The following is a 113,017-nucleotide window of genomic DNA, read 5'->3' as shown; positions in this document are numbered from 1 at the left end:
ATGCCCAGACCGAGGACGGCCAGCGCCGCCGTGTTCCACGCGTCGCCCGGGTGGGTGGCCGCGTACAGGGCCGCGAAGAGCGTGCCGCCCGCCAGGATGGCGGGCCACGGGGAGCGCAGCACCCGGGAGAAGGCGGAGTCTCCGTCGGGTGACCCCAGCGAGCCGACGAGCTGCATGACCATCCCGCGCAGCGTCATCTCCTCGGCCACGGACTGGAGCGGGACCAGCAGCACGATCACGAGCATCGCCGCCGCGAGGACCTCGACGCTTCCGTAGTCGACGGTGATCGGCAGGTCGGCCGGGCCCTCCCCGGTGAACGCCAGGAGCAGCGCGGTGGCCGCGGTGACGGGGACGGCCGCCGTGAACACGCAGCGGGCCAGCCAGCGCCAGCGCAGGTGTCCGGTGACGGAGAGCAGGGAACCGGGTCTGCGCCACTGCACCACGCGGGCCACGAAGAGGGTGACCGGTGCCAGCAGGGCTATCGCGGACAGACCGAACGCCAGCCCGGCGATCTCCCCCACCCGGACGGAGTCCGGTGCCAGACCGCTGCCGCCGAGGATCGCGACGATGGTCATCACGACCACCACGCCGACCCACAGGAAGAACAGCAGGACGGCGAAGACCAGGAGGGCGAGGGGCGGGACCCACCAACGGAACCTCGGAGTCCGGGCCAGCCTGTGATAGGACTCACCCTCGGGGATCTCCGCACAGGCGAACAGGTTCTGCCGCACCGGTCGCGGTGGTGGCCAGGCCCACACCGACGGGTCCGGAGTCAGCGCGGGGTGCCCGCCGGGCGGGGTCTGGCGCGCGCCTCCGGGAGGCCAGGCCCAGGTCTGCTCCTGGGTGGAGCCACCAGAAGTCTGCCCCTCCGGCCCCTCAGGCGCGGCGGGCCAGGACGAACCAGGCGGTGGCGGCACATTTCCCATCGTGCGCTGAGACTACTATCCGGGCATGTATCGCCTGCGTTAAGGCCACGCCGTTATCGCCTGGTCACGGTGCGGGGCGGGAGCCGCGAAGGCCCCCGGACGACGGAATAGCGGCACGCCCCTCCCCTGTTGGAACTGGTGGTCCTGCGGGCGGTCACACGAGCGCCACCACAGGCCAACCACCCCGTCCCGCTGACCTACGATTGAGTACATGTCCTCCACACCAACCACCGAGCAGGTCCACGAAGCCCTGACGACGGTGCAAGACCCGGAGATCCACCGACCCATCACCGACCTCGGCATGGTCAAGAGCGTCGAGATCGGTGACGACGGCGCGGTGCACGTCGGCATCTACCTCACGGTGGCCGGGTGCCCGATGAAGGGCCGCATCGAGAAGGACGTGACGGGAGCGGTGACCAAGGTCGCCGGCGTCACGAAGGTCACGGTCGAGCTCGACGTCATGAACGAGGAGCAGCGCAAGGAGCTCCAGACCAAGCTCCGCGGCGGCCAGGCGGAGAAGGAGATCCCCTTCGCCAAGCCGAACTCCCTCACCAAGGTCTACGCGGTCGCCTCGGGCAAGGGCGGTGTCGGCAAGTCGTCCGTCACCGTGAACCTCGCCGCCGCGCTCGCGGCCCAGGGTCACAAGGTGGGCGTCGTCGACGCCGACATCTACGGCCACTCGGTGCCGCGCATGCTCGGTGCGTCGGACTTCCCGACCAAGGTCGAGGACATGATCCTCCCGCCGACCGCGCACGACATCAAGGTCATCTCGGTGGGCATGTTCACCGAGGGCAACACCCCGGTGGTGTGGCGCGGCCCGATGCTGCACCGCGCCCTCCAGCAGTTCCTCTCCGACGTCTTCTGGGGTGACCTGGACGTCCTGCTGATGGACCTGCCCCCGGGCACCGGTGACATCGCGATCTCCGTCGCCCAGCTCCTCCCTGCCGCCGAGCTGATCGTGGTCACCACGCCGCAGCAGGCCGCCGCCGAGGTCGCCGAGCGCGCGGGCGCGATCACCGCCCAGACGCACCAGCGGATCGCCGGTGTCATCGAGAACATGTCCTACTACCAGCCGGAGGACGGCGGAGAGCCGGTCCACCTCTTCGGCCAGGGCGGTGGCCAGACGGTCGCCGACGCGCTGACCAAGACCCTCGGTGCCGAGATCCCGCTCATGGGGCAGGTCCCGCTGGACACCCGTCTGCGTGAGGGCGGCGACGAGGGCCAGCCGCTGGTCCTGACCCACCCCGAGACCGAGGCCAGCAAGGTGATCGTCTCGATCGCGGAGAAGCTCGTCGGCAAGCCGCGCGGGCTGGCCGGGATGCAGCTCGGTATCTCCCCCGCCGGTCGCTGACGACCGACCCCTCCAGGGGCGCCTGGAGGACACGCGCACGGCCCCCGGATCCCTGCGGATCCGGGGGCCGTCGTCTCTCCCGGGGCCGGACGGCGCCGGTCAGTCCCCGGAGCCGAGGGTGACGGTGACGGACTCCCTTTCGCCGTCGCGCTCGTACTCCAGCTCGACCTCCTCGCCGGGGGTCCGGTCGCGCACCATGGCCTGGAGCTCGCCGTGGGAGTTGACCCGGCGTCCGTCGAAGGTGACGATCACGTCGCCCGGCTCCAGCCCCGCCTCGTCGGCGGCGCCCCCGCTCTCGACGGCCCCGGAGTCGTCGGCGATCACCGCGCCGATGACCGAACTCTCCTGGTCGAAGGTGACCCCGAGGTCGGCGTAGGTGGTCTCACCGTGGTCGATCATCCGGGTGACGACCTCCTCCGCCTCCGTGGAGGGGATGGCGAAGCCCAGTCCGATGCTGCCGCCCTGCGCCTCTCCCATGAACCCGCCGCCCATGGTGATGATCATCGAGTTGACGCCGATGACCCGGCCCTGGATGTCCACGAGCGGGCCGCCCGAGTTGCCGGGGTTGATCGCGGCGTCCGTCTGGAGGGCGAAGAACTGGCTCTCGCCCTCGTCGGAGCTGACCGGCCGGTCCTTGGCGCTGATGATGCCCTGGGTGACCGTCCCGTCCAGGCCCAGCGGGGCGCCGATCGCGATGACCTCGTCGCCCACGACGGCCTCGTCGGAGTCGCCGAACTCCAGCGGCTCGACCTCGTTGGGCTCCTCCAGCTGGAGGACGGCCAGGTCCGAGCTGGGGTCCGAGCCCACGACGGTGGCCGGGCTGAACCTGCCGTCGCTGTACTCGATGACGATCCCGTCCTCCTCCAACGGGGCGGAGACGTGGTCGTTGGTGACGACGTAGTCGTCGGCGATGACGAAGCCGGAGCCGGACGCCCCGACGCGTCCGCCCGCGCTGCGCAGGGAGACCACGCTGGGGCTGACCCGCTGCGCCACGCCCGCGATGGTGTCGGCGGCGCGCTCGGGCGCCTCGGGCGGGGGTTCGTTGATCTTCGGGCCCTGCTGGGAGTCGGGGGCCGCCTGCTGACCGGAGCCGAGCAGACCTCCCGCGAGACCGCCCGCGCCGCCCGCGATGAGGGCGACGACCAGCATCCCGCTCAGCGCGGCCCAGGCGGGAACCCCTCGTCTACGGCGCCCCGCCGTGGGGTCGGGGGCGGGCTGGCCGTACCTCGTGGGGGGTCCGGGGGGCGCGGCGAAGTGACCGTGGCTCGGCACCTGCCCGGTCAGCTGGCCCTGGTGTGAGGTGGGTGGCTGCTGGCCCTGCGGCTGCGGGGTCTGGTGGGGGGTAGGCGCCTGCGCACCGGGATGCCCCTGAGACTCGTGGTACGCCTGCGATCCCGGGGAGTGCTGCGACCCCTGAGACTGCTGGGGGCTGGACGCCTGTGCGCCGGACCGGTGCGAGGGGTGGTCGGGGCGGGGAGGCTGACCTCCCTGCGGGGGCGGTGGGGCGCCCCATGGACCGGCGGACCCGCGCGAGGGGTGGTCGGGCACCTGCCCGGGGGCGGGCGCGTCCGGCGCGCCCGGCTGGGGTGCGCCACCGTTCGGCGGGGGCGGGGCCCACCCCTCGGCGGGTTCCGAACGGTCGTTGTCCTGGCTCAAGACCTGCTCCGTATGTCGCTCGGCTTTCGGTCCCGGCACGCGCCGCGCCGGTCGGCCGGGCCTACAGCAGGCCCAGCCGGGACAGACCTCTCAGCACCCTGGCCCAGAAGCCGGAGTCCTCGGGGCCTGGCAACGCGGCCACCGCCGAGGACGCCAGGTCCGCGGGGGCGTCGGCCAGCACGGTGTAGACGAATCCGTTCGCCTGCCACACGCTCTGGTACTGGCCCACGTCTCCGCCGAAGATCGTGTCGTGCCCTGGTGTGACGCCACCACCCCCCGTTCCGGTTCCGGTGTATCCGTTACCAAGTGTGGAGGGATGTTCGGTTCCCAGCTTGCCACGCTGGACGAAGACCGAGACCTGGGAGAGCCCGTCGGAGTAGACGGCGTGGACGACCCGCTCCTTCCCGTAGCGTTTGGCGCGGGTGTCGACCAGTCGGAGGTCCCAGGTCAGGTGCTCGGGGAGCACCCACCCGGCCTCCCGGAGCTCCTGCCGTTCACCGCCGTCGAGGGCGTCACCCCAGGGCGAGTCCCCGAGGGCCTCGTCCGGCCAGGCGCCCTCACCCAGGTCGAGGTCGGTGAGGTGGCTGCTGAACGCCTCGTCTCCCGCGCGGTCGTAGACGACGTGGCCCAGCAGGAGGTGGGTCTCGGCATCCACCCAGAACCGTCCGGCCACCGTGGAGTCCGCGCGCAACGCCTCCACCAGGTGCGCCGGGCGGCCGTCGAGGCGTTCCCGACCCGCGTCGACCACCTGGTAGGTCTCCTCCAGTACGGCCAGGAGCCGTTCGTCGAGGGACTCCAGGGCGGAGGAGCTCAGCACGACGAAGGCCGACTCGGTGTCCCCCTCCCCCAGCGGCGACATGGCCACGCCGGAGTCGGGGCGGTTGACCACACTGAGGTCGACCCCGTCCCGACCCCGCGGTCCGCGCACCTCACGAACGGCGGTGTAGGCCACCCGGCCGTGGGCCTCGGAGGCGCGTTCCAGGACGGTCATGCCGTGGTCCTCCCCCTCGGCCGGGACCGAGGTGGCCTCCGGGTGGACCGCGCCGGTGAGCACGAGGGCGCACAGCAGCGCGGCGGCCACGGAGGCGGGAGCGGAGTTCGGTCCGGGAGAGGGTCTGTCAGCCCTCACCGGGTCGTTTCGGTCGTGGCCGAGGGCTGGGACCCCTCAGCCGCGACGGGCAGCGGCTCGAACGGCGGGCGGTCCGCGGGCAGCGGTTCCACCACCGGTATCTGGCGGCTGGTCACGGCGTGCTCGACGGCGAAGTCGGCCAGGTGGGGTTCGACGACCGGGGTGTCCTCCCCCTCACCGCCCGCGACGAACGCGCTCCCCAGGAGCGCCGTCGCCACGGCCAGCCCCGCGACCGCGTAGCGTCCGCCGGAGAAGTGCGGCAGCAGGCCGGAGAACCGGTCGCCGCCACGCGGTTCCGGCCGGGGCGGGACGTACCGCTCCGGCTGGGTGCGCGGCTGGGGTCTCTCCTGGCCGGGGTCCGGGCTGGTGGCCGAACCCCCGCCCCGGTGCACCGGTTCGCTCGGGTGGGCCGCCCGCCCCGCTCCGATCAGGGGCCCGCCCATGGGGAACCCGCCCAGCGGACGGGAGTGGCCCAGTGGTGGGCTGGATCCGAAAGGGCCGGTGGGCGGCGGGTCCGAGGGGCCGCGATCACCCCGATCACGTCCCCCCGGGCCGCCGGGTCCGCCGAAGCCCGGCTGGGACATCAGGCGTCCCATGAAGTCCATGTCGGGTTCGGGTTCGCCGAGCCCGGTGAGCCTGCGCTTGAGTCTGCGCATCATGTCGGCCTCGAACCGGCACGACTCGCACTTGGCCAGGTGGATGAGGGCGCGCTCGTGGTCGGCGGCGCCCAGTTCCCCGTCGATGAGCGCCGACAGGCGCTCCCCGAGGTGGTCCATGCTCATTCCGCCTCCCCGTGGATCACGTTGGCAGTGGCGCCGTCGGGCCCCTCGGTGCCCCCCTGGGCCCCGTTCGCGGCAGCCAGGGACCTGCGGTGTTCCAGGGCGCGGCGCAGCTGGGCGCGGCCCCGGTGGATGCGGCTGCGGACGGTCCCGAGCTTGACGTCGAGGGTGGCGGCGATCTCCTCGTAGGAGAGGCCCTCGATGTCGCAGAGCACGACGGGGGCTCGGAACTCGGCGGGGAGGGCGTCGAGCGCGCTCTGGACGTCGGCGTCGAAGTGCCGGTCGTCGTAGCGCTGGGCCGGTGAGGGCTCGCGGCCCTCCAGACGTTCGTCGGCGTTGTCGGCCAGGCCCTCGAAGCGGATGCGGGCCTTGCGCCGGGCCATGTCGAGGAAGAGGTTGGTGGTGATGCGGTGCAGCCACCCCTCGAAGGTGCCGGGGGTGTAGTTGGCGAGGGAGCGGAACACACGGATGAAGACCTCCTGGGTGAGGTCCTCGGCGTCGTGCTTGTTCCCGGTGAGGCGATAGGCCAGCCGGTAGACGCGCGGCGAGTGGACGCGCACGACCTCTTCCCAGCTCGGGGGTTCCCATGCCTCGAACTCGACGGCAGGGCCGGTCTCTGGCACCGCTGCTCCCTTCATCCCGCTGAGTTCACCACGCGAGGACAGGTGGGGGGCGTTCACTTCGTGGCGATCAACGTGCGTTCATCCCGATTCAACGTCGGAGGGCACCGATTAAGTTCCCGCCACCACGCTCGGAGTTCCGGCTGGTTCAGGCTAGTCTTTTGCCCAGGGACATACCTGGCCGCGACCACCATTCTACGGTGGGTGACGATCCCCCGGTCAGAACGCCTGGCCATGACATTCAGCCGTGCTTGGGAGGCCGTCATCAGCGCAGAAGAGAGCGTCGCCCGGACCGCGTGGGTCCGGACCGAGCAGGCTCGGTTCGAGGAGTCCGCCATGGGGGACGGACCTCTGGCGGACGCCTACGACGCGGGGGTACGCGCCGCGGCCTCGCCCGTGGACGCGGCGACGGGGGCCGCGCTGCGGTTCCTCACCGCCGCCATCGGGGCCCGTTCCGTGGTGGAGATCGGCACGGGCTGCGGGACCTCGGGGATCTGGCTGCTGCGGGGGATGGTCCCCGAGGGCATCCTGACGACCGTGGACGTCAACGCCGCGTACCAGGACTACGCGCGCTCGGCCTTCTCCCGGGCGGGGTTCGGCGCCGGCCGTGCCCGGCTGATCCGGGGGACGGCGTTGGAGGTGCTGCCCCGGCTCACCGACGGCGGGTACGACATGGTGTCGGTCGACGCCGACCAGGCCTCCTACCCCGCCTACCTGGAGGAGGCGCTGCGGCTGCTGCGCCCGGGCGGGGTGGTGGTGTTCAACAACGTGCTGACGGGCCCCGCCGAACCGGACAGTCCGCTGCGGGTGCCGGACCCGGCGGAGACCGCGGTGCGCGAGGTGATGCAGCGCATGCGCGAGGACGAGGCGTTCATTCCGCTGCTGGTCCCGGTCGGTGAGGGGCTGCTCGCCGCCATCCGCCCCTAGGTCGTGCTTTGTGGATCATTCCGCGCTCGCGTTGCCAGGCTGCCGCTCGCATCGACGGCGGCTCCGCCACCACCGGCGAAAGCATCCAAAAAACACTCCCTGTGCACGGACGCGGCCCGTGGACCGGGCCCCGTTCGCAGAGCGCGTCACCGCACCCGTGGACGCGCGCGGGCCCGGGCGGAGGGTGTCCGCCCGGGCCCGTGGTGGTCGGTCGGCACCGACCGGAGCGCCTACCTCGCGGCGAGCCAGCGGAGCAGGGTCCGGGTGGCGAAGGCCGTGCCGCCCTTGGACAGCAGGCCGCTCTCCTTCATGGACCGGCCCGGACCGGCGATGTCCAGGTGGGCCCAGGGCAGGCCGCCGGTGAACTCGCGCAGGAACAGGGCGGCGTCGGTCGCCCCGGCCGGGCCGAAGTCACCGCCGCGGGTCCCGATGTTGGCCAGGTCCGCCACCCGGGAGCCGGTGGTCGGGACGTAGTCCTCGGTGAGGGGCATCCGCCACAGCGGCTCGCCCGACTCCGCTCCGGCGGCCTCGATCTGCGCCGCGACCGTGTCGTCGGTGCTGTACAGGGCGCCGATGCCGGTGCCCAGCGCCAGCTTGGCGGCGCCGGTCAGGGTGGCGACGTCCACCAGCACGTCCGGGTCGAGGCGGGTGCTGGCGTACCCCATGGCGTCGGCCAGGACCAGACGGCCCTCGGCGTCGGAGTTGAGCACCTCGACGGTCCGGCCGGTGTAGGTGGTCAGCACGTCACCGATACGCGTGGCGTCACCGGAGAAGGCGTTCTCCGCGAGGGCGAGCAGACCGGTGACCCGCACGCTCGCGCCCACGGACGCCAGCGCCGACAGGACGGCCAGGACGATCGCCGCGCCGCTCATGTCGGTCTTCATGAGCTTCATGTTGTCATTGGGCTTGAGCGAGAGCCCGCCGGTGTCGAAGGTGATGCCCTTGCCGACCAGCACCACGTGCGCGGTGGGGTTCTCCGGCGTGTAGCCCAGCTGGACCAGTCGGGGCGGCCGGGAGGAGCCCTGGCCGACACCGAGGATCGCGCCGAAGCCCTCGTCGCCCAGGGCCTTCTCGTCCCACACCCGCACGTCGAGCCCGGACCGGTCGGCGGTCTCACGCGCCCGGGCGGCCATCCACTCCGGGTCCTTGGTCAACGAGGGGGTGTTGATCAGGTCCCGGGCGAGGGCGGTCGCCGTGGCCAGGGTGGTGCCCAGGGCCAGGGGCTCCGCGAGGGCCGCGACGTCGCCGACCACGTCGATCACCGGGGCGGGGCGCTGGGACCTCGGGGGTTCGGTGGTCCGGTAGGTGAAGGTGTACGAGGCGAGCAGCGCGCCCTCGACGAAGGCCGTGGCGGTCTCGGCGTCCGTGCCGGGCCAGGCCAGGGCGACGCGCTCGTTGCCCCGTGCGGCCCGGGAGAGGGCGGCGCCGGCCTTCCGGAGGTCGGCGGGGCTACCCGAGCCGACTCCGAGAAGGGCCAGGCGGACCAGGCCCCCGTCCCGGGACACCGGGAACTGGGAGAGCTCACCGGACGCGCCGGTGAGTGCGTAGTGCGCGAACAGCTCCGCGAGCGACGACGGAAGGACCTGTGTCAGTCCACCGTCGGTGACCCCTTCGACCGCCTCGGGGCCTTCCTCGCCCGCGAGTACGGGGAGGACCAACAGGTCCGCGGTGGATTCGGCGAGGGTCCCCGGTACGGGGTGGATCTCCGTGGCGAATGGCACAGGCCGCTCACAATCGTTCACTCTTCGGGGAGGTTCACGCAGGTGGGAGGTGTGGAACCTCGGGGGTCATCAGGGCGTTCCGGCCCAGGTGGGGGACGATTGGTGCCGGTTAACCGACGACACCCCGGAGCGCGTCCCGGAGTTCGGTCGCCTCGTCCGGCGTGAGCTCCACGACCAGACGGCCGCCGCCCTCAAGCGGGACCCGCATGATGATGCCGCGACCCTCCTTGGTGACCTCCATCGGCCCGTCGCTGGTCCTCGGCTTCATCGCCGCCATGCCATTCCCCTTTCTAGGTGTTCCTCGCAGGTGACCGGGGCCGACCCACAGCACCGACACCGATCCGCAGGGTCGTCTCGGCTTCGGAGCCGTCGGCCGGTTCCGTGTGACTCGCGCCCGTGTGGCGGGTCGGGAATCACTCTTCGACCATTATCTCGGAGGTTGGGCCCTGGGTGTGCGCCAGGCGACACCCGGAACTCCCCCGCGAGCGCTCACCGGCGAGGAATCGTTGGTCAGTAAGGTTATATCGGTCTCGACCGAAACCCGCGCGCTGTGCGGGCGTCCGTGCGTTCTCCGCCCCGGGCGGGGCGGTCGCTGAGCGGGCTCGCGGCCCGCTCAGTCCAGCAGACCGGTGGAGACCATCCGCGTCCCCTCGCGGGTGACGGAGGACCACTCGGCGTTGAGCCGGTCGCCCTCGGAGGCGGGCCAGAGGGTCAGTTCGGACTCGTCGACGCACCGGTCCTCGGGGTCGGAGGTCTCGGTGTAGGCGTACACGAGCCGGTCGCCGTCGCGTGCCGACAGCTCCAGGGTCCCTGAGCAGGAGAAGGTGGTCCAGGCGGTGCTGCCGCGTTCGGCGCCCTCCTCGATCCGTACCTCCGCGTCCCACTCGGCGACGGGCCGTCCGTCCGTGTCCACCTGGCTCATCCGGCCCGACCAGGCACCGACGAACTCCTCGGGGTCGGACATGGTGGTGACGGTGTCCTCGCGGGCCCCGTCCAGGTGGGACCAGGCCGCGAAGCCCCCACCTCCGACCAGGAGCAACGCGACCAGGGCCACGGCCGTCCTGGCGAACTGGCGGCGGCGCCGGCCCGTGTGTCGGGTCGATCGGGGCGGCGGCCAGAGGGACATCTGGCGCACCGGGGTGGAGGAGTTCCCGGGCTCGTCCTCGGAGCCCGCCCGGAGTTCGGGTGCTGTGTCCATCCTCGCCATCCTCACGACGGTCCACCCGCTCCGGCGGAGCAGGGGTACGCATGTACAGCGACCGAGAATAGAACACCCGAACGCACCACATCCGACCAAGAAGGACGAGACGGATGTGATGCACGGCATAGGAGACCCGGGCGTGCCGCGGCCTCTCCGGGCCTCCAGGAGGGGTCAGGACCGGTCGTCGCCTCGACCGCCGACCGAGGCGTCGTCCGCTTCGGGGGTGGTTTCGGACACGAATTCGGGGGAGGTTTCGGGGGTCGATGCGGGGGTGGCACCCGAGTCGGGCGCCGGAGCGGACCCGAAGGGCGTGTCCTCCGCACGGGTGTCGGCCGGGCTCCCGCCGGGCGGCGGGACGAGGGTCACGCGCTCGACGTCGTCGGCGTACCCGTCGAGCTCCTCCTCGCCCGGCAGGTAGGCTCCCGGGCTCGGCCCCGTGCCCCGGGGCACGTAGGACGGGTCCAGCCGGGCCAGCCGCCACTCCAGGTCCTCGATCCGCTCCTCGCGTTCGCGCAGGGTGGACGTGAGCCGCACCAGCAGCTCGTCGACCGCGCGCACGTGGTACCCCCACATGGACAGCGGGACGAGGAGTCCGGCCAGGTCACGGGAGCCCACCGGGCGCCCCTCCGGCAGGTTCAGCGGAGGGAAGTCGGCCTCGAACCGGGCGAGCTGCCCGCCCTTGCCGAGCACGACGAAGACCACGCCCACGAGGACGGCGAGCGCGGCGGCGGCGACCAGGATCAAGATGAAGAAAGGCACGGGACCGATCGTGCCACACCGCCGCACTCCCCAGGGAGCGCCGGGCATGGGAGACTCGGCGGGTGTCGAACGCACCCTTCCGAGTCCTGACCCCCACCGCGCCCGGCGCCGGGGCGGGGGCTCCCGCGTCCCCCACCGGGGACGGTCCGAGGGACGGCGCCCCCTGGACGGTGGACGCCGGTCACCGACCCACCGCCGCCCGGGTCGCCGCCCTCGTCGCGGAGGGGCACACCGTCCTGGTCCGCTGTACGCGGCCGGACGGCGACGCACCGCGCACCGACCTGCCCCCGGCCCCGCCCGGGATCGTGGGCGCGGTCCCGGTCGCGGCGGCCGAGGAGGTGGCCCTGGCGACCGTGTACGCCTGGGCCGGCGCGCGCGTGTTCGTGACCGACCACCCGGAGCGGGTACGGCACGCCCTGGACATGGCCGCCTCGGTGCGCGGGGAGCGCCCGCCCGCCGCCGTGCGCAGGGGACTCGCCTGAGCAGCGCCTAGCTGGCGGGGCCCGCCTCGTCGCGCTCGAACCTGTTCTCCAGGTGCAGGTGCGCCTGCTGGACGATCCGCACGGCCTCCTCCGGGTCGTCGGTCACGTACAGGAGCTCCATGTCGTGGTCCGCGACGAGGCCGTGCTTGAGCAGGCTGTCCTCCACCCAGGTGCGGAGGCCGCCCCAGAACTCGGTGCCGATCAGCACCACGGGGAACCGGGTGATCTTCTTGGTCTGGACGAGGGTGATCGCCTCGAAGAGCTCGTCGAGGGTCCCGAACCCGCCGGGCAGCACCACGAAGGCCTGCGAGTACTTCACGAACATCGTCTTGCGGACGAAGAAGTACCGGAAGGTCATCCCCATGTCGATGTAGGAGTTGAGGGACTGCTCGAAGGGGAGCTCGATGCCCAGGCCCACGGAGAGCCCGCCCGCCTGCTGGGCGCCCTTGTTGGCCGCCTCCATCATCCCGGGGCCGCCGCCGGTGATCGTCGCGTACCCGGCCTCCGCGAGCCTGGCCCCGACCTGGACGCCGAGCTCGTAGAACTCGGAGCCGGGCCTGATCCGCGCCGAGCCGAACACGCTCACGGCGGAGGGGAGCTCGGAGAGCAGCCCGAAGCCCTCCACGAACTCGGACTGGATGCGGAGCACACGCCAGGGGTCGGTGTGTACCCAGTCGGCGGGGCCGCGCCGGTCGAGGAGTCGTTGGTCGGTGGTGGTGTCGGGGATCGCGCGACCGCGGTAGGTGAGCGGTCCGGCACGCCTCACGTTCTCTTCTTCCGTCATGCTCGTAAAGCTATCCATCCGTGGCCGGACCACACCCGAACGACGCGTGTCGGTCCGGTGACCGGTAGCGGACACGGAACCGCCCACCAGGTCCGGAGCGCCCGGCGGGCGGTCGCGGTCCGGGTTCGCTCAGCGCCGTCCGGTGAGCCAGGCCACCATGCGCTCCTCGGCCTCGCGGATCTGCGGGATGCTGGCGTACTCGTCACGCGTGTGGGCGAGCATCGGGTCGCCGGGGCCGTAGTTGACGGCGGGCACCCCCAGCTCCGAGAAGCGGGAGACGTCGGTCCACCCCAGCTTCGCGCGGGCCCGTCCCTCACCGACGGCGGTGACGAAGGCCGCCGCCGAGGGGTCGTCCAGGCCGGGGCGGGCCGGAGCGGAGGAGTCGGTGACCGTCACCTCGAAGCCCGCGAACACCTCGCGCAGGTGGGCCTCGGCGTCGGCCGGGGAGCGGTCCGGGGCGTACCGGTAGTTGACGCGGACCACGCACTCGTCCGGGATGACGTTCCCGGCCACGCCGCCCTCGACGAACACCGCGTTCAGCCCCTCGTGGAAGGTCAGGCCCTCCACCTCGGGCTGGCGGGGCGTGTAGGCGCGCAGCACGTCCAGGATCGCGCCCGCCTTGTGGATGGCGTTCTCTCCCTTCCAGGAACGCGCGCTGTGCGCCCGCTTGCCGTAGGCCGTGACGTCCACGCGCATGGTGCCCTGGCAACCGCCCTCGATGACCCCGTCGGTGGGCTCCATGAGGATCGCGAAGTCACCGGCCAGCCACTCCGGGTGGTTACGGCTGAGGCGGAGGAGGCCGTTGCGGACGGCGTCCACCTCCTCGTTGTCGTAGAAGACGTAGGTGACGTCGTGGAGGGGCTCGGTGACCAGCGCGGCCAGCTTGAGCTGGACGGCCACGCCCGCCTTCATGTCGGTGGTACCGCAGCCGTACAGGCGGTCGCCGTCCACGTGCGAGGGGACGTTGTCCACGATCGGCACGGTGTCGAGGTGACCGGCGATCACCACGCGGCGGTCCCGGCCGAGCTCCGTGCGGGCCACGACGGCGTCGCCGTCCCGGGTCACGGTGAGGTGGGTGAGGGAGGACAGGGCGTTCTCGACCGCGTCGGCGAGGGCCCTCTCGTCCCCGCTCTCGGAACGGATGTCCACGAGGGCGGCGGTCAGGTCCGCCACGTCCGAGGTCAGGTCCAGCATGGTGTCGCCCCGTTTCGGTGAGGTCAGTGGATGGGTCACGCGCACGGCCACCCTAGAACAACGGCGGGGCGCCCTCCCCGGGTGGGAGGACGCCCCGGACGTGCGCGCGCGGTGCGCGGTCTAGGCGTTGACGCCGTGCTCGCGCAGGAGGTCGTTCAGGGCGAGCTTGTCGTGCTCCTGCCCCTCCTCGAGGCGCTTGAGCACCAGCAGGACCGGCATGCCGAAGTCGCCGCCGGGGAAGCTCTTGGTGCGGCTGGAGGTGACGCACACCGACCAGGCCGGGGCCTCGCCCCGGGCCAGTTCCTCACCCGTCTCGGCGTCGAAGACGCGCGTGGAGGAGGTGAGGATGGTGCCCGCGCCGAGCTTGGCGCCCTTGCGCACGCGGGCGCCCTCGACGACCATGCTGCGCGAGCCCAGGAAGGCGTCGTCCTCGATGATCACCGGGGAGGCCTGCGGGGGCTCCAGGACGCCGCCGACACCCACGCCGCCGGAGAGGTGGACGTTCTCACCGATCTGCGCGCAGGAGCCGACCGTGGCCCAGGTGTCGACCATGGTGCCGGAGCCGACGTAGGCGCCGATGTTGGTGAAGGACGGCATGAGCACGACGCCCGGGGCCAGGAAGGAACCCCAGCGGGCGATGGCGCCGGCGACGACGCGGACGCCGTCGAAGCGGGTCTTCAGGGGCATGCGGTCGTGGTGGTAGAAGTCGCCCACGTGGGACTCCTTCATGTCCAGGACCTTGAAGCCGAGGAGGATGGAGCGCTTGGCGCGCTCGTCGACCACCACGTCGTCCGTGGCGGGGTCGACGAAGGCCACGCGGGCCTTGCCCTCGTCGATCTGGTCGATGGCGCCGGTGATGACGGCGCGCGCCTCGGAGTGGTCGGGGGTCAGTTCGGAGCGCCGCTCCCAGAGTTCGTCGATCTGGTCGGGCAGCGGACTGGTGTACGAGCTGGTCATGTGAACCCACGTTAGCCGCTCGTCCGGGGTGGGTCGTCTGCGCCCCGCCCGCTCCGGATGAGCCTTTGGCCACTCGTGCCGGTGACCGCCCGGAGACCGCCCGGAGCCGGGACGTGCGGCGGCTTCGGAACGGATCGGGTGGCCCGGTCACGGGTCCGGACACACGCTCAGCGAGGGTTCCCGTTGACTGATCGCGGCGCCGACTACACTTTCGCCGGGGCTCGTCCGGGAAACCGCCTCCGTCAGGAACCCGGCACAGCGCCCAGCGCACCGCCTCGGCCCTCCCCTCGGGTCCGCGACCGGTGGGCTCCACCCGTCGCCGACCCTTGGTGCGCCCGTGCCCAGTAAACGCAGGACGTTCTCCGCGTTCGCCAAGATCCTCCTCATCCTCACCTTCGTCTGCGGACTGTTCGTGGCCGGGGGCTACTACGTGCTGACCACGTTCGAGCCGCTGGACACGCGCGAACGTCCCGACCCCGGCTGCCGTCTGGCACTCCCCGAGGGCCGCTACGACATGGAGATCACCCAGGCGGCGAACGCGGCGACCGTGGGCGGCGTCGCCTTCAGCCGCGACCTCCCCGAGGAGGCGGTCACGGTGGCGTACGCGACGGTGTGGCAGGAGTCCACGTTCTACAACGTGGAGTACGGGGACCGGGACTCCCTGGGCCTGTTCCAGCAGCGGCCGTCACAGGAGTGGGGCGATCCCGAGGAGATCCTGGACCCGGTGACCTCCAGCCGGTCGTTCTATGACGAACTGGTGGAGGTCGGCGGGTGGGAGGACCTGCCCGTCTACGAGGCCGCCCAGCGGGTGCAGCGCAGCGCGCACGGGTTCGCCTACGACCAGCACGAGGAGCTGTCCTCCGGGATGGCCGACGCCTTCACCGGGCCGGGTGGAGCGGCGGTGACCTGCTGGTTCGACGAGGCGACCCTGGAGTCGCTGCGGGCCGGGGACGCGGACGTCGCGGGGGCCGAGGAGGAGATGGCCCGGGTGTTCGGCACCGACCCGGCGGAGCTCCCCGTGTCGGAGGACCGGGAGCCGCGCACCGGCGACCTCGGCTGGGCGATGGCCCACTGGGCGGTCGTGCACGCCGAGGAGTACGGGATCACGTCGGTGTCGTACGAGGACCAGCGGTGGCGCGCCTCGGAGGGCATGGACGGCGCGCAGAACTGGACCGAGATCGAGGACGCGAGCGAGGCCACGGGCGGCCGGGTCGTCCTGCGGTAGGGCCGCCTCCGACGGACGGGGTCCGCCCGGGGGCGTTCCGATCGCGGCGGTGGGGGCCGGCCGTTCCGGCACCGGCCCCCACCGCCGGGGATCACTCGGCCAGACGCTTGGCGGCGGCCTCGACACGTTCGTCGGTGGCGGTGAAGGCCACGCGGACGTGGCGCTCGCCGGTCGGGCCGTAGAAGGCGCCTGGGGCCACCAGGACGCCCCGCTCGGCCAGCGCCGCGACCGCGCCCCACGCGTCGTGGTCGGGGTGGCTGGCCCACAGGTACAGCCCCGCGTTGGAGTGTTCGACGCTCCACCCCGCGCCCTCGAACGCCGCGCGGAGCCGCGTGCGACGGGCCCGGTAGCGCTCCTTCTGCTCGGCGGCGTGCGCGTCGTCGTCCAGGGCCGCCTTCATGGCCGCCTGCACGGGGGCGGGCACGATCATGCCCGCGTGCTTGCGCACCGCGAGGAGTTCGGCCACCAGGTCGGGGTCGCCCGCGACGAAGGCGCCCCGGTACCCCGCGAGGTTGGAGCGCTTGGACAGCGAGTGGACCGCGAGCAGGTTCTCGTGCGATCCACCGCACACGTCCGGGTGCAGGATCGAGACGGGCTCGGCGTCCCAGCCCAGGTCCAGGTAGCACTCGTCGGAGGCGACGATCGTGCCCCGCTCTCGGGCCCACTCGACCACCTTGCGCAGGTGGTCGGCGCCGAGGACGCGGCCGGTGGGGTTGGCGGGCGAGTTGACCCACAGCAGCTTGACGTCGGCCGGACCCAGCGCGGTGAGGCTGTCCGAGGCGACGGCGGTGGCCCCGGCGACGCGCGCGCCCGCGTCGTAGGTCGGGTACGCCAGCTCGGGGTGGACGACAGTGTCACCGGGGCCCAGGCCGAGCAGGGTGGGCAGCCAAGCCACCAGTTCCTTGGAGCCGACCGTGGGCAGGACCGCGCCGTCCGCGACCCGGACGTCGTGGCGGCGCTCCAACCAGCCCTGGATGGAGGCGCGGAGTTCGGGGGTGCCCCAGGTCAACGGGTACCCGGGTGAGTCGGAGGCGTCGGCGAGCGCGGCGCGCAGGTTCGCGGGCACCGGGTCCACAGGAGTGCCGACCGAGAGGTCGACGATCCCGTCCGGGTGGGCGGCGGCCGTTCTCTTGTACGGCGTCAGCCGGTCCCACGGGAAGGTCGGAAGCCGATCGGTCACCGGTCGACGTTCACCCATCGGTGCACTCTCCATTCGGTTCTCGGGCCGTTCAGGTCTGGGTCGGGCCCCACACAACAGCGTCGCGCCGACCCCGGTGGGGGCCGGCGCGACACGTCACGTCGGCGACGCGACCTCTGCGCCAAGGGGTCGCGCGCGGCTCACTCGGCCTGCGGGGGCAGCTTGGCGACGATCGGGTGGTCGCGGTCGATCTTGCCGACCTTGGAGGCGCCGCCGGGGGAGCCCAGGTCGTCGAAGAAGTCGACGTTGGCCTTGTAGAACTCCGACCACTGCTCGGGCAGGTCGTCCTCGTAGTAGATGGCCTCCACCGGGCAGACCGGCTCGCACGCGCCGCAGTCCACACACTCGTCCGGGTGGATGTAGAGCATGCGGTCACCCTCGTAGATGCAGTCCACGGGGCACTCGTCAATGCACGCCTTGTCCAGCACATCAACACAGGGCTGCGCGATGACGTAGGTCACGTCGTACTCCTTGTCTCACCCCCGCTAACCCGCGGGGAGGCGGGGACCTTCAGAGGGCACCGGCACCGGTTCCGACGTGCGGGCGTCGTTCGTGGTCCGGGCTCTGTAAAGCGATTGGCACAGATGTCGTTCTCCTAGTATGGCGTCGGAGAACACCCATCGCACACTCGGGGGGTTGGAAATCATGCACTTGGGCGGAAGGCTCGTCCACAGGATCACCCCGGAGGACCTCGGAGCCAGGGTCTCCGTGCGAATCACCCGCGCCGAGGGCGGCTTCACCGATATCGTCGGCGTGGTGGAGTCCTGGGCCGACGGCGTGCTCACGCTGCGCAGGAGGGACGACTCGACGGTGGAGGTCGCCGAGGCCGACGTCGTCGCGAGCCGTGTCGTTCCCCCGGTACCCCCGCGTCGACCCCGGTAGGGTCCCAGGCGCCCACAAGCTGGAATTCTTCGGCCTTTCCGGGGTAGGACAGGCACAGCCCGACACGGTGAACCCCCAACCGTGACCTCGGGCCGACAACGAAGCACCGTACCCGGCCGTCCCACCCCCGGACGGGCCGGGCACGAGGTACGCGGGGAGGTGGCGCCCATCATGAGGGAGGCAGTCGCGTCCGCACTCGCCGAACTGGCCCGGCGGGACGAGCGGGCCGCCGACCTGGCACGACTGGCTCTGGACACGCTCGCCCCCGAGCAGGAGATCCAACGGCTCAACCAGCACGCGGTACAGCGGTTCTGCTGGTACGAACTCCCCCTGCGCTTCCAGGACTCGGCCGACGACCGGCTGTTCGCGGTGCGGTCCCTCGGCCACCTCTTCCAGCTCCTGAAGCTGAACCGGTACGCGGACGTGTGCCGGGCCTCGGAGACCGCCACCCTGCTGGCCCTGTACGACGCCGACCACACGGCGGGCCTGGCGATGTACGAACGCCTCATGTGGGAGTCGGGGGTGGAACCTCCCGACCTCCCCGAACTCACCTGGGGCACCAGCGTGGGCGACGTGGAGCTGCACGCCCGGGGGGAGACGGCCGCCGCGCTCGAACTCGCCATCACACTCGGGGACATCCGCCCGGGGAAGAGCGGGTGGCGGCCCGCCCAGGAACGGTTCGCGCGCTCCTTCCTCACCCAGCCCGACCAGCGGGGGCTCAGTCACCTCGACCGGGTCCGCGAGGAGCGGGTCCGGGCCTGGATCTCCTCCTCCGCGCACCCGCACCGGCAACGCCTGTGGCCGCTGGTGGGGCAGATCATCGCCGGGGCGGACGTGCCGCGCGGTTCGACCGCCGCGATGGCGCCGCTGCAACGCATGCTGGACCTGGCCGCTGACGGGATCGCGCTCACACAGATCGGGTACATCTCCCCCGGCGTGGTCCGGCAGCTGTGCGAGGACTTCGGCTGGTCCACCACCCCGGAGCCGCCGCGCAGCGAGACCGACGCCACCCAGATCATCGCCCTGCACCAGGTGCTGCGCACGATGCGCGCCGTGCGCCGCTCCGGGCGCCGTCTCGAACTCACCCGACGCGGGCAGCAGCTGCGCGAGGACCCCGAGGCGCTGTGGGAGGCCGCCACCGAGACGCTGTGCCGGACCGGCGGCATCCAGCAGGCCGCCGCCGAGACGCTGCTCGGGATGCTGCTGGGCCGCTCGCCCCAGGGCCTGGGCTCACACGCCAGACCGGCCACTTCCGACGCGGAGGCGGCCGAGCGCACCCTGACCGAGTCCGGGTGGCGCCCGGTCGACCCGCCGGTGGCCGCCGGACGACACGCCGCCGCGCACCGCCGCACCGCCGAGACCGCCTCGGACCGCGTGCGCGCCATGGTGATGGCGGTGGGCTGGCTGCTGGAGGCGCTCGGGCTGGTCACCGGGGACGACCACGACGGCCGCCGGGAGCTCACCACGGCGGGGCGCGCGTTCGCGGTGGCGTGCCTGCACAAGTCCGCGGTCGCGCCCCGCGCGGTGGTCTGAGGCGCAGCCCCCCGACCGCCCCCACCTCGGCGAGCCGTGACCACCCTGGTGGGACGGTGTAGTCCGGCGTCCGCGGTGCGGAACCCCACTGGCATACTTCCCCCACCAGGCTCCCGGAGAGGGGCACCGGCCGGATCAGGAGGCACCTCATGTCGCGTCAGGTCACCGTCGTCACGGGAGGGAGCCGGGGCATCGGTGCGGCGACCTGTGTCCGCCTGGCCCGGGACGGCCACGACGTGGTCCTCGGATACGCCCGTGACGAGGCCGCCGCGCGAGGGGTCGCCGAACGGGTGCGCTCCGTCGGGAGCCGCTGCGTGGCCGTGCGCGCCGACACCTCGGAGGAAGCGGGGGCGGAGCGGATCTTCGACACGGCCCTCGAGGAGTTCGGCCGGGTGAGCGGGCTGGTCAACAACGCCGGGGTGACCGGGCCGCTCGGCGCCTTCGCGGACGTGTCCACCGAGGACCTGCGGCGCGTCGTCGACGTGAACCTGCTGGGTTACCTGCTGTGCTGTCGCCGCGCGGTGCGGGAGATGCGGGGGTCCGGGGGCGCGATCGTGAACGTCTCCTCGGCGGCGGCGACCCTCGGCAGCCCGGGTGAGTACGTGCACTACGCCGCGACCAAGGCCGCCGTCGACACCCTCACCGTGGGCCTGGCCAAGGAGCTGGGGCCGGTCGGCGTACGGGTCAACGCGGTGTCACCCGGCATCACCGAGACCGACATGCACGCCGCGATGGGCGATCCCGACCGTCCCGTCAGGGCCGCCTCACGCATCCCGCTCGGCCGGGCCGGGCGTCCCGAGGAGATCTCCGGGGCGATCAGCTGGCTGCTGTCCGCGGACGCCTCGTACACGACGGGCACCGTTCTGAGGGTCGCCGGAGGGATGTAGGGGGAGGTCGGCGCGGGGGCGCGGCCGGTGCGGCACCCGCTGCGAGGAGGTGCGCGCCAGGGCCTAATCTGGAGCACGAACCACCCGCGACCAGCAGGAGCATCATGCCCACGCCCGAGCCGCCGCAACCGGCGGAGCCCGACGCCATGACCGTTCCCGACAGCGGGACGGACCCGGGCGAGCGGGAGCGCGCCGCCGACCCGTGGGCGCGGATGCCCGACGACGCCCTGAACGCCTCGGGAGTCGGTGCCGACCACGCGGACGGTGGGGACGAGGCGGGGGGCACCGCTCCCGAGCGCGGAGACAGGGCGGACGGCGGCGCCGAGACGGAGGAGGCCGGGACCGAGCGCGCGGAGAGCTGGGCGGACTTCCTGCCGAGCCCGGTGTTCCTGCTGGTGCTCGGCCTGGCCGGGTTCGCGGGCTGGCTCTCCTGGACCCACGTCGAGCTGGACTGGGCCGAGGAGGGGACGTCGGTCACCCCGCTCATCCCGCCGCTGTTGATCCTGTTCGGATGGATCGTCTCCGTGGCGGTGCACGAGTTCGCGCACGCCCTGGCGGCCTACCTCGCGGGGGACCGGTCCCTGCGCGGCAGTGCCTACCTGCGGCTCAACCCGTTCGCCTACCGGGAGACCTTCGGCGGTCTGGTGCTGCCGGTCGTGTACCTGGGTGTGGGCGGATTCGGTCTGAACGGGCCGCCCACCTACGTGGACTGGGACCGCGTGCCGAGCCGGGGCCGTCGGGCCGTGGTGGCCCTGGCCGGGCCGCTGGCGAGCCTCGTGCTGTCGGGTCTGCTGGCCCTCACCGTCTCCCTGCTGGTGCCGGCCGGACAGGACACCACGAACTGGGCGATCTCCTCACTGGCCTTCCTGGCCATGGCCAACGCGACCAGCGCCGTGGTGAACCTGCTGCCGATCCCCGGACTGGACGGGTACCACGTGTTGGCCGCCTTCCGAGGTGCCGGGTGGACGGAGTTCGTCCGGGTCAACGGCCTGTTCTGCTCGATCGCCGTGTTCGCGGTCCTGTGGCTGCCGGTGGTCCGGGACGTGTTCGAGAAGTCGGCGTACGCGCTGTTCGACCTGATCCTGCCCAACCCGACCATCCCCGGGATGATGTTCCACGGGAAGCTGCTGCTCCAGTTCTGGGCCTAGGGGGCACCCCCGAGGTTCCGGGACTAGAGGGCGCCGGTGACCGTGGGGGTGGGGCGCGGCGGCAGGACGAGGCTGCGCATCACCCCGACGGCCAGGGCGATCATCGACCCGAACAGGAAGACGTAGTTCACCAGCTTGGCGGAGAACACGATGTTCCCGCCGGTCAGGTAGCCGAGCATCACCAGCATGACCGCGACGTAGCCGACCGCGAAACCCACGGCGCCGGACTGGCGGCGGCTCCCCCACCCGGCCAGGCGGCACAGCGTGTACAGCACGACCAGTTGGGCGACCACCGTCGCCAGCCCCACGGCCTGCTGGGTGAGGCCGAGGTCCCAGAAGTGGGAGACCCAGCCCATCGCGAAGCCGGAGAGCACCCCCACGCCCAGGCCCGCGACCGACAGCACCGCGAAGGAGAGCACGGTCAGCGCGGACGACGCGAACGGGTGGGGGTCGCCGTGCGGGGCCGGGGTCGGCCCGGGGTTCTCGGGAGTCTCAGGAGTGGTCACGGAAGACGAGGGTAGGCGCTCCCGGGCGGGAAGGTGGCACGATCACCGCACCGCCCCTCCTCACAGCCCGGCGAACAGGTCCGTCTCGTAGCCGTCCGCGCCCGGCTTGGGCGGCGCCCCCAACAACAGGGTGAAGTACTCGACGGCGTCGATCTCCTGGGCGATGTCGTTGGACAGCGCGAACCGTCCCCCGTCCACGGTGATCTGGGTGGCGTGCGCCCGCATGGCCAGGGCCTTGGCCGCCCAGTGGTCGGAGGCGTCGATCCGGGTGGTGACGATGGCGTCGGGGGTGCCCCGGGCGATGTCCGACACCTGCTTGGGCGGGGTGAAGGGGCCCGCCTCCTCGTTGAGCCGCGCGATGGACTCCTCGATGCGGGACACCGGCTGGGCGATCGCGTAGAGCTTGCCGACCCGCCACGGTGTGCCGGGCATGGCCCGCTCGTTGGCCTTGGCGCAGGCGCGGCGGGTGATCCGGTGGGCCTGGACGTGGTCCGGGTGGCCGTAGCCCCCGTGTTCGTCGTAGCTGACCAGCACGTGCGGGCGGACCTCGCGGATGATCTCGGCCAGCATGCGGGCCGCCTCCTCGACGTCGGCGCCCCAGAAGGCCCGGGGGTGGTCGTTGGTGGGGCCGCCCATCATCCCGGAGTCCCGGTAGTGGCCCGGCCCGCCGAGGAACCGGTGGTCGCGCACGCCCAACGCCACACAGGCCCTGTCGAGCTCCCCGATCCGGTACTCGCCCAGGGTGTCGTCGCGGTCGGAGGTCAGGTGGGCGAGATCGGCGGGGATGACCTCGCCCTCCTCGCCCAGCGAGCAGGTCACGAGGGTGACCCCGGCCCCCTCGGCCGCGTACTTCGCCAGGGTGGCCCCGGTGACGATGCTCTCGTCGTCCGGGTGCGCGTGCACCATCATCAGTCGCCTGTCCATCACGCAGGGAACAATACCGGGCGGATGCGTGCGTCCCGTCCCAAACTCCACAGTCCGCCCGCGAGGTGGCGGACCTCGTACGACGGGCGAGGGCCGGGGGCGGCCGGGGCGTGCCATGGGACACAATCGGCGTATGAGCTTTCCTCGCCAACAGGCCAGAACCCAGCGCTTCACCATCGGAGTCCCGCGCGCGTTCCAGATCTCCCCGGACGGGGAACGCGTCCTCTTCCTGCGCGGACGCGACGGTACCGACCGGGCGACCTGCCTGTGGTCGTTCTCCGTCGAGACCGGCGCCGAATCGGTGCTGGCGGACCCCAGGGAGCTGGGCGCCGACGACGAGAACCTCCCCCCGGAGGAGCGCGCCCGCCGCGAGCGGATGCGCGAGCACGGCGGCGGCATCGTGTCGTACACGGTGGACGACGCGTTCACGCGCGCCGTCTTCACGCTGTCCGGCCGGGTGTTCTACGTGGACCTCGTCGGGGACGACGGCGCCCCGCGTGAGCTCCCCGTGGCCAGCCCGGCCGTCGACCCCCGGGTCTCCCCCGCGGGCGACCGGGTGGCCTACGTGCACCGGGGCGCGGTCCGCGTGGCCGACGTCGCCGACGACGGCGACCCGGACCGGGACCGCGTCCTCGTGGAGCCGGACGGCGAGCACGTCACGTGGGGTCTGGCCGACCTGGTCTCCGCCGAGGAGATGAGCCGGGTGCGCGGCTTCTGGTGGGCCCCGGACGGGGGGTCGCTGGCGGTCAGCCGGGTGGACGAGGCCGAGGTCAACCGCTGGTTCGTCGGCGACCCGAACCAGCCCGGCCAGGAGCCGCAGCCGCTCCGCTACCCGGCCGCCGGAACCGCCAACCCGGACGTGCGGCTGGCGGTGCTCGCGGTGCCGTCCGCGACCGCGTACCGGCGCGACGGACTCCCCGAGCCCACGCCGATCGAGTGGGACCGCGAGGCGCTGCCGTACCTGCCCACCGTGGGGTGGACCACCGGTCCGGACGGCAACCCCGTCCTGGTGTTCACCGCGCAGAGCCGCGACCAGCGCACCCTCACCCTGTTCAGCTCCGACCCCGCCACCGGCCTCGTCTCGGCGGTGCGCACCGAGAGCGACGACGTGTGGGTGGAGATCATGCCGGGCGTGCCCGCGTTCACCGCGTCGGGCGACCTGGTGTGGATCGGCCGCGACGGCGCCCGGGGCGAGCGCCGGGTGTACGTGGGCGAGGACGCGGTCAGCGCCGAGGGCGTGTACGTGCGCGGTGTGGTGGACGTCGACGGCGACCGGGTGCTCTTCACCGGTTCGCCCGAGGGACGACCGGGCGACGTGTCGCTGTGGCTGGCCGACACCCGGCTGGGCACCTGCGCCCCGCTGGAGCTGCCGGGCGGCTCGGACGACGGCCACGGCGGGGTGCGCTCCGGTCGGCTGCGCGGGGACACCCTCGTGGCGCAGCACCGTTCGATGGACTTCACCGGGGTGCGAACCCTGGTGGTGCGTGACGCCAGCAGGGAGACCCGGCGCGCCCACGGTGAGGTCCGGAGCCTGGCCGAGACCCCCGAGCTGCCGGAGGTCCGGGTGCACACCTGGGTGGCCGGGGACGGGATTCCCAGCGCGCTGGTCCTGCCGTCCTGGTACCGCGACGGCGAGGACCCGCTGCCGGTGCTGGTCGCCCCCTACGGCGGTCCGCACGCGCAGCGGGTGCTCAACGCGCGCGGCGCGTACCTGGCCTCGCAGTGGTTCGCGGAGCAGGGCTTCGCGGTGCTCATCGCGGACGGTCGCGGGACGCCCGGAGTCGGCCTGGACTACGAGCAGGCGGTCCACCACGACCTCGCGGAGCCGGTCCTGGAGGACCAGGTGACGGCGCTGGAGGACGCGGCGGAGCGGTTCGGCTGCCTGGACCTGACCCGGGTGGGCGTCCATGGGTGGTCGTTCGGCGGGTACCTGGCCGCGCTGGCCGTGCTGCGGCGTCCGGACGTGTTCCACGCGGCCGTGGCGGGCGCCCCGGTGATCGACTGGGCGCTCTACGACACGCACTACACCGAGCGCTACCTGGGCACCCCCCAGGAGCAGCCCGAGGTGTACGAGCGGACGTCGCTGATGGCGGACGCCGCGAAGCTGGAGCGCCCGCTGATGCTCGTCCACGGCCTGATCGACGACAACGTGGTGTTCGCGCACACGCAGCGGATGTCCGAGGCGCTGCTGGCCGCTGGTCGCCCGCACACGGTGCTGCCGCTCGCGGGCGTGACCCACAGCCCGGCGGACCCGGTCACCGCGGAGAACCTGCTGCTGTTGCAGGTGGACTTCCTGAAGCAGAACCTGACGGGCGCGTAGGCCCAGTGCGCGGCCCCGGCCCCGCTCCCTCGTGGGGGCCGGGGACCGGGGCCGCGCCGTGTCGGCTCGGGGTCGGACCGGAGAGGGGTCAGGGGCGGGTCGCCTGGATCTCGGTCGGTTCGGGGACCTCGACGTCCACCGGGAGGTCGAACCGCATGAAGTCCAGGTGCTGCGTGTACGACCTCGGTTCACCGTTCTCGGCCAACGCGCCGGGCTCGGGCACCCCCACCGCGACGAAGCGGACCGGGTGGCCCTCCTCGGAGATCCAGAGGTCGAACTCCACCTCCACGGGGCCGTGCGAGAGCCCCACGAACCGGTGGTCGAACGTCCCGGTGTAGTGGTGGCCGCCGCGCTCCAGCGGGTCCACGTCGCCCAGGAGTTCCTCGGGGATCTCCACGTCGCCGATCGTGCTCCGGCCCTCGTAGGTGACCTGTGCCCCCTCGGCGGTGAGCCCCTCCAGGGTGCGGAGCTTCTCCTCCCAGAGGACCCGGGGCGCCTCGGTCTCGGGGCTTCCGGGGCCCGGGTCCCGGAAGTACCGGCGCTCGCCGCCGCCGATCACCCCCGTGTTCTCCGGGGCGAAGTGCACGAGCTCGGCCAGGTCCTCCCCGAACGACAGCTCACCGTTGGTGCTGGGTCCGAAGTGGACCGTCCGGGACATGGCGGGCTGCGGTTCCTCCGTGTACCGGTAGTGGGTCTGCGTCTGGTCCCCGATGTCGTTCGTGTAGAGCCGGTCGTAGGTGGTGAAGCTGGACGCCGCCAGGGCGAGCTCCACCGCGTCGGCCACGACCGCGTCCACGTCCTCGGGCACCTCGGCCACGGCGGGGCCGGTGCGCTCCTCCTCGACGACCTCCCCGGCCGCCTCCGCCGCCGCGTCGTCGGTGTCCGGGCCTCCGGCCCCGACCGGGCTCCCCACGGTACTGACCAGCGCCCCGCCGCCGATCAGGGCCCCGACCAGCACGGCGGCGGTTCCGGCGAGCAGGAAGGGCGCGACGGTGCGGCGCGGGCGGCCCACGTGGCGGAGCCGGGGAGTGCTCACCCCGGTCCACTCGGCGGCCACCAGTCCGGAGACCGCCGTGGCCGGGTCCTCTCCCATCGTGAGCTCCCGAAGGACCTCCAGCACCGTGGGCCGCTCCTCGGGCACCTGCGCCAGGGCCCGGCCGACGAGCGGGGCCAGGTGCGCCGGGACGGAACCCGTGGGTTCCCCGGAGGGCACCGTGCCGGTGGCGGCGAAGTGGACCAGCGCACCCCAGGCGTACACGTCGGCGTACCCGGTGACCCCGGCGGGGTCGCCCGAGCGCTGCTCGGGCGCGGCCCACTGCGCGGGGGAGAGCGGCTGCCCGGTGGCGCGCACGGTGCCGAGGTCCACCACCCGGGGACCCTCAGGCGACATGATCACCCTGCTCGGGTCCAGCGCCAGGTGGAGCGCTCCGGCGGCGTGCCCGGCCGCCAGGGCCTCGGCGACTCCGGCGGCGAGCGCGGAGAGCATGCCTCCGGTCAGCGGGCCGTGTTCGGCCACGTGCGCGGCGAGGGTGAGCCCGGGGGCGTGGGCGGAGGCCAGCCAGGGTTCGGCGGCCCGGACGTCCGCGCCCCGGTACGCGACGGCGCAGAGGGAGCGCACCCGGGACAGGCGGTCGGCCTCCGCCTCCAGCCGGACCCGTGCCTCGGGAGCGTCCGCCAGCCGGGCCGGGACCACGCGGATCACGGAGGCCGCACCGGCGGTGTCCGTCCCGAGCAGGACCGTGCCCGCCGCGTCCCGGGCGACGCGGCCGATGACGCGGTGGTCGCCCAGCACCGCCGGGTCGCCCTTGGCCGGACGCTCCACGCCCGGCGGCAGGTGGTCACGGTCGGGGGTCGGTGCGACGGCGGACGGGCCAGCAGAAGGGTTCATGGGGGAAGCGCTTCCGGTCGAAGGAGGACACCAGGGGAGGGAACCAGTATGGGCCCGGCGGATCTGATGCGGTCGGCGCCGGGGTGGTTCACTCCGTCACCCTCGGTTCGCGGCGGAGCTCCGCGCCCCCCGGCCGAGGAGGAGCCCGGAGCGGGGCCAGCACGTGTTTTTGTGGATGCTTTCGCCGGTGGCGGCGGAGCCGCCATCGATGCGAGCGGCCGTCTCCCCTACTGTGCCCTGCTTCGCAAGCTCCGCAGTGTCGCACAGCGGGGGCCCGGCAATCTCTCGCAAGACGATGAGTGAAGCTGCCCCTACTGTGCGCTGCTACGCAAGCTCCGCAGCTTCGCACAGCGGGGGCCTGCCCGGGGTTGGCTGTCCGAGCTTCATCGGCGCAGCGAGAGGCAGCCTGGTGGTCGCGAGCGCGGAATGATCCAAAAAACACGGGCTAGCCTGGGGGTATGCGCTCGTACACCCCGTTGCTGGCCCTGGTGGCCGACCTGATCTGCGTGCTGGTGTTCGTCGTGGTGGGCAAGACCGACCACGCGACCGGCCTGGGCCCAGCCGAGGTGGCCGCGACCGCGTGGCCGTTCCTGGCCGCCCTGGCCCTGGGATGGGTCGTCACCCTGGCGTGGCGCTCCCCTGGCCGGATCTGGCCGACCGGTGTCCTGGTGTGGGCCGTGACGGTCGCGGGCGCCATGCCGTTGCGCCTGCTCAGCGGTGAGGGAGCGCCCGCGTCCTTCGTCGTGGTGACCGCGCTGTTCCTGGCCGCGACCATGCTCGGCTGGCGCGCCGTGGCCCTGCTGGTCTCCCGGAGGAAGCGACAGACGACCGTCTGAGGGGGAAGACTGGGGGTGGACGTCCGCCCCGCCCCAAGGAGCCCCCATGGCCGATCCCGTCACCACCGCCATCGTCGCCGCCCTCGCCACCGCCTCGGCCACCAAACTGGGTGACGGCCTCGGGGAGGGCGTGGTCACCACCTTCAAGTCCCTGTACAGGGCCGTGACCAAGCGGTTCCGATCCGAGCCCGAGGCGCAGGAGGCGCTGGACGAGCTCCGCCTGGAACAGGACGACGCCGGGGCCGTGGAGGCCGTCTCCGCGCACCTGGAGCGGGCGGCCCGGGAGGACCCGGAGATCGGACGGCTGCTGGCGGAGCTCCGCTCGGAGGTGCGGGAGATCAACCAGGCGGGCGAGGGCTCCGTGGTCAACCAGATCCACGGCGACGTGAGCGGGTCCGCGCGCGTCATCCAGGGCCGCGACTTCCACGGGGGCATCCACCTGTAGGGGTCCCTGCCCGGTCGGGGCGGGTGCGACCGGCTCGGGCGGCCGCAGGCGGTTCGTAAGCTGGAGACGATGAACGAGCACCCCGCCACCGAGGCCACCACCGTGATCCCCGTCGAGCACCCCTCCGGGGAGGACGAGGCCCGCGAGGTGGGCGTCGGACCGTGGGAGGGCCCCTGGCCCGAGGGCGACCACTACGACCCGGAGCTGCTGGCCGGAGGCGACCGCCGCAACGTGGTGGACCACTACCGCTACTGGCGGCGCGAGGCGATCGTGGCCGACCTCGACACGGTCCGGCACGAGTTCCACGTGGCGGTGGAGAACTGGTCCCACGACTTCAACATCGGTTCGGTCGTGCGCACCGCCAACGCGTTCGGCTGCGCGGCGGTCCACATCGTCGGCAAGCGGCGCTGGAACCGTCGGGGCGCGATGGTGACCGACCGCTACCAGCACGTCCACCACCACCCGGACACGGAGTCGCTGGTGGCCTGGGCGGCCGAGCGCGACCTCGTCCTGGTCGGGGTGGACAACCTGCCCGGGGCGGTCCCCCTGGAGACCCACCCGCTGCCGAGGAACGCCGTGCTGGTGTTCGGCCAGGAGGGGCCGGGCCTGTCCGAGGAGGTCCGCGAGGTCTGCTCGGCGGTGCTGTCGATCGCCCAGTTCGGGTCGACCCGGTCCATCAACGCGGGTGCGGCCGCCGCCGTGGCCATGCACGCCTGGGTGCGGGCGCACGTGTTCGACCAACCGGTGGCCGGGGGCGCGACCACCCCTCGTCCGTGATTGTCCCGTGATCTAACATGAGCGAGTCGCCCCCTACCAGGAAGTAGCCAGGATGAGTCCGATCGTCACCTCCACCGCCCGCTCCGCCACCCTCGACGACGTGCCCGGGGCGGCCCGGGTGCTGAGCCGCTCGCTGCACGACGATCCCCTCTTCCGGTGGCTGTTCCCCGACGACGAGCAGCGCATGGCCAGGGTGCGCCGGTTCTTCGCCCTGACCACCGGCTACGGCTACGTGCCCGCGGGCGACACCCGGGTCACCGAGCTGGCGGAGGAGTCCGGGGCCGCGCCGGTCATCCGCGGCGCCGCGCTCTGGGCCCAGCCGACCAGCAACCCGGAGGGCCCGCTGGTGTCCGTGCGCACCTGGCCGCACTGGGGCCCGCTCATCGGGCGCGCCCGCCTGGCCGCGTTCGTCCGGATCTTCGCCGAGTGGAAGATGGCCGCCCCGCAGGAGTCGCACCTGTACCTGGCCGCGTTGGGCGTCGACCCGAGCGCGGCGGGCACCGGGCTGGCCGGCGGGCTGCTGACCGCCGGGCTGGACCAGGCCGACTCCCATCAGCTGCCGGTCTTCACCCAGACCCTCAACGACAAGAGCGTCGGCTTCTACGAGAACTTCGGCTTCCGCTGCGTGCACCAGGTTCCGCACGAGGGAGTCGGCACCAGCTACTTCCTGCTGCGCCCCGCCTCCTGACCGCCCGAACACCAGCGAGTGGTATCACTGATTGATACCATCCAGGTATGAACATGCACCTGCGGCTCCCCGACGACGTGCACGAACGGCTCAAGCAGGCTGCCGAAGAAGACGGCCACAGTGTGAACAGTGAGGCCGTGACCGCGATCTCCGACTACCTCGCGCGCCGTCAGACCGCCAGGGTTCGTGATATCGCCCGGAGAATCGCGGAGGAGGATGCCGAGCTCCTCGCGAGGCTCGGCGAGTGACCGCCTATCTCGCTCGCACTGACCTGTTCGCGATCATCGAGGTGATCCTTCCTCCATCCGTGACCGTACGGGACCACGGCCAGCTTCAGGCCGCCCTGGTGCGCCCGCAGACGACCGCTTTCGGTGAGGACGCCTATCCCGACCACTGGCAGAAGGCCGCCGCTCTGATGCAGTCACTCCTCGTCGGACACCCACTGTCCGACGGCAACAAGCGACTCGCCTGGACCAGCGCCAAGGCCTTCCTCGATCTCAACGGCGAGAAGGTCGGAGCACCCGACACCGACACCGCCTACGAGCTGGTGGTCGCGGTGACCATCGGAGAGCTGGTGGACGTCCCCGAGATCGCCGGGCGCCTGCGTTCTCTGCTTCAGTACTGACCCGGCGACGCGGAACGGGCCGCACCCCGAGGGGTACGGCCCGTTCTGACAACCGAGGGTCCGGCCTAGCCGATGCCCTTGCTGAGCGAGCCCAGCAGGTCGCGGTTGAGCTGCGAGATGGTGTCCAGCGGGATGCCCTTGGGGCAGACCGCCGCGCACTCACCGATGTTGGTGCAGCCGCCGAAGTCCTCGTGGTCGTGCTGGTTGATCATCTTCACCACGCGCGAGGCCCGCTCCGGCTGCCCCTGCGGGAGCATGCCGAGGTGGGTGACCTTCGCGGCGGTGAACAGCATGCCGGAGGCGTTCGGGCAGGCCGCCACGCAGGCGCCGCAGCCGATGCAGGTCGCGGCGTCGAACGCGCGGTCGGCGTCCGGCTTCGGGATCGGGTTGGCGTGGGCGTCCGGCGCGGTACCCGTGGGGGCGCTGATGAAGCCGCCCGCCTGGATGATGCGGTCGAACGAACCACGGTCCACGACCAGGTCCTTCACGACCGGGAAGGCCTTGGCCCGCCACGGCTCCACCGTGATGGTGTCGCCGTCGTTGAAGCTGCGCATGTGCAGCTGGCAGGTGGTGGTGACCTCCGGGCCGTGGGCCTCGCCGTCGATCACGACGCCACAGGCACCACAGATGCCCTCACGGCAGTCGTGGTCGAACGCGACCGGGTCCTCGTTCTCGAGAGTGAGCTTCTCGTTGAGGACGTCGAGCATCTCCAGGAAGGACATGTCCGGCGAGACGTCCGTGAGCTTGTACGTGACCATCCGGCCTTCGTCGTCACGGCCCTTCTGGCGCCACACGCGCAGGGTGATGTTCACTTGTAGCTCCGCTGCTTCATCTCGACGTACTCGTACTCCAGGGCTTCCTTGTGGAGCACGGGCTTGCTGTCAACGCCACCGAACTCCCACGCGGCGACGTAGGCGAACTCGTCGTCGTGGCGCAGGGCCTCGCCGTCCTCGGTCTGGCTCTCGGCGCGGAAGTGGCCGCCGCAGGACTCGCGGCGGTGCAGGGCGTCGATGCACATGAGCTCGCCCAGTTCGAGGAAGTCGGCCACGCGGTTGGCCTTCTCCAGAGCCTGGTTGAGCTCCTCGTTCGTGCCCAGCACCTTGACGTCGCGCCAGAACTCGGCGCGCAGCTCACGGATGAGCTCGATCGCCTTGCGCAGGCCCTCCTCGTTGCGCTCCATGCCGCAGTAGTCCCACATGATGTGGCCGAGCTCCTTGTGGAAGGAGTCGACGGTACGGGAACCGTTGATGGAGAGCAGCTTGTCGATGCGGGAGGTGACCTCCTCCTTGGCCTTGACGGCCTCGGGGTGGCTCTCGTCCAGCTTCTCGAACGGGCCGCTGGCCAGGTAGTCGTTGATGGTGTTCGGCAGGACGAAGTAGCCGTCCGCCAGACCCTGCATCAGCGCGCTGGCGCCCAGGCGGTTGGCGCCGTGGTCGGAGAAGTTGGCCTCACCGGTCACGAACAGGCCCGGGATGGTGCTCTGGAGGTCGTAGTCGACCCACAGGCCACCCATGGTGTAGTGCACCGCGGGGTAGATGCGCATCGGAACCTCGTACGGGTTCTCGCCGGTGATGCGCTGGTACATGTCGAAGAGGTTGCCGTACTTGGCCTCGACGGCGTCGCGGCCCAGGCGGGCGATCGCGTCGGCGAAGTCCAGGTAGACGCCCAGGCCGCCGGGGCCGACGCCGCGACCCTCGTCGCAGACGTTCTTGGCGGCGCGGGAGGCGATGTCACGCGGCACCAGGTTGCCGAAGGCCGGGTAGATGCGCTCCAGGTAGTAGTCGCGCTCGCCCTCGGGGATCTGACGCGGGTCGCGTGTGTCGCCACCCTCCTTGGGCACCCAGATCCGGCCGTCGTTGCGCAGCGACTCGCTCATCAGGGTCAGCTTGGACTGGTAGTCGCCGCTGACCGGGATGCAGGTCGGGTGGATCTGCGTGTAACAGGGATTCGCGAAGTGCGCGCCCTTGCGGTGGGCGCGCCACGCGGCGGTGACGTTGGAGCCCATGGCGTTGGTCGACAGGAAGAACACGTTGCCGTACCCGCCGGTGGCCAGGACCACGGCGTCGGCGAAGTGCGTCTCGATCTCGCCGGTGACCATGTCGCGCGCGATGATGCCGCGCGCCTTGCCGTCCACGACGATGACCTCGAGCATCTCGTGGCGGGTGTTCATCTGGACGGTGCCCGCCGCGATCTGCCGCTCCTGCGCCTGGTAGGCGCCGATCAGCAGCTGCTGACCCGTCTGGCCGCGCGCGTAGAAGGTACGGGAGACCTGCACGCCGCCGAAGGAACGGTTGTCGAGCAGACCGCCGTACTCGCGGGCGAACGGCACGCCCTGGGCCACGCACTGGTCGATGATCTCGACACTGGTCTGGGCCAGGCGGTAGACGTTCGACTCGCGGGAGCGGAAGTCACCGCCCTTGACCGTGTCGTAGAACAGGCGGTGGATGCTGTCGCCGTCGTTGCGGTAGTTCTTCGCGGCGTTGATGCCGCCCTGCGCGGCGATGGAGTGCGCGCGGCGGGGGCTGTCCTGGTAACAGAACGAGATGACGTTGTAGCCCGCCTCGCCCATCGTGGCCGCGGCGGCCGCACCGGCCAGGCCGGTGCCGACGATGATGACGGAGAGCTTGCGCCGGTTCGCGGGGTTGACCAGCTTGGCCGAGAAACGGCGCTGGTCCCAGCGCTCGTTGATCGGTCCCTCGGGCGCCTTCTCGTCGCGGATCGGGGCGCCCTCGATGTAGAGGTCGTTCTCAGGCATTTACTTCACCAGTCCAAAGGTGACCGCCAGGGGCGGAAGCAGGAAGCCGACCGTCACGACCAGCGCGATCGCCACGGCGACGGCGTTGATCTTGCTCTGGCGGCTGGCCTTGTTGACGCCGAGGGTGGCCAGGCCACTCCAGATGCCGTGCCGCAGGTGGAAGCCCACCGCGATGACGGCCAGGACGTAGAACAGGGTCACGAACCAGAACTCGGGCTGGAACCCGTTCACCAGGCGCTCGAAGGGGCTGTCGGACTTGCCGCCGGGAGCGATGACGTTCACCGTGAGGTGGAGGATGTGGAAGATCACGAAGAGCGCGATCAGCACACCGCCCCAGCGCATCGTGTAGGAGGAGTAGGTCCGCTGGACCCGCTTCTGCACCACGTAGCGCTGCTCACGGGCACCGCGCGCGCGGATCGTCAGAACCGCGGCGGAGTAGATGTGGATCAGGATGCTCGCGAGGAGCACGATCCGGAAGATCCAGAGGAACCCGCTCTCGGGAAGGAGCGGGTACCCGATCTCCCGTAGGGAGTGCGCATAGCCGTCGAAGGCCTCCTGGCCCGCGAAGACCTTCAGGTTGCCGTACATGTGCGCGATCAAATACAGCACGAGGATCGCACCGGAGGCCGCCATTGCTGACTTGAGCGCCACCGTGGACCCGTAGGCCGTAGACCGCTTCTTGGTCAAGGTACTGTTCGCCACAGCCTGCCACTTTAAATTCGAGTTAAGTCTGACGTCCAAGTCATGGGGACCCTGGTGTCCATAGCCATAGGCTATGGAGCATGCAGTTCCAACAGCTGGCCTACTTCGTCGCTGTCGCCCGCACGCGTCATTTCACCCGCGCAGCCGAGCTTTCTCGTGTCGCCCAGCCGAGTTTGAGCAAACAGATCCGCAGCCTTGAGCGCGAGTTGGGTGCGCCGTTATTCAGTCGTGCTCGGGGAAACATCACACTCACACCCGCAGGTGAGGCCCTGCTTCCGCTGGCCCAGCGCATCCTCACCGACCTGGAGACGGCCCGCCGGGAGGTGGCCGAGCTGGCCGGGGTGCGGCGGGGCCGCGTCCGGCTGGGAGCGACGCCGTCACTGTGCGCCGGGCTGCTGGCCGACGTGCTCTCGGACTTCCACCGGCGCTTCCCCGGGATCGAGCTGCACGTGGAGGAGAGCGGCTCCCGCGACCTCATCCGGGACCTGGGGCGGGGGGAACTGGACCTGGCCCTCATCATCCTGCCACTTCACAGCAGCGACCCGGACTTCTCGACCACCCCGATCCTGAGGGAGAACCTGGTGGTGGCGAGCCCGACCTCGCGCCCCTCCCCCAACGGGCGGGCGTCGATCCGCATCACGGAGCTGGAGCACCGCCCGCTCGTGATGTTCCGGCGGGGTTACGACGTCCGCGAGGCCACCCTGCGCGCGTGCCGGGCCGCCGGGTTCGAGCCGGACCTGGCCGTGGAGGGCGGCGAGATGGACGCCGTGCTGCGGTTCGTGGAGGCCGGGTTGGGGCTGGCGGTGGTGCCGAGCATGGTGCTGCGCAACCGCCCGGGACTGAGGGGCACGCCGCTGGCCCGGCCGCGGCTGCTGCGCACGGTGGCCCTGGCCAGGCGCAAGGACGTGGAGCCGTCCCACTCGGCGGAGGCCTTCCGCCGCCACCTCAACGAGTACCTGTTGGCGATGTCGCCGGAGGACCTCGGCCCGGACCTGGAGGTGCTGATCTCGGCGGCCGACGCCGGCGATCCCGACCACGACCGCCGGTGGGCGGGAGAGGGCGGCGGCACGGGGGCCGACGCGGGTCCCACGGACTGACGGGAGGCTCGCGGAGGGACGCGGTCGCAGGGAGCACCGCGATCCGACGAACCCCCTGACCTGCTGATCCTGGGTCCGGCCCACTCCGGTATCGACCGCTTCGGGCCGCTCTGTCACCGACCCTCCTCCGAACCGGTGTTCCTTCGTCACGCGGGTCCCCTGGGCGACCCTTGGTGGCACCCGCCGCTCCACCGGCCTCCCCCACCGGATCCGCGCGGGAGACAGACATCCCCTATGCGGAACGTGGTCGTCGTCATGAGTCTCAGTTCGATTTCCCTGAAGCAGGTCGTCTCGGTCGCGGTCGTCGCGGTCACGGCGGCGGTGGCCCTCAGCCCGCCGAGGCTGGCCCTGGCGCTGGTCTTCGCCGGGCTCTCCGTCCTCGCGCTCGCGGTCGCCTTCGCCGTGGACAGAGAACGCAGAACCCTCGCGGAGAAGATGGAGGAGGTGCGCGTCCAGCTCGACGAGATGGCGTACGACCGCCGTGACGAGGTCGGCGCGGCGCGCGACCGTGACGTGCGGGTGCGCCAGGCCATCCAGGAGGCCGCCGACGCCTGCGCGGACCGGGCCGTGGAGGGCTGGGCCCGGTACGAGCGCCAGGCCAGGAGGTCCGCGCACGGCACCTCGGAGGCGGGGGCGGACGGACGTCCGGGCGAGCGTTCGAGCCGAGGATCGCACCGGAGCGCGGGCCGGGGACCAGACACGGAGGCCACGCGGACCCCCGCCGAACGGCACCTGTCCGAGGCCCAGGACCTGCTCTGGAACGGGTACAGCTCCCTGGGACTGGAGCGGCTGCGCGGTCTCGGCGCGGACCACGAGGCCACCCCGGCCGTGCGCGCCGAGGCGCACAAGACGCTCTCCAACTGGCACCGCGCGACGGGTCAGCCCGACAGCGCCCGCGACCACGCCCACCTGGCCGACCTCGCCGCCCCACGCGCCGCCCGGGGGGCCTCCGGGGTCCCCTCGCTGCTGACGGCGCGCATCCGGGCGCCGCGCGCGGCCCGGCACTTCGACGTGGTGCTGATGTCGGACTTCCGCCTGCCCGGCGGCAGCACCGGCAGCAACCTCCAGGAGATCACCGCGCAGCGTGACGCGGGGCTGACCACCGGCCTCGTGCACCACCCGGTGCTGCGCGCCGACCAGTCCCGGGGCGTGAACCCCAGGATCCTGGCCACCGTGGACAACGACCGGGTCCGCTTCGTGGCCCCGGACGAACGCGTCACCTGCGACCTGCTGGTGGTGCGGTTCCCGCTGATCGGCCAGCACCCGATGGACGTCCTTCCGTCGGTGGAGGCCGCGCGGCGGATCGTGGTCCTCAATCAGACACCGAACCGCCGGTACGGGGTCGGGGCGGACGGGGCCGGGCGCGGGGTGCGCGAGGACGCCGCCCCGAACGAGGCGTGGAACGTCGCCCGCTGTGTGGAGGGGTTCACCAGCATGCTCGGGGAGCACACCTGGTACCCGATCAGTCCGAGGGTGCGTGAGGCGATGGTGCTGCACCACGCCTCGGAGATGGCGGGGGTCCCGCTGGCGGACGAGGACTGGACCAACATCATCGACCTCGACGCGTGGCGGCGCGGCGGACGACGGAACCCGGACGGCCGGGTGCTGCTCGGCCGCCACTCACGGGACGACCGGGACAAGTGGCCGGAGGACCCGGCGGTGCTGGCCGCCGCGTACCCGGCGCTGCCCGGCTGGGAGACGCACGTGCTGGGTGGGACGACCCACGCCGAGCGGACGCTGGGCGGGTTGCCCGAGCACTGGACCGGGCACCCGTTCGACTCGGTGGGCGTCCGCGAGTTCCTGCACGGGCTGGACGCGTACGTGTACTTCACGGGTCAGGGCTACCTGGAGTCGTTCGGCCGTGCCCCGCTGGAGGCCGTCGCGGTCGGTCTGCCGACCGTCCTCCCGCACTCGTTCGCGCCGGTCTTCGGGGACGCGGCGCTCTACGCGGAGCCTGAGGGTGTCAGCGCCGAGGTCGAGGCGCTGATGGGGGACGAGGAACGGTACGCCCGGCAGGTGCGGACCGGCCACGAGGTGCTGCGTGAACGGTTCAGCCGTCAGACGCACCTGCGCAGGCTGGCCGAGCTCGGGGTGCGGGTACCGGCGGAGCTCGTGGAGTCCCCGAGGGCGCTGCTGGTTCCCTGATCCCGTGCGGGACCGGGCGGGGCGATCCGGGTGGAGGGGGTGAGGGGGAAACTCTCACCCCCTCCGCTCCTTTAACACGGGAATCCTGAAAACCGAAAAGGTCATGGAGTACATAAAGGATTTCCGACCACAAGTAACAACAAAAGACAATGTCATAGTGGCGCACATCACACCATTTCCCGGGGGTTGTGCCCGACCTGGAACGTGACCGTGATCACAGCGACCTAACGTTGAGTGGCAGACCGGTTCGCTACTGCTTCCCCCGCAGCACTGCTCGCCCACAGCGATCCAGCATCCGGGAGCGGTCACGGCCACCTGAGGCACGGGTCCGCGCCCCGTCCCCGGGTCCGACCGCTCTCCACAGGAGGTGGAGACCACGGTGACCCCCACTCACGACGCGCGCCCCGGCGGCGGCCGGGCACGCCTGAGCCAGCGAACACTGCGCACCGACCGATGGTGGCTGGGCCCGACCCTGACGACGTTGGGGCTGGCCACCTTCCTCGTCTACGGGGCGGCCCGGGTGTTCCAACAGGACCACTACTGGGTCCAGGAGCACCACTACCTGACCCCCTTCTACTCCCCCTGCCTCGCCCAGCAGTGTGTCCCCGACGCGTCGCTCCTCGGCCGACTGCCGTGGGAGTTCCCCCCGATCCTCCCCTACGCCCTGCTCAGCCTGCCGATCCTGCTGCTGTTCCGGGTGACCTGCTACTACTACCGCAAGGCCTACTACCGCTCGGTCTGGCAGGCGCCGACCGCCTGCGCCGTGCGTGAGCCGCACCGGACCTACACGGGCGAGACCCGGCCGCTGATGCTCCCCCAGAACGGGCACCGGTACTTCTTCTACTTCGCCGGGGCCATCGTCCTGGTCAACACCTGGGACATGATCGTCCCCTTCTTCCACGGCACGGACGGCGGGTTCGGCGTCGGGATCGGCAACCTCGTCATGCTCACCAACGTGGTGCTGCTGTGGTGCTACACGTTCGGCTGCCACTCGTGTCGGCACATCATGGGCGGCCGGCTGCGCAGCTTCGGCGGGCGACCGGTCCGCTACTGGCTCTGGTCCCGCGCCTCCGCGCTGAACGACCGGCACATGCTGTTCGGCTGGCTCAGCATCGCCTCGCTGATCGCCACGGACGCCTACGTCGCGTTGGTCGCCAGCGGCACCATCACGGACCCGCGCATCCTCAACTGACCGGCGAAGGAGTACACGCGCCCCATGCCCCCCACGCCCGGCCCTTCCTCCAGGCTCTCCCCGACGTCCGGGAACTCCCCGACCTCACCGGAGCCACCGTCACCGCCCCCGCCGACAGGACACCCGCCGCCCTCCCCGGGGCGTGCCTCAGCCGAGCCCTCGCCGCGGTCGCGCCACCGCGAGGGGAACGGGGTCACCCGACACCGCTACGACGTCGTGGTGGTCGGGGCGGGCGGCGCCGGGCTCCGCGCCGCGATCGCCGCCCGGGAACAGGGCAAACGCACCGCGATCGTGTCGAAGTCGCTCTTCGGGAAGGCACACACGGTGATGGCGGAGGGCGGCGCCGCGGCCGCCCTCGGCAACACCAACGCGGCCGACAGCTGGAAGGTGCACTTCCGCGACACCCTGCGCGGCGGGAAGTTCCTGAACGACCCCCGCATGGCGGAACTCCACGCCAGGGAGGCGCCCGAACGCATCCTGGAACTGGAGTACTGGGGCGCGCTGTTCGACCGCACAGAGGACGGGCGGATCAGCCAGCGCAACTTCGGCGGACACGAGTACCCGCGCCTGGCCCACGTGGGCGACCGCACCGGGCTGGAGCTCATCCGCACCCTCCAGCAGCGGATCGTGGCCCTCCAACAGGCGGACGCGGCGGAGTTCGGTGACCCGGACGAGCGGCTGGCGGTGTTCGCCGAGACCGCCGTGACCAGCCTGGTCAGGGAGGGAGGAGACGACGGTCGGATCGTCGGGGCGTTCGGCTACCGCAGGGTGGACGGCGGGTTCGTGCTGTTCGAGGCCCCCACCGTCATCCTCGCCACCGGCGGCATCGGCAAGGCCTTCCGCACCACGTCCAACTCCTGGGAGTACACCGGGGACGGGCACGCCCTGGCCCTGCGCGCGGGCGCCTCGCTGATCAACATGGAGTTCGTCCAGTTCCACCCCACCGGGATGGTCTGGCCCCCGTCGGTCAAGGGAATCCTCGTCACCGAGTCCGTACGGGGTGACGGTGGCGTGCTGCGCAACTCCCGGGGCGAACGGTTCATGTTCGACTACGTGCCCGACGTCTTCCGGTCGCAGTACGCCGAGACCGAGGAGGAGGCGGACGGCTGGTACGACGATCCGACGCGCCATCGCAGACCGCCGGAGCTGCTGCCCCGGGACGAGGTGGCCCGGGCGATCAACAGCGAGGTCAAGGAGGGGCGGGGCTCCCCGCACGGCGGTGTGTTCCTGGACGTGTCCTCGCGGCTTCCCGCCGAGGAGATCAGGCGTCGGCTGCCGTCCATGCACCACCAGTTCAGGGAGCTGGCGGACGTGGACATCACCGCCGAGCCGATGGAGGTGGGTCCCACCTGCCACTACGTGATGGGCGGGGTGCGGGTGGACGCCGACACCGCCGCGTCGGACGTTCCCGGTCTGTTCGCCGCCGGGGAGGTGGCGGGCGGGATGCACGGTTCCAACCGTCTGGGCGGCAACTCGCTGTCCGACCTGCTGGTGTTCGGTCGCCGGGCGGGGCTGGGCGCCGCCGCGTACGTGGACGCGTTGGAGGCGGGCGAGGGGGACTCGACCCCGGCGACCGGCGTGTTGGAGCGGGCGGCGGCGGAGGCCGTCGCCTCGTCGCTGGCGCCGCTCAAACAGGGCGCCGGGGAGAACCCGTACACCATCCACTCCGAGCTCCAGGACACCATGAACGACCTGGTCGGGATCATCCGCAGGGGACCGGAGGTGGAACGGGCCCTGGAGCGGTTGGCGGCGCTGGCCGAGCGGGTGGACGTGCTCAGCGCCCCGGGAGACCGGGTGTACAACCCCGGATGGCACCTGGCGCTGGCCCTGCCCAACATGCTGCTGGTGTCCGAGGCGGTGGCGCGGGCGGCACTGGAGCGCACGGAGTCGCGGGGCGGCCACACACGGGACGACTGTCCGGAGATGTCGGCCGAGTGGCGTCGGGTGAACCTGTCCGTGCGCGCGGTCGACGGGCGCGTGGAGCTGGAGCGGACCCCCCTCGCGGACATCCCCGGTGAGCTGCTCGCACTCTTCGACCGGGACGAGCTGGCCAAGTACCTGACCAAGGAGGAGCTACCCGACGACGCCCAGGGCCGGGACGGTCCGGGCGACGCGGCCGGGGCTGGCGGTGCCGACGGTGCGGACGAGACGAACGGTGGGAACGGAGCAGGGGCGAGCGAGGAGGACACGTCATGAGCGAGCGGACGTTCCGCGTGTGGCGCGGCGGTCCGGACGGAGAACTCACCGAGTACCGGGTGGAGGTGAACGAGGGCGAGGTCGTCCTGGACGTGCTGCACCGGCTCCAGGCCACCCAGGCGTCGGACATGGCGGTGCGGTGGAACTGCAAGGCGGGCAAGTGCGGTTCCTGCTCCGTGGAGATCAACGGTCGGCCCCGTCTGTCCTGTATGACCAGGATGAGCGTGTTCGAGGACGACGAGGTCGTCACCGTGACCCCGATGCGCACCTTCCCCGTGGTCCGTGACCTCGTGTGCGACGTCTCCTTCAACTACGCCAAGGCCAGGGAGATCCCGTCGTTCACCCCCGCGCCGGGGACAGAGCCGGGCGACTTCCGGATGCGGCAGGCGGACGTGGAGCGTTCGCAGGAGTTCCGCAAGTGCATCGAGTGCTTCCTGTGCAACGACGTGTGCCACGTGATCCGTGACCACGAGGAGAACAAGGAGCACTTCTCGGGCCCGAGGTTCCTGATGCGGGTCGCGGAGTTGGAGATGCACCCCGAGGACACGGCGGACCGGCGCCGCACGGCGCAGGAGGAGTTCGGGCTCGGGTACTGCAACATCACCAAGTGCTGCACGGAGGTGTGCCCCGAGGGGATCCACATCACGGACAACGCCCTGATCCCGTTGAAGGAACGCGTGGTGGACCGGAAGTACGACCCGTTGGTGTGGCTGGGGTCGAAGATCGGCCGTCGGCCGAAGGACACCCCCATCGCCCCGAACGTCCGCCGCCCGGAGGAGGGCCGGGGAACGGCGTAGGGCGTGCGCCGTGGATGCTTTCGGTTGACTCGGCGCTCGCGCCGATCGATGCGAGCGGCCGTCTCCCCTGCTGTGCGCCGCTACGCAGGCTCCGCAGCCTCGCACAGCGGGGGCCCGCACCGGTTCGGCTGTGCGAGCTTCGGAGGCGTTGCGGGAACGAGGTCCGGGGAGCGGGAGGAGGGCGGGGGGCTGGCGGGGCGGCGGCGGTCCGGTCGCCCGGCCCCTCCCGCCGCGGGGCCGCGGCGCCGGGGGTCAGAAGCCCCGGGCGGACCACTCCTCCAGGTGGTGGGCGGCCTCCGCGATGGTGGTGGACTCGCCGTGGCCCGGGTGGACGATGGTGTCGCCCGGGAGGGTGGTCAGCTGGTCGCGGATGGACGCGATGATCGTGGGGAAGTCCGAGGAGGGCTGGCCGGTGGCGCCGGGGCCGTCGGGGAAGAGGGTGTCGCCGCTGAAGACCACGCCGAGTTCCGGGGAGTGGAAGGAGACCCCGCCGGGCGTGTGACCCGGGGTGTGCAGCACGGTGAGCTCCACGTCGCCCGCGCGCAGGACCTCGCCGTGCAGGAGGGGCGCGTCCGGTTCACGGTAGGGGTGGACCTGGTGCCACAGCTCGGAGTCGTCCGGGTGGAGGAGGATCGGGCAGTCCGTGAGGTCGGCCAGGGCGACGGCCGCGTTGATGTGGTCCGGGTGGCCGTGGGTGCACACGATGGCCATGAGTTCGCGGTCGCCCAGGCCCCGGGCGATGCGCTCGTGGTCGTGGGCGGCGTCGATCACCACCGCGCTCTCGTCGTTGCCGACGATCCACACGTTGTTCTCGATGTCGGACTCGGCGCCCTCGACGCTGAAGACACCCGAGGTACGCAGCTGCTGGATGGGGGTCACACTCTCACCGCCTCACGTTGGGATTTCGAGCCTATCCCTCCGGGGGCGTCGACACGTGCGGTTGCGCGTCGAAGTCCCGGCGTAGCGCGTAGGGCTGAATGAGTCCCAGACCGTGGGCGTGTCGGGCCCGGACCTGCACCACCTGGAGGCCCTCCTCGTCGGTGAGGCTCTCGGCCAGGGCCTCGTCGATGAGGACCGTGCCGGGCCGGGCGAAGGAGGTGAGTCTGCTGGACCGGTTGACGGTGGTGCCGAAGACGTCCCCGTGCAGGGTGAGGACCGGGCCGTAGGCGACACCCACCCGGACGTCGGGGACCTCCACGTGGGTCTTCACACCGGAGGCCAGGCGCAGGGCGATGTCCGCTGCCTGGAGGGGTGAGTCCGCGACGTAGAGCACCTCGTCCCCGAGGGTCTTGACCACGCGCCCGCCACCGGAGGCGACGATGTCGGCGGCGGTGGCCTCGAAGCCCTCCACCACGCCCGCGAGTTCGACCTCGTCGAGCTCCCGGCTCAGGGTGGTGAAGGAGACCAGGTCCGCGAAGCCCACGATCAGCGGGTAGTAGTTCGGGACGATGTCGTTGTTGTTGGACATCACCGCGAGGGTGCGCGCCGTGGAGGCGGCGAGCTGGCGGCGCCAGATGTGCAGGAGGAGGCGCTCCACGTCCGGCAGGAGCTCCTTGACCTGGTTCATCAGGGGGCTGGCGGAGTCCTCGTTCTGGAAGATGAGGGTGCTCAGGATGCTGGTCTGCCAGTCCGCGAGTCTGGCCATGGTCTGGCCCATGGCACGGGCGAAGCGGACCACGCCCTCCTCGTCGAGGAGCCCCTCCTTCAGGAGGGAGTTGGTGATGCGGAGCGCCTCGACGTCGCTCTCGGCGAAGATCACCGAGTCGTCGCCCAGCGTGGGGAAGCCCAGGGCACGCCAGACGCGTTCGGCCAGTTCGGGGTCGGCTTCGGCGAGCTCGACCGCCTGTTCCCTGGTGTAGACCGCTTCACCACCGAGCAGGACGGACTCGATCGCTTTCGGGTCAGGACGCGACGGCATACGTTCTCTTTCACGGCCTTACCGCACGGGGGCGGTGTGGGATGCACCTCCAGCTTACGCCGATGGTGCGCCAGGGTCAGGTTCCCGACGGGTACTCGGGCCGCTGGGCCGCGTTGACCTGGCGGTAGATCTCCGACTGGAACCACTGGGGTCTGGGCACGCGCTGGAGGACCATGCCCTCCTGCTCGGACGCCGACTGAATGGACAACGTTCCGTACCGCATGATCCGTTCCCAGAGGGAGATGTTGAAGGAGACATCGTTGACCCTGGTGAGCGGCATGTCCCGGCCCTGTTTGGAGATGATGCCGTCACGCATCATCAGGCGCCGGTTGGTGAGGATGTAGACCGTGGTCGCCCACTTGAGCATGGGGACGAACCAGAAGGCCAGGGCCGCGACGACCCCGACGGCCACCACGACGCCCGCGGCGATCAGGCTCCAGTCCTCGGACCAGGGGATGAAGAAGAGGGCGGTGCCGACGACACCGATGATGAGGAACAGGGCGACGAACTCCCCGGCGAGGAGGGTCCAGTGCTGCCGTGCGACGTGGACGAGTTCCTCGTCGTCGGAGAGATAGCGGTCCGCGATAGCCATGAAAGTGATGATGGCACACGATTCATCGGCCTGGCCGGACGTGTACGACGTCTCCGGCGCTGAGGGCCCGCCCCTCCACGAGCAGGCGCGCCTGGTCGTCCACGCCCGTGGCGGTGCCGTCCAGGTAGGTGTCCCCAGGCAGGTGGACTCGGACCCGGCGGCCGATGGTCACGCAGACGTCCCGGTACTCGTCGGCGGGCTCCCAGGCGGAGTAGCGCCGCTCGAACTCCTCCAGGACCGCAACGAGGAGGGTCTCCCGGAGGGTGTCGGCGCCCTCGGCGCGCAGGGACGTGGCGGTCTCCACCGGGAGTTCGTCGCGCGTCTGGGAGACGTTCAGCCCCATGCCGACCACGATCCCGGGGCGGTCGGGGTCGGAGAAGTCGGCCTCCGCGAGGATCCCGGCGAGCTTCCGCTCACCGAGGAGCAGGTCGTTGGGCCACTTGAGCCGCGTCTCCAGGCCCGTCGTCCGCCGGACGGCGGCGACGGCCGCCAGGCCCATCAGCGGGGACACCCAGCCGAGTTCCTCCGAGGGCACCCCGGGGCGGACGAGGAGCGAGAAGGTGAGCGCGACCCGTGGCGGGGTCGTGAACCCGCGCCCGAGCCTTCCCTTCCCGGCGGTCTGGTGCTCGGTGACCAGCACCGTGCCCTCGGGGGCGCCCTCTTTGGACCTCGCGACCAGTTCGGTGTTGGTGGACCCGGCTTCGGGGACCACGTCGACGCGTCGCCAGAGCCCGCCGGGCCGGATCACCGCCGAGGTGATCGCGGCCCGGTCCAGGGACGGGATCTCGTTCATCCCACCATTACAGCAGTCAGCCGGTGTTCTGGAGACCGGCGGCCACGCCGTTGACGGAGAGCAGGAGCAGTCGCTCCAGGTGCTCGCTGTCCTCCTCGGACAGGGAGTCCGCCTCCTCGCCGCGCAGCGCCTCCAGAGCACGGAGCTGGAGGTGGCTGAGCGCGTCCACGTAGGGGTTGCGCAGGTCCACGGCGCGGGACAGGACCGCGCGGTTCTCCAGCAGGCGGCTGTGGCCGGTCACCCTGAGGACGAGCTCGCGGGTCAGGTCGTACTCCCGCAGGACCGTCTCGCTGAGTTCGGGCCGGTCGCCCAGCGCGAGGTAGCGCTCCGCGATGGTGCGGTCGGTCTTGGCCAGGCTCATCTCGGCGTTGTCCAGCAGCGACGCGAACAGGGGCCACTCGCGGTAGGCCGCCTGGAGGACGGGCAGGTCCGCCACGGCGGCCAGGCCGGTGCCGAGACCGAACCAGCCGGGCAGGTTCACCCGGGTCTGGGTCCACGCGAACACCCACGGGATCGCCCGCAGGTCGCCCAGCCCCCGGGCGGCGCCGCGCCGGGAGGGGCGCGACCCCAGGCGGAGCTCACCGAGCTCCTCCAGCGGGCTGACCTGGGAGAACCACACCGCGAAGTCCTCGGTGCCGATCAGCGACAGGTACGCCTCCTGGGCGGCCTCCGCGATGGTGTCGGCGTGGCGCCGGTAGAGCTCGGCGGCGGTGCGCTCGTGCTCCTGGACGGCGTCGGTGGAGGCCATCAGGACGGCGTGGCCGACCTGTTCGATGTGGCGGCGGCCGATCGCGGCCTGTCCGTAGCGGGCGAAGATGACCTCGCCCTGTTCGGTGACCTTGAACCGCCCGTCGACCGAGCCCGGCGCCTGGGCGAGCAGGGCGCGGCTGGCCGGGCCGCCGCCACGGCCCAGGGAACCGCCCCGGCCGTGGAACAGGGTCAGGCGCACGTCGTGTTCGCGGGCCCAGGCGGACAGCCGGGCCTGGGCGTCGTACAGGCGCAGGGTGGCGCTGACCGGGCCCACGTCCTTGGCGGAGTCGCTGTAGCCGAGCATCACCTCCAGGCGCCGGTCGTTGTCGGCCAGGCGCTGGCGGACCGGCGGGAGGTCGAGCATCCCGGCCAGCACCCCGGGCGAGGCCTCCAGGTCGGCACCGGTCTCGAAGAGCGGGATGACGTCCAGGACCGGCACGCGCTTGGGCGGCAGGGCGTAGGTGGCCAGCTTGTGGACGGCCTCGATGTCCTCGGCCGAGCGGGTGAAGCTGACGATGTAGCGGCGGCAGGCCTCCACTCCGAAGCGCTCCTGGATCCAGGAGACGGTCCGGATGGTGTCGAGGACCTCCTCGGTGCGCTCCGAGAGCGCGCCGCCGGACTCCAGTTCGGCCAGGGCCGCGGCGTGGACCTCGCTGTGCTGGCGGATCTCCAGTTCGGCCAGGTGGAAGCCGAAGGTCTCGGCCTGCCAGACGAGGTGCTGGAGGTCGCCGTAGGCCTGGCGGACCGCTCCTGCTGCGGCGAGGGACTCCTGGACCAGGCGCAGGTCCGCGAGGAACTCCTCGGCGTCGGTGTAGGCGAGGTCGGCGTCGCGTTCGCGAGTGGCGCGCAGGCGGGTGGTGGCCAGGAGCAGGAGCTGGCGGTGGGGTTCGTTGGGTGAGCGCTGGGTGATCTCGCCCATGAGCGTGGGCTGGCCCGCCCTCGCCTCGGAGATCGCGTCCAGGAGCGCGGGACTGGCCGGGGTCAGGTTGGAGTAGACGGTCAGGGCCCGGGCGATCCGGCCGCAGGCGGTTTCGAGGCCGCGCAGGATGTGCTCGGACTGGATGGTCATCGCCTCGCGGGTCACCTCGTGGGTGACGAAGGGGTTGCCGTCCCGGTCGCCGCCGATCCAGCTGCCGTAGCGCACGAAGGGCGTGGCACGGGGCGGGCGGGTGCCGGTGCCCTCGGGGTCGATGGCGGTGTCGAGGGTCCGGTAGACCTCCGGCACGATCGCGAAGATCGTCTCGTCGAAGGCGGCGAGGGCGGTGCGCACCTCGTCGAGGGGGTCCAGCTTCGTGTAGCGCAGCTGGGAGGTGCGCCAGAGGAGGTCGATCTCCTCCAGCAGGCGGCGGTGCGCCTCCGCGGCGGCGGCACTGCCCTCGTGCGCGGTGTGCAGGTCGTCCAGCTGGGCGCTGATGCGCAGGATGGAGGTGGAGACGGCGCGGCGCCGAGCCTCGGTGGGGTGGGCGGTGAGCACCGGGTGGAACTCCATGCCCTCGATCAGCGCGCTCAGGCGCTCCTCGCCGCCCTCTCCCTCGCGGACGGCGCGCACGGCGGCGGCCAGCGACTCGCGGGGCGGGTTGTGGGCGTCGTCGCGTTCGCGCAGGGCGCGCATGCGCTGGTGTTCCTCGGCCAGGTTGGCCAGGTGGAAGTAGACCGTGAAGGCACGGGCGACCTGCTTGGCGCGTTCCAGGGGCCAGGCCGCGACCAGGCGGGTGATCTCCTCGGTGGTGACGGTGCCGTCGCGGGCACCGATCACCGCGTGTCGGAGTTTCTCGACATCCGCGAGCAGGTCCGCGCCGCCGCTTTCGGCGAGGACCGTTCCGAGCATCTCACCGAGCAGCTTGACGTCATTCCTGAGCTGTTCGGGGACTTCCTGGCGGGCACTGTCGCGTTCTGCGCTAACCGCTGTCATAGGGCCGACCCTACAGAGATCACGCCTGGCGGCATGCGCGCGGGGCCGGTTTCTCGCGGTTTTGCCCAGGAGTTAACCGGTGTTCCGTAAACGGTCGCAATTCACAATTACTCACTTTTCTCGGGCATCCTTTACACACCGCGTTTCCCAGCGGTCACCCCTCGACACTCGGACCCCGGGGGGCTGGACCTACTGACGAGTAACCTGGACCGCGTGAAGGCGAACCGGACCCTCGCGGCTAACCTGGGCTGTTATGGCCACAGAAGCCCCTGAACCGCTGTCCGCGGCTGAGATCGACATCCACACGACCGCGGGAAAGCTCGCGGACCTGCGACGACGTAGGTACGAAGCCGTCCACGCCGGCTCGGCGCGGGCTGTCGAGAAGCAGCACGCCAAAGGCAAGATGACCGCCCGCGAGCGGATCGACGCACTGGTCGATCCGGGCTCGTTCGTCGAGTTCGACGCACTGGCCCGGCACCGCTCGACCAACTTCGGCCTCGACGCCAACCGCCCCTACGGGGACGGTGTGGTCACCGGCCACGGAACCGTCGACGGCCGCCCCGTCGCGGTCTTCAGCCAGGACGTCACCGTCTTCGGCGGATCACTGGGCGAGGTCTACGGCGAGAAGATCTGCAAGGTCCTCGACCACGCCCTCACCAACGGGTGTCCCGTCGTGGGCATCAACGAGGGCGGCGGCGCGCGCATCCAGGAGGGCGTCGTCGCGCTCGGCCTGTACGCGGAGATCTTCAAGCGCAACACGCACGCCTCCGGCGTCGTCCCGCAGATCTCCCTGATCATGGGCGCCACGGCCGGCGGGCACGTCTACTCCCCCGCCCTCACCGACTTCGTCGTGATGGTCGACGAGACCTCCCAGATGTTCATCACCGGTCCCGACGTCATCAAGACCGTCACCGGCGAGGACGTCTCCATGGAGGACCTGGGCGGCGCCACCGCGCACTCGACCAGGTCGGGGGTCTCCCACTACCAGGGGGCCGACGAGCAGGACGCCATCGACTACGTGAAGTCGCTGTTGTCGCACCTGCCCGACAACAACCTGGAGGAGGCCCCGCGGCTGGCCCCCGAGGACGACCCGGGCGACGAGACCACCGACACCGACCTGGCCCTGGACACCTTCGTCCCGGACTCGGCCAACCAGCCGTACGACATGAAGCGGGTCATCGAGTCGGTCCTGGACGACGGCGAGTTCCTGGAGGCGCACGCCCAGTTCGCCACCAACATCGTGGTGGGCTTCGGGCGGGTCGACGGCCAGTCCGTCGGCATCGTCGCCAACCAGCCCATGAGCCTCGCGGGCTGCCTGGACATCCACGCCTCCGAGAAGGCCGCGCGGTTCGTGCGCACCTGCGACGCGTTCAACGTGCCCGTCCTCACCTTCGTGGACGTGCCCGGCTTCCTGCCCGGCACCGACCAGGAGTGGGACGGCATCATCCGCCGGGGCGCCAAGCTGCTGTACGCCTACGCCGAGGCCACCGTCCCGCTGATCACCGTGATCACCCGCAAGGCGTTCGGCGGTGCCTACGACGTCATGGGCTCCAAGCACCTGGGGGCCGACGTCAACCTGGCCTGGCCGACCGCCCAGATCGCGGTCATGGGCGCGCAGGGCGCGGTCAACATCCTGCACCGGCGCACGCTCGCCGCCGCCGACGACGTCGAGGCCGAGCGGACCCGTCTGGTCGGGGAGTACGAGGACACCCTGCTGAACCCGTACTCCGCCGCCGAACGCGGCTACGTGGACGGCGTCATCCTGCCCTCGGAAACCCGGGTGCAGGTCACCAAGGCGCTGAGGGCGCTGCGCAACAAGCGCAGGCAGCTCCCGCCCAAGAAGCACGGGAACATCCCGCTGTGAGCGCGCCCGAGAAGCCGTCCCCGCACCTGGTGGTGGTCAGGGGCGAGCCCGCCGAGGAGGAGCTCGCCGCGCTGACCGCCGTGCTCGCCGCCCGCGCGGCGGCGGCCCGGGCCGCCGCCGAGGCCCCCGAGCCCGAGCGGCCCGTCTCCGGCTGGCGGGACCGCGCGCGGGGCGTGCGCACCCCGCCGCGCCCCGGCCCCGGCGCCTGGCGCCTGAGCACCAGGTGACGCCTGACGTGCTCCCCCGATACCCAGACCCTTCGTCGAGCGGTCGGCGTGTGACCCGCTCCGTGCTCCAGCTGGAGGATTTCCACCGTGCGTAAAGTTCTGATCGCCAACCGGGGCGAGATCGCCGTGCGCATCGCCCGCGCCTGCCGCGACGCCGGGATCGCCAGCGTCGCGGTCTACGCCGAACCCGACCTGGACGCCCTGCACGTCAAGGTCTCCGACGAGGCGCACAGCCTGGGCGGCTCCACCCCCGCCGACTCCTACCTGGACATCGGCAAACTCCTCGCCGTCGCCGCCACCTCCGGCGCGGACGCCGTCCACCCCGGCTACGGGTTCCTGGCCGAGAACGCCGACTTCGCCCAGGCCGTGATCGACGCCGGTCTGACCTGGATCGGCCCGCCCCCGTCCGCGATCACCGCCCTGGGCGACAAGGTCCAGGCCCGCCACATCGCCCAGAAGGTCGGCGCCCCGCTCGTCGCGGGCACCCCCGACCCGGTGGAGTCCGCCGAGGAGGTCGTGGCCTTCGCCGAAGAGCACGGTCTGCCGATCGCGATCAAGGCCGCCTTCGGCGGCGGCGGCCGCGGCCTCAAGGTCGCCTACACCCTGGACGAGGTCGCCGACGCCTACGAGTCGGCGGTGCGCGAGGCGGTGACCGCGTTCGGTCGAGGCGAGTGCTTCGTGGAGCGCTACCTGGACAAGCCGCGCCACGTGGAGACCCAGTGCCTGGCCGACACCCACGGCAACGTCGTGGTGGTCTCCACCCGTGACTGCTCCCTCCAGCGCCGCCACCAGAAGCTCGTGGAGGAGGCGCCCGCCCCGTTCCTGTCCCCCGACCAGATGGAGCGGCTGTACTCCGCCTCCAAGGCCATCCTCGCCGAGGCCGGCTACGTGGGCGCGGGCACCTGCGAGTTCCTCGTCGGGGTGGACGGCACCATCTCCTTCCTGGAGGTCAACACCCGGCTCCAGGTCGAGCACCCGGTCACCGAGGAGGTCACCGGTATCGACCTGGTCCGCGAGATGTTCCGCGTCGCGGACGGCGAGGAGCTGGGCTACGGCGACCCCGAGGTCCGCGGCCACTCCTTCGAGTTCCGGATCAACGCCGAGGACCCGGGCCGCGGCTTCATGCCCGCCCCCGGCACCATCACCGCCCTGACCCTGCCCGGCGGTCCCGGGGTGCGGGTGGACACCGGCTGCGAGGCCGGGTTCACCGTCCCGCAGGCCTTCGACTCGATGGTCGCCAAGCTGATCGTCACCGGGCGCACCCGCTCCGAGGCGCTCCAGCGCTCCCGGCGGGCGCTGGCGGAGTTCGCGGTGGGCGGCATGCCCACGGTGATCCCGTTCCACCAGGCCGTCGTGTCCGACCCGGCGTTCGCCCCGGCCGACCCCGACCAGCCGTTCGGTGTGTACACCCGGTGGATCGAGACCGAGTTCGAGAACACCATCGCCCCCTGGGACGGCACACCGGGCGAGGCCGAGGAGAACGCCCGCGAGACCGTGACGGTCGAGGTGGGCGGCCGACGGGTCGAGGTCGTCCTGCCCGCGTCACTGGGTGTGGCGGCGGCCCCGGCGGCCGAGAACGGCGCGAAGCGCAGGCGCGCCTCCCGCAAGGGCGGCGCCGCTACGGCGGCGGGTGGTGACTCCCTGGTCTCCCCGATGCAGGGCACCGTGGTCAAGCTCGTGGCCGAGGAGGGCCAGACGGTGGCCGAGGGAGACACCGTGGTGGTCATCGAGGCCATGAAGATGGAGCAGCCGCTCACCGCCCACCGGGCCGGGACCGTGACCGGCCTCAAGGTCACCCCCGGCGAGACCGTGGGCAACGGCGCCGTGGTCTGCGAGATCAAGGACGCGTAGAAGGCGCGGACCCGGGGTCCGCGAAGGGGAGGCGCCGCTCCGGTGCCTCCCCTTCGGCGTCCGGCGGGCGTGATCCTCGTCGCGTCGACCGCCGGGAAGACCCAGCCCAGTAAGGGCTCCGGAGGGCGCCTTCGAGAGGAACGCCCGTTTGTGTATGGAAAAGGTAAGTAATCCGGGTTAGTGTTCTCGACTGTGACGAACATCTGGGGACTGACGCGAAGGTGGCACATCGACCTGTGCCGCTTCAGCAGCCACGCGTGTAGCTAGGTCCACGCGCGCCCGCGCCTTCCGCCGGGCAGCGCGCCGCTCACCCTTCCCAGGTCACCCATCCCGGTGATGCCCGACCGATCCCCTGCGCCGAGCTCCCGCGGCCCGCCACGCCGACCCGTGACGTCGCACGTGTGCGCCCGGCCACCCATCCCTGGAGTCATCCTTCCGTGTCTGAGCAGACCACAGTTCCCAGACGTCAACCGCGTTTTCCCTTCGCCGCACAGGTCCTCGCCGGTGTCGTCCTCGGCATCGTGCTCGGTGTCGTGGCCCTCCAGATCGGCCCCGTCGGTGACGGTGAGCCGAACTGGCTGGCCGTCACCCTGGAGACCGTCGGCTCGACCTTCGTGGCGCTGCTGCGCACGATCGTGCCGCCGCTGATCGTCCTCGCCGTCATCTCCTCCATCGCCAACCTGCGCAACGTCGCCAACGCCGCGCGCCTGGCCTGGAAGACCCTGCTCTGGTTCGCCATCACCGCGCTGGTCTCCGTGGCCATCGCGATCGCGATCGGCCTGAGCCTGCGCCCCGGCCTGAACAGCGCCGTGGACGCGGGCACCGCCGCCGAGCCCTCCAACACCGGTTCGTGGCTGGCCTTCATCGAGAGCATCGTCCCGGCCAACTTCCTGGGCCTGGCCGCGAGCACCTCCGCCGCCGACGACGGCTCGCTGAGCACGTCGCTGTCGTTCAACGTGCTCCAGCTGATCGTGATCGCCGTGGTCCTGGGCATCGCGGCCGTGAAGGTCGGCAAGCCCGCCGAGCCCTTCATCGCCTTCACCACCTCCACCCTGGAGGTCGTGCTCAAGGCTCTGTGGTGGGTCATCCGCCTCGCCCCGATCGGCACCGTGGGTCTGCTGGGCAACGCCGTCTACAGCTACGGCTGGACCACCATCGGCGCCCTCGGGCAGTTCACCGTGGCGATCTACCTCGGCCTGGCCCTGGTGCTGTTCGTCGTCTACCCGCTGGTCGCTCGGCTCAACGGCCTCTCCCCGGTCAAGTACTTCACCGGTGTGTGGCCCGCCGTCCAGCTCGGTTTCGTGTCGCGCTCCTCGCTGGGCACCCTGCCCGTCACCCAGCGCGTCGCCGAGCAGAACTTCGGCGTGCCGCGCCACTACTCCGCCTTCGCGGTGCCGTTCGGCGCCACCACGAAGATGGACGGCTGCGCCGCGATCTACCCGGCGATCTCCGCGATCTTCGTCGCCCAGTTCTTCGGCGTCGACCTCGGCGTCACCGACTACCTGCTGATCGTGTTCGTCTCGGTGATCGGCTCCGCCGCCACGGCGGGCACCACCGGCGCGACCGTCATGCTCACCCTGACCCTGTCCACGCTGGGTCTGCCCCTGGAGGGCGTGGGTCTGCTGCTGGCCGTCGACCCGATCCTGGACATGGGCCGCACCGCCACGAACGTGGCCGGTCAGGCGCTGATCCCCGCGATCGTCGCCAAGCGCGAGGGCATCCTCGACGTGGTCCGCTACCACGCCCCGCGCGGCGCCACCGGCTTCGTCCCGGAGGACGAGCCCGGCACCGCCACGGGTGACGCGATCGCCGCCGAGCGCGCGGAGGCGGAACGCACCGCCTCCGATGCCTCGGAGGACGCTCCGTCCCCGGAGCAGGACTCCGACCTCGCTGAGTCGACCGCACGAAGCTAGCCACACCACGCGACGAGGCCCGCCGGATTCCGCCCGGCGGGCCTCGTCGTCTCTCCGGCTCTCGCGAACAGGGGGGATCCGGAGACGGCGGTCGATCTCGGGAACTGTGGCGGTCTCCTGTTCGTCCCTGTGGTTGAGGGAGGCGAGAGGATCGACATGTTGCGCCGCTTGGTAACACCCACAGTGCTGACCGCCGGACTCGCGGCGGCGATGGTGACGTCCGGGGCGGCGTCCGCCACCGCCGACACCGGGACCGAACCCCCGCAGACGCAGGACATCGTCGCGGAGCTGGAGAACGACGGGGTCTTCGTCGACCCGTCGATCGAGGGCTTCCCCAGCGGTGACGAGGCGGCCCTGGAGGCCGCCGTCGCGAACGCGGACACCCCCGTCTACTACGTGCTCCTGCCGAGGGAGGTCGCCACCTCCGAGGCCGGGGTGAACGCCGTGCTGGAGCCGGTCATGGCCGAGGTCGGTGACGGCGCGTACGGAGTCCTCGGCGGGAGTGAACACTTCTACGTCACCTCCCCCAACCTGGAGGACACCGACGCGATCAGGGAGGTCGCGCTCTCCGAGGGCGGCAGCAACCCGACGGACACCCTCGCGGCGGTCCCCGGCGCCGTCCAGACCACCGAGACCGCCGAGGAGGCCCCGGCCGGGGGCGGCGGCTCCGGGCTGGTGCTGCTCACCGTCCTCGTCCTCGTGGCCGCCGCGGGCGGCTGGTACGTCTACAACGCCCGCAAGAAGCGCGAGGCCGAGAAGGCCAAGCAGCTCCAGGAGATCAAGCAGATGGCCACCGAGGACGTCGTCCGCCTCGGTGAGGACGTCGCCCGCCTGGAGATCGACCTGTCCCGGGTGGACGACGCGACCCGCGAGGACTACTCGCGGGCCATGGACTCCTACGACCAGGCCAAGGCCCAGCTGGACACCATCCAGGAGCCCGACCAGGTCCGGCAGGTGACCAGCGCCCTGGAGGACGGCCGCTACTACATGTCCGCCACCCGGGCCCGGATGAACGGCGACCCGGTGCCCGCGCGGCGCGGCCCCTGCTTCTTCAACCCGCAGCACGGCCCCTCCGCCGAGGACGTCACCTGGGCACCGCCCGGGGGCTCCCCCCGGTCGGTCACCGCGTGCGCGGCCTGCGCCCAGGCGGTGCGTACCGGCGGGCAGCCGGACGTGCGCATGGTCGAGGTGGACGGTGAACGGCGTCCGTACTACGACGCCGGTCCCGCGTACTCGCCCTACGCCGGCGGCTACTTCGGCATGAACATGATGATGGGCATGTTCACCGGCATGATGATGGGCTCCATGATGGGGTCGATGATGGGCGGCGGCATGATGGACGCCGGCGGGGACATGGGCGGCGACGCCGGAGGCGACTTCGACGGCGGCGGCGACTTCGGGGACTTCGGCGGCTTCGACTTCTAGCCACCGACGCCGCGCGTGAAGGGGCCCCGGGGGGTGAACTCCCCCGGGCCCCTTCAGCGTCTCCCGCTCCCGCCCTACTCCCGGCCTGCGGGCGTCGACGCGCCCTGGTGGACGCCCTCCACCCAGCGTAGGACTGCCTCGGCGGTCTCCACCGGTGTGGACTCGGTGGTGTCGAGCAGCGTGACGGGCGGCCGCAGCCTCCCCGCCTCCTCCGTCAGCCAGTCCTGGTGGTCCAGCGTCTCGGCGATCCTGGCCTCGTCCCAGCCGCGCCAGTCGGGACGTCTCCTCAGCCTCGTGGCGAGCGCCCGGGGGTCACAGGTGAGCGCGAGGTAGTGGACTCCGGAGAACAGGGCGCGCTCGGGCAGGTGTTCGAGCTCGGGCGGGGCCACGGTCCCGCACAGCACGACGGGTCGCCCGCTCTGCTGGACCATGGCGGCGGTGCGCAGCCAGGTCGAGCGGAACAGGCGGTGGTCGTCGGCCGGGTCGCGCAGGCCGCCCACCCAGAGCAGGTCCTGTTCGAGGACGACGAAGTGCTCGGACAGGCGGGCCAGGAGCTCCCGGGCGACGGTGGACTTCCCCGTGCCGCTGGGTCCCGTGACGCAGAGGAGGGGCAGCCTCAGGAAGGGACGGGTCAGGCCGCAGAAGGAGCAGCGGAGCAGGTGCTCCCCCGCTCCCGTGTCGGGTTCCCCGTCCCATTCCCCGCAGTGTGTACAGATCAGCGGGTGCACGGCCGTCACCTTCTGCGGCTAGTCGAAGAGCTGTTCCAGGAACCCCTTGCGGCGACGGCGGTAGGGGCGTGGGGAGTCGTTGTAGCCGCCGCCCCGGTAGGCGGACGGGGAGTCGGCGTAGCCGCCGCCGTAGCCGCGCGGGGAGTCGGGGTAGCCGCGCCGCTGGCCGGGGTGCTGGCCCGGGTAGGGCTGGGGCGAGTGCGGGTCGGGCGGGACGGCGCCGTAGTGGCGCTGCTCGGCGGAGACCACGCGCTCCAGCTCACCACGGTCCAGGAAGATCCCCTGGCAGCCGTCGCACCGGTCGATGTGGACGCCCTGACGGTCGTAGGTACGCATCTGGCTTTGGCACTTCGGACAGATCACCTGGAAAAGGTAGGCCCGGCCGTGTCAAGGGGATGTAAGGAAACCGGGCCCGCCGTGTGTCCTGCACGTGCCCACACGGCGGGCGGGGCCGGTACCGGGAAGGTTCCCCTCCCCTACTCCGGGGAGGCCAGCATGAGCGAGCGGGCGGCCTCGGTGACGCTGCCCGACAGCGACGGGTACACGGAGAAGGTGTGCGCGATGTCGTCCACGGTCAGGCGCTGCTGCACCGCGATGGACACGCCCAGGATGAGCTCGCTGGCCCGCGGGCCGACGATGACGCCGCCGAGGACGATCCCGGTGTGCTGACGGCAGATGAGCTTGACGAAGCCGTCCTTGACCTGGTTCATCTTGGCGCGCGGGTTGGTGTTCAGCGGCAGGGTGACGGTGCGGCCGTCGATCCGCCCGCTGCGCACGTCGTCCTCGCTGGCGCCGACCGCGGCCAGCTCGGGGTGGGTGAACACGGTGGAGGCGACGGTGGAGAGCTGGAGCGGGGACACGGCCTCGCCCAGCGCGTGCCACATGGCGATGCGTCCCTGCATGGCCGCCACCGAGGCCAGCATGTTCACGCCCGTGCAGTCACCGGCGGCGTACACGCCCGGGACGGTGGTGCGGGAGACCCGGTCGACCTCGACGAAACCGCCCCGGCCCAGGCGCACCCCGGCCTCCTCCAGGCCCAGGCCCTCGGTGTTGGGGATCATGCCGACGGTCATCAGGCAGTGGCTGCCGTCCACGGTGCGGCCGTCGGAGAGGGTCACCCGGACCCCTTCCTCAGTGCGCACGACCGACTCGGCGCGGGTCTGGCTGAGGACGGTCATGCCGCGTCGCATGAAGACCTCCTCCAGCACCTCGGCCGCGTCGGAGTCCTGCGTGGGCATCACCAGCTCACGGGAGGACACGAGGGTGACGTCGGAGCCCAGGGCCTGGTACGCGCTGGCGAACTCGGCGCCGGTGACGCCGGAGCCGACCACGATCAGCTTCTCCGGAAGCTCCTCCAGGTCGTAGAGGTGGCGCCAGGTGAGGATGCGCTCGCCGTCCGGCTTGGCGGTGGGCAGCTCGCGCGGGTGGGCGCCGGTCGCGATGAGCACGACGTCGGCGCGGATACGGCGGTCTCCGACGGCCACGATGTGCGGGTCGACCAGCCGGGCCTCCCCGATGACCACCTCGACGCCCTCCTTGACGAGGCGCGCGCGGGTGTCGTCGGACTGCGCCTGCGCCAGGCGCTTGATCCGCGAGTTGATCTGGTCGATGTCGACCTCGACCGGCTCCTTGTGCTCCTCGGCCGCCGGGATGTGGATGCCCAGGCTGCCCGACTCGCGCACGTACGTGGTGCGGGTGGACGTGGCGATGAGGCTCTTGGAGGGGACGCAGTCGGTGAGGACGCAGGAACCGCCGATTCCGTCGCGCTCCACCACGGTCACGTCCGCGCCCAACTGCGCGGCGACCAACGCCGGCTCATAGCCCCCGGGCCCGCCACCGATGATCACGACCTTCGTCACGCTGCTTCACTCCCTCTGCGGGCGATGCGGCCTACCCGTTCCCGGTCCGGGGCGATGTTCGGGCATGGCAGGGCACCACCTGGTTGTCTCGCTTCCCTCCATTGTCGGCCATGCCGGGTGTCGATGACCGCAGCCACCCCCGGTCAGCGCACGGTGCGGGGCGGAGACCGGCCCGTCGGACCCCCTCCGAAGCTCGGAGAATGCGACGAAGGACACGTGGACCGGGCCACCCGCCTCACGCGGGGTGACACGTACATTCCGCCCTTCGAACACCCTGCGTTGCGCTCCGGTGTCAACTGACTACAGAGCGGTAGTATCCGACTTGTGAGCGAATCAGAGCAGCCGCCCCGAACCACGGGCGAGGCGAAGCAACTGGCGGACTCCGCGGCGAAGGAGCTGTTGGCCCGGGCCGGCGCCGACAGCTTCGACGCCCTGGTGGTGCTCGGCTCCGGCTGGGCTGGCGCGGTGGACACGCTGGGCACGCCCGACATCGACATCGACGCGACCGAACTGCCCGGGTTCGTGCGGCCCACGGCGGAGGGGCACAGCGGCAGGGTCCGCAGCATGTGGGTGGGCGACAAGCGCGTGGTCGTGTTCGTGGGACGCGTCCACCTCTATGAGGGTTTCGGCCCGATGGTGGCCACGCACGCCGTGCGGACGGGGATCGCCGCGGGCGCCCGGGTCGCGGTCCTGACCGGCTCCGCCGGTTCCCTGCGCACCGACTTCCAGCCCGGCCAGCCGATCGTCCTCCGGGACCACGTGAACCTCACAGCGACCTCGCCGCTGGCCGGTCCCGACTTCGTGGACCTGACCCGTGCCTACAGCGAGCGGCTGCGCGGCGTCATCCACGAGGTGGACGCGTCCCTGGCCGAGGGTGTGTACGTGTCGACGACGGGCCCGCAGCTCCAGACGCAGACCGAGTTGAAGGTCCTGCGCCAGGCGGGCGCGGACGTGGTGGGGCGCTCGATCGCCCTGGAGACCATCGCCGCCGTCGAGATGGGGGCCGAGGTCCTGGGTCTGTCGATGGTCAGCAACGACGCGCTGGGGGCGGTGCTGGAACCGTTCGAGCAGGAGCGCGCCCTGGAGGTCGTCACCCAGCGGGCGCGGCGTCTCGGTGAGCTGCTGAACCGGGTACTGGAGGCGGCCTGAGGCACGGCGGCCCCCGCCCGGGGGCCGGACACGGACAGCACGAAGCCCGGCCGAGGCCGGGCTTCGTCGTGCTGGGTGTCCACGGCCCCGTGGGGCCGTGCCGGGACGAGGCTGGGGCACCTTCGACCGGACCCGGGACGTCCGGTACCGGCGTGGCGAGCGTACATCCCGAGGCCATGGGATGGACGGTACCGACCGTGGGTCCGGTCGAAGGCGGTGCTTTCCCCGGTGCCGCCCAGCGCCCAGGATCCCCGCAGACCCCGTTGGACTGGCGCTGACAGCACCTTCTCTTCCCGATATTCAGTTGAACCGCGCGCGTTGCCCTGGGAGGAGGATCCGGGTGAGTGGCCATCCGCGCGAAGCCCGCCCACCCGGAACGTTCTCCCTTAGGCATGCCTAACCTAACCAGAACTTCGGGGGGTGCGTCAACCCCGCGTCCGGCACGTCCGCGCGGCGACCGTCCCACGCCCAGGGGCGGCCCCGACGAACGACGGACCCGGCCCCTCGCTCCATGCGGGGGGCCGGGTCGGATCCGGGACGCACACCTGGTCAGGCGATGAACAGCACGGCCACGAACAGCACCAGCGGCACGCCCAGGACGACGATGACCTCGACCGGCACCATCGTCTGCGGGCGGTCCTCGGCGCCCAGCGCGGCCGGACCCTCCTCGTCGATCTCCCTGATCGGGCCGCGCAGCGGACGGGCCCGGTACCTCTCCGCGTCACGGCGGAGCTCGCGGGCGACCAGGTCCACCGGGCGCATCGTGGTGGGGTCCCGGTCGTCGTCGTGGTCGAGGTAGCCCGACTCACGGCGCATGTTCTCCCGCACCCTGGCCCGCTTGGTCTCGCGCAGCGGCCAGGACCGGTAGACCCGCTCCGGGGTGTGCACCCGCAGGACGTCCACCACGTCCACCCACTGCACGGCGGCCCACGGCACGAAGGTCTCGCGCAGCGGGTTGACCATCCGGATCCCGCGCTCGGTGGACACCACCCGGGGGCGCAGCCACGTGGCGTAGACGGTGGCGACGCTGAACACCAGGACGGCCCCGGCGATCCAGGCCGTCCGGTCCTGTCCGCGCAGCACCAGGTCCAGCAGCAGCAGGACCGCGACGACGATCCAGGCGATCGCCAGCACCCGGGACGAGGTCGAGTAGTGCGTGGTGACCCCCTCGGCGGATCGGGCCATCAGTGCGTCGCCCACTTCAGCTGCGCGAACCCGGGCTTGATGGTGCCGTTGATCAGTGCCAGCCGCTCGTCGAACGGCAGGAAGGCCGACTTCATGGCGTTGACCGTGAACCACTGGAGGTCGTCCCAGTCGTAGCCGAAGGCCTCGCTCAGCTTGGCGAACTCCTCCGACAGGGTCACCCCGCTCTGGAGGCGGTTGTCCGTGTTGACCGTGACCCGGAAGCGCAGGTCCCGCAGGAGGCGGATCGGGTGGTCCGCGATGGACTCGGCGGCGCCGGTCTGCACGTTGGAGCTGGGGCACATCTCCAGCGGCACGCGCTTGTCCCGCACGTACTGCGCGAGGCGTCCCAGCACCGGCACGCCGTTCTCGTTCGCGCCGATGTCGTCGATGATGCGCACGCCGTGGCCGAGCCGGTCGCAGCCGCACCACTGGAGCGCCTCCCAGATGGAGGGCAGCCCGAACGCCTCACCGGCGTGGATGGTGAAGTGGAAGTTCTCCCGGCGCAGGTACTCGAAGGCGTCCAGGTGGCGGGTGGGCGGGTTGCCCGCCTCCGCGCCCGCGATGTCGAAACCGCTGACCCCGGCGTCGCGGTAGCGCACCGCCAGCTCCGCGATCTCCGACGAGCGGGCCGCGTGGCGCATGGCGGTGACCAGCTGACCGGTGCGGATGCCGCGGCCCGCGTCGGCGGCGCGCTTCTCCCCCAGTTCGAGCCCCTCCTGGACGGCCTCCACGACCTCCTCCAGGGTGAGTCCGCCCTCCAGGTGCTGCTCGGGGGCGTACCGCTGCTCCGCGTAGACGACGCCGTCGGCGGCCAGGTCCTCCGCCGCCTCGGCGGCCACGCGCACGAGGGCGTCACGGCTCTGCATGACCGCCGTGGTGTGCGCGAAGGTCTCCAGGTAGCGCTCCAGCGACCCGGAGTCCGACGCGTCGCGGAACCAACGCCCCAGCTCGGCCGGGTCGTAGGTGGGCAGGTCGCGGTAGCCCGCCTCCTGCGCGAGCTCCACCACCGTGGACGGGCGCAGCCCGCCGTCGAGGTGGTCGTGCAGGAGCACCTTGGGCGCCCGGCGGATCTGTTCGACTGTGAGTGGCTGGTTCATCCATTCAGGATGCCACCAGGCGGCGAGGGCACCCGACACGGCGACACGAAGTTACCGACGATCCGGCAGAAGCCGCCCGGTGGCTCCGTTGGCGGAGGTCCGGGCACCGCCTGGAGGGGCGGAGGGCGGGAGGACGGTCAGGCCAGGGCCTCGGTGTCCACGCGCACTCCCTCGGGGGCGTCCTCCCACAGGGACGTGAGCGCCGTGGTCACCATCAGGCGGGTGCCCACACCGATCGCCCGCTCGTCGGCGTCGAAGGTGCCCCGGTGGAGGTCCAGCATGTCGCCGTTCCAGTCCGGGGAGTGGGTGCCCAGCCGGGCCAGCGCGCCCGGCGCGTGCTCCAGGTACCAGGCGAAGTCCTCGCCGCCCAGGCTCTGCGGGGTCGGCGTGACCGCGTCGGCGCCCAGGGCCGTGGTGGTGGCCTCGCGCATGATCTCCACGCTGCGGGCCTCGTTGATGGTCGGCGGGACGCCCCGGCGGTAGGTGACCTCGGCGTCGGCGCCGTAGGCCGAGGCGACCGACTCCACCAGGCCCTTGAGGATGTCCGGGGCGGCGTGCCAGGCCTCGTCGTCCAGGCACCGGACGGTGCCCTCCGCGACGGCGTCGTCGGGGATGACGTTGGGGGCCGAGCCCGCGCTGATCCGGCCCCACACGAGGCTGAACCCGGCGCGGGGGTCGACGCGGCGGGACAGCGCGGCGGGGAGTTCGGTGACGATCTTGCCGAGCGCGTACACGAGGTCGGAGGTCAGGTGCGGGCGTGCGGTGTGGCCGCCCGGCCCGGACAGGCGGACCATGATCTGGTCGCAGGCGGCCGTGATGCCGCCCGTACGCAGACCCACCTTGCCGACCATCTGGCGGGGGTCGCAGTGCAGGGCGAAGACCCGGTCCACGCCCTCCATGCCACCGGCCCTGACCACCTCGACCGCACCGCCGGGGAGCTCCTCGGCGGGCTGGAAGAGGAGCCGGACGCGGCCGGGCAGCGCGCCCGCACGGTCCTGCTGGGCGAGGAAGATGCCCGTGGCCAGCAGGACCGTGGTGTGCACGTCGTGTCCGCAGGCGTGGGCGACGCCGGGGACGGTGGAGCGGTAGGGGACGTCCTTCTCGTCGGTGAGGGGAAGCGCGTCGATGTCGGCGCGCAGCGCGACCATGGGGCCGGGGCCGTCTCCGACGTCGCAGATCAGTCCGGTTCCCTGGGGGAGGGTCCGGGGGGCGAGTCCCGCCTGGCGCAGGCGTTCGGCCAGGCGGCCCGTGGTGCGGTGTTCCGCGAAGGCCAGCTCCGGGTGCATGTGCAGGTCCCGGCGGAATCCCGTGAGCTCCCGCTCATGGCGCGCCAGAAAAGCCGTCAACTGCTCCGGCAGGTCACGTCCCTGCATGCGAGGGTCCCCATTTCGTTACTTCTATCGCGCGCCGACAAATGCCGCGCGGGCGGTGTCCCCCTCGAACTCGGCTGAGAGCAGGTCCACGACGTCTTCGAGCGAACCGCCGTCGGCGACCACCGCCCGTTGGCGCTCGTAGGAGGCACCCTTGTCCAGGATCTCGGAGATCAGGTCCAGGTCCTCCGCGCAGCCCAGGCGGGCGGCGACCGGCGCCAGTTCGCGGACCAGCTCATAGAGGTCGTCGCGGATCGGAACGGTGGTTCCGTGTGAGTCCGTGATGACACGAGCGTCGAGTCCGTAGCGGGTGGCCCGCCACTTGTTGTCCTTCACCACCCAGGACGGCGGGCTGGGCAAGCTGTACCCGCGGTCGAGCTGGTGATCGAACAGCTCCACCAGACACTGGGAGAGAGCGGCGGCCATTCCCACCTCGCGCAAGGTGGGAATCCCGTCGAACATCCGGATCTCGATGGTGCCGAAATCCGGGTGCGGACGGATGTCCCACCAGACTTCCTTGATAGAGGCGATGGTACCCGCATTGAGAAGGGTTTCGAGGTAATCCTCGAAAGCGGGCCACCCGGCGAGGTTCGGCGGGGGCCCCGAGGTGGGGAGCGCACCGAAGACAATCGAGCGTGCGGAGGCCAAGCCCGTGTCATGACCACCCCAAAACGGGCTAGAAGCACTCAAAGCAAGAAAATGTGGGAGATACTTCGCAAGTGCGTTCACAATGGGAATAGCCTTCTCCTGGCCGCGCACCCCCACGTGGACGTGGACGCCGCAGGTCAGGATCCTGCGGGCCAGCCACTGCATCTGCTCGACCAGCTCCCCGTACCGCTTGCCGGGACTCAGCTGCTGGTCCCGCCAGTGGTCGATCGGGTGCGTGCCGGAACAGGTCAGCGTGGCACCACGGGGTTCCAGCACCTCCCGCATCCGCGCCACGTTGCGACCGAGGTCACCCTTGGCCTCCTCGACCGTCTCGCAGATCCCCGTGACGACCTCCACCTGGGACTGCATCAACTCGTGCCGCAACGGGGGCACCGCGGCCTCACTGCTGAGGTCCGGGAGTTCAGCGAGGAGCTGCCCGGCCTCCTGTCGCAGATGGCGACTGTTCCGGTCGACGAGTTGGAGTTCCCACTCGACCCCGAGTGTCGCGCGCTCGGACGATTTGAATGCGATTCCCATCTGACCTCCTGGTGTGGGACAGCCCTTGTGACCGACGCACCGCTGGCCCCGGAGAACCGGTCATCCGGGACAGAGGAGGACTACCCGTCTCACACCGCGCGCATACGGAATCAACCCACAGTAAAAAAGGACTTCTTTCCGGTCCCTTGACGTTTCCGTGGTCAACCGCGCCGCATGCGTACCGCCACCGCCGCGACACCCGCCGCGAACACCGCGCCGGCCAGCGACAACCCGAGGGCGAGCCACCGCTGGGCGCTTCGTCGCTCGGCCAGCGCCTCCGGACTCGGCCGCAGGACCGGGCGCGGACGCGTCCAGTCCATGCCGTTCTCCTCCGGCAGCGGGAAGGACCCGGTGTAGGGCGGCGGCACCGGCAGCCAGGTGGCCGTCCAGGCCGCGCTGAACAGGACCACGCGCATCACCAGGTTGATCCACACCAACAGGCCGACCAGCACGGCGAAGGACGCGTACACCGGGTTGCCGAGCGTCCCCGCCAGCAGCTGCGTGGCGACGTTCTTGAGGATCTCGAACCCCACCGCGCCCAACAGGGCTCCACGCCACATCACGGCGCTGGGCCGCCCCACCCCCGACAGCAGGGCGAAGATCAGCACGAACAGGCACATGTTCACAGCGACCGCGATGACCAGCGCCAACCCCCGCAGGGACAGGTTGGCCACCAGCGACCCGTCCAGACCCACCAGGGACAGCATCCAGACCGTGGCCGTCTGCATGAACCCGGTGAAGGCCACCGTGAACACCAGCGCGGCGCCCAGGGCGACCATCACCAGCAGGTCCACCAGCTTGCGCACCACGTAGTTGGGGCCCTGCCGGAGACTGTTCAGCCAGATCGAGTGCAGGGCCTCACGGAGGGACCACACCGAGTTCAGCCCCGCGTACAGCAGGCCCAACAGGCCCAGCACACCCGCGCCCACCCGGGCCCGGGCGATCTCCTCCATCGGCAGCTGCTGGGACAGCCCCGGCAGGACGTCGTCCAGGGCCCGCTCCAGGTAGGCGGTCACCTCCACCTGCTGCGAGGCCAGGAAGCCGACCACGGCGAAGGCCAGCGCCAGCAGCGGGAAGAACGAGAGGAAGGCGAAGTAGGTGACCGCCCCCGCCAGCTGGGTGCCGTTGCGGTCCGAGTACCGCTCGTACGCGCGCACCAGGTGGTCGATCGACGGGTACAGGCGCCGCAGGCCCCAGTAGCCGTCCATCGCCGCGTTCTGGTAGCGCTGGGCGGTCTCCCTGGCGCGTGTCCTCTTCGGGCCTCCGCTTCGCTTCGGCCCGGGGTCCGGCGCCTTTGCAGAGGAACCTTCGGCACCTCCGGTGTGATGGCTCGTTCCTCGCGATCCCACCTGCGGCACCTCCAGAACCCTCTCCGGCGCCGAACGGGCACCCCCCAGCGGCCGGGGTGAACGGGCGGCCCTCACGCGTGGGTCCAGGGTGAACGGGCAGCACTCACGGTTGTTCCTGAGGTGGCGGGTCGGCCGTCCAACTGTGGCTGAGACACCCGTGGCCGGGGCATGTGGGGGGAGGCGACGGTCGTGGCTGGGGTGCGCAATCGGGGGCTCCTCCTGTGGCTGGGGTCGGGTGGCAGACGGCTGGGAGTCGTCGGGTCGGCAACCCTAGCGTCGGGGACCTCTCGGGAGGAAAGCCCCACGCCCGTCCGGTACCGAGGTGGGGGCAGACTTGGACCCGGTGTTCACCGAGGAGAGCGGGGGCGGGACGTGGGGATCACCGGGGCGCGGGTGCGCGCGGTGTTGGGGGCACGGACTTCGGGGCCGGTCGGCGACTGGCCCGAGGGACACGACGAGGGGTTCCTGCGGGCGGAGTACGCGCGGCGGTTCGGGACGGAGCCCGCCGGACTGTGGCACGCGCCCGGTCGGCTCGCCCTCATGGGCGAACACACGGCCGCCAGTGGCGGGGCCGCCCTCCACGTGGCCCTGCCCTGGGGCGTGACCGTCGCGGTCGGCACCAGCGCCGACGGCTCCACGCGTGTGGCGACCCCCAGCGGCCCGCTGGGCGGCCGGACCCCCTCGGCCCGAGCGGTGGCCCGCGCCGAGGACGAAGCGCGCGCGAGCGGCCTTCTGGGCGCCGACCGGGGCATACGGGTGCTGATCGGGTCGGACCTGCCCGAACACGCCTCCCTGGGACACGCCTCGGCGGTCGGGGCGGCGGTGGCCCTGGCCCTGGCCGAGCTCACCGGAGCCGAGCGGCCCACCGGCGTGGCCCTGGACGCGCGGGCCGGGCACGCGGTGCGGGTGAACCTGACCAGCGGTCGCACCACGGTGCTGCCGTTCGACCTCGCGGAGGCAGGGCTGCGGCTGGTGGTGCTGGAGACCGGGGCGCTGCCGAGGCGGGACCCGCGACCGGTGCGCGCCGCCGAGCTGGCGCGGGCCCAGGACGCCCTCGGCCCGCTGCGCTCCGTCCAGGACCTGCCCGGGGCGCTCCGTCGGCTCCAGAACCCCGTGCTGCGCCACCGGGTGGAGTACGCCGTCACCGAGGTGCACCGGCTCAACGCGGCGGTGGGGCTGCTGCGCGCGGGCCGCGCGGCGGAGACCGGGCCGATCCTGTCCGCCTCCCACCTGTCCCTGCGCGGGTTCGACCTGCCTCTGCCCGCCGTGGAGCTCGCGGTGGAGACCGCCGCGCGGGCCGGGGCCCGGGGGGCCCGCATGTCGGGGTGGGCGGGGACCGCGTTCGCCCTGGTCGCGGAGGAGCGAGTGGCGGGCCTGGAGTCGGCGGTCCGGGACGCGTTCGCGGAGAGGGGGTGGCCTCCGCCGCGCGTCCGTGCGGCGCTGCCCTCGGACGGGGCCTCGCGGAGGGGCTGACCTCGGGCCCCCGGAGGCCCTGCCCCGTGGGCGTTCCGTACGCGAGCCAACGGGCGCCGGACGACATCGGATCGAACCGGACTACTCTGTCAGCGATCACAAGGGACGTACGACACACCCGAGCGACACATGGCACGGAGCGGATAGGCGATTCGATGGCTGACCGACGGCACCGGGAAGGGCCGGACTCGACCGGTGGACACGACGACGCGGGCGTGTTCCGGCGCGGGGGCGACTCCGGGAGGCCGGACGAGTTCGAGAGGCTGTACCGCCCCCGTGAGTCCGAACAGCGCGCGGTGGGCGACACCCGACGGCTCCCCCCGGCCGACCAGGTCCCCCCGCACCGTCCGCGGAAGCGCCGCACGCACAGCGCCGGGCGCGAGTACGACGGGCGCGGGCACCAGCGGCGCGCGCGGGAGCGCCGCAAGAGGACGGCGCGGAACACGGCGGTCCTGGTCCTGGTCCTGCTGCTGGTGGTCCCCGCGGCGTTCTACCTGTGGGCCGACTCCCGGTTGCAGCGGGTGGAGGCCCTCCAGGACTACGAGGGGCGCCCGGACCGCCAGCCCGGGACCACGTACATGATCGTCGGGTCCGACAGCCGGGACGGTCTGGACGACGACCAGATCCGCGACCTGGCCACCGGCCGCGCCGAGGGGCGCCGCACGGACACGATCATGGTGCTCTACATGCCGCGTGACGGCGAGCCGACCATCGTCAGCGTGCCGCGTGACTCCTACGTCCCCATGGCGATCCCCGGCTACGCGGACAACAAGATCAACACCGCCTTCGCGGACTCCGTGTGCGGGACCGGCGAGGACGGCGAGGAGGTCTGCGGCGGCCCGGCCCCGCTGGTGCAGAGCTTCGAGCAGGCCTCGGGCGTGCGGATCGACCACTACGTGGAGATCGGCATGGGCGGCTTCGTGGACCTGGTCGACGCGGTCGGCGGCGTGGAGCTGTGCCCCGAGGAGCCGATGGCGGACCCGAAGGCGGGCCTGGACATCGCGGCGGGCTGCCAGGAGATGGACGGCGGCACCGCGCTGGGCTACGTGCGCACCCGTGCCACGCCCCGCGCCGACCTGGACCGCATCCAGCGCCAGCGCGAGTTCTTCTCCGCGCTGATCCAGGAGGCGAGCGCCCCCTCCACGCTCTTCAACCCCTTCAAGTCGGTGCCGCTGGTGCTGGCGGGCACGGACACGTTCATGGTGGACGAGGGCGACAAGCTGCGTCACCTGGCGAGCATGCTGCTGGCGATGCGCGGCGGCACGCAGACCACGGCGGTTCCGGTGGGCGACACCCCCACGCTGGACGGCGTGGGCTCGGTGGTGCTCTGGGACGAGGCGCGGTCCGAGCAGATGTTCGAGGCGATGCGCACCGGGGAGGCGATCCCCGAGGAGGCCATGGAGGACTGACCCGGAACGAGCGAAGGGCCCGTCACCGGAGTGACGGGCCCTTCTTCGTGACGTTCCGTACTGTGCGCGCCTACCCCCCAGCGGGCGCACGGCCGGCACGTCGGCTCGTGGTGGCCGGAGGGCGAAACCCCCTCTGGCCTGCCGGTTCTCTCCGGCGTGTCTCCACAATAGGTCAAAGTTCGCGAAAGGGGCGAATCGCGCTCACGTGTCCTACGTCGCACACGGCGCCCGAGGAGCCCCTCCGACCCCGTCATCCTTCCACCTCCCAGGCTCGGATGTGGGCCGAACACGGGAAACACACCCGGGAACTTCGGGGTCCCGCGCGCCCCGAACCCCCACGAACACCGTGTTCCGCGCTTCTCGCCCCGCGCCGGAGACCCCCGGAGACGACGAGGCCCGGACGCCCCCTCACGGGGACGCCCGGGCGTGGTCAAGGTCTCACCGCGCCGGTCGGCTCAGGACCGCCGCGTCGAGCCCTGTCCTAGGCGAGGCGCTTGCTCAGGTTCTCGTCCAGAGCGGCGAGGAACTGCTCGGTGGTCAGCCACTCCTGCTCGGAGCCGACCAGCAGGGCCAGGTCCTTCGTCATCTGGCCGCCCTCGACGGTCTTGATGACGACGTCCTCGAGGGTGTTCGCGAACTCGACGACCTTCGGGGTGTTGTCCAGCTTGCCCCGGTGCTCCAGACCGCGGGTCCACGCGAAGATGGAGGCGATCGGGTTGGTCGAGGTGGGCTTGCCCTGCTGGTGCTGGCGGTAGTGACGGGTCACGGTGCCGTGGGCGGCCTCGGCCTCGACGGCGCTGCCGTCGGCGGTGCGCAGGACCGAGGTCATGAGGCCGAGCGAGCCGTAGCCCTGCGCGACGGTGTCGGACTGGACGTCACCGTCGTAGTTCTTGCAGGCCCAGACGTAGCCGCCCTCCCACTTGAGCGCGGCGGCGACCATGTCGTCGATGAGACGGTGCTCGTAGGTGATGCCCGCGGCGGCGAACTTGTCCTTGAACTCGGTCTCGAAGATCTCCTCGAACACGTCCTTGAACATGCCGTCGTAGGCCTTGAGGATGGTGTTCTTGGTGGACATGTAGACCGGGTAGTTCCGGTCCAGGCCGTAGTTGAGGCTGGCCCGCGCGAAGTCCTCGATGGACTTGCGGTAGTTGTACATGCCCATCGCGACGCCGCCCTCCTCGGGGAAGTTCGCGACGTCGAACTCGACCGGCTGGCTGCCGTCGGCCGGGGTGTAGGTCATGGTGACCGTGCCGGGGCCGGGCACCTTGAAGTCGGTGGCCTTGTACTGGTCGCCGTGGGCGTGGCGGCCGATGATGACGGGCTTGGTCCAGCCCGGCACCAGACGCGGCACGTTCTCACAGATGATGGGCTCGCGGAAGACGACGCCGCCGAGGATGTTGCGGATGGTGCCGTTGGGCGACCGCCACATCTTCTTGAGGCCGAACTCCTCGACGCGGGCCTCGTCGGGGGTGATCGTGGCGCACTTGACGCCGACGCCGTACTTCTTGATGGCGTGGGCCGCGTCGATGGTGATCTGGTCGTCGGTGCGGTCACGCTCCTCGATACCGAGGTCGTAGTACTTGAGGTCGATGTCGAGGTACGGCAGGATCAGGCGGTCCTTGATGAAGGACCAGATGATCCGGGTCATCTCGTCGCCGTCGAGCTCGACTACGGGGTTTTCGACCTTGATCTTGGCCATGGCTGTGTGGCTGTCCCTTCAGTCCTCGCTACCGCCTCGTGCGGCGGAGAGCCGGGGCCGGTTCGTGGCCGGTCCCGGTCCGCGCGCGCGGCAATCCCTGATCCCGCCCGGTGTCCGTGCTGACCGGGAGGCGGAGCTTGTCAGTGTCGCGGTATCTCGACATCAAGCTTATTCGACGCCTAAGAGGAGAGTTGCGGCGCCACCCAGGCCAACACGATCAGCAGGACCGCGAGCGCCACCAGCGTGAGCAGATCGACCCATCTCCGGCGTACCGCGAGGAGCCCGATCCAGTCCTTGGGCAGCAGCAACCTGAAGGTGGCCGCGAGCAGCAGTGCGGCGGCGATGATCGCCGGGCCGCGCTTGAAGTAGGCGGCGGCCACCACGACGATCCCCGCCGCCAGCGCCGACAGCACCAGCGCGTAGGGAACCTGGGAGAGCCAGTACGGCACCTTCGGGCGGCCGCCGCCCTCCGCCGCCCCGCCGTCCGGGGTGCCCCCGTCCGACCGCGCCACCTGCGTCTGCTCAGCGTCGTCCACCGCGTCCCGACCCGTTCGCTTCCGAATTGCCTGGCCGCCGTGCGGCTCGTACCCACGGCCCCTCCCCGGTCGGCTGGCACAGACCGGCCACACGTCGAGGAGGAGCCGTCCGAAACCGAACGGCACTCCAGTGTGGCTCATGTTCCTGGCGGCGCGGGACGCCCCGCGCGAACAGGGGCGCCGTCCTACCGGAGGGGCCGCGTTCATACTAGTGAACCGCACGGCCGGAGCCCCAGGGCTCACGGAAACGGACTTGTCTCCCTTGCGGGTCTCCCGTGACCGTTTCCTGCTTCCGGTTCGGTCACAGAGCCGTATTTCCCCGTCTTGTCCGCCTAACTCCGAAGTAAGCGCGTAGAACACGTACCAGCCGGGTAACCCAGGTGGAGACGAGCGCACCGGTGAGCGAGGACCACCCCCATGAAGCCCACGCGACGTGTAGACCGATCGGCCACCCCCCGACAGCCGCCTCTCCACCACCGTAGGCCGCACCCCCACCGACCGCGCCCCAGCAGCCCGGGAGGAGTCACCGTGGACGGTCCCTACCTTCGGTTGGAGGAGACCGGGGACATCCGACCCCTCCCCCACGAGGTCACCACGGTCGGCCGAGGTGAGGGAGCCGACATCAGGCTGACCGACCCCAGCGTGTCCCAGCTCCACGCCGAGCTGGTCCGGCGTGGGCCCTACGTCTACGTGGTCGATCTGGGCCTGTCCCGCAACGGCACCCGGGTCAACGGGCGGCCCATCGCGCGCCGTGTGCTGGAGGAGGGGGACGTGGTGAGCTTCGGTGGCGCCCGCTGCAGGGTCGGCGGGTTGCCCGCCGAGCAGCTCAGCCCCGACATCGAGCTACGTCGTGGGGCGGCGCCCGAGCTCACCCGCCGCGAGCTGGACGTGCTCACCGCCCTGTGCCAGCCCGCGCTGTCCGAGGAGGCCTTCGTGGCTCCGGCCACCGCCCGCGACATCGCGGAGGCCCTGGTGGTGACCGAGGCGGCGGTCAAACAGCACCTGCTGCGGCTCTACCAGAAGTTCCGCATCCCGGAGGGGCAGAACCGGCGCACGCGGTTGGCGAACGAGGTCGTCGCCCTGGGCCTGGTCCGCCCGATGCCGGTGGGAGGACGCACCCGCCGCGCCAGCTGAGGGAGAAGGAGGCTCGTGGGTGGAACCGGTCCCACCCGCGAGCCCGGGACTCACCGGCGGGCGGCCCGCACGGTTTCAGCCAGGGCGCTGAACTCGGCACGCACTCGCGCGATGTCGGTCGCGTTCGCGGGGTCGAGAGCCTCACGGCGGCGGACGCATGCGCGTCGGCCTTCGCTCGCCTTCGCGATCACTCCCTCGTCGGGAGCCTCCTTGGCCTCTTCGTGAGCGATCAGGGCACTGTAGGCGCCCATAGCGCCGTGGATCGCCTCCAGCGCGGCCTCGTAGTGGGCCAGTTCGCTGCCGGACCACGGCTGTTCGTTCGGGGAGTTCTCACTCATGACGTCCACCTTGCCTTGGGGGGCGGGTACCGGGGTCGCGCCGTTGTGCGTCGCGAGTTCGCCGGTCGGGGTGAGGATACGCCGTCGGCCACGAAGGAGCCGGTCCCGAGCACGCCCGTAGGACCGGCAAGGGTCCATCCCCGCGTGCACGGGGAGCAGGAAGGGTTGTAGTCCTGCCAGTCGTGGAACCGGGGACCATCCCCGCGTGCACGGGGAGCAGATGTCGTCAGCGACCGGCCCGAGGGCCTCGGCGGGACCATCCCCGCATGCGCGGGGAGCAGGGATGATCTTCCCCGCAGAGACTCTACGGGTTAGGACCATCCCCGCGTGCGCGGGGAGCAGAACTCCGCGCGCGTGGAAGTCCGACCCGACGGTGCCATCCGGGCGGGACCATCCCCGCGTGCGCGGGGAGCAGACCCCCACACCGACCCAGAGCGCGCCCCACAGGGGACCATCCCCGCGTGCGCGGGGAGCAGGTCAACGGCCGGATGCTGACACCCCGGGAGCGGGGACCATCCCCGCGTGCGCGGGGAGCAGACTCCGTGGGGGTGCCCTCCACCCCCACCAGAGGGACCATCCCCGCGTGCGCGGGGAGCAGTCGGGCTCTGCTTCATGTCCTGGCCTCCATGGGGGACCATCCCCGCGTGCGCGGGGAGCAGGACGCGAAGCTCGACCCGATCACCCGCAAGGCGGGACCATCCCCGCGTGCGCGGGGAGCAGACTCTTTGAACTGGCAACTTACCAGCGGCAAGTGGCCGTTTTTCCAACTTCTCGAAATACGGACACTGGGAACATACGGACAGCAATCTCCATAGGGCTCAGCGCTTTCCGAATCTGCGTGGGTTGGATGTCTTGCTCCGGCCGAACCGGGACTCCTCGGGACGCTACATCAGGACCAACCTTCCCAGCGTGCCGATTTCACCACTGGTCGGCGTTCGGCCACCCCACCGACGGCTGGTCGCAGACCGCGACTGCGGCGACGGACGCTACACACAGTGCACGGACCTGTCCCAGCACACATGATCGTGGGGCCCGGTGGCGTTGTTGCCTCCGAGCCCCTGTCCTTCTTGTGTTGGGCTAGGTCAGGATGCCGATGTTGTGGGCCAGAGCCGGGCCGACGGTGTCCAGGACGTGCAGACCGTAGAGCAGGGACGCTCCCATGGCTGTGGCGGGCCACCCCCACCAAGAGCGCGGCGCCCGGTGGCGACCTCGGGGAAGTTCGGTATTCGGCTTCCTCCGGGCAGCGGCCGCTTCCCGGGCGTTCTGTTCGCGCTGTTTGCGAGCCACCTTCACCCAGTGCGGAACCGGCCCGTGCTGGAGCATGTACGCCACCCTGGGGTTACCGTCCATCTGGCGCAGCAGCCGTTCCCGCCTGGCCTGGTAGGTCTCCTCCCAGGGCATCTCCGACCGAGGCGATCCCGGCCGGGGTGCGTCCACCTTGGCCGGAACACTCCGGGGAGGGGACATCCGAGAGGCGGTGACCGGAGGGACGGACTTCCTCGGCGGGCGTTCTCCGGGTCGGGGGAAGCGGTGGCCTCGGGGAGCGGTCAGGATCGACCGGATCTCCTCCCGGACCTGAGGCCCGGTCATCGCACACCCCCACAGGAGTTCCCGCCAGCGGCGGTGAGGGCGGGGTGGGTGAACTCGGCCCAGATCACGGTGCCCAGCCCGGCACAGAACGGGAAGTCCAACACCGGGCGGAACCCCCAACGGGTGGCCAGGTGACCAAGCAGCAGCAGTCCCCGGCCGCGCTCAGCCTGATCCCATTCGCTCCTTGTGCGCCTGCGCGGAACCCTCGGAGAAGAGTCCGAGGTGTTGGTCCGGGTACCGTCATCGATGATCGAGATCCGCACCGTCCTCGGACGGGGCAGGTCCAGGGTGCGCACGACCCGGCCGTCGGGGTCCTGTCCGGATCGGGAGTGCTCGCAGGCGTTGGCGAACATCTCGCTCAGACACAACACCATCTCCTCCCGAGCCTCGACCGGAAGGTTGGTCATGCGGTCGAGGTCCACGGTGAGGTCGGTGCGGACCCGGCTGGTCTGGGAGAGCTGTCCGGGGTAAACGCGGCAGTCCCACCGGGGCGCGTTCTCGGGAGGGCTGTTCGTGTGGTCGAGGGCAGGGGTGTGCGGCACAATGGCCATGTCGGCAATCGCTTTCTCTAAGCAGGTGGTTGTTGTCGGCCTGCTCTGGGGGTGTTGTCGCACCCGCCAGAGCTTTTTCATGGAACGGCTCCGGAGCCTCTCAGGCAGCGGGCGGAGGTTCCGGATCGCTCCTGTGAACACCCAGGTGCCGGTGAGCGAGCAACCGCAACAACTCGATGCGGTTGGGTGCGGTAATCCGCTCGTAGGGGTCGCCGTCACCGGACCATCCGAGGGGACGCCGGGCCACGAAGGTCTCGTTGGGGACCTGGCCTTCGACGGTCATGTTCCAGTGCGTGTGCAACAGGGTGCAGAGCACGTGTTCAGGGATCGGCAGCGACTCCATGTGCGGGTTGTTCTGCTTCGGAACCTGCCCTGATACGGGCCTGTTGCCGGGCACCCGAGTGGGTGCGGGGTGGTCGTGGATGGCCTGGTCGATGAGCTGCATCGCCTGTTCGGCGTTGCCCCCCTCGCGGGCGATGCGCAGGGCTTCCAGGACCAGGGGGAGGCGGTTGCGCAGGGTGTGGTTGTGCCACACGTCCACCTGCGCCGGAGTCAGATGAGCGGGGGCTGCCAACGCGTCCTCGGCGGTCGCGAGCAGGTCCCGGGTGTCGATGTCCAACATCAGCACTCCACCTCGCCCTCTTCGGTGTTGATCTGCGACCACGGGTTGTGGGTGAGGTCGTAGGAGAGGTGGAACCAGACCTGTCGGAACTTCGGGTTGCCGTTGTCTCCCCACCGGTCCGCGAGGGCGTTGACCAGCCCCAATCCGATCCCTTGGCCCTTGCCCGGACCCATCTCGGGAGTGAGGACGGGAAGGTCGGTGGCGGTGAGCGGCCCGGAAGCCATGGGTTGCCGGGTGCCCTGGTCCTGGCAGGTCAGCGTCATCCCCCTCGCTCCTCGGTCGACGGTGAGTGAGTAGGTCTGGCCGTGCTCACTCGACAGCGAGTGCGCGAGGGCGTTGTTGGCCAGCTCGGACCCCAGGAGGGTGAACAGGTACCGGTAGTCCGTGCTGCGTTCGGCGGCGCTGGTGTCCAGGAACGCGCGGACCAGGGGCATGAGGCTGGGGAGTCCGGCGAAGGCGTACTTGCGCTTACGGAACGGGGTGCCCACCGTGCGGGAGAAGTAGTGGGCGTGGAAGGGCTTGATGAAGCTGGCCAGAGGGACTGTGGCCTCGCGGGTGGTCAGCTCGGGGGAGAACACGCTCACGTGGCCACCACCAGACGCCGCAGCCCGGCCAGGACAACCTCCAGGACCTGCAAGGGGACGGAGTCGATCGGCCTTCGGGGCGAGGGGATCAACGGACCACGGGAACGAACACTGGTGCGGCGGGGGTTCGCGGCGAAGGCTCGCACGCGTGCGGCCTGCCTGGGACGACGGCGATGGAACGCCACGGACACGAGATGGCACACACATGCCAGCACCAGCGCAGAAAGATTGAGGGATCGGGGCGCCATCAGCGCACACCTCCTGGAGCTCAAGTGCCAGGTAGGAAGCCCAGCTTGGGATTGAGTAAACTCAGGAAACCATGAAAACTTCAGACTTTCAATGTTTTTAGATTTTCCTGTTCCCCATACTCTGAGGATTTCAACCTATCTGTTACTGGATGACCGAATCGCCGACCAGCCGTAACATCCTCAGAGACACCGCCCCAGGAGAGAGCCCCCATGTCTGATCCATCACGTCCAAGCGTCCGCAGGCGACGGCTCTCTGAGGAGCTCCGCCGCTACCGGATCGCAGCGGGGATGACCCTGGACGATGCGGCAGCCGCCACCGAATGGAGCATCGGCAAGGTCTCGAACATCGAAACCGGTGTCCGTCTTCGCCCCAGCGTCGTCGAGGTGCGAGCCCTGCTGGACGTCTACGGAGTAGATGACCCACAGCGTCGCGAAGCTCTGGTCGCCATCACCCGCCAGGCAGGGAAAAAGGGCTGGTGGACGAAGTACAGCGACGTCATCCCAGACGAGTTCCCGGTTCTGGAATCTGATGCGACCGCCATCAGCACATACCAGCCGATGATCGTTCCGGGGCTGCTACAAACACCGGGCTATGTGGAACTTTTGGCGAGATCGGCAAACCTAGTCCGAGACCCCGTAGACATTCTGCGCGTGGTGGACGCACGCCGCCGCAGGCAGGAGATCCTCGCCAGTGAGAACCGGCCAGGCCTCTGGGCAGTGATCGACGCGGGAGCGATCGAAAGACTGCGCGCCAACCCAGAGGTATGCCGTGAGCAGGCTGGGCACTTGGCCGATATGGCTGACAACGGTGAAGGCATCACGATCCAGGTGGTCCCGTTCAGCGCTGGCATCCACGCAGGGGCGAAGGGCAGCTTCGTTCTGATGGACTTCGCAGCAGCCGAACCAGTTGTCTACCTCGAAATGGACCAAGACGGCCTATTTTTGGAGGAGCCAGACGAAATTGCCCGTTACCGAACCCTCTTTAATCACCTCGTGAGCAGGGCCCTCGGCGTTGACGAGAGCGTCGCCTACCTGCGTGACATTGCCAAGGCATCCTGAGAGAGCAAAGTGAACCTCATTCCCAATCCCGACACACTCAGCTTTCGTACGTCGAGTTACAGCGACCGGAGCGACTGTGTCGCTGTCGCCGACATCCCCGGGGGCACCGTAGTCCGCGACTCAAAGTATCCCGAGCATGGCTACCTGCCGTTCTCCGGACCGGAGTGGGTCGCGCTGCTACACAGCACGCGATCCTAAGCTGGCAGAAGGGAGCCCCCGCGGCTGCGAGGGCTCCCTGGTGCTCATTTCCGCGAATACAGTGCCCGCTGCCCCGTGGCAGCAAGGTATTCGAACACGTCAGCATGGACGCCTTGTCCAAGGCTGCGTCCATTGAGCTGATGAAGCAGCTCATCACGGACTAGAGGCACCACATGCATTCGTCCTCATCTGTCACCGGACTGGACTTCCGCAAGTCCAGCTACAGCGCTAACGCCAACGACTGCGTCGATCGCTGACACCCCGGCTATGCACGCCGTCCGCGACACGAAGAATCGTGAGGCTGGACACCTGGCCTTCGCCCACGGGGAGTGGTCAGCAGCCCTGCTTGCCGCAGTAGGCACCACTGGCTGATCTGGAGAAGGACAAAGGGCCCACACCGTGAGGTGGGGCCCTTCTTTGCATCCATCTGCGCTAACAGTATGTTTCCGCCCAGCCGACAGGAAGTAGGCGACCCTGTCAGCAGGCCACCGGTCCAACGGAGAGAACCTGGACACTGGACTTCACCCGGCCTGCTCACTCTCCGCGATGTAAGCGGCCTTCCCAGCTCGGCGGTGCGAGCGCCGGAACCGGTCCGAGGACTTGCGGGTGACCGGAGGCCGGGACTTGACGAAGGGCCCCTTGCCCTGGAACGTCTCCACCAGCCCTGAGGTACGCAACTGGGCGATCGCCTTATGAACCGTTCCCAACGAAACGCCATAGCGTTCCATCAGAGCGTTCTCGCTCGGAACCTCCTCAGCGGGAGCCAACCGAGCGCTCCTGATCTGCTCCTCGATGTCATCCGCGATCTGGAGATACCGGGGCTTACCGGACGTTGCCCCTACAACGCTCGCGATGGTCCTTCCACACCTCCTATGCTCATGTATATGGGTGACAGCACTGGGGATCGGCCTTCAACGCCGCTCCATTCCGTGTCCGTCGCAGGAGCCGTCATCAATGACGACGGTCGGTTTCTTGCCGTCCGTCGTGCGGACAACGGAAGGTGGGAACTTCCTGGAGGTGTCCTGGAACTCTCGGAGACCCCGGAAGAAGGGGTACGCCGTGAAGTCTGGGAGGAGACCGGCATCCACGTCGAATTGGACCAACTCACCGGGGTCTACAAGAACACCACTCGGGGGATCATCGCCCTGGTCTTCCGCTGCAAGCCCTCCGGAGGCACGGAACGCCCTTCCACCGAGTCGACCAAGGTCAGCTGGCTCACACCCGACGATGTCACCGAGCTCATGACCGAGGCCTACGCGATCCGCCTCCTCGACGCCCTGGACCACAACGCCCCGCATGTCCGTAGCCACGACGGGCAGCGTCTGACCTCAGCCTCATAGCAGGACTCGGCCACACTTCCAGGGCCGTCTGAATATTCGATCACAGCCCGGGGGCCTGGTGCTCAATCCGGCTGCCCTGAGTCGATCGCTGACCATTCGCACCGCGCGGCACCACACACCCCGCGTGCGCGGGGAGCAGCCCAGCAGTGGTGATGACGGGGACCCGGCTTGGGGTCCATCCCCGCGTGCGCGGGGAGCAGTGCTCGGGATGCTCCCCCCGGGAGCACAGTCCGGAGTCGCCGCGTTCCTGGCGGGTCCATCCCCGCGTGCGCGGGGAGCAGAAGTTCTCGAAGCCCTGTCCGGTGACTCCGGTGGGTCCATCCCCGCGTGCGCGGGGAGCAGGCCACCTTGCGCTCGGGAAGGTGGCGGCCGGGGGGTCCATCCCCGCGTGCGCGGGGAGCAGTGGTGTCCGTCCGTAGGGGCGCTCTGGCTCCCGGGTCCATCCCCGCGTGCGCGGGGAGCAGGTGGGCGGGTCGCCCTCCGCGCTGCGTTCGGAGGGTCCATCCCCGCGTGCGCGGGGAGCAGACTCTTTGAAGTGGCAACTTACCAGTGACAAGTGGCCATTTTTCCAACTTCTCGAAATACGGACACTGGGATCATTCCTCTCATAATCGCCATAAGGCTCAATGCTCTCCCAGGCCGCGTCGTTCGGATTGCCTTGCTCCAGCCAGCGCGAGCCCGTCAGCTGAGGGGACGGCCCCGCCCGGGACCGCCCCCTCCACAAACCTGAGCCTAGAGCCCGGCGGCCTGGCGTTCGGCGGCCTCGACCACGTTGACCAGGAGCATCGCCCGGGTCATCGGGCCCACTCCACCGGGGTTGGGCGACACGTGCCCCGCGACCTCGGGAACGTCGAGCGCGACATCCCCGACCAGACCCTCCTCGGTACGCGAGACACCCACGTCCAGCACGACGGCACCCGGCTTGACCATGTCCTTGGTGATGATCCCCGGAACACCCGCACCGGCCACGACGATGTCCGCCCGGCGCGTGTGCTCGGCCAGGTCACGGGTACCCGTGTGGCACAGGGTGACGGTGGCGTTCTCCGACCGACGCGTGAGCAGCAGACCCAGGGGACGCCCCACGGTCACCCCCCGTCCCACCACGACGACCTCGGCGCCCTTGATCGGCACCTCGTAGCGGTTGAGCAGCTCCACGATGCCGCGCGGCGTGCACGGCAGCGGCGCCTTCTCCATGAGGACGAGCTTGCCCAGGTTGACCGGCTGGAGCCCGTCCGCGTCCTTGTCCGGGTCGATCAGCCCGAGCACCCGGTTCTCGTCCAGCCCCCGGGGCAGGGGCAGCTGCACGATGTACCCCGTGCAGGCCGGGTCCTCGTTGAGCTCGCGGACGGCCTGCTCCACCTGCTCCTGGGTCGCGTCGGCGGGCAGGTCGCGGCGGATGCTGGCGATCCCCACCTGGGCGCAGTCACGGTGCTTGCCGCGCACGTAGGAGTGGCTGCCCGGGTCGTCACCGACCAGGACGGTGCCCAGACCGGGGACGACGCCCTTGGCGTGCAGCTTCGCCACCCGCTCCGCCAGTTCCTCCCTGATGGCCTTGGCGGTGGCCTTGCCGTCCAGAACGGTCGCGCTCATGCGTAGCTCCTCGCTGACTGGTTAGTGGAAGAAGTGGCGGGTGCCGGTGAGGTACATGGTGACCCCGGCCGCCTCGGCGGCGGCGATCACCTCGGTGTCGCGGACCGACCCACCGGGCTGGACCACGGCGCGGACCCCGGCCTTGGTGAGGATCTCCAGGCCGTCCGCGAACGGGAAGAAGGCGTCGCTGGCGGCCACGGAACCCCGCACGCGCTCCCCGGCGCGGGAGACCGCGAGACCGGCGGAGTCGACCCGGTTCACCTGACCCATGCCGACGCCCACGGTCGCGCCGTCGGAGGCGAGCAGGATCGCGTTGGACTTGACCGCGCGCACGGCCTTCCAGGCGAAAACGAGGTCGGCGAGGAGCTCCGCGTCGGCGGGCGCCCCGGTGGCCAGCGTCCACGCGGCCGGGTCGTCGCCCTCGGCGTCGATGACGTCGGTGTCCTGGACCAGCAGGCCGCCGCTGATCTGGCGGGTCTCCACACGCGGACCCCGGTCGGGTTGGGAGACCACCAGCAGGCGGATGTTCTTCTTGCGGGACAGCGTCTCGACGGCTTCGGGGGTGAAGCCGGGGGCGACGACCACCTCGGTGAAGACCTCGGAGATCTGCTCGGCCAACGCGGCGCCGACCTCGCGGTTGGTGGCGATCACGCCGCCGAACGCGGAGACCGGGTCGCTGGCGTGCGCCTTGCGGTGCGCCTCGGCGTTGTCGGCGCCCACGGCGATCCCGCACGGGTTGGCGTGCTTGATGATCGCCACGCACGGCTCGTCGAAGTCGTGGGCGGCGCGCAGGGCGGCGTCGGCGTCGACGTAGTTGTTGTACGACATCGCCTTGCCGTGCAGCTGCTCGGCCCCGGCCAGGCCACCGGGCGTGGCCTCGGTGTACAGGGCCGCCTTCTGGTGCGGGTTCTCCCCGTACCGCAGGGCCGCCTGGCGGGTGTGCACGGAGGCGCGGAAGGCGGGCCAGCCGGTGCTCTCGGCCTCGGTGTCGGGGGCGTAGGTGCCCGCGAACCAGTCGGCGACGGCGGCGTCGTAGGCGGCGGTGTGCTGGAAGGCCAGCCCGGCCAGGCCCTTGCGCTCGTCGAGGGTGTAGCCGCCCGCGCGGACCGCTTCGAGGGTCGCTCCGTAGCTGGCGGGGTCGACCACGATCGCCACGCTGCCGTGGTTCTTGGCCGAGGCGCGCACCATGGCGGGCCCGCCGATGTCGATCTTCTCGATGCAGTCGGCCTCGGAGGCACCGGAGGCGACGGTGTCGGAGAAGGGGTAGAGGTTGACCACGACCAGGTCGAAGGGGGCGATGCCCAGTTCGCGGATCTTCGCGACGTGGTCGGGGTTGTTCTGGTCGGCGAGGAGACCGCCGTGCACGGAGGGGTGCAGGGTCTTGACCCGGCCCTCCATGATCTCCGGGAAGCCCGTGACGTCCTCGACGGGGGTGACGGGGACGCCGGCCTCGGTGAGGCGGGCGGCGGTGGAGCCGGTGGAGACGATCTCCACTCCGGCCTCAGCCAGGCCGAGGCCGAGCTCCTCCAGGCCGGTCTTGTCGTAGACGCTGATCAACGCACGCCTGATGGCCTGCTGGGTCACCGGGACTCCTTCGTGTCGGTGCGGCCGAACCGCACGTGCCTGCCGTCGATGGTCCAGCCCTCGCGGGCGAGGCGGCCGACCGTGTCGACCAGCATCCGCCGCTCCACGACCTTGATCCGCTCGTGGAGGCTGGACTCGTCGTCACCGTCCTCGACGGGCACCGCGACCTGGTCGATGATCGGACCGGAGTCGACGCCCTCGTCGAGGAAGTGGATGGTGGTGCCGGTGACGCGGACACCGTGGGCCAGCGCGTCACGCACGGCGTGCGCGCCGGGGAAGGAGGGCAGCAGGGCCGGGTGGATGTTGACGGCCTGGTGACGGCCGATCACGGCGGGCCCGAGGATGCGCATGAACCCGGCGGAGACCACGAGGTCGGGCTCGTGCTCCGCGATCCGGTCGGACATGGCCGCGTCCCAGGCGGACCTGTCGGAGAAGGAGCGGAAGGGGACGACGAAGGTGGGGATTCCGGCCGCGTCAGCGACCTCCACGCCCCGTGTTCCCTCGCGGTCCGTTCCCACTGCGACGATCTCGGCCCCGTAGGAGGGGTCCTTCGCGGCTTCCGTCAGGGCGGCCATGTTGCTGCCCGTCCCCGATATGAGAACCACCACTCGCGCGGACAAAGCGTGCGTCTCCCTCATGTGTAGAAGAACGGTGCGGGGACCGGGTCCCCACTCCCGGGGGCGCCGGGGGACGGCACAGCATCCGGGATGCGCGTACGCCTGGTACGGACGCCAGGCCTGGGCCTCGTCGGCCCGTCCGCGTTCCCACCCTATCGGGCCGGGTAGCGTCTACCTCACGCGGACCGGGCCGTCTCCGCCTCCGGTGGAGGCCTCGGAGGGGGTGCGCGGTCCCGTCTCACCAACGCCACGCGATCCGCTCGGGCGAGCGGACCACGGCGCCCCATGGTGCGGGGCGTCCCCGAAGGAGTGAACCTGTGACCGACAACAGCCCGGAGCCCCGTGCCGACGGCCAGCCGCCCAGGGTCGAGCGAGGAGGCCTGTGGGGGCTGTTCCTGGGCTTGGCGGGTCTGCTCTTCCCGCCCTACGGCGTCGTGCTGTCCGTGTTCGGTGTGGTGCAGGGGTTCCGTGCCCGACGCGCCGCGCGTTCGCACGGGTCGCAGGCTCCGGGCGCGCTGATGAGCGTGGCCCTGGGCGTGATCGGGATCGTCGTGTCCTCGGCCATGCTCTCGGTCCTGTTCGTCTACCAGGACCAGGCCGCGGAGTACCGCGCCTGCTCCGCCAGATCCCACACGGTGTCCACCCAGAAGGACTGCGACGAGGCGTGGGAGTCGAACACCGGGCTGCCCCCGGTGATCCTCGGCGGCTAGCCGAAACGACAGGGCTCCGAACAGGGGGCGGTGGGGGGAGACCCCCACCGCCCCCTCCGTCGTTTCGGGTGTCTTCGCCCGACTCTGGGTGGATCGTCCCACGTCATAGCCGGTTTGCGGACATCACCACATGGGAAATGCGTGGTTTCCCAAACCACCAGCCGCAGCCAAAGGGATTACACTTAGTATGCAATCGTTCACTAAAAGTGCTGCCATGTCTGTGTGGAGAGGACCCGATGGACACCGACGTCCCAGGCCCGTCCGGACCGGAACTGAAGGAGTACACCGCGCTGCTGAGGCGCCGCTGGCGCCTGGTGGGCGCCGGGGTGCTCGGCGGGCTGGTCCTCGCCACCGCCGGTCTGTTCGCGGTTCCGTCGACCTACACCTCCGTGGCGGCCGTGCAGGTCCAGCCGACCGAGATGGCCGAGTTCACCGGCGAGCGGTCCGGCCGCCTGACCGGGGACGTCAACCTCGACAGCGAGGCCCAGGTGGTCGTCTCCGACCAGGTCACCCGTGGAATGGCGGCGGCGCTTCCCGGTGACCCCTCCCCCGCCGACCTGCGGGAGCGGATCGAGGTCACCGTCCCCTCCAACAGCAACATCCTCGAACTCCACTACTCCGCCCGCTCCCCGGAGGCGGCCCGGGACGGCGCCGACGCCCTCGCCACCGCCTACCTGGAGCACCGGGCGGATCGGACCCGCGCCCTGATCGACGGACGGCTGGACGCCCTGCGCGACGAGCAGGACGCCCTGTACGAGCGGCTGTCCGAGCTCGACTCGGGCGGATCGGGCCCCGCGCAGGCGAGCGCCGACGCCCAGGCGGACGGGCTGCGCCAGGAGATCAGCGACCTCGGCAACGGCATCAGCCCGCTCAGCGCCCTGCTGGAGACCTTCTCCCCCGGCCAGGTGATCACCCCCGCCGAACTGCCCGAGTCCCCCTCCTCCCCCGTGCCCGCGCTGTGGCTGGTCGCCGGGGTCGCCCTCGGTCTGCTCTCCGGGTTGCTGGCGGCCGTGGTCCGCGACCGCCTGGACCCGCGCGTGCACGACACCGAGGACACCGCCCGCGTGGGCACCGTCCCCGTCCTGCTGGACCTGTCCACCGCGCGGACGGCCGACCGCTCCGCCCCCGCCCCGGGGCTGCTCACCGACACTGACCCCGGCGGCCAGCACGCCAACGAGTTCGCGCACCTGGCCCGCGCCCGTCTTTCCGGGGCCTCCCCCGTAACCGACACCGGTGACGACGCCGACGACCGGCCGGTCCCCGGGCACGTGCTCGTGGTCGCCGGGACCACCCCGGGGCGCGCGGGCACCGCCGCCGCCGTGAACCTGGCCGCCGCCCTGGCCCGGACCGGTTCCCCGACGCTGCTGGTCTGCGCCGACCCACGCACCGACGCCGCCGAGGTGCTCCTCGACCTGCCACCGGGGCCCGGACTCACCGAGGTCCTGGTGGACGGGGAGGACCCCGCCGACCTGGAGGCCCGCCCCACCGCCGTGCCGCGTCTGAGCGTGCTCCGCCACGGACGCCCCGGGACCGTCGCCCCGATCCAGGGCGGCGCCGCCGAACTGGTGGAGCTGCTGCGTCCGCGCGCCGCGTTCGTGGTGGTCGTGACCGCCTCCGTGGTGGAGAGCGCCGACGCCCACGCCCTGGCCGGGTCCGCCGACCTCCTGCTTCCCGTGGTCGAGCTGGGCCGGACCCGCCGTGCCGACCTGACCGCCCTGGTCGCCGCCGGTGCGCGGTTCGGGGTGACCGTCCCGGGCGTCGTCACCGTGCCCCGCCAGCCGGAGCCGGGGCCCGCAGCGACGCCGCAGGGGTCCGACGACGCCGCGACCACCGGGGCTGCCGCGACCACCGGGGCTGCCGAGGGCACGGAGTCCACCGGTTCCGCTGAGACTGTCGGGGCCGCCGGGGACACCGCGACCATCACGTCCACTGGGGCCACTGAAACTGTCGAGACCGCTGAGGTGGGCGCCGGGGTCGGCAAGGCCGCTGCGACCGCCAAGGCCGCTGACTCCGCCGCGACGGGTGGCGGTGGTACTGCTGCCGCTGAGGGCAAGGAGACAGCCGGGGGCACCGGGACCGTCGCGGCTGCCGGGATTGCTGAGTCTGCCGGGACCTCCGAGGGCACTGGCAATGCTGAAGCTGCCGGGGTCGCGGAGGCCGAGGCTGCCGTGGCCTCCGGGGCCGATGGGGCGGACGAGGGCACGGAGACCTCCGAGCCTGCTGAGGCCGTCGAGACCGCCGAGGGCGACCAGGCCGGGGCCGAGGTTCCGGCGGGGTCGAACGGCGGACCCGCCAAGGGCAAGGCCACCGCGTCCGCTAAGAAGAAGTCGACCAAGCACAGGCCCGCGGCAGCGGGGTCACGGCGTTGACCGGCCGGGGCGCCGCCGTCGGCGGCCGAGACGTGCACGGTTCGGCCTGGGAGGTCGCTCCGCGACGCGGGGGCGCCCCGGTCACCGGGAACCCGCTGGTGTGGCTGCTGGCCGGGTACCCGCTGTGGTGGGCGCTGGGAATGGGCCAGTTCGCCTACTGGCTCTTCGCCGTCCCCATGCTGGCCGAACTGGTCCGCCGACACCGGACGGTCGGGCTGCGGGTCCCGCCCGGCTTCTGGCTGTGGGGGCTCTTCCTGGTGTGGACGGTCCTGGGCCTGGCCCTGGTCCCGTTGGAGATGCCCGGGACGGTTCCGGAGAGCGGCGGCTACCCGGGCGCCCTGCTCCGGGTGATCAACTACCTCGTGCTCACGGTGCTGCTCCTCTACGTGGGCAACCTGACCGAGCGTGAGCTCCCGGTCCGCGTCGTGGTGTGGGCGCTGGCGGTGCTGTGCGTGGTGACGGTCGCCGGGGGCTACCTCGGCATGCTCGCGCCCCGCTTCGAGTTCACGGCTCCGCTGGAGTACCTGGTCCCGGGGTCACTGGCGAAGGACCCCTACATGCAGACGCTGATCCATCCGGCGTCCGCCCAGGTCATGGACGTGTTCGGCGGGGTCGAGTCGGCCCGCCCGAAGGCGCCGTGGGAGTACACCAACGTGTGGGGCTACATGCTGTCCCTGCTGCTGGTGTGGGTCGTGGTCGGCTGGTTCGTCCAGGGGTCCGGGTGGACCCGGCTGGGCGCCCTGGCCCTGGTCGCCGTGTCCGTGGCCCCGGTCGTGCACTCCCTCAACCGCGCTCTGTGGGCCGGGCTGGCGCTCTCCCTGGCGTTCGGCGCGGTGCAGGCGGTGCGCCGGGGCCGCGTCGTCCTGGTCGGCGCCGGGGCGGTGGCCGTGGTCGCGGTGCTGATCGCCCTGGCCCTGTCGCCGCTCGCGGACGTGGTCCGCGCCCGGGCGGACAACCCGCACAGCGACAACGGGCGGGCGGCCACCAACGCCGCGTCCGTCGAGGCCGCCCATCTGTCCCCGGTCAACGGCTGGGGCACCACCCGGGAGGCGCTGGGCAGCTCCGACTCCATCGCGATCGGCCCCACGGCCGACTGCCCCGGCTGCGGGCAGCACGTGATCGGCAACGCCGGGCAGCTGTGGATCACCCTGATCTCCAGCGGCTGGGTGGGCACCGTCCTGCTCTTCGGGTTCTTCGCCTGGGTGGCCTGGCGCTACCGCGCCGCGTCCACTCCGGTCGGTCAGGGAGCACTGCTGACCGTCCTGCTTCTGTTCTGGTACATGTTCTTCTACGTCGCGCTGATGTCCCCCCTCGCCGTCACCATGATCGCCGTCGCCCTGCTCTGGCGCGGCGAGGAACCGGTGCTCCGGCGACGCGGGACCGCGCACACCGGCGGGGGTGCCTGGTGAACAGCGAGACCACCTATCTGACCGACCTCGCGGCGGTGTTGTGGCCCTGCGGGGGCCTGCTCGGCACGGGTGACGGGGCGGTGCGGCGCATGGCGTACCGCAACCGGGGCAACCAGTACCTACCGGTGCCCAACGCCCACAACCCCCGGGTGATCCTGCCCGCGCACAACCGCTCGGCGGCCACGCGGGGGATCACCTCCTTCGCCCAGGGGCACTCCCTGCGCGAGCGGCTGCGGACCCTGATGCTGACCAGCGCCTTCGCCACCGGGGTGGCTCCGCTGCTCCTGCGCGACCGGCTCTTCGTCGGCGCGGGGCCGGGGATCGAGCACGCGCTCACCACCGCCCTGGACCGCGAGCTGGCCATCGCGATACACGTGGGCCCGCCGCGTGCCAACCGCAAACCGGTCCTGCTCCTGCTCACCCCGGGCGGGCGCACCATCGGCTACGCCAAGGTGGGCGTCAACGACCTCACCGCCCGCTTGGTGCGCGCCGAGACGCGGGCCCTGCACCGCCTGTCGCGGGCCCGGCTGCGGGACGTGACCGTGCCCCGCCCGCTCTACGACGGCGAGTGGAACGGCCACCCGATGCTGGTGCAGGAGGCGCTGCCGGTCGGCCACCAGACGGACCGGCCCACCCGGCACCAGCTGCTGCGCTGTGTCACCCAGATCGTGGGGATCTCCGAGGTGCGCGAGCGCAGACTCTCGGAGAGCCCCTACCGGAGGTCCCTGGACGAGCGGATCGCCCGGCTCGGCGCGCGTCCCGAGGCCACGCCCCTGCGTACCGCGCTGCACCGGCTGCCCGACGTGTCCCTGCCCTTCGGGGCCTGGCACGGCGACCTGACCAGGTGGAACATCGCGAGCACGGCGCGTCGTGCCTTCGTTTGGGACTGGGAGCGCCTCACCATGGACGCACCAGCGGGGTTCGACGCCCTGCACTTCGACCTCAACGAGTGCGTGCAGGCCGGGGTGCACCCGGGTGTCCACCGGTGGCTGGACAGCGGTACCCGGCTGCTCCGCGATCCGATGCTGGCGGGGTTCGGACTGCGGGACCACACCGTGTCCACGGTGATGGCCCTGTACCTGATCGACCTCGCCACGCGTTACCTGCACGACCGCCAGGCGGAGTCCGGCAGCGGCATGGCCGCCGTCGACGACTGGCTGCTGCCCGCGTTGGACGGGCTCCAGGAGAGGGCGGCCCACGAGGCCGTCCGCCCCGTCTGACGGCCGTGCCGGACCGCCCCGGCGCACGCCACGCAGTAGCAGCCGCGCCCGCTCCGCGGCTGGCCGACATCAGCCCGGCCCCCGTCCCCGGACGGGGGCCACGCACACAAGGAGCTCGCCCATGCCCCGGGCCACCTCGCCCCTGAACCGCCTGGCCGTCCCGGCACGGCGCGCCCTGCTGCCGCTCGCGGACGGCCTGGGCGGTGTCACCAGCGCCGCCCGGGCCGTGCCCGACTTCCTCATCTGCGGAGCCCAGCGTTCGGGCACCACCTCGCTCTTCAAGGCCCTGTCCCAGCATCCGGGGGCGACCGGGCCGGTCCTGCGCAAGGGCGTGCACTACTTCGACACCGGCCACCACCGCGGACCGGACTGGTACCGCTCGCACTTCCCGCTGCGCGCGTCCCTGCGTCCCCGGTGGGGGCGGCCCCGGGTCCGGGTGTTCGAGTCCAGCCCCTACTACCTGTTCCACCCGCTCTCCGCCGAGCGGATCGCCAAGGAGCTGCCGGAGGCGCGGATCGTGGTGATCCTGCGCGACCCCGTCGAGCGGGCCTACTCGGCGCACGCCCACGAGACCGCGCGGGGGTTCGAGACCGAGCCGTTCGCGCGCGCCCTCGAACTGGAGGAGCGGCGGTTGGCCGGGACCGAGGAACGGCTGGTGGAGGACCCTGGCCACCACTCCCACTCGCACCAGCACCACGGGTACGTGGCGCGGGGCCGCTACGCGGACCAGCTGGAGCGGATGGAGGCGGCGGTGGGTCGTGAGCGCATGCACGTGGTGGACTACGCGGACCTGTTCGACGGCGGTCCCCGCGCGCTGGCCGGGATCCTGGACTTCCTCGGCCTTCCACCGGGGCCGGACCTCTCCCTGGGGCGGCACAACGCCCGCAAGCGCGCGGTGATGCCCGAGACCCTGCGCGCCGAGCTCACCTCGCGTTTCGCGGACAGCGACGCCCGGCTGGCCACCTGGTGGGGGCGCACCCCCTCGTGGTGCGCGTGACCCCCACGGGGACACGGCGCGGGAACGGCCTGGGCCGGGTCCTGCGCGGCGGTGTGGTGAACATGGCCGGGGCGGTGGTGAGCGCCGCGCTCAACCTCGCGCTGATCGTGGCGATCACCCGGGCCTTCTCGCAGGACACGGCCGGACTGCTGTTCTCCGCCACCTCGGTGTTCCTGATCATGGCGGCGGTGGCCAACGCGGGCGCCCCGGACGGGCTGGTGTACTTCATCGCCCGGATGCGGGTGTTCGGCCGCCCCGAGGGCGTGCCGGTGCTGCTGCGCCTGGCGCTGGGACCCGCAGTGCTGGCGTCCTGCCTGGTCGCGGCCGGACTGATGGTCTTCGCCGGACCGCTGGCCGAGGCGCTGGGCTCGGAGGAGGCTGCCGCCTACCTGCGGACCCTGGCGCTCTTCCTGCCCTTCGCCGTGCTCACCGACTCCGCGCTGGCGGCGACCCGCGCCCACCACGACATGTCGGTGACGGTCGTGGTGGACAAGGTGGGCCGTCCGCTGGCCCAGCTGGGGCTGGTGGGGATGATCGCGCTGTCCGGTTCGGCCGGGCTGCTGGCCCTGGCCTGGGCCGGTCCGTACCTCCCGGCGGCGGTGCTGGCCTGGTTCTGGCTGGGGCGGATCGTGCGCCGCGCCGGTCCGGACGACCCGGCACCCGCCGAAGGGACACCGGCCGAACCGGCGGGGACCGAAACGACGGGCGCCGACCGGTCACCGGTCGGCGCCGAGGACCGCGACGAGCGGGTCACCCCGGCGGTGTTCTGGTCGTTCGCGCTGCCCCGCGCCCTGGGCGGGGTCGCCCAGATGGGGGTGCAGCGCGGCGGAGTGGTGATGGTGGCGCTGCTGAACGGGCTGAGCGGGGCGGCGGTCTTCACGGCCGCGACACGGATCATGGTCGTCGGCCAGTTCGGCACCCAGGCCGTGCTCTACGCGGCCCAGCCGCGCTTCGCCGAGCTCCTGGCCGCGCGCGACCACGCGGCCGTGCGTTCGCTGTACCAGGCGGGGACGGCCTGGCTGGTGTGCCTGAACTGGCCGCTGTACCTGACCGCGCTGGTGTTCGCCCCCGAGGTGATGCGGCTGTTCGGGGACGGCTACGAGGCCGGGGTCCTGGCACTGGTGATCGTGTGCGCGGGCCAGCTGACCGCCCAGGTGCTGGGCATGGGAGACCTCGTCCTGACGATGACCGGCCGCACCGGGCTGAACCTGCTCAACAACGTGATGTCACTGCTGGCCAACGTGGCGGTGTGCGTGCTCCTGGTACCCGCGTACGGGGCCGCGGGAGCGGCCGTCGCCCTGGTGGCCGCCGCGCTGGTCCGCAAACTCCTGCCCCTGTGGCAGCTGCGGTCCCTGGTGGTCCTGCACCCGGTGAGCCGCCCGGTGCTGGCCGCCACGGGCAGCGCGCTGGTGTGGTTCGGCGCCCTGCCGCTGTTCCTGGACGCGGTGACCGGCGGCGGAGTGCCGGTCCTGGCGGCGGCGGTGCTGGTGGGGGCCCTCGGGCACCTCGGCACGGTCTGGCGGCTGCGCGACCGCCTCGAACTGCGGAGGTGAACCCGGTCCGCCCGCCCACCGTGCGCACGACACCCACAAGCCAACACCCAGAGCAATGGACTGATCACCGTATGTCTGAACGACCGGTTCTCCTGGTGGCCTCCAGCGGCGGCCACCTCACCCAGCTGCGGTCCCTACGCCCCTGGTGGCGTGGGAGGGAGCGCGTGTGGGTCACCTTCCGCACCCCCGACGCCGAGTCCGCGCTCACCGACGAGTCGGTGCGCTGGGCGCACCACCCCACCACCCGCCACCTCGGCAACCTGCTCCGCAACACCGGCCTGGCCCTGCGGACGATGCGGGCGCTGCGCCCCGCCGCCGTGGTCAGCACCGGCGCCGGGGTGGCCCTGCCGTTCTTCGTCCTGGGCTGGCTGATGCGGATCCCCACCGTCTACATCGAGGTGTACGACCGCATCGACACCCCCACCCTCACCGCCCGGCTCTGCAAGCCGTTCACCCGGCTGTACCTCGCCCAGTGGGAGGAACAGCGCTCGTTCATGCCGACCGCCATCACCGTAGGACCGCTCCTGTGACCGAACAGACCACACGTCCCACCCAGAGCCCCGAGGGCAGCGACCACGCCGACGTGGTCGTCAGCCTCGGCACCGACCACCACTCCTTCGACCGCCTCGTGAGGTGGGTCGACGACTACGCCCGGCGCAACCCCGACCTGCGCGTCCTGGTCCAGCACGGGCACAGCCGGGCCCCGGAGAAGGCCTCGGGCACCCCGTTCCTGTCCGGAGAGGAGCTGTCCGAGGCGATGCGCGCGGCCTCCGTGGTCGTCACACACGGGGGCCCCGGAACCATCACCCAGGCGCGGGCCGCCGGACACCTGCCCGTCGTGGTGGCCCGCGACCCCGAGCTGGACGAGCACGTGGACGAGCACCAGCTGCTGTTCGTCCGCCGGGTCGAGGACGCGGGACGGGTGCGTGCCTGCGCCACCGCCCAGCAGCTGCACGCCTTCATCGACAAGGCCCGGGAGTCCCCCGAGGACTTCCGCGTGGACCCCGCCGCCGAGGACGGTCCCGACCGGGCCGCCCGGCGCGCCGGCGAGCTGATCGACCTGCTCACCGACGACCGGGACGGTGCCGACGGGGTCGAGGAGGGCGCCCGGCGGGACACGGGTTCCCGGGTGACGGCCGAGGTGCCGGGCGACACCTGGCCCGCCGTGACCGTGGTGGTGCCCACCCGGGACCGGCCGGAGCTGCTGCGGCGCACCCTGCGCGCGATCGTCGAGCAGGACTACCCGGGGCGCATCACCACCATCGTGGTGTTCGACAACGACCAGCCGGACCCCACCCTCACCCACGGTGAGGGGGACCGTCCGGTCCGTGTGGTGACCAACACGCTCACACCGGGGCTGGCCGGGGCGCGCAACACCGGGGTGCTCGGCGCCGACACGGAGCTCGTGGCCTTCTGCGACGACGACGACACCTGGATGCCCGAGAAGCTGAGGGCCCAGGTGGAGATCATGCGCGAGGAGCCGGACACGGACATGGTGTGCTGCGGCATCCAGGTGGTCTACGACCGGGTCGAGTCCGAGCGGATCCTGGAGCGGACCAGCGTCACCTTCTCCGACCTGCTGCGTTCCCGTCTGACCGAACTGCACCCGTCCACCTTCCTGATCCGGCGCCGGGCCATGATCGACGGCTGCGGAACCGTGAGCGAGGAGATCCCCGGAAGCTACGCGGAGGACTACGAACTCCTGCTGAGGCTGGCCCGGCGGGGTCCGATCCGCAACATCCCCGAGCCCGGCGTGCGGGTGCTGTGGCACCGCAAGTCGTTCTTCTCGGAGCGCTGGCAGACCATCTCCACCGCCCTGCGCTGGCTGTTGGAGCGCTACCCCGAGTTCGCGCTGGTGCCACGCGGGTACGCGAGGATCGCGGGGCAGATCGCCTTCGCGGAGGCCTCGGCCAAACGGCGCGGCCGGGCTCTGCGGTGGATCGGCCGGACCCTGCGCAGCCGACCGTTGGAGGCCCGCGCGTACCTGGCCCTCCTGGTGGTGTGCGGGATGCCGCCCGCGTGGATCCTCCGCCTGCTCCACCTGCGCGGCAAGGGGGTCTGAGGCGTGCCCCCGGGTCGTCCTCGCTTCGCGGCGGGGACGACCCGGGAGGGCCCGGGCACCCACGCCGCTCCCCTCTCGGAGCGTCCGCCGCGTCAAGCGGGTAGGCCGGGGCGCTCCGGCGCGGGCCGTCCAGATGCCCGCTCCTTCTCAGGTCCGGCGTCGGCCGAGTGGCGGCCCGGACCATGGCCCGGACCTCCTCTCCCAGGCGGGCGGTCCGACCCGACCGATAGCCTCTCCCCCGTGCCCCGCACGGGGTCGGGGCGAGCACACGACACCGGGGGGACGCCATCTTCGAAGCCGACACGACCGGAGGACCCGTGATCAGGGAGGCCGTCAACGAGGACGTGGCCGAGGCGGCCGACACCCTCACCGAGGCCTTCCGGGACTACCCCTTCACCCGGCACACGATCTCCGCAGACGACCACCTCGCCCGCCTCCGCGAGTTCCAGCGGCTCTTCCTGGCCGAGGTCGGCCTGCCGCACGGCCGGGTGTGGGTGAGCGACGACCTGTCGGCCGTGGCCGTCTGGTCCACGCCCGACTCGGGCGGGGCCGACGAGGTCGTGGCCGGGCTGCTGCCCACGCTGGTCAACCTCGCGGGCGACCGTGCCGACGCCTACGCCTCGGCGGAGAAGGCCATGGAGGCGCACCGGCCGAAGGAGCCGGTCTGGTTCCTGGGCACCGTGGGGGTACGGCCCCGGGCCCGGGGCCGGGGGCTGGGCCGCGCGGTGATCCGCGCCGGTCTGCGTGAGGCGGACGCCGCGGGGGTGCCCGCGTTCCTGGAGACGGCGACGCCCGAGAACGTCCGGCTGTACGAGTCGCTGGGGTTCGTGGTCACCGCGGAGTACGACCTGCCCGACGGCGGACCGCACACCTGGTCGATGTCCAGGCCGGTGGGCGGCTGAGACGCGGGGCCGTCCCGGTGGCACCGGGACGGCCCGGCCGCGCTCAGTCGCGGGTCACCGCGTACTCCGCCAGGCGCCGGACCCGCTCGGGGAGGTTCACGTAGGGGTCCTTGCCCGCCTGCGCGAACCCGCGCCGGGCGTGCTCGTTGGCCAGGATCCGGAAGTCGCAGTCGGCGCCGACCTCGCTGTCCCACAGCTTGACGGCCCGCACCCGCTCGTAGCGCCTGAGGACGTCCGGGACGTCGGTGTACCACTTGGTGGTCGCGCTGGCGCCGATGTCGGTGGTCCCCATCTCCCCGATCATGACCGGCTTCCGGGGGTCGATGCCGTGCTTGGGTCCCTCCTGCTGGATCCACTCGTAGGTCGGGGCGAGGGCGTCCTCGAAGGAGTCGACGTGGTTCCAGTCGTTCATCTTCTCGCAGCCGGTCATGTTGTACGCCTCCCAGCTGATCCAGTCGACGTAGTCGTTGCCGGGCCACAGGCCCGGGAGCCGGTCCAGGTTGCCGGGCCACCCGGTCACGTTCCAGACCCAGATCGCGTTGTCCGCGCCCTCCGAGCGGTAGAGGTCGACGATGTGCCGCCAGGAGCGCACGAACTCCTCCGGGGTCCCCCGGTTGTTGTACCGGGCCTTGCCGTCGGCCTCGTGGTCGAAGGTGACGAAGTACGGGACGTCGAGTTCCGCGATGGCCCGCGCCTGGGACCGCAGCGAGGAGTCGAACTCGCCCGCGATGATGTCGCGGTAGGCGATGTCGGAGCGCCCCTGGGTGAAGCGGCGGGCCTCGATGTTGGTGTGCACGAAGCGGCCCTCGGCGATCATGCGCCGCTCGCGGTCGCCGGGGACGTCGGCCTGGTCGATACCGCGCCAGGTGTAGACGATGTCCATGTCGCGGTCGACCGCCGCCTCCAGCGCCGCCACGTCGTCGCCGTCGGGGCTGGCGCCCCACCAGACGCCGCAGGAGGGTTCGAGGATGTCCGAGACCGTGCACTGGGTCTCGACGGTGGAGGGCAGGCCGAGGAACGACGCCGAGTTCGGCACGGAGGGGCTCTGCCGAGGCCGGTCCTCCGCCGGTGCCGCGGCCTCGGTCGGGCCGTCACCCACGCTCGTCAGCCCCAGGGCGAGCAGGACCGCCCCCGTCGCCGCCATACCTCGTACCGGTCCGCCCACCATGGTCAACCGCCCCCTAGCTTCCCCGATGACAACCCAGAGTGTTCACGTAATGACAATACGTTATGTATCCCCCGTGCAACACCCTGGGAACCAGGTAGCGGACATCAGTACCCATAGCGACCGCGCGTGGGGGCGGTGACCGCCTCGACCAGACACCGGCGCCAGGGGGCCAGGTCACGCCGCCAGCCATGGTCGGCCCGGACGCCCACGGGACCCGCCTGGAAGCGCATCGGGTTCCCGGAGACGGCGTGCCCCTCCGCGAGCTCCACCCCGCCCTCGCCCAGACGGAGCGGGGCCCCCGCGTGCCCGGCGAAGGCCGCGACGCGCCCGAACTCGCCCTCCGGGTCGGCCACGAAGTCCTCGTACCGCACCCTCAGGGCCGGGAGCCCCTGGCGGGCGAGCTCGTCCAGCGTGGAGTTCTGGGTCATCCACTGCACGGCCGCGCGCCCCGCCGAGTAGCGCGCCATCTCCGGTTCGGAGCTGCCCGGAGCGGCGTCCGGCCGGGCCACCCGCTTGCTCCAGGAGTGCGCCACCGCCCGGGGGTCGCGCACGACGTGCAGGAGGCGCATACCGGAGCCGTACCGCCAGCGCAGGCAGGCGGCCAGGGAGGCGTGTTTACTCGCGTCCACGATCACCCGGGCCCCGCTGACCTCGGCGACGGCCGAGTAGAGCCGGTGGTAGAACTCGGTGTAGCGCGCGCTCCGGGCCGCGAGCGCGCCCTCCCCCGCGGAACCCTGGAGCAGCCCCGGGAGGTAGCGGGTCCGGTCGACACCGTCCTTGAGGCGCAGCAGCGCCTCCACGTCCAGGCGCTCCCAGCCGCCGAACCCCCGCTTGCCGACCTCGCTCCAGAAGCCGCAGTCGGCGAAGGGCAGACCGCACCCGCAGCGCTCGTTCTCCACCAGCCCCCGGCGCCACAGGTGCACGACCTCACCGACGGAGCAGAACCCGGGCAGCTCACCAAGAAGGCGTTCGATCAGCGTGGAACCGGAACGGCCCATCCCGCCGACGAACACCAGACGATATCCATCCACGACCCCAGGATATGACCTTTGGTGATGCCTGATGCACACACAGTGACTCCACTGTCGGGGGCGCACGGGAACGGCCCCGGGCGGGAGGTGTACTCCCGGCCCGGGGCCGTCCTTCTCTCGTCAGATCCGCTGGGTGTGGACGCGCGGGGACCCCACAACCCGGCCGGGTTACAGGCCCTGGACGTTCAGCAGCAGGTTCACGGTGCCGCTGGGAACGCCGCTGAGCTTGTCCGAACCACCGTTCTCGGTGAGCCAGTCCAGGATGACGCTCTGCTCGTCGTCACCGAGGGAGCTCTTGTACAGAGCGGCGGCGCCGGCCACGTGCGGGCTGGCCATCGAGGTGCCGGAGTAGCTGTCCGTGCCGCCACCGGGGATGGTGGACTCGACGTCGACGCCGGGAGCGTAGATGTCGACGGCCGGGCCGTAGTTGGAGAAGGAGGCGGTGGCGTCGGAGTCGTCGGAGGCACCGACGGTGACCACGCCCTCGGCGCCGCCCGGGGAGACGTTGCCCGCGTCCTGGCCCTCGTTGCCCGCGGCCACGGCCACGAAGACGCCCGAGTCGGCCAGGGCGTTGACGGCGTCGTCCACGGCCTGCGAGGCCGGGCCGCCCAGGGACAGGTTCGCGACCGCGTTGGCGTCGGCGTTCGCGGCGACCCAGTCGATACCCGCGATGACGTCGTCGTAGGTGCCGGAGCCGTCGTCACCGAGGACCTTGACGCCGTAGAGCGAGGCGCCCGGCGCCACGCCGTAGCTGTCGGCGCCCACGGTGCCCGCGACGTGCGTGCCGTGGCCCTGACGGTCGCCGCCGTCACCGCCGGTGGCGTCGAACCCGACCTCGGCGCGACCGCCGAAGTCCGGGTGGGAGTCGTCGATGCCGGTGTCGATGATGTAGACGGAGGTGCCGCTGCCGTCGGACTCCGTGGTGTAGGAGCCGTCCAGCGGCAGGTCCTCCTGGTCGATGCGGTCCAGGCCCCACGGGACCATGGTGGTGGCTTCGCCGACCTGCTCGATGTAGGCGACGCCGTCCTGGGCGCGCAGCTCCTGGACCTCGGCGTCGCTGAGCTCCGCCGAGTAGCCGTTGATGGTCTCCTCGTAGGTGTGGTTGACCTGGTCGGCGGAGATGCCGAAGGCCGACGGGGAGACCGAGCTGGCGTTCATGCTGTCCTCAAGGACCACGAACCAGTCACCGCCGGAGGCGGCGGAGCTCGTGTACACCGGCGCGAGCTCCGAGGCGCCGGCGGTGGCCCCGCTCAGCGCGAGGGGAATGGTGAGTGCACTGACCGCGACAGCGCTGAACGCGACCCTGCGAGTGGGGTGCTTCTTCACGCGGTTCCTCCTTGTGGGGGTTTCCATAGTGGGAGTACGCGACAGGTCATAACCGTGCGTATTGGCCCGATTGCGACGCTGTACGCGATTCGCACACTTTAGGCAGACTTGACCCCGGATTGCCAGAGGCTGAGAGAATTTTTCTCAACGATCACCCTCCGCACTCCTAGCCGATAGGCCAGAATCGCTCCGTTCGAGGTGACACTCTGCTTGGTCTCCACCCCTGCACACGGCCCTAACGCCGGGTAACTTGAGCTCCTCCAGACACACCATTGACCCGGAACCAATCGGCACCGAGGACCAGAAAAAGTGCTCCGAGGATTCACAACCTGAAATGTTCGCGTAAGAAACCGCGACCCGAGTGGTCCGGTCGGACCCACTCGGTCACCCCTCTCAGAACACACGAAACGGGGCCGCCGAAAGGCGACCCCGTGAGGAATGTTTGGCTATTCAGCGGGTACGTCTAGTCAGCTTTGACGACCATTCCCGCACCCACCGTGGTGTTGGTGGCCTCGTCGATGAGGATGAACCCGCCCGTCTGCCGGTTCTTGGCGTACTCGTCCACGAACAGGGGCTGGGTGGAGCGCAGCCGCACCCGCCCGATCTCGTTCAGCGCGAGGTGGTCGGCGGCCTCGTCCCGGTGCAGCGAGTTCACGTCCAGCCGGTAGCGCAGGTCCTTGACCACCACCTTCGCGGTCCTGGTCGTGTGCTTGACGAGGAGCCTGGAACGCGGCGTGAGCTTGCGCGCGTCCGTCATCCAGCACACCATCGCCTCGATGTCCTGCGACACCGTGGGGGTGTTGTTGGGGCGGCAGATCATGTCGCCCCGGGAGATGTCGATCTCGTCCTCCAGCAGGAGGGTGACGGACATGGGCGAGAACGCCTCCGCGACCTCCCCGTCCGCCGTGCGGATCTTCGCGATGCGCGTGGACAGACCGGAGGGCAGGTGGGTGACCTCGTCGCCGGGCTTGAGGACGCCGCCCGCGAGCTGGCCCGCGTAGCCCCGGTAGTCGTGCAGTTCGGGGTCGTCCGAGCGGTGCGGCCGGATCACGTACTGCACCGGGAAACGGGCGTCGATCAGGTTGCGGTCCGAGGCGATGTGCACGTTCTCCAGGTGGTGCAGCAGGGAGCCGCCCGTGTACCAGGGCATGTTCTCGGACTGGCTGACCACGTTGTCGCCGTGCAGGGCGGAGATCGGCACGAACGTGAGGTCGCGCGCGTCCAGCTTGGCGGCGAACTCCGCGAACTCGGACTTGATCTCCTCGAAGCGGTCCTGGGAGTAGTCGACCAGGTCCATCTTGTTCACCGCGAGCACCAGGTGCGGCACCTGGAGCAGGGTGGTGAGGAAGGCGTGGCGGCGGCTCTGCTCCTGGAGGCCCTTGCGGGCGTCCACCAGGATGATCGCGAGGTCGGCGGTGGAGGCACCGGTGACCATGTTCCGGGTGTACTGGATGTGCCCGGGGGTGTCCGCGATGATGAAGGTGCGCCGGGGCGTGGCGAAGTAGCGGTACGCCACGTCGATGGTGATGCCCTGCTCGCGCTCGGCGCGCAGTCCGTCGGTGAGCAGCGCCAGGTTGGTGTGCTCCTCACCCCGGGCGACGCTGGTGCGCTCCACCGCGTCGAGCTGGTCCTCGAAGATGGACTTGGAGTCGTACAGCAGGCGCCCGATCAGCGTGCTCTTGCCGTCGTCGACCGAGCCCGCCGTGGCGAACCGCAGGATGTCGTTGCTCATGTTGCCTGTCCAATGCGCGAAGTGTGGGGCGGTTCAACAACCGTGGGGACGAGTGGGCGGAGGCTAGAAGTAGCCCTCGCGCTTGCGGTCCTCCATGGCGGCCTCGCTGGCCCGGTCGTCGGCGCGGGTCTGCCCGCGCTCGGTGATCCGGGTCGCGGCGATCTCCGCGATGATGTCGTCCAGTTCCACGGCCGAGGACTTGACCGCCCCGGTGCAGGTGAGGTCGCCGACGGTGCGGTAGCGCACGGTCTCGGTGAAGGGGACCTCGGTCTCGTCGCGCTGGATGAGCGGTGAGTCCGCGAGCAGGATGCCGTCGCGCTCGAACACGCTCCGCTCGTGGGCGAAGTAGATCGAGGGCAGTTCCAGCTCCTCACGCTGGATGTAGCCCCACACGTCGAGCTCGGTCCAGTTGGAGATGGGGAAGACCCGGATGTGCTCGTCGCGGTTGATCCGGGTGTTGAACACGTTCCAGAGTTCGGGGCGCTGGTTCTTGGGGTCCCACTGGCCGAACTCGTCGCGGAAGGAGAAGACCCGTTCCTTGGCCCGGGCCTTCTCCTCGTCGCGGCGGGCGCCCCCGAAGGCCGCGGTGAAGCCGTTCTCCTCGATGGCCTCCAGCAGCGCCGAGGTCTGGAGGCGGTTGCGGCTGGCCCAGCGGCCGGTGGGCTCGGTGACCTTGCCCGCGTCGATCTGCTCCTGGACCGAGGCCACCACCAGCCGGACCCCGGCCTGGGCGACGCGTCGGTCCCGGAACTCGATGACCTCGTCGAAGTTGTGCCCGGTGTCCACGTGCATGACGGGGAACGGGATCGGGGCGGGCCAGAAGGCCTTCTCCGCCAGGCGCAGCATCACGATGGAGTCCTTGCCGCCGGAGAAGAGCAGCACGGGCCGCTCGAACTCCGCCGCCACCTCGCGCATGATGAAGATCGCCTCGGCTTCGAGGACGTCCAGCTGGGAGAGCTGGTAGCGCCCGAGCGCCTGCTGACTCGCCTGACCCATGGAATCCGCCTTAGAAATACCGACACTCACGTCCGGTTCCGCGGCGGTGGGTGCTGCGGTTCAGCCCCCCGCGTGCGGACCGGCGCTGTCAAGGTCCGCGCCGTCGCGGATGCTTGCCAACAACATACCCGACAATTCCGATCGGCATACAAGGACATCGGGGAGTAGCGGGTCGGCTACGTTGTAGCGCAGCTCCGAACCGTCGATCCGCGACGTGTGCAGGCCCGCCGCGCGCGCGACCGCCACCGGCGCGGCGCTATCCCACTCGTACTGGCCGCCCGCGTGCACGTAGATGTCGGCGATCCCCAGCAGGACGGCGCAGATCTTGGCGCCCGCCGACCCCATCGGGATCACCTCGGCGCCCATCTGGGTCGCCATGCGCTGGACGAACGCCGGGGGCCGGGTCCGGCTGGCCGTGATGCGCAGCCGCTGCCCCTCGGGGCGCTCCTCCGGCAGCCACGGCGGGTCGACCGTGGACAGGCAGCTGCCCTGGGCGGGCAGCGCGACCGCACCGGCGACCAGGTCGCCGTTCTCCCACAGCGCCACGTGCACCGCCCAGTCGGTACGACCGGCCTCGGAGAACTCGCGGGTCCCGTCCAGCGGGTCGATGATCCACACCCGCCTGGCCCTCAACCGCGACTGGTCGTCGGCACCCTCCTCGGAGAGCACCGCGTCGCTGGGCCGCAGCCTCCCGAGCGCGGAGAAGAGGAACTCGTGCGAGGTGCGGTCACCCAGGGTGCGCAGGACCTCGGGCTCGTCGAATCCGTGGCGGGCGCGCAGGCGCAGCAACAGCTGTCCGGCCTCGCTCGCCAGGTCCCGAGCCACCTCATGATCGTTTCGGATGTTGTTCACCGGCTAGTATGCTCCCGCCCCACGGATCACCGCTGACCACGTCTTCCACAGGATCTGGATGTCCAATGTCAGCGACCAGTTTTCCACGTACCGCAGATCCAGACGGACCGATTCCTCCCAGGAGAGGTCGGATCGGCCGCTGACCTGCCACAGGCCCGTCATCCCCGGTTTGACCACCAACCGGCGGCGGACGTCGTGCCCGTACTGGGCGACCTCCTCCGGCAGCGGGGGCCTCGGACCGACGAGCGACATCTCGCCGCGCACCACGTTGACGAGCTGGGGAAGCTCGTCGAGCGAGTAGCGGCGCAGCCACGCCCCCACGGACGTGACCCTGGGGTCCCTACGCATCTTGAAGAGCACACCGTCGTGCTCGTTCCGGGCTTGGAGGATCGCCTTGAGGGCGTCCGCTCCGACCACCATCGTACGGAACTTGTACACGGTGAACTCGGCGCCACCCCGGCCCACGCGCGTCTGCCGGAAGAAGGCGGGTCCGCCGCCCTCCGAGCGGATCAGAACGCTCAGGACGAGGAAGAGGGGCGAGAGCAGGACCAGCGCCAGCGCGGCGGCGCAGCGGTCGAAGGCGCCCTTGACCACGCGGCGGGTGCCCTCCAGCTCGGGGTGCTCCACGTGCAGCAGGGGCAGGCCCGCCACGGGACGGATGGTGGTGCGGGGTCCGGCCACCTCCATGAGGGCCGAGGCCACGGTGAGGTCGGTGCCGGTCTTCTCCAGCTCCCAGGCGAGTCGGCGCAGTTCCACCCCGTCCATCTCCGGGCAGGCCAGGACCGCGACCGAGTCGGCACCGACCAGCGCGGCGGCGTCGGCGGCGTCGGTGAAGGACCCCAGGACCGGACAGCCCTCCACCTCGGTGACGTCCGATTCGTGGGCGGGCAGGCACACGCCCACCACCCGCATGCCGTGGTAGATCTCGTCGCGGAACCGCCGGATGAGGTCGCCGGCGCCGACGCTGTGGCCGACGATCACGACCCCGCTCATACAGGCCCCGGAGCGGCGCCGACGGTGCAGCGCCTTGCGGCGCGCGTAGCGCAGGCTGAGGGAGAGCAGGACGATCAGCGGCAGGGCGATGAGCACGTAGCCGCGCGCGAGGTCGAACTTGACGGCGTAGGCCCCGACCGCCACGGTCGCGGCAAGGAACGCTCCGGCCACCGCGACCCTGCGGTACTCCTCGGTGCCGATCCCCAGGAAGCGGCGTTCGTATCCGCCGCCGAGCCGGACGAACAGGACCCACACCGGCGGCAGGACCAGGGAGAGCAGCAGGTAGGGCGTGGTGGTTCCGGCCAGAAGGGCGTCGTTGAACCGGACCGCGCTCCCGGCCAGGGTCGCCACGACGGCGGCGGTGAGGTCCAGCGCGACCAGGCCGAGGACGTAGGGACGGAGCCAGGCCTCGGCCCGGGGTCCGGTGTTGACCGGAATCCGCCGGATCCCCCGGACCGGCGTGCCCGGCCGAACCGGATGCTCCCGTCGCCGCGCCGAGGGCTGTCCCTGGACGATCCCACTGGTTGTGACCACGTTTCCCCCAAGACCACTGACGGCCGCGAATGCTCACGATGGGTGACCACCCCTGGGCGCGCGCTACCTCAGCGAAGGGCAGGGATGGGTTCTCTCCGGGCGCGAAACGACGTCCGCCCACCCGAACAGTAACCAAAAGTAGTGGAAAAGTCGCTGTGGGTCGCGGACTGTTGGGGAAGAAGTCCCAATCCCACCAAGAATGTGTCTGTCCCGAGACCGCCCGGGCCCTTTCGAAGGGGACACGGCGGGGCCGGGATCCGCCCTGACCGAAATCCGAAGCAGAACGTGACCGGCTCCAGCGGGCGGGGGCCGGGAGCCGGAGCCCCCGCCACCGGCCCCCTGTACGGGGCCGGTCGGGCGTGCGGGTCGGGCGTGCGGGTCAGGCTGCGGTGTGGAAGATGTTCTGCGCCCGGCCCAGACCGTCCTTGAGGATGGTGCGCACCGCGTCGGCGGCGCGCTCCACGTTCAGGTCCAGCTCGAGGGCCTCGGTCGAGGAGAAGTCCCGCAGCACGTACGCGGCCGGGTCCATACGCCCGGGCGGGCGGCCCACACCGAAGCGGACCCGCAGGTAGTCCGGGCCGGACAGGGAGGCGGTGGTGGACTTCAGCCCGTTGTGACCGCCCGACCCGCCGCCCTTCTTGAGCTTGAGCGCCCCGTAGTCGATGTCCATCTCGTCGTGCACGACGATGATCCGCTCCATCGGGACCTTGTAGAACTTCGCCAGCCCCGCGATCGGGCCGCCGGAGACGTTCATGAAGGTGCGCGGCTTCGCCAGCACCACGGGGGCGCCCTCGATCCGGGTCTCCACGACCTCGGCGTGCGCCTTGTGGACCTTCCAGCGCTCGCCCTTCTCGGCGGCCAGGGCGTCCACGACCATGAAACCGGCGTTGTGCCGGTTGCCCGCGTACTTGGGGCCCGGGTTGCCCAACCCGACCACCAGCCAGCGCTCCGCCTCGGCCATGTCCTCGCCGTCCCCGCTCTTCCGGATACCCAACCTGCTCAACAGACTCCACATGCCGACCGACACTATCGGCACCCGGAGCACGCCCCCGCACGACGAACGCGCGGCCCCCGGATCGGGGACCGCGCGCTCAGAGCCGTGTGGGGCTGGGGACCGCGCCTACTCGGCGGCGGCCTCCTCAGCGGCCCCGGCGGCCTCGGTGCTGGTCTCCGGCTCCTCCTCCACGCGCGGCGCGGAGACGGTGAGCAGGATCGACTCGGGGTCGGTGACCAGGGAAACGCCCGCGGGCAGCTTCAGGTCGCCGGCGGTCGGGGTGGCGCCGACCTCCAGGCCGTTGATGTCGAACTCGACACCCTCGGGGATGCGGGTGGCCTCGGCCTCCACGGTCACGGTGACGAGCTCCTGGTTGAGCACGCCGGGAGCCTTGACCTCACCGGTGAGGGAGACGCTGATCTCGACCTCGACCTTCTCACCCTTGGAGACGACGAGCAGGTCGACGTGCTCCAGGAAGCCCTTGATGGCGTCGCGCTGCACGCTCTTGGGGAGGGCAAGGTTGTCCTTGTCCAGGCCGTCGAGGCGAATCAGGACGTTCGGGGTCTTCAGGGCGAGCATGAGCTCGTGGCCCGGCAGGTTCAGGTGGCGGGGCTCGGTGCCGTGGCCGTAGAGGACGGCCGGCACCTTACCCGCGCGGCGGGCGCGACGGGAGGCGCCCTTGCCGAATTCCGTGCGGGGCTCGGCAGCGATACGTACCTCGGACACGACAAAACTCCTCGGGTTCAACCCCGCAGTACGGGGAACACGACTCCAGTAGTACGAACGATTCTCGCCCTCGGCGAAGAATTGCGACGGGGTCACCCAGCTCGCTGAGGACTCGACCGCCCTGGTTCCAGGCGTGCCCGGCGAGCCGTCACCGGACCCGTCCGGCCCGGGAACGCTCGTCGCGCACCCCTGCCCGCGTTGTTTCCAGGCGGAGACACGAAAGGAAACCACCCGGACACGGGGACACTCGGCCAAGTCTACTGTCTCTGGTGACGACTCCGTACATGGCCCGTCCCGGGACCGGCTCCGGCCCCGGCCGGGGGCACCCGCGCCGTGCGCGGGTGCCGGCGACAGCGACTAGTCGAACAGGCTCGTGACCGAACCGTCGGTGAAGACCTCGTTGATCGCGCGGGCGACCAGCGGGGCGATCGAGAGCTGCGTGAGCTTCTCGAAGGCGCGCTCCTCCGGGACGGGGAGCGTGTTGGTGATGACCACCTCGGAGATGCGCGAGTTCTGGAGGCGCTCGGCGGCCGGACCGGACAGCACACCGTGCGTCGCGGCGACCAGGACCTTCTTGGCGCCCTGCTCGAAGAGGGCCTCGGAGGCCTTCACGATGGTGCCGCCGGTGTCGATCATGTCGTCGACCAGGACGCACACGCGGTCCTTGACCTCGCCGACGACCTCGTGGACCTTCACCTGGTTGGCGACGTCCGGGTCACGGCGCTTGTGGATGATGGCCAGAGGGGCGCCCAGACGGTCCGCCCAGCGGTCGGCGGTGCGCACGCGCCCGGCGTCCGGGGAGACAACGGTGATCTCGGCGTGGTCGACCTGGCTGGCGATGTGGTCGGCCAGGATCGGCAGCGCGAAGAGGTGGTCGACCGGGCCGTCGAAGAAGCCCTGGATCTGGTCGGTGTGCAGGTCCACCGCCATCATCCGGTCCGCCCCCGCGGTCCGGAAGAGGTCGGTGACCAGGCGCGAGGAGATGGGCTCGCGGCCCCGGTGCTTCTTGTCCTGGCGGGCGTAGCCCAGGATCGGGGTGACCACGGTGATCCGCTTGGCGGAGGCGCGCTTGAGCGCGTCCACCATGATCAGCTGCTCCATGATCGACTCGTTGACCGGGTCGGCGTGGCTCTGGATGACGAACGCGTCGCTGCCGCGCACCGACTCCAGGTACCGCATGAAGATCTCGCCGTTGGCGAAGGTGTCGAACCGGGTGGGGACCACCTCGATCCCCAGTTCCTTCGCCACCTCCTCGGCCAGGGCCGGGTGCGTACGCCCCGAGAACAGCATCAGTTGTTTCTGGCCGGTGGCCTTCATGCCGGTCACGTGTTTCTCCCCCACAGTCACTGCTTGTTAGCGGCGTCGGCTCTGTGCCGTTCCGCCTGCTCCGCCGCCTCGGCGGGCGGAGTTCCCGGACGCTTGCGCCGCGTCCAGCCCTCGACGTTACGCTGCCGGTGTCCTTCGGAGATCGCCAGGGCACCGGGCGGGACATCGTCGCGGACCACGGTCCCGGCCCCGGAATAGGCTCCGTCGCCCACGGTCACGGGAGCGACGATGGTGTTGTCGCTGCCGATGCGGACGTGGTCGCCGATGGTGCTCCGGGACTTGGTGACCCCGTCGTAGTTGACGAACACCGAGGAGCAGCCGATGTTGCTGCCCACACCGATGTCCGCGTCCCCGACGTAGGTCAGGTGCGGGATCTTCGAGCCGGTGCCGACGTTCGAGTTCTTGACCTCGACGAAGGCACCGGCCTTGGTCCGCTCGGCCAGGCGGGTGCCCGGCCGCAGGTAGGTGTAGGGGCCGACGGTGGCCCAGGGGCCGATCTCCGCCCCGTCCGCGGTGGTCTCGCGGACCTTCGCGCCGTCACCGACGAGGGTGTCGCGCAGGTCGGCGCCGGGGCCGACCTCGGCGTCCTCACCGATGCTCGTGGTGCCGTAGAGGCGGCTGTTCGGGTGGACCACGGTGTCCGCGCCGATGCTGACCCCGGCGTCCACCCAGGTCGTCGCGGGGTCCACGATGGTCACGCCGGAGAGCATGTGCCCGGTCAGGAGGCGGTCGTTCAGGACGCGGCGCGCCTCGGAGAGCTGCACGCGGTTGTTGACGCCCTGGACCTCGTTCCAGTCCTCGGCGCTCCAGGCGTCCACCCGGTGGCCGTCGGCGCGGAGCAGGCCGACCGCGTCGGTGATGTACTCCTCGCCCTTGGCGTTGTCCGTGGACAGGCGCTGGACGACCTTGCTCAGGAGGGCGCCGTCGAAGGCGTACATCCCGGAGTTGATCTCGTCCACGAGGTGCTGCTCGGGCGTGGCGTCGGCGTGTTCGACGATCTCCGTGAAGGAGCCGTCGGCGTCACGCACGATGCGTCCGTAGCCGTGGGGGTCGGGGACGCGGGCGGACAGCACGGTGACCGCGTTGCCCTCCTTCTCATGTGCCCCGACCAGCGACGCGAGTGTCTCGCCGCGCAGCAGGGGCGTGTCCCCGCAGGTCAGGACGACGGTTCCGGAGAGATCGACGCTCTGGGCGGCGAGGTCCTCGACCGCCATGCGCACGGCGTGCCCGGTGCCGTTCTGTTCCTCCTGCACCGCCGTGACGGCTTCGGGGGCGACCTCGGCCAGGTGGGCTCGCACCTGGTCCCGGGCGTGGCCCACGACCACCACGGTGTTGCCGGGTTCGAGTTCTCTGGACGCGTGGAGCACGTGGCCGAGCATGCTGCGGCCGTTGAGTTCGTGAAGGACCTTGGGAAGCTTCGACTTCATTCGGGTGCCCTCACCCGCCGCGAGGATGATCACGGCAGCCGGACGGTTCACGCTCACTGGAGGAGACCCCTCGTGATAGCTGGCATATGAACGTCGGCTCACCCTTCGGCGGCGCGACCCGCATGCCGCGCGGGCGGCCGTCGGATGACCAGCGGCCGACATGGGAAGGATACATGTGTGACACCGGCACACATCAGGCGCATGAGGGGGCGCCGCGCGCGGCGCCCGGCGGACTCCCGCAGGGGCGGGCCAGCCGGACGCCGGTGTGAGTTGTGCCGCCGTCCCTCTCCCGTGTCCCGCACGGGGTGCGTCCCGCCCCTCGGAGGGGGCGGTCGCGCGACGGCGGGGGTTGCTCCCGGACCAGGGCTCGAACCTGGACGATGGGGACCAAAACCCCAGATGCTGCCGATTACATCATCCGGGAACGTTCCGGACGCTCGCCCGGACGCTCGACACCAACATAGCGCCTCCACCCGGGGGCTTGCCAAACCTACGGGGTCGTAGGTTACGGTTACGTAGGAATAGGTTGGGCCGTCTCGGCGGGTGCCTCGTACCCGTGACGCCGTCCCGACCGGTGACGACGTTCTCCGTGACGAGGTGTGCAAGACCCATGACCGCTGCCCCAGAGGTGCCGACCGAAGGCGCCGAGAAGCCCACCGGCACCGCCACCGCCACCGCCGCTCCCAAGCGCGAGGCGATCCCCGAGTACGAGCCCGAGCTGCGGGGCAAGGCCGAGCGCTACACCGTCTTCGCGTTCGTGTTCGTGCCCCTGATCGCGCTGCTCGCCGCGGTGCCCTTCTTCTGGGGCTGGGGCCTGTCGCTGCTCGACATCGCCATCGCCACGGTCTTCTACGTGATCAGCGGCCTGGGCATCACCGTCGGCTTCCACCGCCACTTCACCCACGGTTCCTTCAAGGCCAACCGCCCGCTGCGGATCGCGCTGGCGATCGCGGGCTCCATGGCCATCGAGGGCAGCGTCATCAAGTGGGTGGCCGACCACCGCCGCCACCACAAGTACGCGGACGCCGAGGGCGACCCGCACTCGCCGTGGCGCTTCGGGGACGACTGGAAGTCCGTGGCCAAGGGCATGTACTACGCCCACATGGCGTGGATGTACCTGGACGAGAAGAAGACCTCCCCCCGCCGCTTCACCCCGGACCTGCTCAAGGACAAGGACGTCGTCCTCGTCGACAAGCTGTTCCTGCCGATCGTGCTCTTCTCGCTCTTCGCCCCCGCCGTCATCGGCGGCCTGGTCACCATGTCCGTCTGGGGCGCGGTCACCGCGTTCTTCTGGGCGAGCCTGGTGCGCGTCGCGCTGCTGCACCACGTGACCTGGTCGATCAACTCGATCTGCCACACCATCGGCGAGGAGAACTTCGAGGTCCGCGACCGCTCCCGCAACGTGTGGTGGCTGGCCATCCCGTCCTTCGGTGAGTCCTGGCACAACCTGCACCACGCCGACCCCACCTGCGCCCGCCACGGTGTGCTCAAGGGCCAGATCGACATCTCCGCCCGGGTCATCTGGGTCTTCGAGAAGTTCGGCTGGGCCACCAAGGTGCGCTGGCCCAACAACGAACGGCTCGCTGCCAAGCGGGTCAAGGTCTAGGATCAGTAACCATCATGGGAGCAGCCGACAGCGAGCAGAGGACCCGCGTGCGCCGCAAGCGCATGACGGGCAAGGAGCGTCGGCAACAGCTGTTGGAGATCGGCCGGGAGCTGTTCGCCGAACGCGGGTTCGACGCGACCTCCGTTGAGGAGATCGCCGCGCGGGCCGGGGTGTCCAAGCCCGTGGTCTACGAGCACTTCGGCGGCAAGGAGGGCATCTACGCCGTCGTCGTGGACCGGGAGATGCGCACGCTCCTGGGCATGATGGGCGAGGCCCTCACCGCGGACCACGCCCGCAGCAAGATCGAGAAGGCGGCCCTGGCCCTACTGCGCTACGTCGAGGAGGACAGCGTCGGGTTCCGGGTGCTCACCCGCGACTCGCACGTGGCCTCCGGGACCGGCAGTTTCGCTGGCCTGATCAACGACATCGCCAGCCAGGTCGAGCACATCATGGCGGACGAGTTCTCCGAACGCGGCTACGACCCGGCGCTCGCCCCGATGTACGCGCAGGCCCTGGTGGGCATGTGGGCGCTGACCGGACAGTGGTGGCTGGAGGTGCGCAAGCCCAAGCGTGAGGTGGTGGCGGCGCACCTGGTCAACCTGGCCTGGAACGGGCTCTCCGCGCTGGAGTCCAAGCCGAGGCTGGACACGCGCCGCAAGCGTTGAGCCGAGCCCCGGACACGGGTGGCACCAGTGGGGCGGGTATTCGTATACCCGCCCCACTATCTTGATGTCAAGAGATATGCTGGGTGCCATGCGCGATGAGGTGGATGGGCTGATCGAGGCGTGGCGCTCCGAGCGGCCGGACGTGGACGTGACGCCCCTGGAGGTGTTCAGCCGGGTGTCCCGGCTCGCCCGCCACCTCGACCGTGCCCGACGCACCGTCTTCACCGAGCACGCGCTGGAGCCCTGGGAGTTCGACGTCCTGGCCGAGCTCCGCCGCTCCGGCCCGCCCTACGAGCTCAGCCCCGGGCGCCTGCTGCGCGCCACCCTGGTCACCTCCGGGACCATGACCAACCGCGTGGACCGGCTGGCCGCCGCCGATCTCGTGCGCCGCCGCCCCGACCCCGCCGACAAACGCGGCGTGCTGGTCCGGCTTACCGCGAGGGGCGCCGAGCGGATCGACGCCGCACTGGCCTCACTCCTCAGCTACGAGGAGACCCTTCTGGCCCCGATGCCCGCCGCCGAGCGCGAACAGCTGGCATCGTTACTGAGAAGCCTTCTCGCACCCCTCGACAGGAGCCCGTCCGGCCCGCAGGGGTGAGAACCGTCCGGGCCCGTGGGAGAGCACGTTGAGAATCCGTTGGATGGCCGCCGTCGCCGCGACCCTCGTCGTCGCGGGCTGCTCCGCTGAGGAGGCCGGGGAACCCGTTCCGGCGCCGAACCACTACCTGTCCCTGGGCGACTCCCTGACCGTGGGGGTGCAGCCCGACGAGCGGGGTCGGGGCCGGGAGACCTCGGAGGGGTACACCGACGTCCTGTACCGCTCGCTGAAGGACACCGACTCCTCCCTCCGGCACGAGCGCATGGGCTGCGGCGGCGAGGACACCACGACCTTCGTCGGCGGCGGCATCCCCGGGTGCGACGACCGTTACGAGGAGGGCGCCCAGCTCGACCAGGCCGAGGAGTTCCTGCGGGAGCACGGCGACGCGGTCGACCTGGTCACCCTCACCATCGGGGGCAATAACTTCACCGGGTGCGTCGAGGGCGTCCACGAGGAGGCGCTCGGCATCGACGGGATCAGCGTCGACGAGGCCTGCGTGGCGGACGGCCTGGAGCGCCTGGAGACCGAGGTGCCGGTGATCGCGGAACGGCTGGTCGACGCGGCGGACCCGAGCACCCGGATCGTCGGGATGACCTACTACAACCCGTTCCTGGCCCTCGCCCTGCTGGAGGACCCCGACGCCTCCGGCGAGACGAGCCTGTCCGCCCGGACCGTGGAGATCCTCGACCAGGTGAACGCGTCACTGACCGCCTCCTACGAGGCCGCCGGGATCGACGTGGCCGACGTGGACGCCGCCTTCGACGGCTCGGACACCGAGGTCCCCGCCGACAGTGCCTCGGGCATGCCGGTCAACCTCCAGCGGATCTGCGACCTCACCTGGATGTGCGACACGGCCCGGGGCCCGGACATCCACACCAACCTCGCCGGCGCCCAGGCCATCGCCGACGTCTTCCAGGCCCGGATCCGCTAGAACACGGAACGCGGCGGACGCCTCGGGAGGAGTTCCTGGAGAGCATCGAGGACTACGTCGACTGCGGAACGGGCTGAGCGGTCAGGCGCCCTCGGGCAGGGAGCGCTCGATGAGCTCCACGATCTCCGGGGCGTCCGGGACGGTGGCCGGGCGGAACCGGTGCACCTCGCCGTCGGGGAGCACCAGGAACTTCTCGAAGTTCCACTTGACCCGTCCGGCGTGGCCCTCGGCGTCGGACGCCTGGGTGAGCTCCGCGTACAGGGGGTGCTGGCCGCGCCCGTTGACCTTCACCTTCTCGGTCATCGGGAAGGTCACGCCCCAGGTCATCGAGCAGTACTCCGCGATCTTCTCCTCGCCGCCGAACTCCTGGAGGAACTGGTTGCTGGGGAGGCCGATCACGGTGAACCCCCGGTCCTCGTAGCGCTTCTGGAGCTCCTCCAGCGCCCCGTACTGCGGGGTGAGCCCGCAGCGGGACGCCACGTTCACCACGAGGCGCACCTTCCCGGACCACTCACCGAAGGTGGTCTCCCGGCCGTCGATCATGGTCACCGGAATCTCGTCCAGGCCAGCCATGGCGTCTCCTCCTGAGGTTCGGAACCGTACCGGCAGCCTACTGCCGGTGGAGGCCGACCAGCGGGCCCGCCTGTCGCGGTGACCGGTCAGTCCCCGATCAGCTCGGCCTGCTCCAGCCAGACCATCTCCAGTTCCTCCTTCTCGGAGGCGAGGGTCCGGGCCTCGGCGTCGAGGTCCGCGAGCCGGGTGTAGTCCTCGGCGGCGGCGGCCATCTGCTCGTGGAGCTGTTCCTCGCGCTTGGCGATCTTGTCCATCCGCCGCTCGACGCGCTGCATCTCCTTCTGGGCGGCGCGGCGCTCGGCCTGGGACACGGCCGGGGCGGCCGCGGGCTCCTGGACGGCGGTCTCGGAGGCGCCCAGCGGCACGGTGCCCTCGCCGGCGCTGGCCTCCCGGCGCTCCAGGTACTCGTCCACCCCTCCGGGCAGGAACGCCAGGCCGCCGTCGCCCATCAGGGCGAGCACCCGGTCGGTGATCCGCTCCAGGAAGTACCGGTCGTGGCTGACCAGCACGAGGGAGCCCGGCCATCCGTCGAGGAGGTCCTCCAGCTCGGTCAGGGTCTCGATGTCGAGGTCGTTGGTGGGCTCGTCCAGCAGCAGCACGTTGGGCTCGTCCATGAGCAGCCGCAGCAGCTGGAGCCGACGCTTCTCGCCGCCGGACAGGTCACCGATCGGCGTCCACTGGCGCTCGCCCCGGAAGCCGAACTTCTCCAGCATCTGGCTGGCGGTGTAGTCGCGCTTGCCGATGGTGATGTGCTCGCGCACGTCCATGACGGCTTGGAGGGGCCGGGCGGTGGGGTCGAGTTCCGCGACGTTCTGGGACAGGTGCGCCAGCTTGACCGTCCGGCCGGTGCGCACGGTGCCGGAGTCGGGCTCCCGCTCCTCCGCGAGGATCTTGAGGAGGGTGGACTTGCCCGCGCCGTTCACGCCGACCAGCCCGACCCGGTCGCCGGGGCCCAGCTGCCAGGTGAGCTCGTCCAGGAGCGTGCGGTCGGGGATGGCGACCGAGACCTTCTTGAGGTCGATGACGGTCTTGCCCAGCCGTGAGCTGGCGAAGCGGACCAGCTCCACGGAGTCGCGCACCGGCGGCTCGTTCGCGATGAGCTGGTTGGCCGCCTCGATGCGGAACTTGGGCTTGGAGGTGCGCGCGGGCGCTCCCCTGCGCAGCCAGGCCAGTTCCTTGCGCATGAGGTTCTGGCGGCGGTCCTCCTCGGCCGCGGCCTGGCGGTCGCGCTCGGCCTTGGCCAGCACGTAGGCCGCGTACCCGCCCTCGTACCTCTCGACGGTGCCGCGCCCGACCTCCCAGGTGCGGGTGGTCACGGCGTCCAGGAACCACCGGTCGTGGGTGACGACCACGAGGGACTCCGGACGGCCGCGCAGGTGCTCGGCCAGCCACGCGATGCCCTCGATGTCGAGGTGGTTGGTGGGCTCGTCCAGGATGACGAGGTCGTGGTCGTCCACCAGCAGCCGCGCCAGCCCGGAGCGGCGGCGCTCGCCGCCGGACAGCCCGGACATGGGCACGTCGAGGTCCCAGCCGCCGAGCAGGCCCCGGAGGATGTCGCGGATGCGCGCGTCCCCCGCCCACTCGTGCTCGGCCCGTCCGCCCAGCACGAACTCACCGACGGTGCTGTCGGGGAAGTCGTCCCGCTGGTGCAGGAAGCCGACCCGCAGCCCGCGGTTGTGCACGACCCGGCCGGAGTCGGGCTCGGTCCGCCCCGCGAGCACGGAGATCATCGTGGACTTGCCACCGCCGTTGCGGCCGACCACGCCGATGCGTTCGCCCTCGTCCACGCCAAGGGACACCTTGTCGAGGAGTACGAGCGGCCCGTAGGCCAGGGACACGTCCTGAAGGTTGACCAGATTCGTCATCACCTTCCATTGTGCTGCCCCCGCGACGGTGAACGGACCGGCTGACCGCCGGGGACGACACTTTTCGCGTATCGGTTCCTTTCGGCCCCGTCCTCGGCGCGGACAGGCTAATCTTCTGCCCTGTCCTCGGCACCCCCGCTTGCGCGCCACCCCCCGGAGGCCCGCATCGCAGGACGGCGTGAACCGAAAGGGGAGCCCATGCGCTCCGTCCGTGCCGCCGTCGCGGCCGTACTCCTCACCGCGTTCCTCGTGCCCGTTCCGGCGCACGCCGCGTCCACCACGGGCGCCCTGATGATCACCCACGTGCGGCCCAACGCCGCCGGGGCCGACGTGAAGAACAACAAGCAGACCAATCTCAACGGCGAGTACTTCGTCGTGAAGAACGTGTCGAAGAAGACCGTCAACCTCCGGGGACACGTCCCGGACATCACCTCGAACACCTACGGCCGGGCACTGCCCTCGTACAACCTCCCGGCGGGGGCCGTCGTCCACGTGCACACCGGCTCCGGAACGAACCACCGGGACGCGAAGGGCACGCACCACGTGTACCGGGGCTACGCGCGCCACGTACTGCCCAACGACGGAAGCGGCCGCAACCCCGACCTCCGGTTGAAGAAGCCCGGCAGCAAGGACGACAACAAGGCCGCGGGCACGCTGAGCAGCTGTAACTGGGGCAAGGCGGCGGACGGCAGAACGTACGCCTGTTAGGAGGGGTCGCCCGGGGCCGCACCACGCGAGGCCCCGGGCGGGTTCGCTACACCAGGAAGAAGTCCCGGGCGGACTTGGCGATCCCCTCGACGTCCAGGCCGTGGAGCCGGTCGTGGTCGGCGGCGGTGCCGTAGGCGCGGACCTCGGCGCGGCGGGACACCCCCAGGGACGCCTGGCGGTGGCGCCGGTCGGCCAGGGCCTCGGCCACCTCGTGGGCGGAGGTGCCCTTGAGGTAGGGCTCCACGATCAGCACGTCGGCGTTGCCCGCCGCCCCGGCGAGCGCGCTGAGCCCCTCGTGGTCGAAGGGCCGGACGGTGGAGGTGTGGGCGACGGTGACGTCGAGGCCCGCCGTGGCCTCCAGCACCCGGTCCAGCATGGGTCCGACCGCCACCACCACCCCGGCGGAGCGGGACGAACCGGTGCGCAGCACGTTGAGGCGCGGACCGACGGGCAGGGCCGCCCTGTTGGTGTGGGTGGACAGCCGCAGGTACACGAGGTCGTCCCCGGGCACCGCCCTCTCCATCAGGGTCCGCACCTCGTCGGGGTGGCCGGGCACGTGCACGGTCCAGCCGGGCAGAGTGTCCAGGAGCGCCACGTCCTCGGGTGCCTGGTGGGTGCGCCCCTCGGCCGAGGTGTCGTGGGAGGCGCCGATGCTCACCAGGATCGCGCCCACGTCCTGGTGGCCGAGGGAGATCTTGATCTGCTCGAAGGGCCGCTCGACCAGGAACGGCGTGTAGCTGTGCACGATGGGGC

At 71.1% G+C, this 113,017-nt stretch carries 103 protein-coding genes, 2 pseudogenes and 1 CRISPR repeat array (2 of these 106 only partly in view); of the genes and pseudogenes, 47 read left to right on the top strand and 58 right to left on the bottom strand.

The window, feature by feature from the left end; translation table 11 throughout:
- Positions 1-731 carry the 5' portion of a CPBP family intramembrane glutamic endopeptidase gene (locus ACFW3L_RS19340; RefSeq protein WP_378742366.1) on the bottom strand. The gene continues 271 nt to the left of window position 1, outside the view, so the window shows 731 of its 1,002 coding nt (coding positions 1-731); the start codon lies at positions 729-731; the stop codon falls past the left edge of the window.
- Between the two features lie 406 nt (positions 732-1,137).
- Here ACFW3L_RS19340 and ACFW3L_RS19335 point away from each other — a divergent pair, with 406 nt between their 5' ends.
- Positions 1,138-2,277 carry an Mrp/NBP35 family ATP-binding protein gene (locus ACFW3L_RS19335; RefSeq protein WP_378742365.1) on the top strand — a complete coding sequence of 380 codons (1,140 nt, stop codon included), beginning with the start codon at positions 1,138-1,140 and terminating at the stop codon, positions 2,275-2,277.
- Positions 2,278-2,376: 99 nt separating this feature from the next.
- On the opposite strand, the gene ACFW3L_RS19330 is transcribed toward ACFW3L_RS19335, so the two are convergent.
- The 4 genes from ACFW3L_RS19330 to sigE all read right to left on the bottom strand — a co-directional run bounded on the left by ACFW3L_RS19330 (position 2,377) and on the right by sigE (position 6,479).
- Complete coding sequence (locus tag ACFW3L_RS19330; protein WP_378742364.1) at positions 2,377-3,426, bottom strand: S1C family serine protease; 1,050 nt, start codon at positions 3,424-3,426, stop codon at positions 2,377-2,379.
- A gap of 568 nt (positions 3,427-3,994) precedes the next feature.
- Entirely contained in the window at positions 3,995-5,062 is a 1,068-nt protein-coding gene (locus tag ACFW3L_RS19325; protein WP_378742362.1) for a sigma-E factor regulatory protein RseB domain-containing protein, read from the bottom strand.
- Positions 5,059-5,844 carry an anti-sigma factor family protein gene (locus ACFW3L_RS19320; RefSeq protein WP_378742360.1) on the bottom strand — a complete coding sequence of 262 codons (786 nt, stop codon included), beginning with the start codon at positions 5,842-5,844 and terminating at the stop codon, positions 5,059-5,061. The genes ACFW3L_RS19325 and ACFW3L_RS19320 overlap by 4 nt, the downstream gene beginning before the upstream one ends.
- Positions 5,841-6,479 carry an RNA polymerase sigma factor SigE gene (sigE, locus tag ACFW3L_RS19315; protein ID WP_378742358.1) on the bottom strand — a complete coding sequence of 213 codons (639 nt, stop codon included), beginning with the start codon at positions 6,477-6,479 and terminating at the stop codon, positions 5,841-5,843. Before sigE ends, ACFW3L_RS19320 begins: the two co-directional genes overlap by 4 nt.
- Positions 6,480-6,797: 318 nt before the next feature.
- On the opposite strand from sigE, the gene ACFW3L_RS19310 reads away from it, so the two are divergent.
- Positions 6,798-7,388 (top strand): O-methyltransferase, encoded by a 591-nt coding sequence (locus ACFW3L_RS19310; RefSeq protein ID WP_378742473.1) that lies wholly within the window; start codon positions 6,798-6,800, stop codon positions 7,386-7,388.
- A 230-nt stretch (positions 7,389-7,618) separates the two neighbouring features.
- On the opposite strand, the gene ACFW3L_RS19305 is transcribed toward ACFW3L_RS19310, so the two are convergent.
- From ACFW3L_RS19305 to ACFW3L_RS19290, 4 genes are all read right to left on the bottom strand, one after another.
- On the bottom strand, positions 7,619-9,109 hold the full coding sequence (locus ACFW3L_RS19305) for a leucyl aminopeptidase (protein ID WP_378742356.1): 1,491 nt from the start codon (positions 9,107-9,109) through the stop codon (positions 7,619-7,621).
- 109 nt (positions 9,110-9,218) lie between these two features.
- Positions 9,219-9,386, bottom strand: coding sequence for a DUF3117 domain-containing protein (locus ACFW3L_RS19300; RefSeq protein ID WP_017542172.1), 168 nt, complete (start codon positions 9,384-9,386; stop codon positions 9,219-9,221).
- A 336-nt stretch (positions 9,387-9,722) separates the two neighbouring features.
- A complete protein-coding gene (locus ACFW3L_RS19295; RefSeq protein WP_378742354.1) occupies positions 9,723-10,307 on the bottom strand; it encodes a hypothetical protein in 585 nt (194 codons plus the stop codon).
- 174 nt (positions 10,308-10,481) lie between these two features.
- Positions 10,482-11,069, bottom strand: a complete 588-nt coding sequence (locus ACFW3L_RS19290; protein ID WP_378742352.1) for a hypothetical protein — start codon at positions 11,067-11,069, stop codon at positions 10,482-10,484.
- Positions 11,070-11,131: 62 nt separating this feature from the next.
- Here ACFW3L_RS19290 and ACFW3L_RS19285 point away from each other — a divergent pair, with 62 nt between their 5' ends.
- Positions 11,132-11,551 (top strand): hypothetical protein, encoded by a 420-nt coding sequence (locus ACFW3L_RS19285; RefSeq protein ID WP_378742350.1) that lies wholly within the window; start codon positions 11,132-11,134, stop codon positions 11,549-11,551.
- A gap of 7 nt (positions 11,552-11,558) precedes the next feature.
- Here the strand turns inward: ACFW3L_RS19285 and ACFW3L_RS19280 are convergent, their stop codons facing one another.
- From ACFW3L_RS19280 to ACFW3L_RS19270, 3 genes are all read right to left on the bottom strand, one after another.
- A complete protein-coding gene (locus ACFW3L_RS19280) occupies positions 11,559-12,335 on the bottom strand; it encodes a TIGR00730 family Rossman fold protein (protein WP_378742348.1) in 777 nt (258 codons plus the stop codon).
- Positions 12,336-12,464: 129 nt separating this feature from the next.
- Positions 12,465-13,529 carry a succinyl-diaminopimelate desuccinylase gene (gene dapE, locus ACFW3L_RS19275; RefSeq protein WP_378742471.1) on the bottom strand — a complete coding sequence of 355 codons (1,065 nt, stop codon included), beginning with the start codon at positions 13,527-13,529 and terminating at the stop codon, positions 12,465-12,467.
- Positions 13,530-13,649: 120 nt separating this feature from the next.
- A complete protein-coding gene (locus ACFW3L_RS19270) occupies positions 13,650-14,486 on the bottom strand; it encodes a 2,3,4,5-tetrahydropyridine-2,6-dicarboxylate N-succinyltransferase (protein WP_378742345.1) in 837 nt (278 codons plus the stop codon).
- Between the two features lie 337 nt (positions 14,487-14,823).
- Between ACFW3L_RS19270 and ACFW3L_RS19265 the strand changes: the two genes are divergently transcribed.
- Positions 14,824-15,711 carry a hypothetical protein gene (locus ACFW3L_RS19265; RefSeq protein WP_378742343.1) on the top strand — a complete coding sequence of 296 codons (888 nt, stop codon included), beginning with the start codon at positions 14,824-14,826 and terminating at the stop codon, positions 15,709-15,711.
- Between the two features lie 91 nt (positions 15,712-15,802).
- On the opposite strand, the gene dapC is transcribed toward ACFW3L_RS19265, so the two are convergent.
- The gene (gene dapC / locus ACFW3L_RS19260) at positions 15,803-16,909 is read right to left on the bottom strand and encodes a succinyldiaminopimelate transaminase (protein ID WP_378742341.1); all 1,107 of its coding nucleotides are present in this window, start codon (positions 16,907-16,909) and stop codon (positions 15,803-15,805) included.
- A 140-nt stretch (positions 16,910-17,049) separates the two neighbouring features.
- Positions 17,050-17,370, bottom strand: coding sequence for a ferredoxin (gene fdxA / locus ACFW3L_RS19255; RefSeq protein ID WP_014908468.1), 321 nt, complete (start codon positions 17,368-17,370; stop codon positions 17,050-17,052).
- Between the two features lie 184 nt (positions 17,371-17,554).
- On the opposite strand from fdxA, the gene ACFW3L_RS19250 reads away from it, so the two are divergent.
- The 4 genes from ACFW3L_RS19250 (at position 17,555) to ACFW3L_RS19235 (ending at position 21,359) form a co-directional block, all read left to right on the top strand.
- Entirely contained in the window at positions 17,555-17,791 is a 237-nt protein-coding gene (locus ACFW3L_RS19250) for a hypothetical protein (protein WP_378742469.1), read from the top strand.
- Between the two features lie 171 nt (positions 17,792-17,962).
- Complete coding sequence (locus tag ACFW3L_RS19245; RefSeq protein WP_378742339.1) at positions 17,963-19,324, top strand: hypothetical protein; 1,362 nt, start codon at positions 17,963-17,965, stop codon at positions 19,322-19,324.
- Positions 19,325-19,473: 149 nt separating this feature from the next.
- On the top strand, positions 19,474-20,211 hold the full coding sequence (locus ACFW3L_RS19240; RefSeq protein ID WP_378742337.1) for an SDR family NAD(P)-dependent oxidoreductase: 738 nt from the start codon (positions 19,474-19,476) through the stop codon (positions 20,209-20,211).
- Between the two features lie 104 nt (positions 20,212-20,315).
- Positions 20,316-21,359: a site-2 protease family protein gene (locus ACFW3L_RS19235; protein ID WP_378742335.1), complete on the top strand. Its 1,044-nt coding sequence runs from the start codon at positions 20,316-20,318 to the stop codon at positions 21,357-21,359.
- Between the two features lie 23 nt (positions 21,360-21,382).
- On the opposite strand, the gene ACFW3L_RS19230 is transcribed toward ACFW3L_RS19235, so the two are convergent.
- Together ACFW3L_RS19230 and mshB are read right to left on the bottom strand one after the other, a co-directional pair.
- The gene (locus ACFW3L_RS19230) at positions 21,383-21,865 is read right to left on the bottom strand and encodes a hypothetical protein (RefSeq protein ID WP_378742332.1); all 483 of its coding nucleotides are present in this window, start codon (positions 21,863-21,865) and stop codon (positions 21,383-21,385) included.
- Positions 21,866-21,925: 60 nt separating this feature from the next.
- Positions 21,926-22,792: an N-acetyl-1-D-myo-inositol-2-amino-2-deoxy-alpha-D-glucopyranoside deacetylase gene (gene mshB / locus ACFW3L_RS19225; RefSeq protein WP_378742329.1), complete on the bottom strand. Its 867-nt coding sequence runs from the start codon at positions 22,790-22,792 to the stop codon at positions 21,926-21,928.
- 130 nt (positions 22,793-22,922) lie between these two features.
- Here mshB and ACFW3L_RS19220 point away from each other — a divergent pair, with 130 nt between their 5' ends.
- A complete protein-coding gene (locus tag ACFW3L_RS19220) occupies positions 22,923-25,109 on the top strand; it encodes a prolyl oligopeptidase family serine peptidase (RefSeq protein WP_378742327.1) in 2,187 nt (728 codons plus the stop codon).
- An 88-nt stretch (positions 25,110-25,197) separates the two neighbouring features.
- On the opposite strand, the gene ACFW3L_RS19215 is transcribed toward ACFW3L_RS19220, so the two are convergent.
- A complete protein-coding gene (locus ACFW3L_RS19215) occupies positions 25,198-26,997 on the bottom strand; it encodes a kinase (protein WP_378742324.1) in 1,800 nt (599 codons plus the stop codon).
- Positions 26,998-27,455: 458 nt separating this feature from the next.
- Between ACFW3L_RS19215 and ACFW3L_RS19210 the strand changes: the two genes are divergently transcribed.
- The 6 genes from ACFW3L_RS19210 to ACFW3L_RS19185 all read left to right on the top strand — a co-directional run bounded on the left by ACFW3L_RS19210 (position 27,456) and on the right by ACFW3L_RS19185 (position 30,368).
- Positions 27,456-27,833 carry a DUF3054 domain-containing protein gene (locus ACFW3L_RS19210; protein WP_378742322.1) on the top strand — a complete coding sequence of 126 codons (378 nt, stop codon included), beginning with the start codon at positions 27,456-27,458 and terminating at the stop codon, positions 27,831-27,833.
- Positions 27,834-27,879: 46 nt separating this feature from the next.
- Complete coding sequence (locus tag ACFW3L_RS19205; RefSeq protein WP_378742319.1) at positions 27,880-28,278, top strand: hypothetical protein; 399 nt, start codon at positions 27,880-27,882, stop codon at positions 28,276-28,278.
- A 69-nt stretch (positions 28,279-28,347) separates the two neighbouring features.
- Positions 28,348-29,055, top strand: a complete 708-nt coding sequence (locus ACFW3L_RS19200) for a TrmH family RNA methyltransferase (RefSeq protein WP_378742316.1) — start codon at positions 28,348-28,350, stop codon at positions 29,053-29,055.
- A gap of 52 nt (positions 29,056-29,107) precedes the next feature.
- Entirely contained in the window at positions 29,108-29,743 is a 636-nt protein-coding gene (locus tag ACFW3L_RS19195; protein ID WP_378742313.1) for a GNAT family N-acetyltransferase, read from the top strand.
- Positions 29,744-29,790: 47 nt separating this feature from the next.
- Entirely contained in the window at positions 29,791-29,991 is a 201-nt protein-coding gene (locus ACFW3L_RS19190) for an Arc family DNA-binding protein (protein WP_378742310.1), read from the top strand.
- Positions 29,988-30,368: a type II toxin-antitoxin system death-on-curing family toxin gene (locus tag ACFW3L_RS19185; protein ID WP_378742308.1), complete on the top strand. Its 381-nt coding sequence runs from the start codon at positions 29,988-29,990 to the stop codon at positions 30,366-30,368. The genes ACFW3L_RS19190 and ACFW3L_RS19185 overlap by 4 nt, the downstream gene beginning before the upstream one ends.
- 65 nt (positions 30,369-30,433) lie before the next feature.
- On the opposite strand, the gene ACFW3L_RS19180 is transcribed toward ACFW3L_RS19185, so the two are convergent.
- The 3 genes from ACFW3L_RS19180 to ACFW3L_RS19170 are packed head-to-tail and all read right to left on the bottom strand — an operon-like array spanning position 30,434 to position 33,774.
- The gene (locus ACFW3L_RS19180) at positions 30,434-31,180 is read right to left on the bottom strand and encodes a succinate dehydrogenase/fumarate reductase iron-sulfur subunit (RefSeq protein ID WP_378742306.1); all 747 of its coding nucleotides are present in this window, start codon (positions 31,178-31,180) and stop codon (positions 30,434-30,436) included.
- Positions 31,177-33,123: a fumarate reductase/succinate dehydrogenase flavoprotein subunit gene (locus ACFW3L_RS19175; protein WP_378742304.1), complete on the bottom strand. Its 1,947-nt coding sequence runs from the start codon at positions 33,121-33,123 to the stop codon at positions 31,177-31,179. The genes ACFW3L_RS19180 and ACFW3L_RS19175 overlap by 4 nt, the downstream gene beginning before the upstream one ends.
- Complete coding sequence (locus tag ACFW3L_RS19170; RefSeq protein ID WP_378742467.1) at positions 33,124-33,774, bottom strand: succinate dehydrogenase cytochrome b subunit; 651 nt, start codon at positions 33,772-33,774, stop codon at positions 33,124-33,126. It abuts the gene before it with no gap.
- A 131-nt stretch (positions 33,775-33,905) separates the two neighbouring features.
- On the opposite strand from ACFW3L_RS19170, the gene ACFW3L_RS19165 reads away from it, so the two are divergent.
- The 5 genes from ACFW3L_RS19165 (at position 33,906) to ACFW3L_RS19145 (ending at position 41,252) form a co-directional block, all read left to right on the top strand.
- Positions 33,906-34,922, top strand: a complete 1,017-nt coding sequence (locus ACFW3L_RS19165) for a LysR family transcriptional regulator (RefSeq protein WP_378742302.1) — start codon at positions 33,906-33,908, stop codon at positions 34,920-34,922.
- A gap of 234 nt (positions 34,923-35,156) precedes the next feature.
- Entirely contained in the window at positions 35,157-37,067 is a 1,911-nt protein-coding gene (locus tag ACFW3L_RS19160) for a glycosyltransferase family 1 protein (RefSeq protein ID WP_378742300.1), read from the top strand.
- Positions 37,068-37,446: 379 nt separating this feature from the next.
- Positions 37,447-38,259 carry a hypothetical protein gene (locus ACFW3L_RS19155; RefSeq protein ID WP_378742299.1) on the top strand — a complete coding sequence of 271 codons (813 nt, stop codon included), beginning with the start codon at positions 37,447-37,449 and terminating at the stop codon, positions 38,257-38,259.
- Positions 38,260-38,478: 219 nt separating this feature from the next.
- A complete protein-coding gene (locus tag ACFW3L_RS19150; protein WP_378742297.1) occupies positions 38,479-40,455 on the top strand; it encodes a fumarate reductase/succinate dehydrogenase flavoprotein subunit in 1,977 nt (658 codons plus the stop codon).
- Positions 40,452-41,252 (top strand): succinate dehydrogenase/fumarate reductase iron-sulfur subunit, encoded by an 801-nt coding sequence (locus tag ACFW3L_RS19145; protein ID WP_378742295.1) that lies wholly within the window; start codon positions 40,452-40,454, stop codon positions 41,250-41,252. Before ACFW3L_RS19150 ends, ACFW3L_RS19145 begins: the two co-directional genes overlap by 4 nt.
- Positions 41,253-41,504: 252 nt before the next feature.
- Here ACFW3L_RS19145 and ACFW3L_RS19140 read toward each other — a convergent pair whose 3' ends face one another.
- The 5 genes from ACFW3L_RS19140 to ACFW3L_RS19120 form a co-directional block, all read right to left on the bottom strand.
- On the bottom strand, positions 41,505-42,131 hold the full coding sequence (locus ACFW3L_RS19140; RefSeq protein ID WP_378742292.1) for an MBL fold metallo-hydrolase: 627 nt from the start codon (positions 42,129-42,131) through the stop codon (positions 41,505-41,507).
- Positions 42,132-42,162: 31 nt separating this feature from the next.
- On the bottom strand, positions 42,163-43,170 hold the full coding sequence (locus ACFW3L_RS19135; protein WP_378742290.1) for an adenylate/guanylate cyclase domain-containing protein: 1,008 nt from the start codon (positions 43,168-43,170) through the stop codon (positions 42,163-42,165).
- Positions 43,171-43,246: 76 nt separating this feature from the next.
- Complete coding sequence (locus ACFW3L_RS19130) at positions 43,247-43,762, bottom strand: PH domain-containing protein (RefSeq protein WP_378742287.1); 516 nt, start codon at positions 43,760-43,762, stop codon at positions 43,247-43,249.
- A gap of 22 nt (positions 43,763-43,784) precedes the next feature.
- Positions 43,785-44,555: a biotin--[acetyl-CoA-carboxylase] ligase gene (locus ACFW3L_RS19125; protein WP_378742284.1), complete on the bottom strand. Its 771-nt coding sequence runs from the start codon at positions 44,553-44,555 to the stop codon at positions 43,785-43,787.
- Positions 44,556-44,571: 16 nt separating this feature from the next.
- Entirely contained in the window at positions 44,572-47,133 is a 2,562-nt protein-coding gene (locus ACFW3L_RS19120) for a phosphoenolpyruvate carboxylase (protein ID WP_378742465.1), read from the bottom strand.
- 337 nt (positions 47,134-47,470) lie between these two features.
- Between ACFW3L_RS19120 and ACFW3L_RS19115 the strand changes: the two genes are divergently transcribed.
- The 5 genes from ACFW3L_RS19115 to ACFW3L_RS19095 all read left to right on the top strand — a co-directional run bounded on the left by ACFW3L_RS19115 (position 47,471) and on the right by ACFW3L_RS19095 (position 54,497).
- Complete coding sequence (locus ACFW3L_RS19115) at positions 47,471-49,081, top strand: acyl-CoA carboxylase subunit beta (protein WP_378742282.1); 1,611 nt, start codon at positions 47,471-47,473, stop codon at positions 49,079-49,081.
- Positions 49,078-49,308, top strand: a complete 231-nt coding sequence (locus ACFW3L_RS19110; protein WP_378742280.1) for an acyl-CoA carboxylase epsilon subunit — start codon at positions 49,078-49,080, stop codon at positions 49,306-49,308. The genes ACFW3L_RS19115 and ACFW3L_RS19110 overlap by 4 nt, the downstream gene beginning before the upstream one ends.
- Positions 49,309-49,395: 87 nt before the next feature.
- Entirely contained in the window at positions 49,396-51,159 is a 1,764-nt protein-coding gene (locus ACFW3L_RS19105; RefSeq protein ID WP_378742277.1) for an acetyl/propionyl/methylcrotonyl-CoA carboxylase subunit alpha, read from the top strand.
- 437 nt (positions 51,160-51,596) lie between these two features.
- On the top strand, positions 51,597-53,072 hold the full coding sequence (locus ACFW3L_RS19100) for a dicarboxylate/amino acid:cation symporter (protein ID WP_378742274.1): 1,476 nt from the start codon (positions 51,597-51,599) through the stop codon (positions 53,070-53,072).
- 183 nt (positions 53,073-53,255) lie between these two features.
- Complete coding sequence (locus ACFW3L_RS19095; RefSeq protein WP_378742463.1) at positions 53,256-54,497, top strand: chemotaxis protein CheA; 1,242 nt, start codon at positions 53,256-53,258, stop codon at positions 54,495-54,497.
- A 74-nt stretch (positions 54,498-54,571) separates the two neighbouring features.
- Here the strand turns inward: ACFW3L_RS19095 and ACFW3L_RS19090 are convergent, their stop codons facing one another.
- From ACFW3L_RS19090 to ACFW3L_RS19080, 3 genes are all read right to left on the bottom strand, one after another.
- Positions 54,572-55,225 carry an AAA family ATPase gene (locus ACFW3L_RS19090; RefSeq protein ID WP_378742272.1) on the bottom strand — a complete coding sequence of 218 codons (654 nt, stop codon included), beginning with the start codon at positions 55,223-55,225 and terminating at the stop codon, positions 54,572-54,574.
- A gap of 18 nt (positions 55,226-55,243) precedes the next feature.
- On the bottom strand, positions 55,244-55,588 hold the full coding sequence (locus tag ACFW3L_RS19085; protein ID WP_378742269.1) for a zf-TFIIB domain-containing protein: 345 nt from the start codon (positions 55,586-55,588) through the stop codon (positions 55,244-55,246).
- A gap of 113 nt (positions 55,589-55,701) precedes the next feature.
- The gene (locus tag ACFW3L_RS19080; protein ID WP_378742266.1) at positions 55,702-57,084 is read right to left on the bottom strand and encodes an NAD(P)H-quinone dehydrogenase; all 1,383 of its coding nucleotides are present in this window, start codon (positions 57,082-57,084) and stop codon (positions 55,702-55,704) included.
- A 324-nt stretch (positions 57,085-57,408) separates the two neighbouring features.
- Between ACFW3L_RS19080 and ACFW3L_RS19075 the strand changes: the two genes are divergently transcribed.
- A complete protein-coding gene (locus ACFW3L_RS19075) occupies positions 57,409-58,233 on the top strand; it encodes a purine-nucleoside phosphorylase (RefSeq protein ID WP_378742264.1) in 825 nt (274 codons plus the stop codon).
- Between the two features lie 549 nt (positions 58,234-58,782).
- Here the strand turns inward: ACFW3L_RS19075 and ACFW3L_RS19070 are convergent.
- The 5 genes from ACFW3L_RS19070 to ACFW3L_RS19050 all read right to left on the bottom strand — a co-directional run bounded on the left by ACFW3L_RS19070 (position 58,783) and on the right by ACFW3L_RS19050 (position 64,278).
- Positions 58,783-59,433 (bottom strand): PH domain-containing protein, encoded by a 651-nt coding sequence (locus tag ACFW3L_RS19070; RefSeq protein ID WP_378742262.1) that lies wholly within the window; start codon positions 59,431-59,433, stop codon positions 58,783-58,785.
- Positions 59,418-60,515, bottom strand: a complete 1,098-nt coding sequence (locus ACFW3L_RS19065; RefSeq protein ID WP_378742260.1) for an adenosine deaminase — start codon at positions 60,513-60,515, stop codon at positions 59,418-59,420. The genes ACFW3L_RS19070 and ACFW3L_RS19065 overlap by 16 nt, the downstream gene beginning before the upstream one ends.
- A 137-nt stretch (positions 60,516-60,652) precedes the next feature.
- A complete protein-coding gene (locus ACFW3L_RS19060; protein WP_378742257.1) occupies positions 60,653-61,888 on the bottom strand; it encodes a M20 family metallopeptidase in 1,236 nt (411 codons plus the stop codon).
- Between the two features lie 24 nt (positions 61,889-61,912).
- Positions 61,913-63,070, bottom strand: coding sequence for a glutamate--cysteine ligase (locus ACFW3L_RS19055; protein WP_378742255.1), 1,158 nt, complete (start codon positions 63,068-63,070; stop codon positions 61,913-61,915).
- Between the two features lie 161 nt (positions 63,071-63,231).
- On the bottom strand, positions 63,232-64,278 hold the full coding sequence (locus ACFW3L_RS19050; RefSeq protein ID WP_378742253.1) for a YihY/virulence factor BrkB family protein: 1,047 nt from the start codon (positions 64,276-64,278) through the stop codon (positions 63,232-63,234).
- Between the two features lie 513 nt (positions 64,279-64,791).
- On the opposite strand from ACFW3L_RS19050, the gene ACFW3L_RS19045 reads away from it, so the two are divergent.
- Together ACFW3L_RS19045 and ACFW3L_RS19040 are read left to right on the top strand one after the other, a co-directional pair.
- On the top strand, positions 64,792-65,892 hold the full coding sequence (locus ACFW3L_RS19045) for a galactokinase family protein (RefSeq protein ID WP_378742251.1): 1,101 nt from the start codon (positions 64,792-64,794) through the stop codon (positions 65,890-65,892).
- Between the two features lie 155 nt (positions 65,893-66,047).
- Positions 66,048-67,301, top strand: a complete 1,254-nt coding sequence (locus ACFW3L_RS19040) for an LCP family protein (protein WP_378742249.1) — start codon at positions 66,048-66,050, stop codon at positions 67,299-67,301.
- Between the two features lie 481 nt (positions 67,302-67,782).
- Here the strand turns inward: ACFW3L_RS19040 and ACFW3L_RS19035 are convergent, their stop codons facing one another.
- Complete coding sequence (locus ACFW3L_RS19035; protein WP_378742246.1) at positions 67,783-69,000, bottom strand: NADP-dependent isocitrate dehydrogenase; 1,218 nt, start codon at positions 68,998-69,000, stop codon at positions 67,783-67,785.
- A 179-nt stretch (positions 69,001-69,179) separates the two neighbouring features.
- Positions 69,180-69,536, bottom strand: a complete 357-nt coding sequence (locus ACFW3L_RS19030) for a DUF3017 domain-containing protein (RefSeq protein WP_378742461.1) — start codon at positions 69,534-69,536, stop codon at positions 69,180-69,182.
- A gap of 528 nt (positions 69,537-70,064) precedes the next feature.
- Here ACFW3L_RS19030 and ACFW3L_RS19025 point away from each other — a divergent pair.
- Entirely contained in the window at positions 70,065-70,670 is a 606-nt protein-coding gene (locus tag ACFW3L_RS19025; protein WP_378742244.1) for an FHA domain-containing protein, read from the top strand.
- A gap of 50 nt (positions 70,671-70,720) precedes the next feature.
- Here the strand turns inward: ACFW3L_RS19025 and ACFW3L_RS19020 are convergent, their stop codons facing one another.
- The 5 genes from ACFW3L_RS19020 to ACFW3L_RS19000 all read right to left on the bottom strand — a co-directional run bounded on the left by ACFW3L_RS19020 (position 70,721) and on the right by ACFW3L_RS19000 (position 74,355).
- Positions 70,721-71,008 (bottom strand): hypothetical protein, encoded by a 288-nt coding sequence (locus ACFW3L_RS19020; RefSeq protein ID WP_378742242.1) that lies wholly within the window; start codon positions 71,006-71,008, stop codon positions 70,721-70,723.
- A 130-nt stretch (positions 71,009-71,138) separates the two neighbouring features.
- Positions 71,139-71,728: a CRISPR direct-repeat array (repeat unit 29 nt; unit sequence GGGACCATCCCCGCGTGCGCGGGGAGCAG).
- Positions 71,729-72,085: 357 nt separating this feature from the next.
- Entirely contained in the window at positions 72,086-72,409 is a 324-nt protein-coding gene (locus ACFW3L_RS19015; RefSeq protein ID WP_378742240.1) for a hypothetical protein, read from the bottom strand.
- A gap of 185 nt (positions 72,410-72,594) precedes the next feature.
- The gene (locus ACFW3L_RS19010) at positions 72,595-73,149 is read right to left on the bottom strand and encodes an ATP-binding protein (RefSeq protein ID WP_378742238.1); all 555 of its coding nucleotides are present in this window, start codon (positions 73,147-73,149) and stop codon (positions 72,595-72,597) included.
- A 100-nt stretch (positions 73,150-73,249) separates the two neighbouring features.
- Complete coding sequence (locus tag ACFW3L_RS19005; RefSeq protein WP_378742236.1) at positions 73,250-73,771, bottom strand: hypothetical protein; 522 nt, start codon at positions 73,769-73,771, stop codon at positions 73,250-73,252.
- Entirely contained in the window at positions 73,771-74,355 is a 585-nt protein-coding gene (locus tag ACFW3L_RS19000) for an ATP-binding protein (protein WP_378742234.1), read from the bottom strand. The genes ACFW3L_RS19005 and ACFW3L_RS19000 overlap by 1 nt, the downstream gene beginning before the upstream one ends.
- 458 nt (positions 74,356-74,813) lie before the next feature.
- On the opposite strand from ACFW3L_RS19000, the gene ACFW3L_RS18995 reads away from it, so the two are divergent.
- The 3 genes from ACFW3L_RS18995 to ACFW3L_RS18985 all read left to right on the top strand — a co-directional run bounded on the left by ACFW3L_RS18995 (position 74,814) and on the right by ACFW3L_RS18985 (position 76,232).
- Positions 74,814-75,662: a helix-turn-helix domain-containing protein gene (locus ACFW3L_RS18995; protein WP_378742232.1), complete on the top strand. Its 849-nt coding sequence runs from the start codon at positions 74,814-74,816 to the stop codon at positions 75,660-75,662.
- A gap of 9 nt (positions 75,663-75,671) precedes the next feature.
- Positions 75,672-75,860: a DUF397 domain-containing protein gene (locus ACFW3L_RS18990; RefSeq protein ID WP_378742230.1), complete on the top strand. Its 189-nt coding sequence runs from the start codon at positions 75,672-75,674 to the stop codon at positions 75,858-75,860.
- Between the two features lie 267 nt (positions 75,861-76,127).
- The gene (locus ACFW3L_RS18985; RefSeq protein WP_378742228.1) at positions 76,128-76,232 is read left to right on the top strand and encodes a DUF397 domain-containing protein; all 105 of its coding nucleotides are present in this window, start codon (positions 76,128-76,130) and stop codon (positions 76,230-76,232) included.
- 114 nt (positions 76,233-76,346) lie between these two features.
- On the opposite strand, the pseudogene ACFW3L_RS18980 reads toward ACFW3L_RS18985, so the two are convergent.
- Positions 76,347-76,714, bottom strand: a pseudogene (locus ACFW3L_RS18980) (GntR family transcriptional regulator); the annotation flags it as partial.
- Between the two features lie 24 nt (positions 76,715-76,738).
- Between ACFW3L_RS18980 and ACFW3L_RS18975 the strand changes: the two are divergent.
- On the top strand, positions 76,739-77,200 hold the full coding sequence (locus tag ACFW3L_RS18975) for an NUDIX hydrolase (RefSeq protein ID WP_378742459.1): 462 nt from the start codon (positions 76,739-76,741) through the stop codon (positions 77,198-77,200).
- A gap of 732 nt (positions 77,201-77,932) precedes the next feature.
- On the opposite strand, the gene ACFW3L_RS18970 is transcribed toward ACFW3L_RS18975, so the two are convergent.
- Genes ACFW3L_RS18970 through purN form a run of 3 tightly spaced genes read right to left on the bottom strand, consistent with a single transcriptional unit; the run spans position 77,933 to position 80,982 of the window.
- Positions 77,933-78,790 carry a bifunctional methylenetetrahydrofolate dehydrogenase/methenyltetrahydrofolate cyclohydrolase gene (locus ACFW3L_RS18970; RefSeq protein ID WP_378742226.1) on the bottom strand — a complete coding sequence of 286 codons (858 nt, stop codon included), beginning with the start codon at positions 78,788-78,790 and terminating at the stop codon, positions 77,933-77,935.
- 21 nt (positions 78,791-78,811) lie between these two features.
- The gene (gene purH, locus ACFW3L_RS18965) at positions 78,812-80,374 is read right to left on the bottom strand and encodes a bifunctional phosphoribosylaminoimidazolecarboxamide formyltransferase/IMP cyclohydrolase (RefSeq protein ID WP_378742224.1); all 1,563 of its coding nucleotides are present in this window, start codon (positions 80,372-80,374) and stop codon (positions 78,812-78,814) included.
- On the bottom strand, positions 80,371-80,982 hold the full coding sequence (purN, locus tag ACFW3L_RS18960) for a phosphoribosylglycinamide formyltransferase (RefSeq protein ID WP_378742222.1): 612 nt from the start codon (positions 80,980-80,982) through the stop codon (positions 80,371-80,373). Before purN ends, purH begins: the two co-directional genes overlap by 4 nt.
- Positions 80,983-81,308: 326 nt before the next feature.
- Between purN and ACFW3L_RS18955 the strand changes: the two genes are divergently transcribed.
- The 9 genes and pseudogenes from ACFW3L_RS18955 (at position 81,309) to ACFW3L_RS18915 (ending at position 92,213) form a co-directional block, all read left to right on the top strand.
- Complete coding sequence (locus ACFW3L_RS18955) at positions 81,309-81,701, top strand: DUF4190 domain-containing protein (RefSeq protein WP_378742220.1); 393 nt, start codon at positions 81,309-81,311, stop codon at positions 81,699-81,701.
- A gap of 236 nt (positions 81,702-81,937) precedes the next feature.
- Positions 81,938-84,070 (top strand): chain length determinant family protein, encoded by a 2,133-nt coding sequence (locus tag ACFW3L_RS18950; RefSeq protein WP_378742218.1) that lies wholly within the window; start codon positions 81,938-81,940, stop codon positions 84,068-84,070.
- Positions 84,067-85,476 (top strand): annotated as a pseudogene (locus ACFW3L_RS18945) (ligase); the annotation flags it as partial. The gene ACFW3L_RS18950 and the pseudogene ACFW3L_RS18945, both read left to right, overlap by 4 nt.
- A complete protein-coding gene (locus ACFW3L_RS18940; protein ID WP_378742216.1) occupies positions 85,476-86,699 on the top strand; it encodes a phosphotransferase in 1,224 nt (407 codons plus the stop codon). The pseudogene ACFW3L_RS18945 and the gene ACFW3L_RS18940, both read left to right, overlap by 1 nt.
- A 121-nt stretch (positions 86,700-86,820) precedes the next feature.
- A complete protein-coding gene (locus ACFW3L_RS18935) occupies positions 86,821-87,696 on the top strand; it encodes a sulfotransferase family protein (protein WP_378742214.1) in 876 nt (291 codons plus the stop codon).
- Positions 87,666-89,249 carry a lipopolysaccharide biosynthesis protein gene (locus ACFW3L_RS18930; protein WP_378742212.1) on the top strand — a complete coding sequence of 528 codons (1,584 nt, stop codon included), beginning with the start codon at positions 87,666-87,668 and terminating at the stop codon, positions 89,247-89,249. Before ACFW3L_RS18935 ends, ACFW3L_RS18930 begins: the two co-directional genes overlap by 31 nt.
- 71 nt (positions 89,250-89,320) lie before the next feature.
- On the top strand, positions 89,321-89,779 hold the full coding sequence (locus ACFW3L_RS18925) for a UDP-N-acetylglucosamine--LPS N-acetylglucosamine transferase (protein WP_378742210.1): 459 nt from the start codon (positions 89,321-89,323) through the stop codon (positions 89,777-89,779).
- Positions 89,776-91,311: a glycosyltransferase gene (locus tag ACFW3L_RS18920; RefSeq protein WP_378742208.1), complete on the top strand. Its 1,536-nt coding sequence runs from the start codon at positions 89,776-89,778 to the stop codon at positions 91,309-91,311. Before ACFW3L_RS18925 ends, ACFW3L_RS18920 begins: the two co-directional genes overlap by 4 nt.
- Positions 91,312-91,628: 317 nt before the next feature.
- Positions 91,629-92,213 carry a GNAT family N-acetyltransferase gene (locus ACFW3L_RS18915; protein WP_378742205.1) on the top strand — a complete coding sequence of 195 codons (585 nt, stop codon included), beginning with the start codon at positions 91,629-91,631 and terminating at the stop codon, positions 92,211-92,213.
- 43 nt (positions 92,214-92,256) lie between these two features.
- Here the strand turns inward: ACFW3L_RS18915 and ACFW3L_RS18910 are convergent, their stop codons facing one another.
- The 11 genes from ACFW3L_RS18910 to glmU all read right to left on the bottom strand — a co-directional run bounded on the left by ACFW3L_RS18910 (position 92,257) and on the right by glmU (position 105,375).
- Complete coding sequence (locus ACFW3L_RS18910) at positions 92,257-93,357, bottom strand: glycoside hydrolase family 26 protein (RefSeq protein ID WP_378742202.1); 1,101 nt, start codon at positions 93,355-93,357, stop codon at positions 92,257-92,259.
- A 128-nt stretch (positions 93,358-93,485) separates the two neighbouring features.
- Positions 93,486-94,379, bottom strand: a complete 894-nt coding sequence (locus tag ACFW3L_RS18905) for a sulfotransferase (RefSeq protein ID WP_378742457.1) — start codon at positions 94,377-94,379, stop codon at positions 93,486-93,488.
- A 201-nt stretch (positions 94,380-94,580) separates the two neighbouring features.
- Positions 94,581-95,738 carry a S8 family peptidase gene (locus tag ACFW3L_RS18900; RefSeq protein WP_378742200.1) on the bottom strand — a complete coding sequence of 386 codons (1,158 nt, stop codon included), beginning with the start codon at positions 95,736-95,738 and terminating at the stop codon, positions 94,581-94,583.
- Between the two features lie 463 nt (positions 95,739-96,201).
- Positions 96,202-97,470, bottom strand: a complete 1,269-nt coding sequence (gene cysN / locus ACFW3L_RS18895; RefSeq protein ID WP_378742199.1) for a sulfate adenylyltransferase subunit CysN — start codon at positions 97,468-97,470, stop codon at positions 96,202-96,204.
- A gap of 63 nt (positions 97,471-97,533) precedes the next feature.
- The gene (cysD, locus tag ACFW3L_RS18890) at positions 97,534-98,466 is read right to left on the bottom strand and encodes a sulfate adenylyltransferase subunit CysD (RefSeq protein WP_378742197.1); all 933 of its coding nucleotides are present in this window, start codon (positions 98,464-98,466) and stop codon (positions 97,534-97,536) included.
- A gap of 60 nt (positions 98,467-98,526) precedes the next feature.
- On the bottom strand, positions 98,527-99,318 hold the full coding sequence (locus ACFW3L_RS18885; protein WP_378742195.1) for a 3'(2'),5'-bisphosphate nucleotidase CysQ: 792 nt from the start codon (positions 99,316-99,318) through the stop codon (positions 98,527-98,529).
- Positions 99,319-99,321: 3 nt separating this feature from the next.
- The gene (locus ACFW3L_RS18880) at positions 99,322-100,845 is read right to left on the bottom strand and encodes a sugar transferase (protein WP_378742193.1); all 1,524 of its coding nucleotides are present in this window, start codon (positions 100,843-100,845) and stop codon (positions 99,322-99,324) included.
- Between the two features lie 379 nt (positions 100,846-101,224).
- Entirely contained in the window at positions 101,225-101,860 is a 636-nt protein-coding gene (gene pth, locus ACFW3L_RS18875; RefSeq protein ID WP_378742191.1) for an aminoacyl-tRNA hydrolase, read from the bottom strand.
- 105 nt (positions 101,861-101,965) lie between these two features.
- Positions 101,966-102,565 carry a 50S ribosomal protein L25/general stress protein Ctc gene (locus ACFW3L_RS18870; RefSeq protein WP_378742189.1) on the bottom strand — a complete coding sequence of 200 codons (600 nt, stop codon included), beginning with the start codon at positions 102,563-102,565 and terminating at the stop codon, positions 101,966-101,968.
- Between the two features lie 357 nt (positions 102,566-102,922).
- Positions 102,923-103,891 (bottom strand): ribose-phosphate diphosphokinase, encoded by a 969-nt coding sequence (locus ACFW3L_RS18865; protein ID WP_378742186.1) that lies wholly within the window; start codon positions 103,889-103,891, stop codon positions 102,923-102,925.
- Positions 103,892-103,908: 17 nt separating this feature from the next.
- A complete protein-coding gene (gene glmU / locus ACFW3L_RS18860) occupies positions 103,909-105,375 on the bottom strand; it encodes a bifunctional UDP-N-acetylglucosamine diphosphorylase/glucosamine-1-phosphate N-acetyltransferase GlmU (RefSeq protein WP_378742184.1) in 1,467 nt (488 codons plus the stop codon).
- 553 nt (positions 105,376-105,928) lie between these two features.
- Here glmU and ACFW3L_RS18855 point away from each other — a divergent pair.
- The 4 genes from ACFW3L_RS18855 to ACFW3L_RS18840 all read left to right on the top strand — a co-directional run bounded on the left by ACFW3L_RS18855 (position 105,929) and on the right by ACFW3L_RS18840 (position 109,118).
- Positions 105,929-106,924: an acyl-CoA desaturase gene (locus tag ACFW3L_RS18855; RefSeq protein WP_378742182.1), complete on the top strand. Its 996-nt coding sequence runs from the start codon at positions 105,929-105,931 to the stop codon at positions 106,922-106,924.
- Between the two features lie 14 nt (positions 106,925-106,938).
- Entirely contained in the window at positions 106,939-107,589 is a 651-nt protein-coding gene (locus ACFW3L_RS18850; RefSeq protein ID WP_378742180.1) for a TetR family transcriptional regulator, read from the top strand.
- Between the two features lie 88 nt (positions 107,590-107,677).
- Positions 107,678-108,187 carry a MarR family winged helix-turn-helix transcriptional regulator gene (locus ACFW3L_RS18845; RefSeq protein WP_378742178.1) on the top strand — a complete coding sequence of 170 codons (510 nt, stop codon included), beginning with the start codon at positions 107,678-107,680 and terminating at the stop codon, positions 108,185-108,187.
- Between the two features lie 43 nt (positions 108,188-108,230).
- The gene (locus tag ACFW3L_RS18840; protein WP_378742176.1) at positions 108,231-109,118 is read left to right on the top strand and encodes a GDSL-type esterase/lipase family protein; all 888 of its coding nucleotides are present in this window, start codon (positions 108,231-108,233) and stop codon (positions 109,116-109,118) included.
- An 81-nt stretch (positions 109,119-109,199) separates the two neighbouring features.
- Here the strand turns inward: ACFW3L_RS18840 and ACFW3L_RS18835 are convergent, their stop codons facing one another.
- Positions 109,200-109,691, bottom strand: a complete 492-nt coding sequence (locus ACFW3L_RS18835; RefSeq protein ID WP_378742172.1) for a glutathione peroxidase — start codon at positions 109,689-109,691, stop codon at positions 109,200-109,202.
- 86 nt (positions 109,692-109,777) lie between these two features.
- Positions 109,778-111,556: an ABC-F family ATP-binding cassette domain-containing protein gene (locus ACFW3L_RS18830; protein ID WP_378742170.1), complete on the bottom strand. Its 1,779-nt coding sequence runs from the start codon at positions 111,554-111,556 to the stop codon at positions 109,778-109,780.
- A gap of 198 nt (positions 111,557-111,754) precedes the next feature.
- Here ACFW3L_RS18830 and ACFW3L_RS18825 point away from each other — a divergent pair, with 198 nt between their 5' ends.
- Positions 111,755-112,264, top strand: a complete 510-nt coding sequence (locus ACFW3L_RS18825) for a lamin tail domain-containing protein (RefSeq protein ID WP_378742168.1) — start codon at positions 111,755-111,757, stop codon at positions 112,262-112,264.
- 46 nt (positions 112,265-112,310) lie between these two features.
- Here ACFW3L_RS18825 and ACFW3L_RS18820 read toward each other — a convergent pair whose 3' ends face one another.
- Positions 112,311-113,017 carry the 3' portion of a transketolase family protein gene (locus tag ACFW3L_RS18820; RefSeq protein WP_378742166.1) on the bottom strand. 193 nt of this gene lie beyond the right edge of the window, so only the last 707 of its 900 coding nucleotides appear in the window; its start codon lies off the right edge, out of view — the gene reads right to left on this strand; it ends in the stop codon at positions 112,311-112,313.

The organism is Nocardiopsis sp. NPDC058789, assembly GCF_042745575.1.
Classification (GTDB): Bacteria; Actinomycetota; Actinomycetes; order Streptosporangiales; family Streptosporangiaceae; genus Nocardiopsis; species Nocardiopsis eucommiae.
This window is presented reverse-complemented; position numbering and strand designations above follow the sequence as displayed.

What these genes read in the sequence shown, in the direction of transcription:
- ACFW3L_RS19335 (WP_378742365.1), top strand. Translation starts at nt 1,138, where the DNA reads ATGTCCTCCACACCAACCACCGAGCAGGTCCACGAAGCCCTGACGACG.
- ACFW3L_RS19330 (WP_378742364.1), bottom strand. Translation starts at nt 3,426, where the DNA reads ATGCTGGTCGTCGCCCTCATCGCGGGCGGCGCGGGCGGTCTCGCGGGA.
- ACFW3L_RS19320 (WP_378742360.1), bottom strand. Translation starts at nt 5,844, where the DNA reads ATGAGCATGGACCACCTCGGGGAGCGCCTGTCGGCGCTCATCGACGGG.
- sigE (WP_378742358.1), bottom strand. Translation starts at nt 6,479, where the DNA reads ATGAAGGGAGCAGCGGTGCCAGAGACCGGCCCTGCCGTCGAGTTCGAG.
- ACFW3L_RS19310 (WP_378742473.1), top strand. Translation starts at nt 6,798, where the DNA reads ATGGGGGACGGACCTCTGGCGGACGCCTACGACGCGGGGGTACGCGCC.
- ACFW3L_RS19300 (WP_017542172.1), bottom strand. Translation starts at nt 9,386, where the DNA reads ATGGCGGCGATGAAGCCGAGGACCAGCGACGGGCCGATGGAGGTCACC.
- ACFW3L_RS19295 (WP_378742354.1), bottom strand. Translation starts at nt 10,307, where the DNA reads ATGGACACAGCACCCGAACTCCGGGCGGGCTCCGAGGACGAGCCCGGG.
- ACFW3L_RS19280 (WP_378742348.1), bottom strand. Translation starts at nt 12,335, where the DNA reads ATGACGGAAGAAGAGAACGTGAGGCGTGCCGGACCGCTCACCTACCGC.
- dapE (WP_378742471.1), bottom strand. Translation starts at nt 13,529, where the DNA reads ATGCTGGACCTGACCTCGGACGTGGCGGACCTGACCGCCGCCCTCGTG.
- ACFW3L_RS19270 (WP_378742345.1), bottom strand. Translation starts at nt 14,486, where the DNA reads ATGACCAGCTCGTACACCAGTCCGCTGCCCGACCAGATCGACGAACTC.
- dapC (WP_378742341.1), bottom strand. Translation starts at nt 16,909, where the DNA reads ATGGGTGAACGTCGACCGGTGACCGATCGGCTTCCGACCTTCCCGTGG.
- ACFW3L_RS19250 (WP_378742469.1), top strand. Translation starts at nt 17,555, where the DNA reads ATGCACTTGGGCGGAAGGCTCGTCCACAGGATCACCCCGGAGGACCTC.
- ACFW3L_RS19245 (WP_378742339.1), top strand. Translation starts at nt 17,963, where the DNA reads ATGAGGGAGGCAGTCGCGTCCGCACTCGCCGAACTGGCCCGGCGGGAC.
- ACFW3L_RS19240 (WP_378742337.1), top strand. Translation starts at nt 19,474, where the DNA reads ATGTCGCGTCAGGTCACCGTCGTCACGGGAGGGAGCCGGGGCATCGGT.
- ACFW3L_RS19235 (WP_378742335.1), top strand. Translation starts at nt 20,316, where the DNA reads ATGCCCACGCCCGAGCCGCCGCAACCGGCGGAGCCCGACGCCATGACC.
- ACFW3L_RS19220 (WP_378742327.1), top strand. Translation starts at nt 22,923, where the DNA reads ATGAGCTTTCCTCGCCAACAGGCCAGAACCCAGCGCTTCACCATCGGA.
- ACFW3L_RS19215 (WP_378742324.1), bottom strand. Translation starts at nt 26,997, where the DNA reads ATGAACCCTTCTGCTGGCCCGTCCGCCGTCGCACCGACCCCCGACCGT.
- ACFW3L_RS19210 (WP_378742322.1), top strand. Translation starts at nt 27,456, where the DNA reads ATGCGCTCGTACACCCCGTTGCTGGCCCTGGTGGCCGACCTGATCTGC.
- ACFW3L_RS19205 (WP_378742319.1), top strand. Translation starts at nt 27,880, where the DNA reads ATGGCCGATCCCGTCACCACCGCCATCGTCGCCGCCCTCGCCACCGCC.
- ACFW3L_RS19200 (WP_378742316.1), top strand. Translation starts at nt 28,348, where the DNA reads ATGAACGAGCACCCCGCCACCGAGGCCACCACCGTGATCCCCGTCGAG.
- ACFW3L_RS19195 (WP_378742313.1), top strand. Translation starts at nt 29,108, where the DNA reads ATGAGTCCGATCGTCACCTCCACCGCCCGCTCCGCCACCCTCGACGAC.
- ACFW3L_RS19190 (WP_378742310.1), top strand. Translation starts at nt 29,791, where the DNA reads ATGAACATGCACCTGCGGCTCCCCGACGACGTGCACGAACGGCTCAAG.
- ACFW3L_RS19175 (WP_378742304.1), bottom strand. Translation starts at nt 33,123, where the DNA reads ATGCCTGAGAACGACCTCTACATCGAGGGCGCCCCGATCCGCGACGAG.
- ACFW3L_RS19165 (WP_378742302.1), top strand. Translation starts at nt 33,906, where the DNA reads ATGCAGTTCCAACAGCTGGCCTACTTCGTCGCTGTCGCCCGCACGCGT.
- ACFW3L_RS19160 (WP_378742300.1), top strand. Translation starts at nt 35,157, where the DNA reads ATGCGGAACGTGGTCGTCGTCATGAGTCTCAGTTCGATTTCCCTGAAG.
- ACFW3L_RS19145 (WP_378742295.1), top strand. Translation starts at nt 40,452, where the DNA reads ATGAGCGAGCGGACGTTCCGCGTGTGGCGCGGCGGTCCGGACGGAGAA.
- ACFW3L_RS19135 (WP_378742290.1), bottom strand. Translation starts at nt 43,170, where the DNA reads ATGCCGTCGCGTCCTGACCCGAAAGCGATCGAGTCCGTCCTGCTCGGT.
- ACFW3L_RS19130 (WP_378742287.1), bottom strand. Translation starts at nt 43,762, where the DNA reads ATGGCTATCGCGGACCGCTATCTCTCCGACGACGAGGAACTCGTCCAC.
- ACFW3L_RS19125 (WP_378742284.1), bottom strand. Translation starts at nt 44,555, where the DNA reads ATGAACGAGATCCCGTCCCTGGACCGGGCCGCGATCACCTCGGCGGTG.
- ACFW3L_RS19120 (WP_378742465.1), bottom strand. Translation starts at nt 47,133, where the DNA reads ATGCTCGGAACGGTCCTCGCCGAAAGCGGCGGCGCGGACCTGCTCGCG.
- ACFW3L_RS19115 (WP_378742282.1), top strand. Translation starts at nt 47,471, where the DNA reads ATGGCCACAGAAGCCCCTGAACCGCTGTCCGCGGCTGAGATCGACATC.
- ACFW3L_RS19065 (WP_378742260.1), bottom strand. Translation starts at nt 60,515, where the DNA reads ATGAACCAGCCACTCACAGTCGAACAGATCCGCCGGGCGCCCAAGGTG.
- ACFW3L_RS19060 (WP_378742257.1), bottom strand. Translation starts at nt 61,888, where the DNA reads ATGCAGGGACGTGACCTGCCGGAGCAGTTGACGGCTTTTCTGGCGCGC.
- ACFW3L_RS19055 (WP_378742255.1), bottom strand. Translation starts at nt 63,070, where the DNA reads ATGGGAATCGCATTCAAATCGTCCGAGCGCGCGACACTCGGGGTCGAG.
- ACFW3L_RS19050 (WP_378742253.1), bottom strand. Translation starts at nt 64,278, where the DNA reads ATGGACGGCTACTGGGGCCTGCGGCGCCTGTACCCGTCGATCGACCAC.
- ACFW3L_RS19040 (WP_378742249.1), top strand. Translation starts at nt 66,048, where the DNA reads ATGGCTGACCGACGGCACCGGGAAGGGCCGGACTCGACCGGTGGACAC.
- ACFW3L_RS19035 (WP_378742246.1), bottom strand. Translation starts at nt 69,000, where the DNA reads ATGGCCAAGATCAAGGTCGAAAACCCCGTAGTCGAGCTCGACGGCGAC.
- ACFW3L_RS19020 (WP_378742242.1), bottom strand. Translation starts at nt 71,008, where the DNA reads ATGAGTGAGAACTCCCCGAACGAACAGCCGTGGTCCGGCAGCGAACTG.
- ACFW3L_RS19015 (WP_378742240.1), bottom strand. Translation starts at nt 72,409, where the DNA reads ATGCCCTGGGAGGAGACCTACCAGGCCAGGCGGGAACGGCTGCTGCGC.
- ACFW3L_RS19010 (WP_378742238.1), bottom strand. Translation starts at nt 73,149, where the DNA reads ATGGCCATTGTGCCGCACACCCCTGCCCTCGACCACACGAACAGCCCT.
- ACFW3L_RS19005 (WP_378742236.1), bottom strand. Translation starts at nt 73,771, where the DNA reads ATGTTGGACATCGACACCCGGGACCTGCTCGCGACCGCCGAGGACGCG.
- ACFW3L_RS18995 (WP_378742232.1), top strand. Translation starts at nt 74,814, where the DNA reads ATGTCTGATCCATCACGTCCAAGCGTCCGCAGGCGACGGCTCTCTGAG.
- ACFW3L_RS18985 (WP_378742228.1), top strand. Translation starts at nt 76,128, where the DNA reads ATGCACGCCGTCCGCGACACGAAGAATCGTGAGGCTGGACACCTGGCC.
- ACFW3L_RS18975 (WP_378742459.1), top strand. Translation starts at nt 76,739, where the DNA reads ATGTATATGGGTGACAGCACTGGGGATCGGCCTTCAACGCCGCTCCAT.
- ACFW3L_RS18970 (WP_378742226.1), bottom strand. Translation starts at nt 78,790, where the DNA reads ATGAGCGCGACCGTTCTGGACGGCAAGGCCACCGCCAAGGCCATCAGG.
- ACFW3L_RS18950 (WP_378742218.1), top strand. Translation starts at nt 81,938, where the DNA reads ATGGACACCGACGTCCCAGGCCCGTCCGGACCGGAACTGAAGGAGTAC.
- ACFW3L_RS18935 (WP_378742214.1), top strand. Translation starts at nt 86,821, where the DNA reads ATGCCCCGGGCCACCTCGCCCCTGAACCGCCTGGCCGTCCCGGCACGG.
- ACFW3L_RS18925 (WP_378742210.1), top strand. Translation starts at nt 89,321, where the DNA reads ATGTCTGAACGACCGGTTCTCCTGGTGGCCTCCAGCGGCGGCCACCTC.
- ACFW3L_RS18910 (WP_378742202.1), bottom strand. Translation starts at nt 93,357, where the DNA reads ATGGCGGCGACGGGGGCGGTCCTGCTCGCCCTGGGGCTGACGAGCGTG.
- ACFW3L_RS18905 (WP_378742457.1), bottom strand. Translation starts at nt 94,379, where the DNA reads ATGGGCCGTTCCGGTTCCACGCTGATCGAACGCCTTCTTGGTGAGCTG.
- cysN (WP_378742199.1), bottom strand. Translation starts at nt 97,470, where the DNA reads ATGAGCAACGACATCCTGCGGTTCGCCACGGCGGGCTCGGTCGACGAC.
- cysD (WP_378742197.1), bottom strand. Translation starts at nt 98,466, where the DNA reads ATGGGTCAGGCGAGTCAGCAGGCGCTCGGGCGCTACCAGCTCTCCCAG.
- pth (WP_378742191.1), bottom strand. Translation starts at nt 101,860, where the DNA reads ATGTGGAGTCTGTTGAGCAGGTTGGGTATCCGGAAGAGCGGGGACGGC.
- ACFW3L_RS18855 (WP_378742182.1), top strand. Translation starts at nt 105,929, where the DNA reads ATGACCGCTGCCCCAGAGGTGCCGACCGAAGGCGCCGAGAAGCCCACC.
- ACFW3L_RS18850 (WP_378742180.1), top strand. Translation starts at nt 106,939, where the DNA reads ATGGGAGCAGCCGACAGCGAGCAGAGGACCCGCGTGCGCCGCAAGCGC.
- ACFW3L_RS18845 (WP_378742178.1), top strand. Translation starts at nt 107,678, where the DNA reads ATGCGCGATGAGGTGGATGGGCTGATCGAGGCGTGGCGCTCCGAGCGG.
- ACFW3L_RS18840 (WP_378742176.1), top strand. Translation starts at nt 108,231, where the DNA reads ATGGCCGCCGTCGCCGCGACCCTCGTCGTCGCGGGCTGCTCCGCTGAG.
- ACFW3L_RS18835 (WP_378742172.1), bottom strand. Translation starts at nt 109,691, where the DNA reads ATGGCTGGCCTGGACGAGATTCCGGTGACCATGATCGACGGCCGGGAG.
- ACFW3L_RS18830 (WP_378742170.1), bottom strand. Translation starts at nt 111,556, where the DNA reads ATGACGAATCTGGTCAACCTTCAGGACGTGTCCCTGGCCTACGGGCCG.
- ACFW3L_RS18825 (WP_378742168.1), top strand. Translation starts at nt 111,755, where the DNA reads ATGCGCTCCGTCCGTGCCGCCGTCGCGGCCGTACTCCTCACCGCGTTC.